General features: G+C 41.2%; 99 protein-coding genes, 2 tRNA genes and 1 pseudogene (1 of these 102 running past the window's edge). 48 read left to right on the top strand and 54 right to left on the bottom strand.

Annotated features, from left to right (window positions below):
• Positions 1 to 234: 234 nt before the first annotated feature.
• The 9 genes from AC21OG_RS06110 to AC21OG_RS06070 all read right to left on the bottom strand — a co-directional run bounded on the left by AC21OG_RS06110 (position 235) and on the right by AC21OG_RS06070 (position 10144).
• Positions 235 to 2007: a P-loop NTPase fold protein gene (locus AC21OG_RS06110; RefSeq protein WP_487378414.1), complete on the bottom strand. Its 1773-nt coding sequence runs from the start codon at positions 2005 to 2007 to the stop codon at positions 235 to 237.
• 343 nt (positions 2008 to 2350) lie between these two features.
• Positions 2351 to 2620, bottom strand: a complete 270-nt coding sequence (locus AC21OG_RS06105) for a hypothetical protein (protein ID WP_487378413.1) — start codon at positions 2618 to 2620, stop codon at positions 2351 to 2353.
• Complete coding sequence (locus AC21OG_RS06100) at positions 2607 to 2918, bottom strand: BrnT family toxin (protein WP_487378412.1); 312 nt, start codon at positions 2916 to 2918, stop codon at positions 2607 to 2609. The genes AC21OG_RS06105 and AC21OG_RS06100 overlap by 14 nt, the downstream gene beginning before the upstream one ends.
• A 32-nt stretch (positions 2919 to 2950) precedes the next feature.
• Positions 2951 to 5911, bottom strand: a complete 2961-nt coding sequence (locus AC21OG_RS06095; RefSeq protein WP_487378411.1) for a valine--tRNA ligase — start codon at positions 5909 to 5911, stop codon at positions 2951 to 2953.
• Between the two features lie 225 nt (positions 5912 to 6136).
• Complete coding sequence (locus AC21OG_RS06090) at positions 6137 to 6634, bottom strand: YbjQ family protein (protein ID WP_487378410.1); 498 nt, start codon at positions 6632 to 6634, stop codon at positions 6137 to 6139.
• Positions 6635 to 6701: 67 nt separating this feature from the next.
• Entirely contained in the window at positions 6702 to 7118 is a 417-nt protein-coding gene (locus tag AC21OG_RS06085) for a YbjQ family protein (protein WP_487378409.1), read from the bottom strand.
• 76 nt (positions 7119 to 7194) lie between these two features.
• Entirely contained in the window at positions 7195 to 7758 is a 564-nt protein-coding gene (locus tag AC21OG_RS06080) for a YecA/YgfB family protein (protein WP_487378408.1), read from the bottom strand.
• Positions 7759 to 7942: 184 nt separating this feature from the next.
• Positions 7943 to 8218: a PA3496 family putative envelope integrity protein gene (locus tag AC21OG_RS06075; protein WP_486545794.1), complete on the bottom strand. Its 276-nt coding sequence runs from the start codon at positions 8216 to 8218 to the stop codon at positions 7943 to 7945.
• 435 nt (positions 8219 to 8653) lie between these two features.
• Complete coding sequence (locus AC21OG_RS06070) at positions 8654 to 10144, bottom strand: hypothetical protein (RefSeq protein WP_487378407.1); 1491 nt, start codon at positions 10142 to 10144, stop codon at positions 8654 to 8656.
• Between the two features lie 98 nt (positions 10145 to 10242).
• Here AC21OG_RS06070 and serB point away from each other — a divergent pair, with 98 nt between their 5' ends.
• The 5 genes from serB (at position 10243) to hemJ (ending at position 15334) form a co-directional block, all read left to right on the top strand.
• Positions 10243 to 11550: a phosphoserine phosphatase SerB gene (serB, locus tag AC21OG_RS06065; RefSeq protein WP_487378406.1), complete on the top strand. Its 1308-nt coding sequence runs from the start codon at positions 10243 to 10245 to the stop codon at positions 11548 to 11550.
• A 435-nt stretch (positions 11551 to 11985) separates the two neighbouring features.
• Positions 11986 to 12435 (top strand): AciT family ciprofloxacin tolerance protein, encoded by a 450-nt coding sequence (gene aciT, locus AC21OG_RS06060; protein WP_487378405.1) that lies wholly within the window; start codon positions 11986 to 11988, stop codon positions 12433 to 12435.
• A gap of 544 nt (positions 12436 to 12979) precedes the next feature.
• Complete coding sequence (locus AC21OG_RS06055) at positions 12980 to 13486, top strand: hypothetical protein (protein ID WP_486545789.1); 507 nt, start codon at positions 12980 to 12982, stop codon at positions 13484 to 13486.
• Positions 13487 to 13886: 400 nt separating this feature from the next.
• A complete protein-coding gene (gene bioB, locus AC21OG_RS06050; RefSeq protein WP_491185074.1) occupies positions 13887 to 14843 on the top strand; it encodes a biotin synthase BioB in 957 nt (318 codons plus the stop codon).
• A 56-nt stretch (positions 14844 to 14899) separates the two neighbouring features.
• Positions 14900 to 15334, top strand: coding sequence for a protoporphyrinogen oxidase HemJ (hemJ, locus tag AC21OG_RS06045; protein WP_486545786.1), 435 nt, complete (start codon positions 14900 to 14902; stop codon positions 15332 to 15334).
• A 472-nt stretch (positions 15335 to 15806) separates the two neighbouring features.
• Here the strand turns inward: hemJ and AC21OG_RS06040 are convergent, their stop codons facing one another.
• The 5 genes from AC21OG_RS06040 to AC21OG_RS06020 form a co-directional block, all read right to left on the bottom strand.
• A complete protein-coding gene (locus tag AC21OG_RS06040) occupies positions 15807 to 16541 on the bottom strand; it encodes a hypothetical protein (RefSeq protein ID WP_487378403.1) in 735 nt (244 codons plus the stop codon).
• 355 nt (positions 16542 to 16896) lie between these two features.
• Entirely contained in the window at positions 16897 to 17388 is a 492-nt protein-coding gene (locus tag AC21OG_RS06035) for a hypothetical protein (RefSeq protein ID WP_487378402.1), read from the bottom strand.
• A 63-nt stretch (positions 17389 to 17451) separates the two neighbouring features.
• Complete coding sequence (gene rph, locus AC21OG_RS06030) at positions 17452 to 18168, bottom strand: ribonuclease PH (RefSeq protein WP_486545782.1); 717 nt, start codon at positions 18166 to 18168, stop codon at positions 17452 to 17454.
• Between the two features lie 254 nt (positions 18169 to 18422).
• Entirely contained in the window at positions 18423 to 20189 is a 1767-nt protein-coding gene (locus AC21OG_RS06025; protein ID WP_486545781.1) for an AMP-binding protein, read from the bottom strand.
• 454 nt (positions 20190 to 20643) lie between these two features.
• Positions 20644 to 22368 (bottom strand): AMP-binding protein, encoded by a 1725-nt coding sequence (locus AC21OG_RS06020; protein WP_487378401.1) that lies wholly within the window; start codon positions 22366 to 22368, stop codon positions 20644 to 20646.
• Positions 22369 to 23048: 680 nt separating this feature from the next.
• Between AC21OG_RS06020 and parC the strand changes: the two genes are divergently transcribed.
• On the top strand, positions 23049 to 25367 hold the full coding sequence (gene parC, locus AC21OG_RS06015) for a DNA topoisomerase IV subunit A (RefSeq protein ID WP_487378400.1): 2319 nt from the start codon (positions 23049 to 23051) through the stop codon (positions 25365 to 25367).
• Positions 25368 to 25524: 157 nt separating this feature from the next.
• On the top strand, positions 25525 to 26253 hold the full coding sequence (locus AC21OG_RS06010; RefSeq protein WP_487378399.1) for a DUF4184 family protein: 729 nt from the start codon (positions 25525 to 25527) through the stop codon (positions 26251 to 26253).
• Positions 26254 to 26757: 504 nt separating this feature from the next.
• Here AC21OG_RS06010 and AC21OG_RS06005 read toward each other — a convergent pair.
• The 9 genes from AC21OG_RS06005 to AC21OG_RS05965 all read right to left on the bottom strand — a co-directional run bounded on the left by AC21OG_RS06005 (position 26758) and on the right by AC21OG_RS05965 (position 36413).
• Entirely contained in the window at positions 26758 to 27762 is a 1005-nt protein-coding gene (locus AC21OG_RS06005) for an IS110 family RNA-guided transposase (protein ID WP_487378311.1), read from the bottom strand.
• A 238-nt stretch (positions 27763 to 28000) separates the two neighbouring features.
• Positions 28001 to 28987, bottom strand: coding sequence for an NAD(P)-dependent oxidoreductase (locus AC21OG_RS06000; RefSeq protein WP_487376433.1), 987 nt, complete (start codon positions 28985 to 28987; stop codon positions 28001 to 28003).
• A 250-nt stretch (positions 28988 to 29237) separates the two neighbouring features.
• On the bottom strand, positions 29238 to 30299 hold the full coding sequence (locus tag AC21OG_RS05995; protein WP_487376432.1) for a PTS sugar transporter subunit IIC: 1062 nt from the start codon (positions 30297 to 30299) through the stop codon (positions 29238 to 29240).
• 478 nt (positions 30300 to 30777) lie between these two features.
• Positions 30778 to 31044 (bottom strand): hypothetical protein, encoded by a 267-nt coding sequence (locus tag AC21OG_RS05990; RefSeq protein ID WP_487376431.1) that lies wholly within the window; start codon positions 31042 to 31044, stop codon positions 30778 to 30780.
• Positions 31045 to 31258: 214 nt separating this feature from the next.
• On the bottom strand, positions 31259 to 31852 hold the full coding sequence (locus tag AC21OG_RS05985) for a hemerythrin domain-containing protein (protein ID WP_487376430.1): 594 nt from the start codon (positions 31850 to 31852) through the stop codon (positions 31259 to 31261).
• A 300-nt stretch (positions 31853 to 32152) separates the two neighbouring features.
• A complete protein-coding gene (locus tag AC21OG_RS05980) occupies positions 32153 to 32866 on the bottom strand; it encodes a hypothetical protein (RefSeq protein WP_487376429.1) in 714 nt (237 codons plus the stop codon).
• Positions 32867 to 32919: 53 nt separating this feature from the next.
• Positions 32920 to 34248 carry an FUSC family protein gene (locus AC21OG_RS05975; RefSeq protein ID WP_487376428.1) on the bottom strand — a complete coding sequence of 443 codons (1329 nt, stop codon included), beginning with the start codon at positions 34246 to 34248 and terminating at the stop codon, positions 32920 to 32922.
• 181 nt (positions 34249 to 34429) lie between these two features.
• Complete coding sequence (locus AC21OG_RS05970; RefSeq protein ID WP_487376427.1) at positions 34430 to 34987, bottom strand: DUF421 domain-containing protein; 558 nt, start codon at positions 34985 to 34987, stop codon at positions 34430 to 34432.
• Positions 34988 to 35171: 184 nt separating this feature from the next.
• Positions 35172 to 36413: an MBL fold metallo-hydrolase gene (locus AC21OG_RS05965; protein ID WP_487376426.1), complete on the bottom strand. Its 1242-nt coding sequence runs from the start codon at positions 36411 to 36413 to the stop codon at positions 35172 to 35174.
• A 120-nt stretch (positions 36414 to 36533) separates the two neighbouring features.
• Between AC21OG_RS05965 and AC21OG_RS05960 the strand changes: the two genes are divergently transcribed.
• The 5 genes from AC21OG_RS05960 (at position 36534) to AC21OG_RS05940 (ending at position 42020) form a co-directional block, all read left to right on the top strand.
• Complete coding sequence (locus AC21OG_RS05960) at positions 36534 to 37532, top strand: metallophosphoesterase (RefSeq protein WP_487376425.1); 999 nt, start codon at positions 36534 to 36536, stop codon at positions 37530 to 37532.
• A gap of 174 nt (positions 37533 to 37706) precedes the next feature.
• Positions 37707 to 38267 (top strand): 5-(carboxyamino)imidazole ribonucleotide mutase, encoded by a 561-nt coding sequence (gene purE / locus AC21OG_RS05955; protein ID WP_487376424.1) that lies wholly within the window; start codon positions 37707 to 37709, stop codon positions 38265 to 38267.
• Positions 38268 to 38606: 339 nt separating this feature from the next.
• Positions 38607 to 39884: a 5-(carboxyamino)imidazole ribonucleotide synthase gene (locus tag AC21OG_RS05950; RefSeq protein WP_487376423.1), complete on the top strand. Its 1278-nt coding sequence runs from the start codon at positions 38607 to 38609 to the stop codon at positions 39882 to 39884.
• Entirely contained in the window at positions 39884 to 40333 is a 450-nt protein-coding gene (locus AC21OG_RS05945) for a YaiI/YqxD family protein (protein WP_487376422.1), read from the top strand. Before AC21OG_RS05950 ends, AC21OG_RS05945 begins: the two co-directional genes overlap by 1 nt.
• A 43-nt stretch (positions 40334 to 40376) precedes the next feature.
• Complete coding sequence (locus tag AC21OG_RS05940) at positions 40377 to 42020, top strand: RNA-binding domain-containing protein (RefSeq protein WP_487376421.1); 1644 nt, start codon at positions 40377 to 40379, stop codon at positions 42018 to 42020.
• A 124-nt stretch (positions 42021 to 42144) separates the two neighbouring features.
• Here AC21OG_RS05940 and AC21OG_RS05935 read toward each other — a convergent pair whose 3' ends face one another.
• Positions 42145 to 42594: a GNAT family N-acetyltransferase gene (locus AC21OG_RS05935; RefSeq protein ID WP_487376420.1), complete on the bottom strand. Its 450-nt coding sequence runs from the start codon at positions 42592 to 42594 to the stop codon at positions 42145 to 42147.
• Between the two features lie 418 nt (positions 42595 to 43012).
• On the opposite strand from AC21OG_RS05935, the gene AC21OG_RS05930 reads away from it, so the two are divergent.
• The 7 genes from AC21OG_RS05930 (at position 43013) to AC21OG_RS05900 (ending at position 47559) form a co-directional block, all read left to right on the top strand.
• The gene (locus AC21OG_RS05930) at positions 43013 to 43240 is read left to right on the top strand and encodes an HvfA family oxazolone/thioamide-modified RiPP metallophore (protein WP_486541975.1); all 228 of its coding nucleotides are present in this window, start codon (positions 43013 to 43015) and stop codon (positions 43238 to 43240) included.
• 112 nt (positions 43241 to 43352) lie between these two features.
• On the top strand, positions 43353 to 43643 hold the full coding sequence (locus tag AC21OG_RS05925; RefSeq protein ID WP_487376419.1) for an HvfA family oxazolone/thioamide-modified RiPP metallophore: 291 nt from the start codon (positions 43353 to 43355) through the stop codon (positions 43641 to 43643).
• Positions 43644 to 43719: 76 nt separating this feature from the next.
• Positions 43720 to 44781 (top strand): HvfB family MNIO-type RiPP peptide maturase, encoded by a 1062-nt coding sequence (locus tag AC21OG_RS05920; protein WP_487376418.1) that lies wholly within the window; start codon positions 43720 to 43722, stop codon positions 44779 to 44781.
• Positions 44768 to 45724, top strand: a complete 957-nt coding sequence (locus tag AC21OG_RS05915; protein WP_487376417.1) for an HvfC family RiPP maturation protein — start codon at positions 44768 to 44770, stop codon at positions 45722 to 45724. Before AC21OG_RS05920 ends, AC21OG_RS05915 begins: the two co-directional genes overlap by 14 nt.
• 60 nt (positions 45725 to 45784) lie before the next feature.
• A complete protein-coding gene (locus AC21OG_RS05910; RefSeq protein WP_487376416.1) occupies positions 45785 to 46456 on the top strand; it encodes an HvfX family Cu-binding RiPP maturation protein in 672 nt (223 codons plus the stop codon).
• A gap of 114 nt (positions 46457 to 46570) precedes the next feature.
• Positions 46571 to 47197 carry a sigma-70 family RNA polymerase sigma factor gene (locus AC21OG_RS05905; RefSeq protein ID WP_487376415.1) on the top strand — a complete coding sequence of 209 codons (627 nt, stop codon included), beginning with the start codon at positions 46571 to 46573 and terminating at the stop codon, positions 47195 to 47197.
• 161 nt (positions 47198 to 47358) lie between these two features.
• Positions 47359 to 47559 carry an anti-sigma factor family protein gene (locus AC21OG_RS05900; protein ID WP_486545743.1) on the top strand — a complete coding sequence of 67 codons (201 nt, stop codon included), beginning with the start codon at positions 47359 to 47361 and terminating at the stop codon, positions 47557 to 47559.
• A gap of 183 nt (positions 47560 to 47742) precedes the next feature.
• On the opposite strand, the gene epmA is transcribed toward AC21OG_RS05900, so the two are convergent.
• The 6 genes from epmA to AC21OG_RS05870 all read right to left on the bottom strand — a co-directional run bounded on the left by epmA (position 47743) and on the right by AC21OG_RS05870 (position 55591).
• On the bottom strand, positions 47743 to 48717 hold the full coding sequence (gene epmA / locus AC21OG_RS05895; protein ID WP_487376414.1) for an EF-P lysine aminoacylase EpmA: 975 nt from the start codon (positions 48715 to 48717) through the stop codon (positions 47743 to 47745).
• 9 nt (positions 48718 to 48726) lie between these two features.
• Positions 48727 to 49845: a 4-phosphoerythronate dehydrogenase gene (locus AC21OG_RS05890; RefSeq protein ID WP_487376413.1), complete on the bottom strand. Its 1119-nt coding sequence runs from the start codon at positions 49843 to 49845 to the stop codon at positions 48727 to 48729.
• A 107-nt stretch (positions 49846 to 49952) separates the two neighbouring features.
• Positions 49953 to 51248, bottom strand: coding sequence for an AI-2E family transporter (locus AC21OG_RS05885; protein ID WP_487376412.1), 1296 nt, complete (start codon positions 51246 to 51248; stop codon positions 49953 to 49955).
• Positions 51249 to 51649: 401 nt separating this feature from the next.
• A complete protein-coding gene (gene glyS, locus AC21OG_RS05880) occupies positions 51650 to 53770 on the bottom strand; it encodes a glycine--tRNA ligase subunit beta (RefSeq protein ID WP_487376410.1) in 2121 nt (706 codons plus the stop codon).
• Between the two features lie 142 nt (positions 53771 to 53912).
• Complete coding sequence (glyQ, locus tag AC21OG_RS05875; RefSeq protein ID WP_486545736.1) at positions 53913 to 54875, bottom strand: glycine--tRNA ligase subunit alpha; 963 nt, start codon at positions 54873 to 54875, stop codon at positions 53913 to 53915.
• Positions 54876 to 55378: 503 nt separating this feature from the next.
• On the bottom strand, positions 55379 to 55591 hold the full coding sequence (locus tag AC21OG_RS05870; RefSeq protein ID WP_486545734.1) for a PspC domain-containing protein: 213 nt from the start codon (positions 55589 to 55591) through the stop codon (positions 55379 to 55381).
• Between the two features lie 588 nt (positions 55592 to 56179).
• Between AC21OG_RS05870 and nadR the strand changes: the two genes are divergently transcribed.
• Entirely contained in the window at positions 56180 to 57223 is a 1044-nt protein-coding gene (gene nadR / locus AC21OG_RS05865; protein WP_487376408.1) for a multifunctional transcriptional regulator/nicotinamide-nucleotide adenylyltransferase/ribosylnicotinamide kinase NadR, read from the top strand.
• 173 nt (positions 57224 to 57396) lie between these two features.
• Positions 57397 to 58128: a nicotinamide riboside transporter PnuC gene (pnuC, locus tag AC21OG_RS05860; RefSeq protein WP_487376406.1), complete on the top strand. Its 732-nt coding sequence runs from the start codon at positions 57397 to 57399 to the stop codon at positions 58126 to 58128.
• A gap of 181 nt (positions 58129 to 58309) precedes the next feature.
• Here pnuC and htpX read toward each other — a convergent pair whose 3' ends face one another.
• Positions 58310 to 59221, bottom strand: a complete 912-nt coding sequence (gene htpX, locus AC21OG_RS05855; protein ID WP_486545731.1) for a protease HtpX — start codon at positions 59219 to 59221, stop codon at positions 58310 to 58312.
• A 279-nt stretch (positions 59222 to 59500) separates the two neighbouring features.
• On the opposite strand from htpX, the gene AC21OG_RS05850 reads away from it, so the two are divergent.
• From AC21OG_RS05850 to AC21OG_RS05840, 3 genes are all read left to right on the top strand, one after another.
• Positions 59501 to 59950, top strand: a complete 450-nt coding sequence (locus tag AC21OG_RS05850; protein ID WP_487376404.1) for an Mpo1 family 2-hydroxy fatty acid dioxygenase — start codon at positions 59501 to 59503, stop codon at positions 59948 to 59950.
• A 427-nt stretch (positions 59951 to 60377) separates the two neighbouring features.
• Positions 60378 to 60962: a YceI family protein gene (locus AC21OG_RS05845; protein WP_487376403.1), complete on the top strand. Its 585-nt coding sequence runs from the start codon at positions 60378 to 60380 to the stop codon at positions 60960 to 60962.
• A gap of 220 nt (positions 60963 to 61182) precedes the next feature.
• The gene (locus AC21OG_RS05840) at positions 61183 to 62400 is read left to right on the top strand and encodes a low temperature requirement protein A (protein ID WP_487376402.1); all 1218 of its coding nucleotides are present in this window, start codon (positions 61183 to 61185) and stop codon (positions 62398 to 62400) included.
• Between the two features lie 6 nt (positions 62401 to 62406).
• Here the strand turns inward: AC21OG_RS05840 and AC21OG_RS05835 are convergent, their stop codons facing one another.
• The 3 genes from AC21OG_RS05835 to tyrS form a co-directional block, all read right to left on the bottom strand.
• Positions 62407 to 62655 carry a DUF1653 domain-containing protein gene (locus AC21OG_RS05835; RefSeq protein ID WP_487376401.1) on the bottom strand — a complete coding sequence of 83 codons (249 nt, stop codon included), beginning with the start codon at positions 62653 to 62655 and terminating at the stop codon, positions 62407 to 62409.
• Complete coding sequence (locus AC21OG_RS05830; RefSeq protein WP_487376400.1) at positions 62642 to 63226, bottom strand: GNAT family N-acetyltransferase; 585 nt, start codon at positions 63224 to 63226, stop codon at positions 62642 to 62644. Before AC21OG_RS05830 ends, AC21OG_RS05835 begins: the two co-directional genes overlap by 14 nt.
• A gap of 62 nt (positions 63227 to 63288) precedes the next feature.
• Entirely contained in the window at positions 63289 to 64509 is a 1221-nt protein-coding gene (gene tyrS, locus AC21OG_RS05825; protein ID WP_487376398.1) for a tyrosine--tRNA ligase, read from the bottom strand.
• A 448-nt stretch (positions 64510 to 64957) separates the two neighbouring features.
• On the opposite strand from tyrS, the gene AC21OG_RS05820 reads away from it, so the two are divergent.
• From AC21OG_RS05820 to AC21OG_RS05775, 10 genes are all read left to right on the top strand, one after another.
• Positions 64958 to 65470 (top strand): acetyl-CoA carboxylase biotin carboxyl carrier protein, encoded by a 513-nt coding sequence (locus AC21OG_RS05820; protein ID WP_487376397.1) that lies wholly within the window; start codon positions 64958 to 64960, stop codon positions 65468 to 65470.
• A gap of 82 nt (positions 65471 to 65552) precedes the next feature.
• Complete coding sequence (accC, locus tag AC21OG_RS05815; protein WP_487376395.1) at positions 65553 to 66899, top strand: acetyl-CoA carboxylase biotin carboxylase subunit; 1347 nt, start codon at positions 65553 to 65555, stop codon at positions 66897 to 66899.
• An 11-nt stretch (positions 66900 to 66910) separates the two neighbouring features.
• A complete protein-coding gene (pxpB, locus tag AC21OG_RS05810) occupies positions 66911 to 67633 on the top strand; it encodes a 5-oxoprolinase subunit PxpB (protein ID WP_487376393.1) in 723 nt (240 codons plus the stop codon).
• 24 nt (positions 67634 to 67657) lie between these two features.
• A complete protein-coding gene (locus AC21OG_RS05805) occupies positions 67658 to 68635 on the top strand; it encodes a 5-oxoprolinase subunit C family protein (RefSeq protein WP_487376391.1) in 978 nt (325 codons plus the stop codon).
• Positions 68625 to 69395 carry a 5-oxoprolinase subunit PxpA gene (pxpA, locus tag AC21OG_RS05800; protein ID WP_487376389.1) on the top strand — a complete coding sequence of 257 codons (771 nt, stop codon included), beginning with the start codon at positions 68625 to 68627 and terminating at the stop codon, positions 69393 to 69395. Before AC21OG_RS05805 ends, pxpA begins: the two co-directional genes overlap by 11 nt.
• A 128-nt stretch (positions 69396 to 69523) precedes the next feature.
• On the top strand, positions 69524 to 70708 hold the full coding sequence (locus AC21OG_RS05795) for an NRAMP family divalent metal transporter (protein WP_487376387.1): 1185 nt from the start codon (positions 69524 to 69526) through the stop codon (positions 70706 to 70708).
• A gap of 60 nt (positions 70709 to 70768) precedes the next feature.
• Positions 70769 to 71203, top strand: a complete 435-nt coding sequence (locus tag AC21OG_RS05790; RefSeq protein WP_487376385.1) for an acetyl-CoA carboxylase biotin carboxyl carrier protein — start codon at positions 70769 to 70771, stop codon at positions 71201 to 71203.
• Between the two features lie 167 nt (positions 71204 to 71370).
• A complete protein-coding gene (locus AC21OG_RS05785) occupies positions 71371 to 72831 on the top strand; it encodes an anhydro-N-acetylmuramic acid kinase (protein WP_487376383.1) in 1461 nt (486 codons plus the stop codon).
• 99 nt (positions 72832 to 72930) lie between these two features.
• Positions 72931 to 73218: a type II toxin-antitoxin system Phd/YefM family antitoxin gene (locus AC21OG_RS05780; protein ID WP_486545704.1), complete on the top strand. Its 288-nt coding sequence runs from the start codon at positions 72931 to 72933 to the stop codon at positions 73216 to 73218.
• Positions 73215 to 73469, top strand: coding sequence for a Txe/YoeB family addiction module toxin (locus tag AC21OG_RS05775; protein WP_486545702.1), 255 nt, complete (start codon positions 73215 to 73217; stop codon positions 73467 to 73469). The genes AC21OG_RS05780 and AC21OG_RS05775 overlap by 4 nt, the downstream gene beginning before the upstream one ends.
• Positions 73470 to 73705: 236 nt before the next feature.
• Here the strand turns inward: AC21OG_RS05775 and trxA are convergent, their stop codons facing one another.
• Positions 73706 to 74149: a thioredoxin gene (gene trxA, locus AC21OG_RS05770; RefSeq protein WP_487376382.1), complete on the bottom strand. Its 444-nt coding sequence runs from the start codon at positions 74147 to 74149 to the stop codon at positions 73706 to 73708.
• A 236-nt stretch (positions 74150 to 74385) separates the two neighbouring features.
• Here trxA and AC21OG_RS05765 point away from each other — a divergent pair, with 236 nt between their 5' ends.
• From AC21OG_RS05765 to AC21OG_RS05745, 5 genes are all read left to right on the top strand, one after another.
• Positions 74386 to 76176, top strand: coding sequence for a SulP family inorganic anion transporter (locus AC21OG_RS05765; RefSeq protein WP_487376381.1), 1791 nt, complete (start codon positions 74386 to 74388; stop codon positions 76174 to 76176).
• A gap of 168 nt (positions 76177 to 76344) precedes the next feature.
• Entirely contained in the window at positions 76345 to 76671 is a 327-nt protein-coding gene (locus AC21OG_RS05760; protein ID WP_486545696.1) for a protein tyrosine phosphatase family protein, read from the top strand.
• 95 nt (positions 76672 to 76766) lie between these two features.
• Entirely contained in the window at positions 76767 to 77099 is a 333-nt protein-coding gene (locus AC21OG_RS05755; RefSeq protein WP_486545693.1) for a protein tyrosine phosphatase family protein, read from the top strand.
• An 86-nt stretch (positions 77100 to 77185) separates the two neighbouring features.
• Complete coding sequence (locus AC21OG_RS05750) at positions 77186 to 77977, top strand: dienelactone hydrolase family protein (protein ID WP_486545691.1); 792 nt, start codon at positions 77186 to 77188, stop codon at positions 77975 to 77977.
• Between the two features lie 424 nt (positions 77978 to 78401).
• Complete coding sequence (locus AC21OG_RS05745) at positions 78402 to 79175, top strand: glutathione S-transferase family protein (RefSeq protein ID WP_487376380.1); 774 nt, start codon at positions 78402 to 78404, stop codon at positions 79173 to 79175.
• Between the two features lie 459 nt (positions 79176 to 79634).
• Here AC21OG_RS05745 and AC21OG_RS05740 read toward each other — a convergent pair whose 3' ends face one another.
• From AC21OG_RS05740 to ahpF, 3 genes are all read right to left on the bottom strand, one after another.
• Positions 79635 to 80402 (bottom strand): hypothetical protein, encoded by a 768-nt coding sequence (locus AC21OG_RS05740; RefSeq protein ID WP_487376379.1) that lies wholly within the window; start codon positions 80400 to 80402, stop codon positions 79635 to 79637.
• Between the two features lie 424 nt (positions 80403 to 80826).
• Positions 80827 to 82281: an alanine/glycine:cation symporter family protein gene (locus tag AC21OG_RS05735; RefSeq protein ID WP_486545685.1), complete on the bottom strand. Its 1455-nt coding sequence runs from the start codon at positions 82279 to 82281 to the stop codon at positions 80827 to 80829.
• Positions 82282 to 82958: 677 nt separating this feature from the next.
• A complete protein-coding gene (ahpF, locus tag AC21OG_RS05730) occupies positions 82959 to 84527 on the bottom strand; it encodes an alkyl hydroperoxide reductase subunit F (RefSeq protein WP_487376378.1) in 1569 nt (522 codons plus the stop codon).
• 574 nt (positions 84528 to 85101) lie between these two features.
• On the opposite strand from ahpF, the gene AC21OG_RS05725 reads away from it, so the two are divergent.
• The 3 genes from AC21OG_RS05725 (at position 85102) to AC21OG_RS05715 (ending at position 88514) form a co-directional block, all read left to right on the top strand.
• A complete protein-coding gene (locus tag AC21OG_RS05725) occupies positions 85102 to 85329 on the top strand; it encodes an HP1242/YdcH family protein (protein ID WP_486545681.1) in 228 nt (75 codons plus the stop codon).
• Between the two features lie 344 nt (positions 85330 to 85673).
• Entirely contained in the window at positions 85674 to 87971 is a 2298-nt protein-coding gene (rnr, locus tag AC21OG_RS05720; protein ID WP_487376376.1) for a ribonuclease R, read from the top strand.
• 324 nt (positions 87972 to 88295) lie between these two features.
• Complete coding sequence (locus AC21OG_RS05715) at positions 88296 to 88514, top strand: dodecin family protein (RefSeq protein WP_486535116.1); 219 nt, start codon at positions 88296 to 88298, stop codon at positions 88512 to 88514.
• Positions 88515 to 88661: 147 nt separating this feature from the next.
• Here the strand turns inward: AC21OG_RS05715 and AC21OG_RS05710 are convergent, their stop codons facing one another.
• The 3 genes from AC21OG_RS05710 to AC21OG_RS05700 all read right to left on the bottom strand — a co-directional run bounded on the left by AC21OG_RS05710 (position 88662) and on the right by AC21OG_RS05700 (position 91619).
• Entirely contained in the window at positions 88662 to 89411 is a 750-nt protein-coding gene (locus tag AC21OG_RS05710; RefSeq protein WP_487376375.1) for an endonuclease/exonuclease/phosphatase family protein, read from the bottom strand.
• 52 nt (positions 89412 to 89463) lie between these two features.
• The gene (locus AC21OG_RS05705) at positions 89464 to 90183 is read right to left on the bottom strand and encodes a M949_RS01915 family surface polysaccharide biosynthesis protein (RefSeq protein WP_487376374.1); all 720 of its coding nucleotides are present in this window, start codon (positions 90181 to 90183) and stop codon (positions 89464 to 89466) included.
• A 323-nt stretch (positions 90184 to 90506) separates the two neighbouring features.
• Positions 90507 to 91619: an AOC03_06830 family ribosome hibernation factor gene (locus tag AC21OG_RS05700; RefSeq protein ID WP_487376373.1), complete on the bottom strand. Its 1113-nt coding sequence runs from the start codon at positions 91617 to 91619 to the stop codon at positions 90507 to 90509.
• 866 nt (positions 91620 to 92485) lie between these two features.
• On the opposite strand from AC21OG_RS05700, the gene AC21OG_RS05695 reads away from it, so the two are divergent.
• The 4 genes from AC21OG_RS05695 to AC21OG_RS05680 all read left to right on the top strand — a co-directional run bounded on the left by AC21OG_RS05695 (position 92486) and on the right by AC21OG_RS05680 (position 98279).
• Positions 92486 to 94687 (top strand): M3 family metallopeptidase, encoded by a 2202-nt coding sequence (locus AC21OG_RS05695; protein WP_487376371.1) that lies wholly within the window; start codon positions 92486 to 92488, stop codon positions 94685 to 94687.
• A gap of 1 nt (position 94688) precedes the next feature.
• Complete coding sequence (locus AC21OG_RS05690) at positions 94689 to 94934, top strand: YheV family putative metal-binding protein (protein ID WP_487376370.1); 246 nt, start codon at positions 94689 to 94691, stop codon at positions 94932 to 94934.
• 679 nt (positions 94935 to 95613) lie between these two features.
• Positions 95614 to 96405: a hypothetical protein gene (locus AC21OG_RS05685; RefSeq protein ID WP_487376368.1), complete on the top strand. Its 792-nt coding sequence runs from the start codon at positions 95614 to 95616 to the stop codon at positions 96403 to 96405.
• A 779-nt stretch (positions 96406 to 97184) separates the two neighbouring features.
• Entirely contained in the window at positions 97185 to 98279 is a 1095-nt protein-coding gene (locus tag AC21OG_RS05680) for a DUF3644 domain-containing protein (RefSeq protein WP_487376366.1), read from the top strand.
• A gap of 909 nt (positions 98280 to 99188) precedes the next feature.
• Here the strand turns inward: AC21OG_RS05680 and pnp are convergent.
• The 13 genes from pnp to tpiA all read right to left on the bottom strand — a co-directional run bounded on the left by pnp (position 99189) and on the right by tpiA (position 113327).
• Complete coding sequence (gene pnp / locus AC21OG_RS05675; protein WP_487376364.1) at positions 99189 to 101294, bottom strand: polyribonucleotide nucleotidyltransferase; 2106 nt, start codon at positions 101292 to 101294, stop codon at positions 99189 to 99191.
• Between the two features lie 475 nt (positions 101295 to 101769).
• Positions 101770 to 102036, bottom strand: coding sequence for a 30S ribosomal protein S15 (rpsO, locus tag AC21OG_RS05670; RefSeq protein WP_486545629.1), 267 nt, complete (start codon positions 102034 to 102036; stop codon positions 101770 to 101772).
• Positions 102037 to 102896: 860 nt separating this feature from the next.
• On the bottom strand, positions 102897 to 103061 hold the full coding sequence (locus AC21OG_RS05665) for a hypothetical protein (RefSeq protein WP_487376363.1): 165 nt from the start codon (positions 103059 to 103061) through the stop codon (positions 102897 to 102899).
• Between the two features lie 176 nt (positions 103062 to 103237).
• Entirely contained in the window at positions 103238 to 103765 is a 528-nt protein-coding gene (locus AC21OG_RS05660) for a type 1 glutamine amidotransferase domain-containing protein (RefSeq protein WP_487376362.1), read from the bottom strand.
• A 459-nt stretch (positions 103766 to 104224) separates the two neighbouring features.
• Positions 104225 to 105286 (bottom strand): tRNA pseudouridine(55) synthase TruB, encoded by a 1062-nt coding sequence (truB, locus tag AC21OG_RS05655; RefSeq protein WP_487376361.1) that lies wholly within the window; start codon positions 105284 to 105286, stop codon positions 104225 to 104227.
• Positions 105287 to 105318: 32 nt separating this feature from the next.
• The gene (locus tag AC21OG_RS05650; RefSeq protein ID WP_487376359.1) at positions 105319 to 105756 is read right to left on the bottom strand and encodes a ribosome-binding factor A; all 438 of its coding nucleotides are present in this window, start codon (positions 105754 to 105756) and stop codon (positions 105319 to 105321) included.
• 258 nt (positions 105757 to 106014) lie between these two features.
• Positions 106015 to 108789 carry a translation initiation factor IF-2 gene (infB, locus tag AC21OG_RS05645; protein ID WP_487376358.1) on the bottom strand — a complete coding sequence of 925 codons (2775 nt, stop codon included), beginning with the start codon at positions 108787 to 108789 and terminating at the stop codon, positions 106015 to 106017.
• 17 nt (positions 108790 to 108806) lie between these two features.
• Positions 108807 to 110294 (bottom strand): transcription termination factor NusA, encoded by a 1488-nt coding sequence (gene nusA / locus AC21OG_RS05640; RefSeq protein WP_486545619.1) that lies wholly within the window; start codon positions 110292 to 110294, stop codon positions 108807 to 108809.
• Positions 110295 to 110547: 253 nt separating this feature from the next.
• Positions 110548 to 111048 (bottom strand): ribosome maturation factor RimP, encoded by a 501-nt coding sequence (rimP, locus tag AC21OG_RS05635; RefSeq protein WP_486545617.1) that lies wholly within the window; start codon positions 111046 to 111048, stop codon positions 110548 to 110550.
• A gap of 154 nt (positions 111049 to 111202) precedes the next feature.
• Positions 111203 to 111279, bottom strand: a tRNA-Met gene (locus AC21OG_RS05630).
• A 237-nt stretch (positions 111280 to 111516) separates the two neighbouring features.
• Positions 111517 to 111601, bottom strand: a tRNA-Leu gene (locus AC21OG_RS05625).
• A gap of 394 nt (positions 111602 to 111995) precedes the next feature.
• On the bottom strand, positions 111996 to 112331 hold the full coding sequence (gene secG, locus AC21OG_RS05620; RefSeq protein ID WP_486545616.1) for a preprotein translocase subunit SecG: 336 nt from the start codon (positions 112329 to 112331) through the stop codon (positions 111996 to 111998).
• Positions 112332 to 112502: 171 nt separating this feature from the next.
• Positions 112503 to 113327, bottom strand: coding sequence for a triose-phosphate isomerase (gene tpiA / locus AC21OG_RS05615; protein WP_487376356.1), 825 nt, complete (start codon positions 113325 to 113327; stop codon positions 112503 to 112505).
• A gap of 582 nt (positions 113328 to 113909) precedes the next feature.
• Between tpiA and AC21OG_RS05610 the strand changes: the two are divergent.
• Positions 113910 to 115079 (top strand): annotated as a pseudogene (locus tag AC21OG_RS05610) (ATPase, T2SS/T4P/T4SS family); the annotation flags it as partial.
• Between the two features lie 124 nt (positions 115080 to 115203).
• Positions 115204 to 115343, top strand: the beginning of a protein-coding gene (locus tag AC21OG_RS05605) for a type II secretion system F family protein (RefSeq protein WP_487376354.1). Its footprint extends 1084 nt past the window's final position; 140 of the gene's 1224 nt are visible here — the first part of the coding sequence; it begins with the start codon at positions 115204 to 115206; the stop codon falls past the right edge of the window.

The following is a 115343-nucleotide window of genomic DNA, read 5'->3' as shown; positions in this document are numbered from 1 at the left end:
AGGGTAGCTGTTCCCGCTTTTTGCTTGTAGTTGACAGGGCGTGGCGCACAGCGCCTAAGTCTAGCGGCGTTCCAACATTCGAGCGATCACCTCTATCCAAGGCGCTGTATGCGCCACATCCTACCAAGCTACCGCGTCAATCGGGGCTAAACCCCTCCTACGGCATGGGTCACGGTTACGAATTGACAATCCTCAAGCAGATAAATACTTATTTTTATTAGAATTGCTGATAACTCAAACATCTTGATTAACATATTGTTGTTTAATGACTTCAAGATATTCGATGTTTTTTTCCAATAGCTCAATTAACACCTTTAGCTTCAATGCTATAAAATCATTTTTATCACTTCTGTTAAGATAAGTACGGATATTTTCAGATAAAGCTTGTAAAAAAGACAGCTCCTCTAGTCTGTAAAATGATATAGGCCTACCGTCCATAGTATGATTGTCAGGATATCGGTGATCAACTACAACTGAAAAGCCAAATATTCGACTATCATCATCTATCAATTTTTGGAATATCAAATCAGCATCGAGATTATGCAAGTAAGCTACAAAAGAATACTTATTATCAAGAATATCTATTAAACCCATATAATCGCCAGCTTCAATCATACTGACTGACTTTTCTCTATCTTCTTCCTCTTCATATATTTTATATTGTTCAACAACATCATCTATTTTTTTATTTATTTGCTTTGAAATGTCTTTAAAGTCAGTGTCATCACGATTTATATATGCTAACCCTGTAGAATTAAAAATACGGTCTTCTCTGTACTTTCTATTCCACTCTCTATTAGTATGGTCTCTAATATATTCACTTGTTTTTTCTCTAATTCCCTCAATACTAATAACTTCTTTTATACCTGCCTTTGAAAAGGTTATGAGCAAACTAATAACGTGTAGTAGAATAAATGGATTGTTGTATTTAAAATTTATAAAATCTGTTTGCATTGACTCTAAGTTCTCATAGAAAGCATCTCTATTAAGATGATTATAATCCCAAAGCTCTCTCCAAGAGGGCTTTTCCGAACTTTTGTTGAAAAAATACAGTCCTTGAATCACTGTTGTTAATTCATCTTGGTTTATTATATTGTTTTCAATAATATCTTTCCAAGTTTTGGAATCAAATAATTGATATTGATAATTATCTGTATTTTTCAATACATCTGATATGTTATTGAGGTTACCATATATTTTATAAGTAAAAGAATAAGCAAAGTACTGCTGTACTAATTGTGCCATGAAATCTGGATTTTGTTTAAACTTATGTGCTACAAATTTATTAAAATACTTATAATTATCAATTACCTGAGTAAGAACTCTATAATTATTTTTTCCCACTTTATCGAAAATATTCTTAATACCCTCTACATGTTTACTTAAAATATTGTGATTATTGATAATTTCCAGAAAAATCTCATCATTATTAGAAATCAACTTAAAAGTTTTATTTATAGTTTTTTCTTTGAAATCACTAAACACTTCATCGGTTATCTTATCCTCATTAGCAATAACGATTACGGTCAAACCTGATGTCTCTACCATGCTATTTATATAACCCAGAACCTCTGTATAGTCTAGTAATGTTCTTTCTAAATCATCAAAAACGAAAATAACATTTTTTTGGTTATTTTTTTTCGAGAAATAGTCTAAGACTCCATCTAAATTTATATTAGCATTTACTGAATTTACATTTGTACTTTCAGAATCTACATCAACTTTCAAACCAAGTTTTAGTGCACTTTTGAAAACTGTGTTTAAAACTTTCACTGGCGCAGAACTTAATACGGGATGTAGCTCGTCAAATATTGCCTCATCAATGGCTTCTATACTTTTCAAACCAAAAAGACTTACATATACATATTTATTATTCTTATCATTTTTGATGAAATTTTTAATAAAGTGTGTTTTACCTGACCCCCAATCGCCTTTTAACATTACCGCGTACTGAGGTTTATCTATTTTTACAAATTCTTTTAAATAGCTTTCAATATGTTTATTCAATTAAACTCCTCATTATTATAATAGCTCCCTATTCTTGTAAAACCTATAATTTATATATTTTAAAGATAGAAACTGCCTAACACCAGTGTGAATATTAGTGGTTAACATCTGACGTTCAGCTTACCATTGTTGAAGCGCGGGCATAGTATTTAAAGAACGCCTAACCACGCTTGAAGGAGCGGTTTAGCCCCGATTGTCGTGGATAAACTGTTGGCTTAAGCAGGTTGCGAAGGCTTGGTTTTGGGGTATCATGGCGTCTAGCCAATGACGCCCCAAACCTTAGCCTTTCGCTCTGCTTAAGACGACAGATAGGAGTGGAAAGCGGGATTAGCTACAAAATAACCTACCCCTCACCTGCCATCAATTGATGCAACAATTCATTCAAGCGAACTTCGGCAGGCTTACCCTCTTTTTGTAGCCACTCATACACGTCATCATCAACGGGCAAGCGTTTTTTAGTCAATCGACCTCGCACTGCATTACTCCAGTCCAATTGTTCGGGTGCATCGGACAAGTCAATAGGACGGTCTTTTAGGGCTTCTAAACGCTCTTTTTGTTCAGCGGTTAGATCTGGAATATTATCTTTATGGATAACTTTTCTAACGATTGTCATAGTAAGTCCTCTCCTCTTGAGTTGTCGCCTCTCTGACTGTAATCAACCTAACAACTTCACGGTCTAATTCATCATCATATAACAAATGCCCAATAAAAAGTATCACAGCATTGTGTATAAGTCCGAGGGTACGCCAACGTTGTTCACCGTCTACCACCTGATGAGTTTGAATAAGCGCATTCGGGTCTAGATAGGCATTAATCGCATCTTCAAGTAGCAAACCATGTTTAGTTAAGTTAGTCTGACTTTTTTGGTCATCCCATTCAAATACAATATAGTCGTATTCCAATCTTCCCATTTAACGCTCTCAACTCTCAAATTTAGATTGGGTTACAACGCCTTCAACTGCGCCATCTGCTCACTTATCACTTTAAGCTGACCTTGTAACTCCTCAAGCTTCGCCTTTTCAGCCTCTACAACCTCCGCAGGTGCTTTACTCACAAAACCTTCGTTACCCAGTTTTCGCTCGATACCTTCAGCTTGCTTTTGTAGTTTCTCTTGGGCTTTAGCAAGTCGGCTAAGCTCAGCAGTGGGGTCAATTAACCCTTTCATCGGCACTAAGATACGCAGTTGTCCGACCATGCTAGATGAGGAAAGGGGAACATCTTCGCCTTCTTTTAAAATAGTCAAACTCTCAACTTTGGCAAGCGCTTTAAATTGGTTTTCGATACGATTGAGGCTTTGCGTTTGCTCATCAGTGATATTCTGTAGCAATACCGGCAAGCGCACTGCATTACCGAGCTTCATTTCACCGCGAATGTTACGCACGCCAGCAATAAGGGCTTGTAGCCATGCCATGTCCGCCTCGACTTGAGTATTGATTTGGCTAGTATCCGCTTGTGGATAGTCGGCAATCACGATGCTGTCGGTGTTTTTACGATCAAGCAAGGGCGCAATAGTCTGCCAAATCTCTTCGGTCAGATACGGCATAATCGGATGGGTGAAACGTAGCGCCGTCTCTAATACGTTGAGTAGCACGTAGCGAATTTGCGCTTTACGCTCGTCGCTCACCGAGTCATCATTAAGACTCGCCTTGGCAAGCTCCACATACCAATCGCAATATTCATTCCAGATAAATTCGTAAATATCTTGGCTGACCATATCAAGGCGATATTGGGCAAAATGTTGATGGATATTGCTGATGGTCGAGTTCAGGCGACTCATAATCCATTTTTCAGGCAGTTCCCATACGTCGGGATTGGCGCTTTGGTCGATAGGTAATGCCGACGCCGCCTCACCTTCTTCCACTTTCTCAACGCAGTTCATCAGTACAAAACGACTGGCGTTCCAAATTTTATTGGCAAAGTTGCGATAGCCTTCAACCCGTTTTAGGTCAAAATTAATGTCACGCCCCGTACTAGCCAGTGAAGTAAAGGTAAAGCGCAACGCATCCGTACCAAAGGCAGGAATACCTTCGGGGAACTCTTTACGGGTTTGTTTTTCAATTTTTGCAGCGTCTTTGGGGTTCATCATATTGCTGGTGCGTTTTTCGACCAGTGACTCCAAGTCAATACCGTCAATCAAATCGATAGGGTCAAGCACGTTACCTTTCGATTTCGACATTTTTTGACCATTACCATCACGCACTAGCCCATGTACATAGACGGTTTTGAAAGGAACTTGCGGGCTACCATCCTTATTCTTCATAAAGTGCATGGTCAGCATTATCATGCGGGCTACCCAGAAGAAAATGATGTCAAAGCCTGTCACCAACACGCTGGTCGGATGGAAAGTCTCAAGCACTCGTTTGTCGTCCGCACTGTTATTAACAAGCAGGTCACCCCAACCCAAGGTGCTAAACGTCCATAATCCTGAGCTAAACCACGTATCTAACACGTCTTCATCTTGACGCAATTCGACACTGTCGGCTAGATTGTACTTTTGGCGTACTTCCGCCTCGTCACGAGCCACATAAATGTTGTCATCATTGTCATACCAAGCAGGGATGCGATGCCCCCACCATAGTTGACGGCTGATACACCAGTCTTGAATATCGGTCATCCATGCCATATACATATTTTTGTATTGCGCAGGCACAAATTCGATACTGCCGTCTTCCACCGCATCAATCGCCGGTTTGGCAAGTTGCTCCATCGCCACATACCATTGATCCGTCAACCACGGTTCAACAATCACGCCACTACGGTCGCCACGAGGCGCTTTAAGTTGGTAGTCTTCGATGTCCTCTAGCCAGCCTTCGGTTTCGGCTTGAGCAACCAATTGTTTACGGGCTTCAAACCGCTCAAGACCGATATAGGCTTCAGGTGTTGGTTCAAGCTGTGGGTCACGGGTTTGCAGGTCTGGATAAATCTCCATCGCTGGCAAGATATGCGCATATTTATCAAAGATATTAATCAGCGCCGTTTCATGACGACGACCCAATTCATAATCGTTAAAGTCGTGCGCTGGGGTGATTTTAACCACGCCTGTACCAAACTCGATATCGACATAATCATCCGCCACAATCGGTACTTCGCGACCAGTAATCGGTAAAGTAATGGTTTTACCAACCAAATGCGAATAACGCTCATCTTTTGGATTGACCGCAACCGCCGTATCGCCTAACAAGGTTTCAGGACGAGTCGTCGCAACGACCACATAGTCTTTGCCGTCTTGAGTCTTAACCGATTTATCAGTGAAATAATAGCGGAAGTGCCATAACGAGCCATTTTCGTCATGGTTTTCAACTTCTAAATCTGATAAGGCAGTTTGGAATTTAGGATCCCAATTGACCAATCGTTTACCGCGATAAATCAAACCATCTTCATGCAAACGCACAAACACTTCTTTTACCGCATTGGACAAGCCCTCATCCATAGTGAAGCGCTCACGTGACCAATCGACCGAGCTACCTAAGCGGCGAATTTGACGGGTAATGTTATCGCCCGACTCTTCTTTCCATTCCCATACTTTGTCGATAAAGTCTTCGCGAGTCAGGTCGGTACGTTTGATGCCCTCGGCATTAAGACGACGCTCAACCACCATTTGAGTAGCGATACCCGCATGGTCGGTACCCGGCTGCCAGAGCGTATTATCACCCAGCATACGGTGATAGCGGGTTAGCGAGTCCATAATAGTATTGTTAAAACCATGCCCCATGTGCAAACTGCCCGTCACATTAGGCGGTGGCAGGGCAATAGAGAACGACTCATTGCTATCAAAGCTGGGCTTAAAATAGCCATTATCTTCCCAGCGCTGATACATACCTTGCTCAACATCGCTTGGGTTATAGGCGTTTTCTAATTGTTTTAAGGCAGATTGGATGGAAGTAGTTAGGTTTTGGTTGCTCATAATAGAATTGTCTTATTTTTGGTGGTCTTTTGGGTTTATAGATTGAATAAAGTTAATAATAGTGTGATTTTAACGCAGATTAGCGGATTTTGTTAGAGTCATATTAAATCAACATCGAGTAACCTAATATATCCCTACTTTATAGTTAAAGTGTGAATATGAAAAAGCTCAACCACGTAAGATGATTGAGCTTTGGTAAACTTTCTCAATGATAGAACAAAATCTCTAACCGACACTCGGCAACGGCGGCGGAATCTTCGGATTATCAACAGTATAAACGGCTGTGCCGTAAGCAATAGCTTCGACCATACTGCCCGTTGCATTGATGCTAGTCACTTCTAAACGTATCCCAAACACCTGATTATAGCCCATAAATTGAGCTTCAAGCTTCATGCGTACTAACGCCTCACGTCGGGCACGATCCAACAAGGTCTCATAGGTCGTCAAATTCTTACCAAAGAAATTTAGAATTTTGGCAATGATCATTTTAAAATAATCTTGCGCAATCACCACACTTCCCATGACCAATGCGCCTTGAGTATCTTCGGCTATTTTGGGTTGATAAAAGCGCTCACTAGACACGACAATATGACCCAGCTCCTTTTCGGCAGCAGCCAGCTTTTGCAAATGATCGCGCTCATTAAAGCGACCAAAAAGCCAACCTATTAAAAATAGGCCAATAAAGACGCCATTGTTGATTAAAAAATCAAGAAATACGTCCATTAATATGATGTCCTATTCATTATAGCGTTACTGGGTTTAACTTTTTTGCAGATAATTGGCAACAAGATTAGTCAAACTTGTTTAGAGCGTCAGATTCGGGTAAAGGAGGTACGCTAGAGGATGATAGGGGCTGAGACATGGCATTGTTTGAAGCATTAGACTGAGACTCAGGCACCGCTTTTACCGCTGTACCATAGACAAACAGCTCGGATGCACCTTGAGCAATACTAGACGTCGAAAAACGCAGACCCACAATGGCATCTGCGCCAAGCGCTTGTGCCTTGACCATCATACGCTCAATAGCTTCTTGCCGTGACTCTTCAAGCAGCTCGGTATAGGCGGTCAGCTCACCCCCCACGAGGTTCTTTAGGCCTGCAAATATATCTTTACCCACATGCTTGGAGCGCACTGTACTGCCGTACACCACATCTAAACGTTCGGTAATAATGTAGCCGGGTAAATGCTCAAGGTTTGATAATTGCATGGTCAGTCGCTTATGTTTAGTCGCTTATTTAGCGTTACTTGTATTTGGTCGTTTGTATTTAGTCGCCTAGGTTGTTCTAGTCTTGAGTATTAAATAATAAATACAGCTCAGTTAAGTTGCCTTCAATACTGTTTGCTATCTGAGCTAAAGCGTCATCATCACGACGGATTTCTGCTAAATCTCCATCTTCGGTTTCCTCACTATCTTCATTAATAGTGTCAATGCCGCTAAATAAAATCATTGGCAAAGTCAACATGGCGACATCCTCAGCGGTGTCTTCATCGTCAAACCAATCGACACTATCATCACCATACATAGCATCAACAAAGCCAATTGACCACGCCGCTAATTCTGACTCAGAGGAGAAGTCCATCTCGCTTGAATCTTCATCAATCTCTAAAGGCAGGATAATACCCTCTTCACTTTGCAAGCTCTCTAACAACTCGTTGCGCCAGTCTTTAATAGCCTTTTTAATGTCGTCGGCAACTTTAGACTCTTGTCCTTCAAAAAGATGAGACAGCCAATTTGGCAACGGCTTGCCTACGACTGTTGCGGTCAGAAAACCGTGAGTGGCGATACTATCAAGTCCGTATTCATTGTCATCTGAATCAAGATAATCTTGCAGTTCATATAGGGTCATAGCGGTCTCTTTTTATCGTTATAGTCGGGGTTATTATAATGAGCTTTTAGATTTTTCTTGTGGTTTTTATAGTAGAAGATTTATAGTAGAAGATTAAAAAGGGCTATTATTATTTTAAGACATTATTTTTAAGACATTCGCAATAGCGGTCAGCACCGGCTAACCGCCAATACTACTCGTCTCTTCAGTCTTCTTCTAAATCGTCCTCGAAGCCATCGTCTTCGTCAGAATTATCGTCGAGGTCATCGTCAAAGTCATCTAAATCATCATCGAAGTCATCGTCAAAGCCATCTTTGAGCTCACGGGCCAAACGCTTTTCTTCTAGCATATTATCTATCAGACGACGCTTCTCTAGACTGGTCAACCGTGCGGCTTCAACTTCGGCCTCATCTACCTTTTTAGCGTCATCGTCATCTTCAAAGTTGTCATCATCGAAGTCATCAAGATCATTGTCACTCATATTCTTTTCCTTATAGCATAATAGTCTGTTTTGACTTATTGATTTTTGCAATCAATTTGATTTATGGGAATTCTTAGAGACTTTTATAGCCCCTTTTTGTAAATTATTGTTTTTAAGGCGCTGTTTTTAAGGCACTGGTTTTTAATACATCGCTTTTAATTTACTGCTTTTAATTTGCTATTTTTAAACCTAACACGTCTTTATTCAATGGGCATAGCTTTAGAAATAAGAACTGTCTAGATTTCTCTAAATAACCTATAAGCTACCTATACATGACCTATAAGCTACCTATACATTACCTAGCTACTTATTTAAACAGCCTATAACTTCAATTACTTAAGTAGGTGATGCACAATTTAATACAATATCAATCTAAAATAAATCTTAGACTTTTAATGTGCGACTTTAGTTTAGCCAATCGAAATTTGCTATTGCTTAATTTAAAGCGGACAACAATACCGCATCACGAACCTCGATTAAGCGTTGCATCATCGAATCACCCACTCCTTGCAGTGAAGCACAGTCACGTTCATACACTGTGGTTGGATTTTTTAGATTATCCAACTGAATATGACCACGTAACTGCTTTATCCCCTCAACCGGTAATAAGGTTAAAATATCGTTAGCATCAGCATTGTTATATAGCAGCTGCTCCATCTTTTCACTGGTTGCCTCATCACTGACCCCGACCACAACTTCTAACGCAAATCTTTGTAGCTCACGATGCTTGATAAACGCCACCTCATTAAGCATAACGTAGGACTTAGCCAGCATCACTGCTGCCAACCCTGCCTTGCTATGACTGGTGGTACCGTAAAACTCTACAATGGCGCCATTTTCGTCAAATCTTGGTTGGTTTTTGACTTTTATACCAAACAAAATCGGCTGTTTTAATAGCTCATCTAGCGTACGTTGTAGCAGTTGTGTACACAGTACAAAATAGGGTTCTGACTTTTCATGTGCCAAGGTATTTAACAAATGGTTGGGGTCATAAAAACGAATTTGTACGACCGCCACATCAAGCGGTCTGTCTGAGGCTAATGCTTTTTGTTTGCTAGATGCCGCTTGTTTGGCATCAGTTGTGTTAGTGGCTGTAGTTGATTGAGCCGCCTCTGCCTCACCCCCATCCTCAAGACCAGCGTCTATATCTGATAAATGACCTGGTAAAGACGGTGACTTATTATTATGATTATAAGCTATGCTTTGATCGCCATGCTCTGCGCGACTGCTATGATCCGCATCGTCATGACCCCCTTCTTCATTTTGCTGCGACTTAATATATTTACTCAAAGCTTGATGGATACTTAATTCTTTAACCCCATCCCCTGCTACCTCTGGTTGCTCATCATCCTCTGTAATTCGAGTCCGAGCTGTCCCTAAGCCGTGTTGTCGCTGAGTGATCAAATAATCTTGAACATCACGACTTAAAGCTGCCAACTGGGCGCGTGTCGGACGGGCAATATAACCATAAATGAGCCAGATTAATAAATGGGTAATAAAGGACCCTAAAATAAATATCCACTGGGACGCAATAATCTCACCATTACTGGTATCACGCAGCGTCATCTCGACTTTACCAATCACCGTGTCACCCATGACAACGTCACGGCTAATTTTATTACCGTCGAGTAGTTGCGCCTGCCCCGTCTGCAGTAGCACTTCATTGTCAATATCTTTGATAGCTAAGCTGGCGACATTATTCTCACTGGTATATCGTCCCGTCAGGACGCTCAAGCTGACTTTATCTTTACTCAGTAAAGGCAGCTTGACTTCGTCAATGAGTTGTACCAACATTCGTTCGCCTGTTTGCATTTTGAGCTCATCAAGCTGCTGATCGGTACTAATCAGCAACAAAGTAGTGTGAATAAAAAAACTGATGAGAATTATTATGGCAAACAAGCCTTGCCGTGGCGCTAAATAGGTCATGTTATGCTAAACTTTTGTTAAAAGGTAGGGGGTACTATACGTTAAGTACGCTCTATTATTCCTAATCTTGCTTACGCTTACAAGGGGCATAGCTCACGATGACAAAAAATACTACAACTAATACTCAAAATAATGCGTCTTTATCGCCTGAGAATATTGAAAATACGCCTGTAAACGCCACTGCAAACTTTGCCAGCTTCGGTTCAGGTATGACAGCACATTTGAAGGCATGGATTAGTGCCTTACAAAAAGCCAACGATTTATTACCTGATGCACTTCGCTTCTCCGATGTTAACTTTGATCAAAACCAGCAAAATTACGGTAAAATCTCCTTAGATCTTATTGAGCAACTAGAAGCTTTACCGGTATTTGCGCTGTCGGTGGTGGTCCAACAACAGGCTTTAAGACAAGAAGCAGGCACTGAGCTTACTAAAAAAGCAGCCTTTGAAGCTCATATAGGCGAATGGGCAAGCAATAACCCCCTATGGCAAATTATAAAAGTCGTTCGCAGCACAGATACGTTACAAGATCATACCGGCAGCGATCGACTTACTTCTGTCCTAACTTATCGTTATATATTAATGCCGACTGACACGGCAACGATGCAACCCGGCAAAAAAGCAGCGGCGGCACGTTTATTAGACGATAGTATCACCACGCATTTAGGTCAATTTATTGAAGCCTTGCCTATTACAGATGATTTAGGGGGTGATGCCGCCATTGACTGTCATATCGTATCATTAGCTAAAATGTTGCGTCCACATAAGGTTGCCGTCTTTGATATGGACTCAACGTTGATTGAGCAAGAGGTTATCGTAGAGCTTGCAAAACAAGCCAATATAGGTGACCAGGTGAGCGCCATAACTGAATCTGCTATGCGTGGCGAGATTGACTTTGACACCTCATTTAGTGAACGGGTTGCGCTATTAAAAAACATATCATCTTCAGCGCTTGATACTATCCAAAATCAGCTAAGTTTGTCTCCTGGTGCGCGTACGCTGATAGCGACATTAAAATCTCTGGACTATCATACGGTGCTGGTGTCTGGTGGGTTTACCTTTTTTGCTGATCGTATTGCCAAAGAGCTTGGAATTGATGAAGTCCATGCCAATGTGCTAGATATTGAACACGAGGTTGTCACTGGGAATGTCATCCTACCTATTGTCAATGGCGATCGTAAAGCGACAATAGTTGAGCACATTGCGCAGCGTATGGGCATATCAATGTCTCAAGTCATCTGTGTTGGAGATGGGGCGAATGACTTGGCCATGATGGCCATCGCAGATATTGGTGTGGCGTATCATGCTAAGCCTATCGTTCGCTCTCGTGCGGATGCCGCTATCAATGCGACAGGTCTTGAAGGGGTACTTTATGTATTAGGTTATGCCGCTCAAGATCTGCTATAATCCTTGCCTTTCAATAACTTATACCTCTAATTTCAAGGCCAATATATAATTAAACGTGCAGAACATCGACTTTCCAAAACCGTACTTCACGCCCGTAGAATAGGGCTGTAGAGTGCAGTTTTAGGGTTTACTTTTTTAAACAAGTTTTAAAAAAGACCTAAAATTAATGAAATAATTGTTCCTAAATTTTAATACACAAAATCTTTACAATTTTTTTTAAAAAAACTTTTTTTGCGGGTGTTATGAATTCTCTAGCCTTGAAGCCCATGTCAAATTTTTAGTAAATTTAAACGACAATCGTTGTCGTAAGTTATCGAGATATTCTTTGTATTTTAATAAAACATCGGCATAATAATACTTAATCAATCGCAAAAAACGATGCTCGATCTCTCCTATTTTGTGTTATACCTATTGACCGTACATGAGGCAATAAACATGGCAATTCTAACCATTCTGGCTATCAGTCAATCTTGGCTTTCTGGCTTTTTATCTTGGTCTGTTTTAGGCTATATGCTACTCGCTGTCGGCATAGCAGCCACCCTTTTATCTGGCCGTCGTTATCTTCTAGGTTATATGCTTGGAGGAATGGGCTACTGGGTTGTTGTGGAAGGTATCCAATCTATCTTAGTGAATACGACGGCTATTAGTAGCAGCTATAGTTATGGCGCGGCATTACTCCTCAGTTGGTTTGCCATTGGTGCCTTTCTCACCTATCGTTATAAGAAGTTTGTGGCAAGCTTACCGGCACAGCGCACTGGTGTGGTATCTAGACCGCCTCGTCGTTCATCTTTCGTACCAAAACTGAGCAAACGAAGCAATACTCGTGAAAAATATATTGAGCACACACCTATTTATAATAACTATGAACCTCGCTTCCGTAACTAATTATCATCTGGCTATTAAGCTAACCTTTTATTAATCTAAAGTTTATCAGTCAAAAGTTTAATTAAGCTATATAGCAATTAGACCCTATTAATAAGCTATGGAAAGCACGCTAAATTTTATGCTACCAATAGAGCATTGCACTACTAACCATTGGATAACTATTAAACCAATTAATATACCAATGCAATTACTTGCTAACAGTACCTGATGGATAACAAGTCGGCCCATGCAAAATGGCGCTGACTTGTTGGCTATGTCTCTACTGGTATTTTATTTATTGACACCTGATATAGTTAAGTACAGATATACTAAATAAAAAAGTCTATAAATATTTGCCCTAGAGTCGCTGTCTCTAATAACGATCTTTTAATACCGAATGTTCAACAGACCCTAATATGAAAACATAGTATAATTGGTAGATAGTATAATTGGTTCATCAGTATAAGAGCCTAACCTGTCAATCAACTTGCGCAGTATGTTTTAAAACGTTATAACGCTATAAACTGGTTTTCGTTTCATTCACTTTTTAATTTTGGACTTCCCCATGTTTACTCTTCCTATCTTAAATATCAAAGCCAATCCATTAGATGCGCTACTTGCTGCCGTCGGTGTTCGATTATCCATGTTGGCAAAAAGTGATGATCCAAATATTGCCGCACTTTTAAAAGACCGTAAGGTCAGCATCGAGCTTGGTAGTAAAGCGGATGGCGTAGCTCGTTATTATGTGTTTGATGAGGGTACGTTTAATCAATATTCTGGTACTGCCAATGAGCCTACTTTGCGTATCGATTTTAAAGACTCAATGACTGGCGTTAAGCTGCTAACGGGCGGCAATGTTGCTGCTTTTATGACTGCCATTCAAGATAAAGAGCTGGTTATGGAAGGCGACTACAGCTTGCTAATGTGGTTTAATCAATTGGCGAAACATATTGTTCCCCCTATTCCAGAAGAGCTTAAACCTTTTATTAAAAAAGCACGTCCTTTTGCCAATAAAGCACAAGGAATAGCGTCTCAAGTTCTAGATATAGCTAAGCATAAGTTTTCTAAATAGCATACGTTTTCTATAAGTTAATGGTATAAGTTACTGGGTTATGATTGGTTTTATGAGTATGATTGACCCTACTCTGTTATATCCCATTTTTCATCTGATATATGGCTAAAGTGTGTTAATGAACTAAGTGACGCCTAAGTAATGAAAGCTACTTAGGCGTTTTTATGTCCATTAATGATCCTCATTAAATGATACAATTTTAAAAAACGATACAAAGGATTGTTGTATGAGCACTTTGATTCAATCGACAGCACCTGTTGCAAGTCAACATTCGAACACGCCAGCAAACATTAAAGCACAGTCATTAGGTAATGATGCACACGATGTAAAGTTGAAAAAAGAGCGTCTAAATAGCCCTGTGACGCGTGAGTATATTGCCGAATTATTTGAGTCGCCGTTGATGGACTTGCTGTTGCAAGCACAAACAGTACATCGTCAGCACTTTACCGCCAATGAGGTACAGATAAGTACCTTACTATCGATAAAAACCGGTAATTGTCCGGAAGACTGCGGATATTGCTCACAGTCTGGTCACTATAGAGATAAGACCAAACTGCAAGCAGAAAAGAGACTTGAGATCGACAAAGTCCTTGCGGCGGCCAAACAAGCGAAAGCCTCTGGTTCCTCTCGATTTTGTATGGGTGCGGCTTGGAAACATCCAAGTGCCAAAGACATGCCCTATATTGCTAGCCTTATTAAGGAAGTCAAAGCACTTGGCCTTGAGACCTGTATGACCTTAGGTATGTTGACGGCTGAACAATCACAGCAGTTAGCGGATGCAGGACTTGATTACTACAATCATAACTTGGACACCTCGCGCCGCTATTACGATCAAGTGGTTAGCACGCGCAGCTATGATGATCGCCTGCAAACTATTGAGAATGTACGGCAGTCGGGTATAAATGTATGTAGCGGCAGTATCGTTGGCATGGGCGAGAGTCGCGAAGATCGTATTGACTGGGTTTATGAGTTGACCAGTATGCCAATGCCGCCTGAGTCCATACCCGTTAACTTACTGGTACCCATTCAGGGTACGCCGCTTGGTGACAAGGTGTTAAAAGAGGGGCAACTGCCTGTCTTAGAATGGATACGCACCATAGCGGTAACTCGTATCTGCTGCCCAAAAAGCTATGTACGACTCTCAGCAGGCAGAGAAAGCCTATCAGACTCTGAACAGGCATTAGCATTTATGGCAGGGGCTAACTCATTTTTCTATGGGGATAAGCTGCTAACGACGGGTAATGCCAGCCAATCTAATGACGACCGATTAATGCAGATGTTAGGACTTAAAGCAACCGAGCCGAAGCCTGGATTGACCGTCATTGATGCCTCAACTGGTCATCAAAGTTTTGTTTGATTTAAAATGAATTTATTTATAGCACTATAAAAAGTAACGACTTAAAAGGCAGTTATATGGCGGAATATTTTAATTGGATAAAGGCGGCGCACGTCATATCGATGGTATGCTGGTTTGCGGCTATATTCTATTTACCCAGACTGTTTGTGTATCATGCTATGAGTAAAGACACCATTAGCCAACAACGCTTTGTGGTTATGGAGCGAAAGTTGTATCGGGGCATTATGACCCCCGCTATGATTGCGACATGGGTGTTTGGTATTTGGATGTTGGTATTAGGATGGGATGCTTATAAAACTCAAGGTTGGCTGCATGCTAAGCTGTTTTTAGTGGTTCTCTTGTCTGCCTATCATGGTATGTGCGGCGCTTATCGCAACAAGCTCGCTGAAAATCCTCAGCACAAGACGCATGTTTTTTGGCGCTGGTTTAATGAAGTGCCAGTATTTATTTTAATTGCGGTCGTTATACTGGTTATCGTTAAGCCATTTTAAGAGATTATTGAAAAGCTTAGGGCGTGTGGAACATTCGCAAATTAGCACTGCTGATAGCTAAAATCGTTCCAGACTAGGCGCAAACTGACGCTAATGTCTAGACCTTGGCTAGGTTTGTAACAACGTCTGAGGCGATTTTAGTATCAGCCCTGAGAACGGATTAAGCAAAGCACTGCTTTGCCCGTTCGCAAGGCGAGAGCTATGCTCGAGTGAGGGCGGGACTCTTTTTTGCCAATATATGGCGGCTTTTAAAAATTTAGGGTTCTAACTTAGAATGACTAAGCGTCAAAAATTTCACTGCATATTGACTAAAAAATAGTCTCCGCCAGTGCCATGGTCGAATGTTCCACACGCCCTAGTCTATACTTTTGCAGGTATAAAAAAACATAAATTCGCATTATATATGCCGCTCTTAGCGACAGCTCTTAAATCCGTAAACCGAACTTTACTTACCTTTTTTTAAAGTCAGGATTTAAAAACTAGGCCGCATTATATTATAAGTATGAGACACGTCATACATCTTATAGCGTGCTGGCTCATGACGATGCTCACCAGCATAGCTTAAGATTAACGCTTGATTGCGGCTCCGATCAAGCCAGCCTACAAATAATCCACTATGCTCAATGTCATTGTAGCTGTGATTGACATAATATAGCCAATCCCCAGGCTGAATCTCATTCGTATCGACAAATGGCCCTGCGGGATACCCTCCCTTGAAAACGGTATGACGCGTTACCCCTGCTCTATTAAAAGCGGCATTTAGATAATCCCAACATGAGCCTTTAATAATTTCTTTATTATCTAGAGCCATTTGCCGTACGGTTTGCAATACTTTTTTGCTAGCAGGGGCAGCGCTTTGCTCTGCTTGATATAACGTATCTATATGGTCAGGGTCGATATTAGGGGCAGTCGCATAGCTTTGATAAAAGTTTGAATTGTGTGAGAAGGTCACTGAAAAGGGAGTGTTCGAAACGGCATTGTCCGAATCGGGAGAAGTCTGATGTACGGGAGGGTTCGATACGTTGGCTGAATGTTCAAATACTTGACTCTTTAAGGTAATCAAGTCGCTCAATTCATCTGCACGTCCCGCAGAACTCATCATTAAACACAGCAAAACGGAGCTCAATAGCGAGAGTTTTTTTCGATATTTTAACGTAAGAGATTGACCGTTAGCGTTATACATTGAGTCTAAAGTGGACACATCCATTTGATGCTCCTAGGTATCATCGTTATTGTCATTATTTTATTATTAAAAGGGGCATTTTTAGCGGGTATTCTATCGTTCAAAAACTACCTTATTCTATAATTCAAAAACGACTTAGCGTCTAAAGATTAGCACTAAATAAGTACTGTTAAATAAGTAACTATAGTCATAACTTAATTCAAATACAAACTTTAAAGTGAATAAAAACTTAACCGTGGGTTTCGATTCACTACACCACACGCTACATAATATGCCTACTATAATAATATAATAAATGTTTGAGTATAAAAAATAGCTACCTAAAAATAAATTGCCCAAAACGTTATCCGCTAAGATAGTCGATTTTAAAAAATACCGTTTAAGACGACTGCATCTTAATATTAGCATTACGTTTGCTTAGCTGCTGACCTTGCAATATGGCTTGCATCACTTGTGCTTCTTTTTCCGTTTCAAAACCGGATACGATGCACTTATTGTTACCTTCAGCATCAGAGATAATCAGCTCTTTGGCATTGAGGCGAATGACATCGTTACTCATGACCACAATACGCTGCGTTTTACCTAGGTAGTTATGCTCAAACATGCCAGGGTGAACTTCTAATAGGCCAATACTGATGTGGTGCTTTACGCCCTTTTTTTGCTGATTGCGCATTTTATTAAACACAAAACTAAACACCACCAATACGGCCAGCGCCCCGATGGCTAACCGTTCTGGCAATAGACTCATCGCCATCGCCACACCTATCGCACCAAACAGAAGCGCCACAGCAAACCAAAATACCCCATCTCCAAAGCCTTGGGCCTTACCAGATAGGCTGATATTTGCTCCATTTTCAGTAACTTGTAGCATAGTAGACCTATTTAGACATCAACAGTAATGACGTATGATATAAAGATGCTAATCACGCTACGACTACCACCCTAACGCCGTTTGTTGTAGTTTCACCAATTCAGCAATGCCTTTTTCTGCCATGGCTAACATTTTATCTGCTTCTTCACGTGTAAAGGGTTTTTCTTCAGCGGTACCCTGAATCTCAATATACTCGCCCTTTTGGGTCATTACCACATTAAGATCAGTATCACAGCTAGAGTCTTCATCATAGTTCAAATCGAGTAATATTTCACCATTTTTGACACCCACTGAGACAGCAGCGACGAGACCAACTAGAGGATCTGATTTAATTTTTTTCTTAGCTTGTAAGGTCTCTAAAGCATCGATTAAAGCAATGGCAGCACCTGTAATACTTGCTGTTCTGGTTCCGCCATCCGCTTGGATCACGTCACAATCAAGATAAATCGTGTTTTCACCCAGTTTATTTAGGTCCACCATAGCGCGTAAACTACGCCCAATTAATCGTTGAATCTCTTGAGTGCGTCCAGATTGTTTGCCTCGAGCCGCTTCACGTTGGTTGCGGGTATTGGTTGCGCGTGGCAACATACCATATTCAGCCGTTACCCAGCCTTGACCTTTACCTTTTAACCAACGTGGTACCCCATTTTCGACACTGGCGGTACACAATACTTTGGTTTCCCCAAAGCAAACCAGCACGGATCCTTCAGCATGTTTGGTATAGTGACGTTCAAAAGTGACGGCACGCAGTTGGTCAAGCTCTCGGTTATCTATACGCATTACTTAGTGTTATCCTTTATTGTGGTTCAATGACTAGAGTCTGTTGATATCGTATCTTGAAGGCCTGTCAATAGCAAGACAAACCCCTTGTCTAAAATCTAAAACTGAAGACTTTAAAACTATTTAATGAAAAGACATTTAAACATAAGGTGTTTAAACCAAAGGGGCTGAAATTAGCCCCTTTGTTGATATTGAATACTCTTTTTACCTTAAGGTATCCCAAGCTACTTTGATGGTTTGATTATAGAGTGTGCTTAATCTAAACCTTCCATTTTACGTAACTCTTTACGCAAAATCTTACCAACATTAGATTTTGGCAACTCATCTACAAATTCGACATGACGTGGACGTTTGTAGCCAGTTAATTGCTTTTTACCATAATCTAGTAGCTCTTGTTCGGTCACTTGTTTGCCAGGTTTTTTCACCACAAATATCTTCGGCTCTTCGCCACGCTCTTCACTCGACACACCGATTGCGCCTACTTCTAATACAGCAGGATGTTCCGCTATTGCCTCTTCGATTTCATTAGGATAAACGTTAAATCCAGACACTAAGATCATGTCTTTTTTACGGTCGACAATTTTAATGAAGCCTTTTTCATCCATGATACCGATATCACCCGTTTTGAAATAACCGTCTTCGGTAAAGGTGTTTTTAGTTTCTTCAGGGCGGTTTTGATAGCCCACCATGACTTGTGGACCTTTAACACAGATCTCACCGCGCTCCCCGATCGGCATCACATTTCCATCATCATCAATTAAGATCACATCGGTATCTGGAGCAGGAACCCCAATTTTCGCAGTAAACTCTGAAATATTCATCGGATTAAAGCTGACGACAGGTGATGTCTCTGATAAGCCATATCCTTCAACAATAGGCAGGCCTGTGGCTTCATGCCAAGCTTTTGCGACACTAGGCAATACAGACATCCCACCACCAATAGACGCTTTGAGATTAGAGAAGTCTAAATTTTTAAATTTCTCATGATGTACTAAGCCATTAAATAAGGTATTCACTGAAGGAATATACGCAGGCTTATATTTATCCATCTCTTTAATCAAGCCATCAAGGTCACGAGGGTTAGGAATTAACAACCCCGTACAGCCTTTGTACATTGCATACATACCGCATACCATAAATGAAAAGACATGGTACAACGGCAACGCAGTGAGAATCACTTCACTCTCTGAAGACTCTCCAAACGCAGCACTGATCACAGCGTTAATCTGCAACATATTAGCGATCAAGTTACCATGCGTTAGCATCGCGCCTTTTGCCACACCAGTTGTACCGCCAGTATATTGTAGTAGCGCCACGTGACTTTGATCCAACTCAGGACGCTTATACTCATGTGCAGATACTGATTCTAAAGCCTTTTTAAATTGAACACTGTCTGGTAGTGAGTAGCTGGGTACCATTTTCTTAACATGGCGAACCACCATGTTGACTGCAAACCCTTTGACGAAGCCTAACATATCGCCCATATTACAGACGATAACATGCTCTACATCACCTTTATCATTGACATCTTCGTAAGTTTTCGCGAAGTTCTCAACAACGAAGATAGCCTTAGCGCCACTGTCATGAATTTGATGCTCAAGCTCACGGCTAGTATACAGCGGATTAACATTGACTAAGATCATGCCAGCACGTAACACCCCAAGCGCCACAATAGGATATTGCAACACGTTTGGCATCATGACTGCCACTTTGTCACCCACTGTTAAACCTAGTGACTGTAAGTAGGCGGCTATCTGACGGCTGTAGGTATCAAGCTGTCGATACGTAATCGATGCCCCCATACAAAGGTAAGCATCACGACTACCATAACGCGCAAAGTTTCGCTCAAACACCTCAAGAAGTGATGTATCGTCAGCTGGTTTCTCGATATGAGCCGCCAGTCCATAACGATCATATGACTCCAACCAAGGGCGATCATTAGGAATATCTGGATAGTGAGGGTAAGTGCCGTGAAGTTCGCTTTTGTTATTTTGGTTGGAAGGGGTTGCAGCTGTTGTCATGTAATTACCTGTCGTGTTAATAGTGAAACAATAAAGTAAAGAGTTGAGTGAGTGACTATCTATAAGTGACTATATATTCTATAAGTGACTATATATAAAGGTAAAGAGTCTATAAAAGTAAAGAATTCTAGCAAATTATTGTCTTAGTTAACGTTATTTATATGTCACTTTAGGATTTGTTTGACCCTAAAATACAATTTAACGTTCTTTTAATCTGTTGTTTGCTTATATCATCCCACACACTGTATGAAATAAAGAACGTCATAAATTTCATACATAAATTTTTTACCAAAAAAGGGACACGGCATGATGCGCGTATCCCTTTCACTGTTAATCGTATCCTTTAGAACGTTTTAATTGTACTCGTTAACCACGCAAACATAAAGTATGAGATTTATATTAGGGTTATATCATGTCAATGAATGGTTAGCTTTTACATGATACTCTAAAACAATTAACCTTCAGCAGCTTCCATAGCACGCAAGTCTTTACGTAAGATTTTGCCCACATTTGATTTCGGTAACTCATCGACAAACTCAACATGGCGAGGACGCTTATAACCAGTTAAGTGCTCTTTGGCATAGGCCATGACCTCCTCTTCCGTTAAGCTTGGATCACTACGTACGATAAATATCTTAGGAACTTCACCACTTTTATCGCTATGTACACCGATAACGCCACATTCTAAGATCTTTGGATGACCTGACATGACATCTTCAACTTCGTTAGGATAAACATTGAAGCCTGAAACGATGATCATGTCTTTTTTACGATCCACAATTTTAAAGTAGCCGTCTTCATCCATCACCCCGATATCACCGGTACGGAAATACCCATCTGGAGTCATGACTTCAGCAGTGGCATCTTCTCGTTTCCAGTAGCCTTTCATCACCTGAGGGCCACGGACACAAATCTCGCCACGCTCCCCAATGGCTACTTCATTACCTTCTTCGTCTATGATGGCCATATCCGTAGCAGGGAATGGTACGCCGATATTTCCTGGGAACTCATCAAGTCCCATAGGGTTAGCAGATGCGACAGGCGAGGTCTCTGACAGACCATAGCCTTGAACAATGACATTGCCTGTGCCTTTTTTCCATTTATCAGCCGTATCTTTAAGCACTGCCATACCACCGCCCATAGACATCTCAAGCTTGCTATGGTCCAGTACTCTAAAGTGCTCGCTATTAATCAAACCGTTAAATAACGTATTAACCGCAGGGAAGAACGCAGGCGGATAGTCTTTATACGCTTTGATTAAGCTCTTACCATCGCGCGGATTTGGCACCAGCGAGTTAATCGCCCCTTTTCGCAGACCATACATGCCGCAGACGGTAAATGAGAAAATATGGTATAAAGGCAGAGCCGTCATAATAACCGGCTGCTCATTTAATTCTTCATATTTATCAAACGCTCCACCAATATAGGTGTCCGCTTGGATTAAGTTGGCCACTAAGTTGCTATGGGTAAGCATGGCGCCTTTGGCAACCCCTGTGGTACCACCGGTATACTGCAATACCGCAACGTCTTCTAACCCTATATCGGTCGGTCGGGTATAGGGTTTACTAGCGCCAATTTTTAGGGCTTGTTTGAAGGTTAAGCTACCCGGAATACTATAAGACGGTACCATCTTTTTCACGTGACGCACCACGTTATTAACAATAAAGCCCTTTAGAGGACTCATTAAGTCACCCATCGAGGCAATAACCACATGATCGACGACTTTTTTTCCAATATCAGCGTACGTTTTAGCGAAGTTCTCTAAGATAATCAGCGCTTTGGTCTCAGAATCTACTAGCTGATGCTCAAGCTCATGTGTGGTATATAGAGGGTTGACATTGACCAAAATCAAGCCGGCACGTAGGATGGCTAAAATTGCCACTGGGGTTTGTAAAATATTTGGCATCATGACCGCAACTTTGTCGCCTTTTTTTAGGCCAAGTGACTGCAAATAAGCGGCCATCTGTTTGCTATAGCGATCTAAGTCATCATAAGATAACTCTTGATTCATACACACAAATGAGATTCTACCCGTGTGGTTTTCGAAGTTTTCTTCTAGAATATCGATCAATGAGGTGTCGGCAGGTGGCATTTCAATATCGTATTGCATACCTAGCTTTTCATAGGTTTTAAGCCAAGGTCTATCATTACGGCGAAACTGACTGTCTTGATTTTCCATAATCTTTGTAACTCCTAAAATTGGGTCTAATGGAATAAACTAACCTGCTAATTCTTATTTAAATAAATGTACATTACCCGTGAAATACTGCCTATCAAATTGTAGCCGTTAGAGTGAAGCTGTGAAAAAAGCAGTAAAAAAACAGTTTAATAACTGCCAGATAACGGTTATACAATTTTAAAACACAGAGGGGTTCGTATTTTTATCTAAAATACACTATTTAACGGGTTTATGACAACTGTAAAGTGCATAAATAAAGTAGATAGAAGCCTATAATGGTCAGATAGACTTACCATACTACAGGATAACCTACAGATAGACCTAGCATCTTGTTGCACGGATTATCAGGACTATACCAATTTTGTACGACATCAGTTGACGTATTAAGTCAAGATTAGGAATATCATGCCTTTTTTATTGCGTTAATATCCGTTAGGATAAGCTACCCTAAATTATATTTCTAACGTTGTACTGATTTAACCCTCAATGACTTATAAACTAAGCGCATATGATACTTAACATTAAGGTCAATGAATGACCTTTTTTTAAATAGCATTTACATGACCTAACATCTAATACTCACATGACCTAACATCTAATACCGTAAAATTTAAAATTTTATCAAGAAACAGCGTTAACAAAATACCCACTTTATAATCGACAAGGCAACATCATTTATTATGTCTGATATATCAAACCCTCCCCCTACCGCCACCGTTATCCCAAACGAGGCAATGGACACCCGATCAGTCGCAGAATTTACTGAGCAAGCTTACCTAAACTACGCCATGTACGTGATTATGGATCGGGCACTGCCGCATATTGCCGATGGCTTAAAGCCGGTACAGCGCCGTATCATTTATGCCATGAGTGAGCTTGGTCTTAAGTCGACGACCAAACCCAAAAAATCTGCCCGTACCGTCGGTGATGTGCTGGGTAAATATCACCCCCATGGTGACACCGCCTGTTATGAGGCCATGGTATTAATGGCGCAGCCGTTTAGCTATCGCTATCCACTGATTACAGGTCAAGGTAACTGGGGTAGCCCTGATGATCCCAAATCGTTTGCGGCTATGCGCTACACGGAAGCAAAAATGTCGGCATATGCCAACACCTTACTCGCTGAGCTGGGTCAAGGCACTGTAGACTGGCAAGATAACTTTGACGGCTCTATGCAAGAGCCAGTCACACTTCCTGCCCGTCTTCCTAATATTATGCTAAATGGCACCACAGGTATCGCCGTTGGTATGGCGACCGACATTCCCCCGCATAACCTCAATGAAGTGGTACGCGCGGCGATTCGTCTGCTTAAAAATCCTGAGCTGTCAGTCAAGCAGCTAACTCAGTCTATTCCAGCCCCTGACTTGCCTACCAAAGCCGAAATCATTACCTCCAAAAAAGACTTGCAGCAAATATATGAGACCGGCCGTGGCAGTTATAAGATGCGCGCGGTGTATCACGTCGATAAACAACAGAAAAATCTGGTTATCATCGAGGCCCTGCCCTATCAAGTGTCGGGTAATAAGATCCAAGAACAAATTGCTAAGCTGATGATGGATAAAAAGCTACCTTGGGTGGTCGATATCCATGATGAGTCCGATCATGAAAACTTCTGCCGTATCGTGTTAGAGCTACGCTCAACTCGTGTCGATGTCGATAGAGTCATGAGTCATCTGTTTGCGAGCACCGAGCTTGAGAGCAATTATCGAGTCAATATGAACATGATCGGTCTTGATGGCCGACCACAAGTCAAAAATCTAAAAGGTATCTTAAGCGAATGGTTGGTCAGTCGCCGTGATGTGGTCACCCGTCGCTTACAATACCGTTTGGATAAAATAGACAAGCGCTTGCATATCTTGGCCGGTCTACTGATTGCTTATCTGCATATTGATGAGGTCATTCGTATTATCCGCGAAGAAGATGATCCCAAGATGGAGCTGATGACTCGCTATGACCTGACTGAGATTCAGGCCAATGCTATTTTAGACATTCGCTTGCGTCAATTAGCGCGACTAGAAGAGATTGAGCTTCGCAGCGAAAAAGAGGCACTTGAAGCCGAACGTGAGAAAATCCAAGAGCTACTCGATAACCGTGATAGCTTGACTGCCCTGATGATTGAAGAACTTGAAGCGGACATGAAAGAGCATGGCAATGATCGTATGTCGCCTGTGGTTGAGCGTGGCGAGGCCACGGCATTAAAAGAATCAGACTTAGTGCCTAGTGAGCCGATTACTGCGATTTTGTCCAAAGCCGGCTGGATACGGGCTGCCAAAGGTCATGATGTCGATGCGGCTGGTATGAGTTATCGATCAGGTGACAGCTATCAAGCGCATGTGCAGGGTAAGTCTAATGAGAAAATCTATATCATGGACAGCACAGGACGCAGCTATAGCATTGAGGCGCATACGTTAGCATCTGCGCGCGGTCAAGGCGATCCATTAACCAGTGTGCTAAAACCTGCTGCCGGTGCCAGCTTTGAGCAGCTACTTGCTGGTGACGACGATCAACGCATTATCTTAGCAAGCTCTCAAGGCTATGGCTTTATTAATACGCTGGGCAACTTAGACACCAACCAAAAAGCAGGCAAAAACATCATCAACTTCGATGCCGATGCCAAGTTACTCAAAGTACCGTATATCGATGTTAAATCAAGCGAGGACACGCAAGCCACTGACAGTGATGACAACCAGCCTGAACCCTTAGTGCAAGATCAAATTGCCGTCGTGACCTCAGCGGGTTATCTTCTGATTTTCCCAATCGATGAGTTGCCAGAACAACAACGGGGTAAAGGCAATAAGCTGATTAATCTCAAGAAAGACGAAGAAGTGATAGCCGTGATACCGCTGCATCATGACGACAGCCTAACCGTCACCGCTGGTAAGCGCCATGTGACGTTAAAGCCAATCGACTTAGCCAACTACACTGGTAAGCGTGGCAATCGGGGCAGTCAGTTGCCCAGAGGTTTTCAAAATGTGACAGAGATTGAGGTGGCAGGGTAACACATAGTAGACCCTGCGTTTTACAAACATTCATTCAATAGGTACTTCTTACGCATAATATAATCCACCCGAGTCCTCCTTTAAGTAAAGGGGGACATTTTTACTAAGTTGAAATACAAGCCAACTAATAAGCAGCCTTAACTTTCAAGATGATATTATGCCCTTTACCTTCTCTCATCCTGCCATTGTTCTACCCTTACAAGGTATTTTAGGACGTAGAGTTTCATTGACTGGACTTATTATTGGGAGTCTAACGCCAGATTTTGAATATTTCTTGCGCATGCATATTCACAGTGAATATAGCCATACGCTACTAGGGACACTATGGCTTAATCTACCATTGGGCGTTGCTTTGTGTTTTATTTTTCATTGTATTATCAAACGCCCTTTAATAGACAACTCTCCTGAATTTATTCAATCAAGATTGACCGAATTAAAAGAAGCTACTTGGCCCTCTTACTTCAAAACACACTGGTTAATTGTCTGTATCTCTATTCTTATCGGTGCCTACTCGCACATTCTCTGGGATTCATTCACCCACCCGCATGCTTTTTTTAGCACTTACTTTGAGCTACAACGGCCTTTGTTGAATACAGACATCCCTATCTCTAAATTTTTGCAGCACTTTAGCACCGTCGTTGGCGCACTCATTATTGGTATTTATTTCTTTAGAATAAAGCCCGCATCAAAAACGTACCTTAAACCTAAGATAAGCTTTTGGGTATCTATTATTGTCTTAGCATCGCTAATTATGAGCATTAGAGTGGCTATAGGATTGCAATGGTTTGAATATGGGAACATTATTGTGAGTGGAATAATGTCAGGTATGCTATCACTAACTGTCGTTAGTTTGTGGATTCAAATAAGAAAATATCGTATCTTTTAACAATTGATAAAAAGTATTCAATAAAGGAATACTTTCGAAAATAAGTCCATCGCTATTTTCATTAGAGGGGTACTTTCGAAAATAAGTCGATTGCTATTTTCAATTGAGGGGGTCTTTCGAAAATATAAGAGTTTCTATTTTCGAAAGCTAGTCCTAATAAAAATAAAATAATAACTAAGAAAATGGCTTGTAGCGTGCGGTGTAGCGCAGCGTAACCCACGGTTTAGACAAGTGTAACGCTAAATATTAATCTTAGGTGCGATTTAAGCTAGGTATAAGTAGACGAAGCGAATCCCATGATTTAGATAAAGTAAATGCACTCTACCCTAACAAGGCTGTTTAGCCTCGATTGAAGTGGATATACTGCTTGGCAAGACGAGTTGTCGATGCTTGATAGGGGTTGGCTCACGAAGTAAGAGACAACCCCTATCTTAGCAGCTGCCTCGTCTGGACAAGCAGATAGTAACGAAAAGATACCATCTTATATGTCAACTCAAATTACTATCAAATAGTAACTTGAGGTTTGTATTTGCTTTGGTGCTTTATCACACCATAGCAAATCTGTAATAACTTTCTCATACCTGCAATCAAAGCCACTTTCTTGCATTTTCCTCTCTTCAGCAGTCGCTCGTATAGTTGCTTAACATCAGGATTGCAACTAATTGCAGATAACGCACACATGAACAACTTCGATCGTAGGTTGCCATCCCCTTTTTTACTAATACGGCTTCTTCCTTTAAAGATTCCTGACTGTATATGTATAGGGGTTAATCCAACAAATGAGGCGCATTGCGAAGCATCCTTAAAGTCTTTAGATAGGAGTAACGACAATACATTCGGTGCGACTGTCTTACCTATGCTTGGAATGCTAACTAGGTTGTCATAGCCTGACTTTAAGTCAGGATGATTACCTATGTGTTTATCTATCTTGGCTTGGATGATATCTATTTGTTCGTTATAAGTGTCTATCACTTGTTTTATAGATTGGGCGATATCGTTGTCATAGCTCTTTCTAGATTCAACTTTTTCTAGACGGTTGCTTTCTCGCTTCTTATCAGCCTTGAGCGTGTCTAAACGGTCTAGCAGATACTTGAGCTTTCTGACGTGCTCAGGTTCTGGCTCCCATGCTTTAGGGTGCCTTGTATAGGCGTATTGCGCGAGTACGTACGCGTCTTGTTTGTCGGTTTTGTGATGACTGCCGATGGCACCTGCAAATTGTTTGGCATATGCCGGATTAATAACGGCTACTGTGTAGCCTTTACTATGTAGATCATAGGCTAGGTTCTCATAGTATATGCCTGTGGCTTCCATGATGATAAGATACTCATCCGGTTTCTTGTTTGTGCTTTGCTTAGCTAGCCATTTGGTAAAGATTGCAAAGCCTTTTTCGTCATTAGTAAAGGTTTTACTGTGGGCTTTGTTTTTAACTTTTTTACCTTCTCTGTTTAGCCATGTTGCGTCAAATTTAGCTTTGGATATGTCAATTCCAACGTATACTTGATAGGTCATTTCTTTGCATTTCCCTTGTGAATACAGTGTCTCTTAGTTTTAATTTCTAAGGCACTTTGATACCATTCAATCTAAAGAAATACAGGTAGAGGGCTTTATCTTTGCGTCGAGCTCTTTGGCTATAGCGAGATCACTAGCTCACTCTACCTGCTACCATAGCTAAGGTTAACACTTATCTATGGCTTTTTTAACATACAAGCGAGATCAGCTACTAAAGAGAACGCACTACCATTCAGCTCTACACAATTTCGTTATCACACGCCTTGCCATGGTAGAAGTTATATAGGTTTTGTAGGGCGTATTCGACCATGTTATCGACCGCAATATCAGTATAAAACGCATAATGCGGGGTGAATAAGACGTTTGGCATATTAATCATACCAAGGAACATGGGATCTGGAATGATGCTATTGGTATGGTCTCTGTGCACGATACCGACTTCTTTTTCATATACATCGCCCGCGTAGCCCTTGATAGCTCCAGTCTTTAGTACATCTATCAGTGCTGAGGTATCTACCAATTCGCCCCTTGCTGTATTGACTAATATGGCGTCTTGTTTCATCAGTGCTAATTTTTCTGCATCGATGAGGTGATGCGTCTCTTTGGTATAAGGGCAATGCAAGGCGATGATATCCGCCTCTTTTAATAGCGCGTCTAATTCGACGTACTCGACGATATCTTTGGCCTCAGGGTTTTCATAAACATCATGGGCAATGACACGCTTGCAAACGCCTGAGAATATACTGGCTGTAGTGAGTCCAATACGACCTGTGCCAATCACGCCCACCGTTTGAAAGCGCATTTCTTGTCCGATTAGACCCGCTAAGCTGTAGTTTTGCGCTTGAATACGTTTTAAGGCTCGCGGTAGATTACGTAGCATGGTAAAGGCAAGCGTTAAAGTGAACTCGGCAACCGCATAAGGGGAATAGCGGGCGACATTGGCGACTTTTATCCCAAGCTCTTTTGCAGTGTCAATATCAATATTGTTGAAGCCTGCAGCGCGTGATGAGATATATTTCACACCGTGCTTGTGAATAATCTTTAGCGTCTCTTTATTTACTTTGTCATTGCCTAAAAAGGTAACAGCATCATGACCTTTGACTTGATCGGCGTTGTCTGGAGTTAGCATGTCTTTGACAATAGTGAGCTCAATATCCAATGATTCGCTATGTTTTTTGAGGCTGGCCTCTTCATCTGGACGCACGCTATAAGCGATAACTTTCATGACTTTTCCTTGTTGTGTGGTTATATGTTTTGATTTGGATGTTTGTTTTTATTATTTAGAGTTCAGGATTTGACTGTTAAAACTTGACTGTTTTTGACTGGTTATTGTCATAGGACTTACGTAAAAATACGATTTTACAGCTTTAAAGGCAACTGGTTATTATTTATGGAGCGTCTGGCTCTACCTTCAGAGGATTCATAAATAAATACCAGTTGCCATAATATCTACTCGTGCGTAAGTCCTATGCTATTTATTCAAATTTAATCTCGTAGTTTTTGTCATTCAGGATAGGAATGACTTTTGTAAATAATATTTTAAAGACAACACCCAACACGATAGGGACAACGATAAATGCAAGCGTAATGATAATCATGTTATGCAGACTAGCGCCGCCTTCCATCGTATTGAATGCCGATATCGGACCGATAAACCCTGCGAAGCCAAAGCCTGCACTAATAGTCGTGCCTGATATACCAAAAAACCCCGCCATAGCGCCTAATACAGCGGCATTTAAAATGACTGGCAGGGCGATAATAGGCTTGTTTACAAAGTTTGCCATCTGAATTTTGGGTGAGCCTAAAAAGTGTGCAAACGAGGTACCAAGTGAGTTCACTTGCCAGCCCATGATTGCAAGCCCAAAACCCGCTGCGGTAATCCCTAAATTGGCCGCACCTGAGCCCACCCCAGCTAAACTAATGGCAACGGCGATACCCACTGTAGATACGGGCGACATCATGAGTAGAGAAAATAAAATAGCAATGGTAACGCCCATTAATACGGGCTGTAGTGTGGTTAAGGTTTGGACAAAATGTCCAATTAATGTGGTGATTCCTTTTATAAAAGGTAGGGTTACTAACCCTAAACCACCAGCCACTAGGATGACGATAATAGGAATCAGTAAGATGGTATAGGCTTTTAAACGATTGCCACAAAGGATAACAACCAATGAGGCAATGGCGGCAGTAATACCGGCATTAATCACATCGCCGGTGCCTGACACCACAAAACCACCGCTGTCCGACACTGTGGCGACACCGGATCCGATAACCGTCGCAATCCCGATCGAGCTGGTTTGAATCGGGGTAAACTTAAATGACATGCCAATACACACCCCGATAACCATCGGTAATAGCGACATGGCCAGTGTGACCATCTCCAAGACGTCTTCGGCATAAGCAAAATGCGGGATTAAGGCTTGACTGAGATTGCCCAATATTGCCCAAGGTATCAAGGCAACCACAATACCTGTACTCATCCCGACTAAAACATCATTGATAAACTCTTTGGGAGTTATGGATTTTTTGTCATTCATAAATTAACCTTTATCATGCCTATTACATTGTAAAAAAGTCGTAAAAATAAGGCTTAGTCGTCCTTGAACATGAAGTTTAACTAATGATAAATACAGCTTTTCATCGTTAAATATTTCTTATAGTTAAATATTTCATTCTCAGTATGGATTTATAGTCAAAGAACTCTAAAATGGTTACAAGGCAACCGAGTGCAAGTACTACTAGAGTAGGCTTAACGAGGTTAACGCCGTAACCGTTTAGTAGTTCGCTGACTATAATTTTTTGAGAGTTGATCGATAGTTACTATAATAACTCTGGTATGTGACTAAATTTGTTCAATTTACTTACTGATAACAATCAAATAAAAATAATCAGCAAAAAAATAGCTAGGATTAAAATCCTAGCTAGATAAGAAGTACGCTAATATTAATATCAAAACGACGTAGTAGAAGCTGGGCTAGTAAATTTTATTAAAACTACTGGCTAAATTAATACCGCTTAACCAGCAACTTTGCGATAAAACCACTGACCTAATTTATTAAACCCAAGAATAATGCCCAATATAATTAAGCAACTTACAATGAAGACAGCCCAGTCTGGCAAGGGACTTAACCAACCGATGCTAAACTGTAGATTGAGGAAGGCTTCCGTGGGCCACTCTGAAAACGGGGTATTGTTACCCGAGTTTAAGATTGCCAGAAATATAAGATAGCCTATAAAACCAAATATGGCTCCAAATAGCTTTTGCTTAGTACTATTTTTCATATTATTTAATCTCTTTGACTGAATTTGATATCTTAAGCTATCAACTCTACAATAAAAGTAGTTCAAAATAAATCAAAAGCCCTATAAATCAAAAGCTCTACAAATCAAAAACCCCTTATCGCTATTAAGCGATTAGGGGTACGTTTTCAACAACAAGCTATGCGAACTATGCGGCAAACAAGCAATGCAGTAATCTAGCAAAGGACCAGAAATTTTACTGACGCAGTCCTAGAATAGGAATCACTAAATCCTCTTCATCGGTTAAATGTTTAGACAGAAAGTCAGTGCCGCTTACTAAGTTTTTATGTAGGCGCTCGGCAAGCCCTTTATCCTCATTGTCTGCTTTCACAAGCTCGTCATTTAGTGCCAGCAAATCATCCAATAACGCATCAAGCTTGACATGGTCACGCTCCAATATCTCAAAGCCTCTTTTAAGTTGAGGATAAGAGCTCACAAAGTCAGGAAAGAAACCATGGTCTTCGACACTGTGATGCTGATGTAGCTTCAAGACATGCATACTAATACGCTGCAATACTTGCGAGCGATAATTCTCCCAATTAAGCGCCCCCATCAAATGCTCTTCTGTTAGCTGCTTTAAAATACGCTGGCGCTTACGAATGTTGGTATGAACATTAAGCCAACCCGACGTTTTGTAAGCATAATCGGAGGAGTACCATTGATTTGGCGGTAGTTTCTCATAAAGAAATAACCAATCTGGGTCCAATCGACTCTCAGGATGTCGGGGTGTTGCAATGACCTTGTTCTCTTGTTGATTATTTGGGCTTGTATTTTCAGTTGCGCTGTCCACAAGTCACCTCCTTAACGAAGCACTATTTGAGGTTACACCCGTTTTGACTAAACCTTAAGGTATATAACACTCGTTATTATTTACTCAATCCAAATTATTTAATAAATCTAAATATATCGAATTATAACTGTAGAATTTATATAAGGTTTATCCGATCATTATCAAGGTTTTAACGGCGTTTATTCGTATAGGGCGTGTTGGTGAATACAGGTGAATACAACCTATTCATTAACGATATTTACTTTAATACTTGTAAATACTCCTTCCTGAAGCCTCATATTTTCTCGCAAACACTTATAGTTAATCTAGGTCTAGTTCACGCCAAATATCAGTAAATATCGCTTCTAAATTGGCTCGCATCTCTAACGTCAGTTTGGTACATAAATGTCGTAGACCATGCACCTGTACCCCTGCCACTTCAGTGTAAGCATAATAGTCTTCCATTTTGCCCATTAAAGGCAGCTTTCTGACGATTATCTCACTACCGTCACCATATTGCTCTAAGAAACGATCAAAGGAGCGCCAACCCATACAAATAATATGCTTAGGATTGATGTGTTCAATATCCAATCGAGTTAGGGCATGATGCTCAAGTTGCATATCTTCAGGCAATTCGGATAATTGGGCTTGCAACACCGCTTCTTTGGGCGCAGCAAAATAGGACACGAAGCTGGTCTCAGCACAGCGCTCTAATCGCTTAATATCGCCTGCACATACCACATCGACAATACGCTTGGCATAGCGACTGCCTCTTGCAACATCAGCAATATATTTACAGGGAAGCGTTTCAAAATCCTTTACCACAGCTTGAGCTCGGCGCGCATCAATATCACCCCAGTCTTCTCGATTACTATGCCCAGGATTGATGCTCACAAATAAAATATCAGGATTCAATATTTTACCGCTAATAAAGTCACTGGGGTAACACAATGGGTCATCACCAAGTATTTCATTCGCGCGCGCCACAAATTCGTTGATCCGCTGTTGCTTGTCTTCAAAATAAGCATAGGTCATACGATAGCTCCACTGAATCTTTTAACTCGCACCTTGTAGAAATAAAACCTTGATTATATGTCTAGGTCGCTCTCTCTTCCTTGCGCATTGATACGGCGCTGTTCTTGGCGTTGATAGCGAAGACCAGAACCTGCATACCAGCGTGTTTTATTTTTCTGCAATAAATCGCTAAGACTATGTAACTGTGCCTGCAAGGTTTGGGTCAGCCAAAAGTAACCCTGCCATTCAAAATCTAATTGGTGAATACTTGGATAATCTGATATTTTTATACGGGTAATAGGGCGAAACACCTCATCACTGGGACTTCTCAACACCGCTGCCATATGGCGCATGGCCTGTGTTAACTCAGAATGATAATGTTCCAATAAAATACGATTATCCCCATCAATAGGGTGCTGATTGAGAGTTGGAGCCGCACTTAATAACAAGTCGATGGTGCCAATAATATTACGATGCGTACGCTGAATTTGATCAAGGGTTTGTTTGTCGATACCTGTCTCATTAGCGGTGGCAGCGATATGGGCTCGTACTTTTAACAGGCGTTGGTTAATTTTTTTAAGACGTTGCACCATATCATCATTCACCAGACTACCTATTGTGGTATCACTCAGCTCACCTATTGACGTAATGGTTGTGGCACCAAGATCCACTCTCGACTCACGGCTAGGGGATAAGTGATGATCGGCTAAGTCTTCTTTTTGTATAGAAGCTGCCTTGATAGTCGGCGCTAAAGCTTCTATTGATGGTGGGTGTAGCTGCTGCTGATCATTAGGCACTTGAACGTGTAGCCCTACCCCATCGTATACTTGCGCGCAGGCTTCAAGATTATTTGCTAACAAAAAACGCCACATCAAGGTGGATTTAAGCGGCAAAATAACGGTCGCAACCACCGATATCAGCGTGCCAATAATGACATTCAACGCACGGTATAACCCATCTTCACCGACATTACTGGTACTGGAGATAATCATACACATAGTGATGCCTGTCAGCATACCGATATAGCCCAGTTGACGAATGGCATAATAGCCAATGATGGCACTTACCACCCCTATCACCAAATAATATAGCCATTGCTCACTTAGCAAATTATGGTTCAAAAATAATAACACCAATCCTATGACGATACCGAGAGCAGTGCCAGCGATACGTTCAATCGCCTTGGTATATATCGCCCCTTGGTATTGAAGTAGCCCCAAAATGATAAAGACGGTAATGGTCGTCCACTCACCATGCGGTATTTCCGTCACTTGGTTGATAATTAACGCCGTTACGACGGCTAAACCAATACGTATGGCATGCAGCAAGTCTGCGTTTTGGTAACGGGCATAAGGCTCGATAAAAGGGGCAGCCAGACGTTGTTTTAGAGATTTATTTTCCACAATCTATTATTTCCAAAAGCATTATTAGACAGCTATTTTTTAGACACAGGGTTTTAAACACACAATTTTCAAAAGAAGTGACTGCAAAATCAAATACTGCAAAATCAAAGCCACTTTTTGATAGTATATTTGGGTAGTATAAAAGTATAGATTTAACGTTGCCCTATAACCTTTAGCAAACTTATTTAAAATTTTTATGATGAACAATTAATTCATAATCACGAATATCGTCAAATATTTCAATATCCGCTGGCGTGTCGCTAGTTTTGATTACGCTCATATCGCCCGTTGTCTCCATCACCATAGCAAATACTTCAGATTTGGATTTGATGCCATTTTTTCGCAGCACTTCTTGCAAATCATTTTTCGACATTTTGGCTTCTTTAATATTGTCCCAATTAAACTCACCATGCGCCATCAACACAATAGGTTGATTGTCAACCAGCCTTCTAAAGGCGGTTGATTTCCGGCGTACCACTGAAATACACCCTTGTAATATGAACAAAATTGCAATCGCCAATAACCCTTTTAACAATGCCGGTGACTTCGACAAAATAGTAGACGCCAGAATACTACCCATAGCGACTGTCATGGCGAAGTCATAGCTCGACAACTTAGCAAAGCTACGCAGCCCCATCACTCTGGAGTAAAGAATAATAGCGAAATAGACCACAATTGCCGATAGTACCACCGCTAGAGCAACTTCCCAATCTATCAATAACCACTTTGACCAATCCATATTTTTCCTCAATTCTGAACAGACTCTAAATGTTAAACAAACTCTAAACTTTATGGGTATAGGGTAACATTATCAACCTAGTGACCTCTTTAACAGTCATAGTGCTATTTTGTAGTTCTGTGTCACGCTTTCATACTCTTAACCTGATAACTATATGCACTATTCACTGTTAGCTATTCCCTGTCTACTCTTGTTGCTCCCACCATGGCGAGGTCGGTAAGTTGTCTAAATCAAAAACTTGTCCAATCAGTGGCGTGGCAAGCTTAATTTTTTCTTCTTCAGGCAGAGTGCTATTGTGAGCATCAATAGCTGAAGTAATGCGTCTCACAGGTTCCCGCCAATGATGGGTCGACAAGTCAAACTTTCCCCAATGTATAGGTAGTATCACTTTGGCTTGCACATCAATACCCGCTTGAGCAGACTCCTCTGGGAGCATATGCACCTCTCGCCAGCGCTCGTTATAAGCCCCATCCTCAATAAAGGCGATATCAACCCCCCCAAAGCGCTTACCAATCTTCGCAAACTCAGCAGAATACCCACCATCACCACTAAAATATACCGACAATTCAGGCGACTGTACCGCCCAACTGCCCCATAATGTCTCACGATGCCCGGTAATACCTCGACCGCTAAAATGGCGACTGGGGGCAAATGTAATCGTAATCGCTTGACCATCGTTTCCCGCTATCTGTGTACTGTCATACCAATCATATTCACTGACCTTTGATTCCGCCACACCCCAACGCAGCAGATGTGCTTTTACGCCTAAGGGTACATAGAACTGACCAACCTTATCTTTCACTTGCTTGATGGCTTTATGATCTAAATGATCATAATGATCATGCGAAATAAGTACCGCATCGATATAAGGTAAGTCGTCAACGCTAGGCACATGCGTCATATCAAAAGGCTTGGCACCAATAGGAATGGGTGATGCTCGATGAAAAACAGGGTCAGTAATCAGCGTTTTGCCCGCCGTTTTAAACAGTACCGTAGAATGACCTAACCAAACAAACTCACCTTCTTTTAATGTCGTATTCGCAATACCATGACTTAGAGCCTTTGAGGCGTTTAAAGAATTGTTTTTTGAATCGGAAGGATTAGCAATTAAATTTAAGGGTATTGTCTTGATCGGTTGACTGGGGTTTTTACCTTTTGGCGGGAATAAAAAAGCCCACAGCATATTACCATTTTGAGCAGAATCGCCTTTAAGGACGCCGGAGAAATCAATCGTACTAGCGTGAGTTTGGGTTAAATTAACGAACGTCTTTCCCTTAAAGTTTGGTGACGACTGAATGCGAGACTGGCTATCAGAATCAGGCTTACCCCCAAACGTTGGCGCATACTTTAAAAATAAAACCGTTAAAATAACTAGGATGATGATGATAATCAGCAACCACTTAATGACCAATAAGAAGATATGCATAACAGGAAAATCCAACCGTAGAGTGTGTGTAGTGCGTTATACTAAGGTATCTGAAACCGTCATTTACGCATTAAATAAGAAATAAGCAATTAGTCTAAGTAAACACATTGAGATAAATATATGATTTACGACATTATCGGAGATATCCACGGACATGCCCATAAGCTGAAAGGTCTACTCGATCTTTTAGGGTATACCCTCACCCATCACCCCTCATTAGCTATAGACTATTATCATCCCCCTGAAGGACATCGGGCGATATTCATAGGTGACCTAATCGATCGAGGTCCTGAAGAGCTAGAAACCTTGCAAATTGTGTTTGCGATGTTAGATGCCAATGTAGCAGAGGCTATTATGGGCAATCATGAGTATAACGCACTTGCCTATGCCACTGTTAATGAGTTAGGCGATACTCAGTCAGACCACCCAAACATTGACAATAAAACTTATTTGCGTAGCCATAACACAGCCCATACCCGTCAACATCAAGCATTTTTAGATGAAATCCCGTTTGGTTCGGAAGCTCATGCGTATTGGCTTTCCCGTTTTTATGAGCTCCCTCTATGGATTGAGACTGAACACGCCTGCTTTGTACATGCCTGCTGGGATGAAGACAAAATGTATGTGTTAAAGCCGCTGCTAACCGATGACAACCGTCTTACTCATCAAGCTCTACAGCAAACTGGACAAAAGGACTCAGAGGCTTATGATGCTTTAGAACGCGTGTTAAAAGGGGTTGAAGTGCCGTTACCTGAAGGCATACGTATTGCGGATAAAGAGGGCACGGTACGCAAACGAATGCGGGTTAGATGGTGGCTAAAAGACCTACAGTCACAGCGTATCGTTGATATTGCTCGTGCCTCCACCTCTGACTTAGCGCAAGTGCCTCAAGACGCTGTTATTGACCATGTAGATTTTGAACTGAAGACGGATAAGCCTATATTTATTGGTCACTATTGGCTAACTGGGACGCCAGAACCGCTTAGCCCGCAAGTGGTTTGCACCGATTATTCAGCGGCTGGGAACGGTTACCTAACCGCTTATCAATTTGATACCGAAAACCCTATGCCATTATCTTCTGATAACTTTGTACAATATATTGAAGACCAGCCACTTTGATAACAGCGACTTGATGAATAACCACTTGAAAAATAGCTACTTTAAAAATAGCCACTTAAGTATCCCTCAGAGTTTGTAGTTAAACAGACTGTATTTAGCTACTTTTTAAAAAATTACTTTTTATTGGAACAGAAATTTTGTATTATGGATGTTTTTTGTTAGGAAACACACGCAATGACTACTGCCAACAATAACAGACAGTCTGACTCAGCGATAGGGCCTATCCAATCCCCTGAAGGCACCCCAAAAGTCGGTATCATCATGGGATCGCAGTCAGATTGGGCAACCATGAGCTTAGCGGCACAATTGCTGTCTGACTTCGGTGTGGCGTTCGAATGTGAGGTGGTTTCTGCACACCGGACACCTGACAAGCTATTTGATTACGCCAAGTCTGCCAAAGATAAAGGTCTACAAGTCATTATTGCAGGTGCCGGCGGTGCGGCTCACCTACCTGGTATGTGTGCCAGTCAAACTGAGCTACCGGTATTGGGTGTGCCCGTTAAATCCTCCACTTTAAGTGGCTGGGACAGCTTGTTGTCAATCGTACAGATGCCAAAAGGTATCGCGGTCGGTACCTTAGCCATAGGTACTGCAGGTGCGTATAATGCTGCTTTATTAGCCATACAAATACTAGCGTTACAAGATAACGACTTAGCAAAACAGTTGGTTGAGTTCCGTAACAAACAGACAGAGACGATCTTAGCCAGCCCGATACCAGGTATTATTAACACTTAATTTTGCTATAATCTTGTTGGGTTTGTTGAACACTCAACACCTAATAACAAGATATTGGACCAACAAACGCCTAGACTTATAAACTTTAAAGTTTCAAAAATTAGACTAGATATTTAGAACAATGGGGTGCTATACGCACCTTTTTGCTTTTATCTTATTGCCTTAATCTCAGTTCGATACGCTATAGTCAAAGAAATCTAAAATGGTTACAAGTCAACCGAGTGCAAGTACTACTGCAATAGGCTTAACGAGATTAACACTGTAACCGTTTAGAAGTTCGCCGACTATATTATATTTCAAACCGTCCAACCTTCACTAACAACCTATTTAGAGCCAATCATGACCACAGCCAACGCCTATCCAGCTACTCAAACTATCCGCACCATTGGTATTCTAGGGGGTGGCCAACTCGGTATGATGCTTGCTGAAGCCGCTATACCGCTTGGCTATCGCTGTGTGTTTTTAGAAGATGCCCCTAACTGCCCTGCCTCTTTATATGGTCAGGTTTTTACCAATGAGCAGATTGCTGACTTTGTTGCTGCTGCTGATGTCTTTACCCTTGAGTTTGAAAATACGCCTGCCAAAACCGTTGAATGGTTACAACAATTGTCAGATGAAGGGACAAAACAAGGCATGTATCCGCCTGTACAAGCACTTGAGGTTGCTCAAGACCGACTCAAAGAAAAAAGCTTGTTTAACGAGCTCGGTATTAAAACAGTACCCTTCTTAAGTGTCGGCTCAAAAAATGAACTGCATTTAGCCTGTGATCAATTAGGGTTACCTTTGGTACTTAAGACCAGCCGTGGTGGCTATGACGGCAAAGGTCAATTTGTGGTGAAGACTCAACAACATATTGACGAAGCTTGGAATGCTTTAGGAGATGCGGTCAGCGGTGAAGGTGACTTAACCCCTACTCCCGCCCCATTGATAGCAGAAGGGTTTATCGACTTTAGCCGTGAAGTATCTATCATTGCGACCCGTGCGCAAGATGGCACGATGCGTACCTATGATTTAATAGAGAACAATCACTACCATGGCATATTAGCCACCTCACAAGCCCCTGCGATTGGTACCAGTCACTTATTACCAGAAGCGAAATCCGCTATTGAAACCTTGATGACCCATTTGGATTACGTCGGTACGATGGCGTTAGAGCTGTTCGTCACTAAAAATGAGGCGGGTAAAGACGTTATCTTAGCCAATGAGATCGCCCCCCGTGTTCACAACTCTGGACATTGGAGTATTGAAGGCGCTGTCACCAGTCAGTTTGAAAATCATATCCGTGCCGTGGTTGGCTTGCCATTGGGGGATACCGACAATGTGCTCCCATCAATTATGGTCAATGTATTAGGTGAATATCCTGACGTATCAGACGTACTGGCTATCGATGGCGCTCATTACCATACTTACCATAAAGAAGAACGTCCTGACCGCAAAATTGCTCATATTACCTTGATGCCAAACGATGTGGTGTATTTAAACCCTGCATTAAAGCGGTTAATATCTATCCTGCCTAATAAAGTAGGCATGGACGACCATGCCTTAACTGAGTCAAAGCCTCTCAAAGAATCTACCCCAGAACCAGTCACTGAGTCATTACCACCTAAGGATATCTAATGAAAATTTGGATTGATGCTGATGCATGCCCTTTGGTGGTAAAAGACTTAATTACTAAAACCGTCATCCGTACCAATACACCCGCTATCTTTGTGGCCAATCAGCCGATTAAAGTACGTAAGTCACCGCTGATTACCATGAAAGTTGTGGGCTCAGGTTTTGATGTGGCTGATGATTATATTGCCGATAATATCGAAAAAGGCGACTTGGTGATTACCAGTGACATTCCTTTGGCGAATGATGTGCTAGATAATGGTGGTCAGGTGCTGACGCCACATGGGATTATCTATGATAAAAATAATATCAAACAAAAGCTGAACGCGCGAGACTTTATGGACACCATGCGCTCAACAGGCGTACTGGACTTGACGCAAATGGGCGGTCAAAAGCCCTATTCTGATAAAGACAAAAAGATGTTTGCCGATGGATTGAATAAGCTGGTGCATTAAAAAAGTTATTTGGTTTAAGCCTTTATTTTCAGGAATAATAATTATGATGATTAAAAAACAACTTGAAGGCTTGCTACTTAACCCAGAAAATGAAGTTGTAGAGTTCAAAGAAGCCAAAACCTCGTATGATTTTGATAAACTTGGCAAATACTTTAGCGCTCTATCGAATGAAGCTAATATCAAAAACAAGCCAGTCGCTTGGTTAATATTTGGTATTGACGATACACGCCAAATTGTAGGAACAAAATATCGTCAACGACATAATGACTTAAACAGCCTCTATCAAGAATTAGCTTCACAGACCTCCTCACGTCATACCTTTAAACATATTCACGAAGTTATCCTGCATGATCGGCGCATCATTTTATTTGAGATACCACCTGCGCCAATATCAATTCCTATTGCCTTTAAAGGTCATTATTATGGTCGTGAAGGCTCTAGCTTAAACCCTCTAAGTTTGGGTGAAATAGACTTTATTCGTTCACAGTCTAAACCCGATTGGGCTAAACGTATTCAACCTGAGGCGACTATCGATGATTTAGATGAGCAGGCCTTAGTTGTTGCAAAAGAGCAGTTCTTTAAAAAACATCCTAGTTTACGTGAAGACGGACAGCATTGGGATACGTTAACTTTTCTGAATAAATCTAAGCTTGCCATTAAAGGTCAGATAACTTATGGTGCTCTACTTTTAGTGGGTAAGGATGAATCAAGCCACTATCTATCTCCATTAGACCCTACAATTACATGGATATTAAAAGACGTAGATAATATCGAACAAGATTATGAACATTTTAGGCCACCTTTTCTACTTGCTGTAGATAAAGTTTTCCGAAGAATTAGAAATTTGAAATATCGCTATATTCCTCACGGAACGTTATTTCCAGATGAAGTCGATAGGTATGATCCTTACATTATTCGTGAAGCTTTAAATAATTGTATTGCTCATCAAGACTATAATGTGGGTGCACGAATTACTGTGGTAGAAAATGATAACCATAGTTTATTATTTAAAAATAAAGGCATTTTTATACCTAAAAGTATTGAGAGCGTTATTTCTGCTGATGCGCCTGAAAGTTACTATCAAAACCCTTATCTAGTCGAACTCATGAAAAATTTTGGGATGATAGATACTGTGGGTAGTGGTATTAAAAAGATGTTTACTATTCAGCGTAAAAAGTACTTCCCCCTTCCAGACTATAAATTCAAAGAGCGCTCGGTAACAGTGACTATTGTTGGTCATATGCTAGATTTGGAATATGCAATTAAACTTGCCTCGCAACCAGAGTTAACTTTAAACGATATATTTTTATTGGATAAAATATATAAACAGCAAGCTGATGATTTAAATAAAGATCAAATTAGATATTTAAGAAGTAAAGGGTGGATTGAAGGTCGAATGCCGAACCTTTATATAAGTGAAACGTTGTCTAAAGCCACAGACGCTACAATTGAATATCATAAAAGAAGGGCAATAGATGATGATTTCTGTAAGGATATGATTTTACGTTTTTTACAGTCAGAGCCTGCAAGACGCAACCAAATAGAAGAGCTGTTAATGGACAAACTACCCGATACTCTATCTCTCTCCCAAAAAAAACATAAAATTAAAAACCTTCTTCAATCTTTGAGGCATGACGGCAAAGTGGAGGTTGTTAGTGACCGTAGATGGGATTTAATTAGAAAGTAATCACGGTACACAACAGAATGATTCTAACTAAGTTCGTCTAAGTTCGTCTAAGTTCGTCTAAGTTCGTCTAAGTTCGTCTAAGTTCGTCTAAATCCGTCTAAATCCGTCTAAGCTTATCCTTACTCTACAATCTCAACACCATCCGGTGTGCAACCACTCGTCCATTTTCCAACACCTCATCAACAACCTCAAAGCCATTGGCTAAATAAAATGGCTTTGCTGTTAAAGTTGATTCCGCATTAAGCACTGTTACGCCTTGTTGAATATAGTCTGCTTTCGTTCTGTTCAATAATTGTTTGCCTATTCCCTTCCCTTGGCAATCAGGATTCACATAATTGAGCAACACCTCACCTTTTTTTGACACTAAAATAAAACCAACAACCTTCTCATCATGCTTATAAACCAATGCATAATTGTTGCTTATCCATTGTTCAACATTACTTTGCGTTTTATTCGCTAGCCATTGCTCAATTGTGACAGAATCATTTTGATGATCCGCAACGCAAGATAGAATACTGTCTTTAATCACACTCGCAATGTCTTTTGCATCTGCTATTTTTGCGGGTTCAATCATCTCAGCTTTCCTATTTTAAGTCGTTTTCCTATTTTAAGTCGTTTTCCTATTTTAAATGACTTTTCTATTTTAAGTTGCTTTAGACGTTTTAAGTTGATTTAGTAACCCACCTTTCACCTTTCACCATTCACTTTTCCCATTAATCATTCCTAAAAATACTGCGCCTACACTCTGAGAACATTCAATTAATCGTTTTTATTTAAAAATAAAAAACGTTAAAAATCAAATACTTATATTAATTCGAAAATAATTAACTAAAAAAATTGAAAATAAGTGTAAGAAAAGTCGCCCGTGCGATGTCTAATTAATAACAGACAAATAACTTGCCATTGATTTGAGTACGACATCATTGAGAGGGCCATAAGTTTTAAGACTGTTATCACCTATCAATTATTTAACCCTATCAATGGAGTACATCATGAAAAAATCAGCATTTATTACCAGTTTAGCATTAGGTTCACTTATGACTATGAGTGGCGCCAATGCAGCGAATCCTTTTAATGCCAAACCTATGCCAAACGCTCACCAAAGTGACAGTAAGGCAGCAGACGCTAAATGCGGCGAAGGCAAATGCGGCACAGTCAAAAAACCTACCAAAAAAACGGATGCCAAATGTGGCGAAGGCAAATGTGGCGGCAGTAAATAGCGCCTCTATTGTTAAAACCAATTTACCCTTTTGGGTAGTCGTACTTTAAAACAGTCGATAATCTAAATAGTTAAATTAAACCAATCAATCTTATTAAAACCGGAATATTATTATGAATACCAAATCAATCGTTGCAAGTTTAGCCCTAGGCTCATTAGTTACCTTAGGTGGCTGTACATCAACCAATCCTTTTTCTGCTAACACAATGGATTCAGGCTACAAAAATGGCGAAAAAGCCCATCAAGGGTCATGTGGCGCTAATAAAAAAGCCGAAGCCAAATGTGGTGCTGAAAAAAGTACTGAAGGCAATTGTGGTGCCGCTAAAAAAGCCGAAAGTTCGTGCGGTGCAGACAAGAAAATGGATGCTAAATGCGGCGAAGCCAAATGTGGTGGCAATAAATAGCATTGATTAATTGAACAAACTGCTACTGGGTTAAAGGTCTATTTTACCCTTGTAATAAAATCAATAAAGGACCGTTATGACGTTACCACTATCAAGCTCAATTACTCCCTCTAAAGATACTACTGCGCAGCCTATAAAACAGTTAGGCGGTGCAGGGCTTGGGTTTCGTCGTGAGCTTTTAGCAGAGATGGGTAAAGCTAATCTGTCTGCTATCGATTTTTTTGAGATATCACCAGAGAACTGGTTAAATTCTAACGGTCAAATGGGCGGTCAATACCACAAGCAGTTAAGAGCATTTACCGAACAACATCCCTTTGTTTGTCATGGTTTGTCGCTATCAATCGGTAGCACAGCCACTTTAGATACCGCACTTTTAAAAAATATCAAAGCCTTTATGCAGACCCATGATATCGGGCTATACACCGAGCATCTGTCTTGGTGTAGCGACACCTCGGGTCATTTATATGACTTGCTCCCTATTCCTTGTACTGAAGAGGCGGTTTACTGGGTGGCTGATAGAATTAAGCAGGCACAAGATATTTTGGGTCAGCAAATTGGGTTTGAAAATGCCTCTTATTATTTTAGTCCCCCAACGAATGGCATCGGCTGTGATATGAGCGATGCGGAATTTATCAGTGCCGTTGCCAATGAAGCAGACTGCTTACTTCATTTGGATGTGAATAATATTTATGTCAACAGTCAAAACTTTGGCTTTGATACGCACGAGTACTTACGGCAACTGCCACTTGAGCGTACCTGTTATCTCCATGTGGCGGGGCATCATACTGAAGAGGATGGGCTGATTGTAGACACTCATGGTGCGAGCGTGATTGATCCGGTTTGGGTGTTATTATCTGACGCTTATGCCCTTATCGAACAAAAAACAGGACGTCCTGCCAGCACTTTACCGACTTGTTTAGAGCGCGATTTTAATTTTCCAAGTATGGATGAGCTGATTGATGAAGTGACTTATATTCGCCAGTTACAGACTCAGTCAATTAAGCCACATAAGTCACAAACGAGTTCTGCCCAAAAAACGACGTTACCCTATCCGTCCTTGTCTGTTCAGCAGATTAATGATAGTCATCAGGCTAATCTAGGCCTGCAGACTAAGGACGGTCAGCATGACCTTATCTAAAGTTATCCCTGCTGGCGCTGATACCTCGGTGGCTTCTGAATTAACAGGCATCTCACCTCTGGCAGAGTTTCAGCAAAATTTTGGTCAATATTTACGAGAACAAAAGAGGCACATCGAAAAGTCCAACTCAGACAGTGCCTCGCCATATCTTACAAACGAGACTCTCACAAATGTGACTCTCGCAAACGGAGCATCCATTCCCAGTCGTATTGGCAATTTATATCAAACTCTTGTATTTAATAATATTAAGGGCTTCTTAGATAAATGCTTTCCTGTTTGTCAAAGTTTGATTAGTGATGATAAATGGCTATATATTTGCAAGCAGTTTTTCCTTAAGCATCCTTGCCATAGTCCTTATTTCACAGAGATTAATCAGCAATTCGTTGAGTATTTATCTGAACCTAATGTATTACAACGGTTAGAGCTTCCGCCGTATTTTGCCGAATTAGCACATTATGAATGGGTCGAGCTTATGGTCGATACCTATATTCTTGACCCTTTACCGAATATTGCACCGACATTTGACACTGAGCAACCACTCAATGAATCGGCTTTGGATGCAAGCAATTTGGGCTTAAGCTATTTAAGCATTAATCCAAGCGTGCAAAACTTACACTATCAGTGGCCGGTACACCTGATTAGCGCAGAGTTTCAGCCCGAGAAGCCTGAAGACAGTTTTTATTTGGTCTATAGAGATTATCAGGATAAGGTTCAGTTTATGACGGTCAATGCGCTCACTTATGCCCTCATTGACTTTGTCAGTAGCTATGGCAGTAGCAATGTCAATAACTATAGCCCAATTGAGGCAACAGACAGTGGTCTGACCAAATTAATGCAAGCGTTTGCCAACCACTTAGGGTATGAAGACGAGCAGACTTTGGTGTCCTTTGGCATACCTTTAATTCATCAGCTAGTGGATCAGCAGGTTTTATTCACATCCTAAATAAACTATTACCGTCCAAATATTTTGAAAGTTTTTCCAACATTGCATTGAGAGTATTTTATGAGCTTTGCCAGCAACACCCTTAGACCCTTTCACGCTGTTATTTCTCGGTTAGAATCATTAGATTTTATTGCGCCTTTAGCGATACGCTTATACCTTGCGCCTATCTTTATCAGTGCCGGCTGGAATAAAGTCACAGGTTTTGATGACATCGTACAATGGTTTGGCAATAGTGACTGGGGATTAGGACTGCCAATGCCGACGCTAATGGCAGTACTGGTTATTTTGGCAGAATTAGTGGGAGGTATTGCGTTATTATTAGGGCTAGGCACCCGTTTTGTGTCATTCTCTTTAATTATTACCATGCTGGTAGCGATGTTTAGCGTCCACTGGGTCAATGGCTGGTATGCCATCACTCCGACCAATCCAGAAACCAGCCTTTCTAGCTTAATGAATACGTTTGGCTTTTGGGGCAGTGAGGCCAGTTTAGAGAATACCAATGAGGCGGCGTTACGCTTGGATAAAGCGCGAGAAATTTTGCAAACTCATGGTAATTATGACTGGCTAACCGAAACGGGTAATTTTGTGATATTAAACAACGGCATTGAGTTTGCGGCGACCTATGTGGTCATGCTACTGGTCACCTTATTTTATGGCGCGGGTCGTTATGTCAGTTTAGATTACTGGCTAAACCCTTCTGCCTCTAAGCGCCAGTATCACTACAAGACTTAATTAGCTTATACTTATGCCTAAAATTATAAACCAAACGCTTTAAATCTATACCCTACACCTTAACAACCGTACTCGATAACTTGTCTGACAACGGTACACATAAGAGCTGTTAAAATGAACGACGCGAGTCAGCTTCCTGTCCCGGAGCATTCTAGTATTACCCCGCAGTTTGTCGAAGCAGTTCGTCATCAAATGCTTGCGTTTGCTCGCCTACAATTGGACGATTATCACTTGGCAGAAGATGTGGTTCAAGATGCGTTACTCTCAGCGCTGCAATATAGTGGTCAATTTAGAGGCAATGCGGCTTTTAAAAGCTGGGTATTTGCCATTTTAAAAAATAAAATTATTGATAATATTCGTAAAAATAGTAAATACTCCACGATATCGAGCCTCCAAGAGAGTAACGATGGCAATGAAGATAGCTTATTGGATGCCCTATTTGATGAGGCAGGGTCTTGGTATCCAGAGTGCAAACCAAGTCAATTTGATGACAGTTGGTGTGACCCTGAAGCCCATGTCCATTCTGAGGGATTTTGGCAGGTGCTCGAAGCTTGCTTAACCAATCTGCCTAGTGAGCAGGCCCGTGCATTTTTAATGCGTGAATATATCGAGCTTGAGACGAGAGAAATCTGCGAGTCGTTAAAGATAAGTAGCAGTAATTATTACGTATTAATGCACCGAGCACGGCTTGGTCTTCAGACGTGTTTGTCTATAAAATGGTTTAACTATGCTGACGAATAACAGCTCTATTGGATAACAGATCTCTTGTATAAGGGTTAACTTGAATACCATTTCTGTTGTAAAACCCTTTATTCTACTATTAAACTTGCTTCAAACTCGAAAAACTAAAAATAATATTAGAGAGCTGTAGAGAATTCATCGAAATTAAGGCCATATAAACTATGAAAAACTGTAAACGTATTACCCAAATTGCCAGTGATGGACAGGAGCGCCCATTACGCCTGCCTGAGAAAGTACAACTGCACTCCCATCTATTATTATGTCCAGGGTGTCGCGCTTTTTATGACAACAGTAAGACCTTAAGTAAAATCATGAAAGACTTTCAATCCAAAGATACTCATAGTCCCTCTGAAAATGAATAGTACCTCTAACTATCAACTTATCAAGGAAGGCCATTATATATGCTACTTCATGGCTTAAACGCTACTTAATGGCTTAACAGGGTAAATTGCTTGACCTAATCGAATCGAAATTGTCGAATTAGGTGAAACTGTCGAATTACTTGACGTTATCGCATTACTTGAAATTGTCGAATGGCTGGCATACTAAGCCCTATCTACACCAAACCCGATCACCTCATCAATACTTTTTGCACCCGTCATCACCATAAGAAGCCTATCAATGCCTAGCGCAATGCCACTACACGCTGGCAGCGCATCGCAAGCCGCCAATAAATGCTCATCGATTGGCATAACAGGCAACCCTCGCTGAGCTCGTTCAATATTATCCTGCTCAAATCGCGCCCTTAATGCCTGACTGTCTGCCAATTCATCATACGCATTGGCTATCTCAATGCCATTGATATATAACTCAAAGCGTTTGGCAACCTTATTACTGTCACTATCCGTTTCGATTTTAGCCAAAGCCGCAGTTGCCGGTGGATAATCGGTTATCAAAGTCGGACTATCGTGACCCAAGTTAGTCTCTACTAGGTGGCTAAACAACAAATCTAGCCAACCTTGATGATCCTCTCCCAAATCGATACCAGACAGACCATTTTGCTCTGCAATAGCCGATAAAACATGGCAATTGGCACTTAAGGGATTCACACCCACATAATCCATAAATGCTTGGCTATAGCTGTAATGGGTTAGCACCTGCACACGGTCAGAAACCACAGTAAGTAATTCAGCCAACTCTAACGCTAACTCATTTAGACTAAATCCAGGACGATACCACTCAAGCATCGTAAACTCACTGTTATGACGATGACCCACTTCATTATCTCTAAATACAGGGCAAATCTGATAAATCGCCACTTGCCAAGCTGCCAACATTCGTTTCATGGCAAACTCTGGTGAGGTATGTAGGTAATAAGTTCTTGGGGTATCTTGCAGGGTGACATTGGCAGAAATTGACGGGACAAACACATCTGTATTGCCCGCTTGAGAAAGCAGAGGCGTTTGCACTTCTAACACGTTTTTTTGTGCGAAGAACTCGCGGATGTTAGCTAGCATCTTGGCACGTTTATAAGCCATCTCAAGGCTCATCGTAGGATAAAAATCAAGTAATTGCGACATAAAAATACCTTATCCAAACAGCCATTCACGGCGCAGGGCATAGTTTTTCCGCAGGGCATCAAACGTTTCACCTGATACAGCGCCCGCCTCCTTATCCATACTTTGACGAAGTAAGGCATCATCTGCTTTGATATCGTAAAACTCAGTCGACTTATTCGGATTAGCCTTTAACTCTGACCAGTGAGAAGGGTTATCTGGCAACAGTTCATCCATTAAATCAACGGGCTGAATGTCCAGTATATCAGCACCTTTTGGCCCATAAGAGTGCACAAAGCTATCAAATATCATCTGCGTCCCACGCAATTTACCTTCTAGCGTATAGCCTGCAATATGTGGTGTGGCGATAGCGAGCTGATTGAGTAGCTCAGCGGTGACATTTGGCTCATGTTCAAACACATCCAATACTACCTCACGTCGTTTACCGCTTTTTGCAAACTCATTAAGCAAAGCCGACTCATTGACCACTGGCCCGCGAGCGGTGTTAATCAACAGGGTATCAGCGGGCATTTTAGCCAAAACGTCACTGTTAATAAGATGATAGGTGGGTCGCTCATTTTGCCCTAATAGGGTCAAAGGAACGTGCAAGCTTATGGCATTACTTTGAGTGATGACTTGCTCAAAACTGGCATTATTAATGGTAGATTGAGATAAAAAGGGATCATAGCCTAAAACCTGCCAGCCTAAATCTAGTGCATAACGAGCAAGCGTACTGCCAATATTGCCTAGCCCTATAATGCCCAATGTCACTGAGTTGTCCGCGGGATTTAACAAATAATCGGGGCGTAACTGTGCAATAGCGGTTATGACATATTGAGCCACAGAGTGCTTACTACAACCTGCGGCATTGGCAAAGCGGATACCTCGCAGGCTGAGATAACCTTCATTGACATGATCCGTACCAATAGTCGCCGAGCCTACAAACTTAACACTGCTATTTTTATCCAGCAACTGGGCATCTATCTGAGTCACTGAACGAATCAGTAAGGCATCAGGTTGATACTTTGCTAATGCCTCCACATTGATATCTCGCCCTGCCATTGCAATCACTTTTACCGGATGGTTTAAAACCTCTGAATTAAAATAGTCATGCAGGTGGGCAATGTTACTATCAGCGAGAAGTGTCAGCATAACAAAATGGATTCCTTATCCGAGTTCAGGTTTGGGTTCAGGTTGGGATTGATACGTCGGCTTTATTGTTTGGTTTCTTATGATTTTACATGCTTCGAACGACGACATTAATGACTGGGCTTATGATGATCAGTATTATCAGAGTCAGTATCATGAGGATCTAATTTAGGTTTTTTGGCATCTTGATGATTACTAGCGTCTTTCTTAGCCATAGTATCTAATGCTAATTCAGCGAAAGGATATTTACTAAAGGTAACCACATCTGGCGTTATCTCAAAAGACATCGGCCTATCGGCAGGCTTCCATTGATGTTCATCTAATTGAGTATAGCAAGGCGCAAATATGATGTTGCGATGTTGGTTGATCCATTCACGCCACACTGCAAGCGCAATGGCCAATACCACTGGGCCGATAAATAGACCCACAAATCCAAAGGCGGTCAATCCACCTAATACACCGATAAAGATAATAATAAATGGAATTTTAGTCGCACCCGATATGACGATAGGACGTATAAGGTTATCCACCCAACTGATCACCAAGACGCCCCATAATGTCAAACCAATGGCTTCTGGCGTCTGACCTTGGGTCACTAACCAAATGGCAACCCCCATCCAAGCAAACGGTGTCCCAAACGGGATTAGTGCAATGACAAAGGTCATTAATGTTAACAAAATTGGGCTTGGTGCCCCAGCAAAGTAGTAGCCTATCCCCGCCAGTATGGCCTGTGCCAACGCTGTCAGACCAATGCCATAGACGACGGCTTGAGTGGTTGAGCCGACAGAATCGATATAACCATCGATACGATTGCCAATAATATTACGTAATGCCTGACGAATTTGCTTCACTAAACTAATACCGTCACGGTAAAAGAAGAACAACGTCATTAAAGCCATACCTAGTTTTGCAAGACTACTAAAAGCAACATCGAGCGCTACCTTTCCATAATATAAGTGTGATTGTAGCCAAGCTCTAAAGGCATTGAGAGAGGCTTCAGGATCTTTATTAATTTCCCATAATAAATCTTTTATTTGCTGACCAATAACAGGAAGGTTCTTAATCTCATCTGGCAAATCAACATAACCTACTTTAATACGGTATAACAGATTACTATAAAGGCTTAATGCTTCTTGTTGTAATATAAATAGTCCAATGACAATGGGAACGCCCAAGATCAAGGAGATGCAGATGGTCATGATGGCCGCACTGACATTAGGACTTAACATCACCTTTTGATGAAAGAAGTTATAAACCGGAAACGTCACATAGGCCAAAATGGCAGCCCACAAAGCAGGTACAATAAAAAACTGTACCACTTTAAAACTGAGAATAAATAAAATAACCAGTAACGTCGCCGTTAACACCCGCTGTGTCACCAGCTCCCGTGTCCAATTCTCAATCATGTCAGCCTATACCTAATAAATACAACCATTTAAATCGAACAATCCCATTAATAATGTAAGCCCATTACTCATATTTATTTCACGTATAATGGTCTCTAAAATTATAATGATTATATTATGCGATAAGAAATAAAAAATATGTAATGGTAACTTGTAATTTTTACTTACAATATTACTGCTGAACGGCTTGCCTTTTCTATGACCTCTATCCCTTATTTGAAGGTGCCATTAGAAAATGCGATTAGAAAGTGCGCGACTCGAGTCATCTAAATTCTCACTTTATATTAAAAGCAAACCTATTAATTCAAAGCACACCCATTAAAAAAGGGCATAACATTTTCGTTACACCCCTCTTCTTTGAGATATTCTATCAAGCCTAAATGATATTTATCGTCAATCCATTAAATTTGCAGCTCACCCACATCAGCGACTGTTAAGAATAGCTCACGTACTCGTTTTAGTAGCGCTAATCGATTGGCTTTTAATGACGCGTCATCGCTATTCACCATCACATTATCAAAGAAGTTGGTTAACGGCGTTTCAAGCTTAATTAATGCTTGCAAAATATCATTATAGTTTGCGACGGCTTGTAGCGGTGCGACGGTGCTTTCGGCGTCATTCACCACTTGATATAGCTCTTTTTCTGCCGTTTCGGTCAGCAAGCTTTGATCAACCACCTCACTGATCTCACCTTCTGATTTGGCTAAGATATTCGCTACCCGTTTATTTATTTCAGCCAATGTCGCCGCTTGAGGCAACTTGCGGAATTCATTTACCGCATGCAACCGCTGATCAAAATCAAGTGGCATGTGCGGATTAATCGCTAATACTGCTTGTATCGTATCAACACTAACACCCTGCTCGGTATACATTGCACGGTAGCGTGAGTTGATAAAGTCAATAACGTCGGTCAGAGTCTTGCCCGCATGAGGCAGTTTATCTTGATAGTTTAAGATCGCCTGTTCAATCAGACTCACGACATTGATGGGTAACTGTTTTTCGATTAATAGTCGCAGTACCCCAATGGCAGAACGGCGTAAGCTAAATGGATCTTTTGAGCCGGTCGGCGCTTGATCAATACCAAAGATACCCACCAAGGTGTCAATACGATCTGCTAATGCCAAACAGATACCTATTGGCGTTTGCGGTAATACATCGCCACTAAACTTAGGTAGATACTGCTCTTCAATAGCGGCAGCAATGGCTTCAGGCTCACCATTCAATCGTGCATAATACGTACCTGCAATGCCTTGTAACTCAGGAAACTCGCCTACTAAAGTACTGGTTAAGTCTGCTTTAGACAGCATGGCGGCACGGGTGGCTTGCTCAACATCAATATCTGTAAAACCGTCAATCTTTTGATCTTTTAAGGTCGCTGCAATAAAAGCGGCTAACTTAGCAATGCGCTCCGATTTCTCCCAAATCGTACCTAGTTTGTCTTGGAAAACACGGTTTTTTAGACTGTCGGCCATGTTAATTAAGGGCAATTTTTGGTCTTGTAAGAAGAAGAATTCAGCATCTGCCAAACGCGGACGCACGACCTTCTCATTGCCGCTAATAACTTGGCTTGGGTCTTTCGATTCGATATTACTAATAAAGATAAAATACGGTCTTAATTTACCCTTGCTATCCGTCAGGCAAAAGTATTTTTGGTCGGCCTGCATGGTACTAATAAGCGCCTCCTGTGGTACTTGTAAAAAGCGCTCTTCAAAGCTGGCACGTAAAGCAACGGGTAAGTCGACCAATGCCGTGACTTCATCGAGCAGATCTTGCGGGACAATCGCCGTAGAATCGACATCATCTGCTAGGGTTTGTACTTGATCTACGATTAGCTGCTGACGGCGATCAAAATCTGCGATGACTTTTACCTTCTCAAGCACTCGCTCATACTCTTTGGCATGGGGAATGAGTGCATCGCCAGCATGAAATCGATGACCTAAAGTTATATTACCGGTCTCAATACCTTTATCCGTCTTCACACCGGTGGTTAGCCCTTGAATCGTTGCGGGGATAACCTTGTCATCCTTCATAAAAACCAACCATTTGACAGGACGCACAAACTCTTCACGACTGGCACCCGAGCGCATACGTTTGGCGATCGGCAAGTTATCTAATGACGACTGAAAAATAGTCGGTAACAGCTCAGTTGTCGCCTGACCCTGAACGGTTAACTCATAACCAATATAATCCCCTTTATCGGTCTTAATTGTCTCAAGCTCACTAACGTCTATCCCTAAGCCTTTAGCGAAACCTTGAGCAGCACGCGTGGGATTGCCATCAGCATCAAATGCCGCTTTAACCGCAGGGCCACGTTTTTGCTCAGTGCGATCAGGCTGCTTATCGGCGATACCTTCAATTTGAATAGCTAAGCGGCGCGGGGCAGCAAAGGCTTTAAGATGGTCATAACTGATATTAGCTTCTTTTAGTTGGCTCTCAACGCTTGATTTCAGCGAATCACGTAACGGTTTTAGGCTCTTTGGTGGCAACTCTTCTGTGCCAAGTTCAAATAAAATTGTGCTCATGAGATTCTCTAGTTATCAGTATTAAAAATTTTAAGGATTTAGGCGGTAATACGGGACGCTACCCTTAGTTGACAGCTTTAGTACTGTTGCTTTAGTACGGTTGCTTTAGTACGGTTGCTTTAGTACGGTTGCTTTTATAGGGTTAGCTGCTTTTATTATCAGCTTTTGAGTCGTCACCTGTCTCAGCTTTTGGCAAATATTTATCTAAAGCCGCTTGTCTATGCGCCTCATCTGCTAGCGGAAATCCAAGCTTAGCGCGTGCCTGTACGTAGCCTTCTGCTACTTTTCGAGATAAGGTGCGTACCCTTAAAATAAAACGCTGACGCTCAGTAACTGAGATAGCACCGCGGGCATCGAGCAAATTAAACGTATGTGAGGCCTTTAGGACCATCTCGTAGGCCGGTAATGGCAAGCCTGCTGCTACTAACTTGTCCGCTTGCTGCTCGTAGAAATCAAACAACTCAAACATTTTTGGCACATCAGCATGTTCAAAGTTATACGTCGATTGCTCTACTTCGTTTTGATGGAACACATCCCCATACGTCACTTTACCAAACTGACCATCTGTCCACACTAAGTCATAAACGCTATCCACACCTTGAATGTACATTGCGAGACGCTCAAGCCCATAGGTAATTTCGCCCGTCACTGGGAAACACTCAAGACCACCAACTTGCTGGAAATAGGTAAACTGAGTCACCTCCATTCCGTTTAACCAGACTTCCCAACCCAGACCCCAAGCACCAAGCGTTGGCGACTCCCAGTTATCTTCTACAAAGCGCACATCATGCGTCAAGGTATCGATGCCAATTGCTTCCAGTGATCCTAAATATAACTCTTGAATATTGGGTGGATTGGGCTTCATAACCACTTGAAACTGATAATAGTGTTGCAGACGGTTGGGGTTATCGCCATAACGACCATCCGTAGGTCGACGTGAGGGCTGCACATAGGCTGCGTTCCAAATCTCTGGCCCTAAAGATCGTAAAAAGGTTGCGGTATGAAAAGTCCCTGCGCCTACTTCCATATCATAGGGCTGTAATACCACACAGCCTTTTTTAGCCCAATAAGATTGCAGTGTTAATATCAGTTCTTGAAATGTCATAATGTCGCCACGTTTAAATAAAATAGAGGTTGATAGGGTGAGTAATGTTCTTAGTCTTTATTGCTTGAAGTATGTATTGCTTTTTATAGGGGATACTCTTTATTACGCTCACCTTACTAAAAAAACGTTATTTTATCTAGAGTCTGTTAAACATTCATCGTTAAAGCAAGAATTAGGGTAAATTTAGACAAAAAAATACCTAGATGTGAGACATCTAGGCAGGAGGAAAGCGTTTTATAGTAACCGTCTACTCCAGCTACTATTATTTTTATTTTACTTTGAACTTTTCAAGTTATGACATTATTATAACTTTTTTTATTCAAATTATGGCAATTTAAGTGTTTCATTATATTACTGTTTAACCCAAATTTGCCTAAAAATTTCCGATGTTATTAGTGGTTATTTTCTAATTATTTTAATTTATTTTTCTTGTTAATTAATATATAGGTCATTCGAGTTAGTGATATATTCTGATAAATAACATCGCTCATTTAAGATCGCTCTTATTGATAAGATTCTGCCGTCGCATTTGGCATAATCAACCATAAAATGAGGTAAATTAAAATACCAGGAACCGCGACACTGGCAGTCGAAATAATGACAAATAACAGACGGGTAAGATTCGGTGACCAACCAAAGTATTCGGCTATACCACCCATCACACCTGCAATCATACGATGCTGGCGTGAGCGATGAAGTTTCTTAAGCGTTGCCATTTTCTACCCCTTAGCTGAAACGTTACATTTAAAAATATTGCAAAACCATTGTATTGTTTTGGGAAATTTATCAAAATACAAAGACCCAATGAAAAAGTTTGATTAAAATCCTATTTATAGTAGCCTCATTTATACTAGTTAAAGTCTTTGTAGAGTTATTTGTAAAAAGAGTTATTTGTAAAAAATAACCAAACTTTTAAACCTTATAATTTTATGCCTTATTGAATAACTTCATAGCTATTATTATAGTATTTATTTTACAGATTGCTGTTTAAGGTTTGCACTGAGTTTGTAACGTTGTGCTTAATGTCTCTTACTAAACGTTAGTGATATTATTGAGTAACGTCCTATAGTTTGGGTCGTGTATTAAAGTATTAAATCGATTTAGCAATCTAGGTTACAACGATATAAACAATCAATTCCTTAATTGTCAGGTTATTTAATTTTCTGACCATTTATTTGGCTATTTAATCGGTTGATTTTTTATAGCTAATTGCTAAACAATGTAACAAAGCTTTAAAATAAAAATTTATATAGATGACTTAATATACTTCTACTATTAAGCTGCTTCGCAATGAGGATAGCACTATGCAGAATTCGGGTCTAATGATAGGTCATTTCGAACCCTTACACTTAGGGCATATAAGAAGTATTTTATATGCGTCATCGCAAGTGGAAGTGCTACATATTGTCATTACTCGACATCCTAATCCCAATCCTAAATTTCCGGTGACACTGCATGACAAAGCGCGATGGTTACAGATGGCCTGTCGTGACCTGCCTTTTATCAAAATACATATTTGTGATGACTTTTCATTTCCAGTGCATGACAGTGTTGAGAATATTACCCTTAACATAGATGCCTATAACGCTAAAATCGATTACATTTTAGATAAGTTGCATATCGAAGGTGACCGTACGCTCCTTGTCACTGACGGTCATGCGTTATCAAAAGACGCGGTAACTGCTTCGCTTAATATCTCTGTCACGACCACCCCACTACACCCTGAATTTGACAGCACGACCATTCATCATAACCCCATCGCTAACTGGGATATCATTCATCCTGAAGCGCGAGGTGACTATACACGTACGGTTGCTATCGTTGGTGGTGAGAGCTCTGGTAAAACGACATTGGTTCACAAACTTGCCAACTATTATGGGGCCGATATTGCCTTGGAGATGGGACGCTTGTATGTGGGTACCGACTTAGGCGGTACAGAAGTTGGTCTGCAATATAGTGATTATGCGCCCATTGCGTTAGATCATGCCCATGCAGTGCGCGAAGCTGTCTATCAAGCCAAATCTCCAGTAACGATTATAGATACTGACTTCGTGACTACCCAAGCGTTTTGTGAAGAGTATGAAGGACGCACTCATACTTTTGTCGGTGCCTGTATTGATGAGATTCGATTCGATCATACGCTGTTTTTAGCCAATAACACGCCATGGGTCGCCGATGGTATGCGCTCATTAGGCTCTGAAAATGCGCGAGATCGTTTTGAAAGACGATTATCTGACATATACGACCGTCATCAGATAGTCACGCATCGTATAACCAGTCCAGATTATTTTGAGCGTTATGTTGAAGCAATTGATTATATTGATCAGCACGTATTTGCTAGACAGTGACGGTAGACCAGTGCTTATTTAGCGTCATTATCTTAGGGGCGGTATATTTTAATTCTGCGCCAGCCCTCATATGATGTGCCATTAACATTTAAGCGACAACATTCAAGCGACTTGACGTAACTTGAAGCCAAATTTATTTATCAACATCTTATCAATATCTCTTAAGGATAAACATGCAGATAGAACTTCTCGACAACCTCACGGGTAAGTGGGCGAAAAATTGGATTGTGACTTGGTTTGTGCTGGGTGTAATTGCCTTAAGTACTGGTTTTTGGCTCACCACAAAGCATACTCAACTTGACTGGTTTTACCTTGGTATCTCAATAGTTGGCTTGGTCTGCGTGGTATCACTATCCTTTCGCAAAAATATATCCGGTAATGGCTTAGGCATGGTAGCAACTGCAGGTGAAAGCGTGGTGCAAGCGACATCAGGCGCAGTCGGGCTTATGCTGGCACCGATGTTTAACTTTCTTACCCATGTTTATGGCTTGGTCTATTGGTCAAAAAATACCGATGCCGATGGCGATATGGTACCAAAGTCTGCCACCAAATTAGTATGGATTGTGACCTTTGTGTTTATTGCTATTGGACTAATGTTATTTCCTATTGTCAATAATTGGTTAACTGAGCAAGGCTATGCGGTTGTTGAAAACGACGGTAGTCAATTCCTTGGCATGATTGACTTTTATTGGATTAACGTTTTAGCGTTTGTGTTGTCCATTACCGCCCAAGCGACTATGATACTTCGCTATTCATTTAACTGGTGGATTTGGATAGCGGTTAACTTTGTGTGGCTGATTGTTAATCTAATGACGGGCAATTATATTTTTGCTATTCAAACGATGGTCTATCAAGTCAATGCCTTTATTGGATTATATGAGTGGCAACGCAGTGCGCTTAATTAATGCTACTAAGCCTTAATAGACCTGTTTTAAAGCCCCTAATTTCATGTCAGCGACAACATTATTAGGACCTACGTAAAAAACGATGTTTAGTAAGTGACGAGATAAACATTTCCATAAAAAATACCGCGATATCGTTCGCGGTATTTTTTTTGTCTACTCATTAGAGGCTCTCTAGGACGAATTAAACTTTGCCGGGACTATATTGCTTCAAAGCAGCAATACGATCGTCAAGGGTAGGATGCGAACGAAATAAACTTGCCACACTAAAGCCTTGGGTCTGACCGGTGGTAATCGCAAAAGCTTGCATATTCTTTGGCATTTGATCCGGTCTTACTTCAGTAGGACGAAGCGCATCCAATGCACTGATCATCTTTTGTGGACCTGCCAGCTTAGCCCCCATTTCATCGGCGCGAAATTCACGCTTACGTGAGAACCACATGACGATGGCAGATGCTAAGAAACCGAGCACAATGTCCATAGCGATACTGGTCACAAAATAGCCAATACCCGGACCATCTTCGTTTTTAAACACAACTCTATCGACAAAGCTACCGATCACTCGCGCAAAGAACATGACGAAGGCGTTAACCACACCTTGAATCAGTGCTAAGGTCACCATATCACCATTGGCAACGTGACCAATCTCATGTGCTAATACTGCCTCAACCTCGTCAGGGGTCATACTCTGTAGCAATCCCGATGAAACCGCCACGAGGGCTTTGTTTTTATTCCAGCCGGTCGCAAAGGCATTAGGCTGTGCATTATCAAAGATACCGACTTCTGGCATGTCAATTTTTACCGCTTTTGCTTGTTTTGCGACGGTGTCGATCAACCACTGCTCAGTTGCTGTTTTAGGCTGTTCGATAACCACAGTGCCTGTTGAACGCTTTGCCATCCACTTTGATAAAAAAAGTGAAATGATCGAGCCTACCATGCCGTATATGGCACACATCACAGCAAGGCTAGCAAAATTAAGACCATTCGCGCCGTGTACAGATCCCAATCCGAAAACGGCGGATAAAATACTAAAGACAATACTAAACACCACCAGTACTGCTAAGTTGGTTAATAAAAACAGACCAATACGCATCATACGCTAACTTCCTTTATAAAATCTAAGAGTGGCAGTGAGTGGCTAATCACGACAAATCCACCTTCTCGAAGTATTAAAATGGGGGTATTCTATCCAATATTCAATATGAGGTAACCTTAAAAAGTAAATTTAATAAATATTACATTAATAAATAAAGTCAATACGTGTTATTCGATAACTCAAACTTACACCTTTTTAAGTCTCTCATTTTCTATATTTACAATGCTGATGCTTACTGTAATAATAGTCTCACAACTCATTGCTAATAAGGAAATTAGTATGTCATCACGTAAGCATTCTACAAAACGTACGCTAGACCAATGGCTCTCTGAGTATGCCGTTAGTCACCAAAACCCAATTAATAAAACAATCCACTGGTTATGTGTCCCGACGATTTTTGTCAGCATATTAGGTATGGGCATGTCAGTGGCTGCTTGGTTTACCATCGTAGTCGCTATGCTCGTGGCTATCTTTTACTTGAAGCTATCGACACCATTATTTATCGCCATGGGCATGTTTATGCTAATTTGTATGTCAGCAATCGCCATGCTACCGCTTGGGTTTAAAGCATGGGCAGTCATCTTCGTTGTCTCGTGGATTGGTCAGTTTATCGGACATAAAATCGAAGGCAAAAAGCCGTCATTCTTCAAAGATTTACAGTTTTTATTGATAGGCCCTGCTTGGGTTGCAAACTCCCTTATGGGTCGTAAAATTAAGCCTGCCAGCTAAAGAGAATGTGATCGGTGTTTATTAAACATTCATAACTAACATCGATAACTAAACTAAAAGCAAGCCTCTGTTTTTAATAAGAATATGTTTTTGAATAGTTGTGTTTAAAGTTTATGCAATTATGTAAAATTACGTGCTACTCATAACTAAAATACAACCAAATTTCTCCATTATAAAGTTATGTTTAGCCCAAATTCTATTCAAATTTTGCTAAACTAAACCTCAATATTAATAAGACACTCTTAAACTGCACCCTTATTTTATTACCTTAATTTATTATAGGTTACGATTAAATTAAGCTACCATTGAAGCTTTCATAATTTAAATCGTTTGTCATCTAAATTATTAGTTACCGTAGAGCTTATTTGACACTATTAGGGTCTGTTTTATTATCCATATTTCAGGTTTCTATTATAGGAGAATCACTTTGAACGTTTTAAAAAATACACTAGCAGTTGCCCTTTTCGCAGGCTTAGGTACTTTGAGTGTTGCTGGTAATGCGGCCACTTACGAGATTGATCCTCATCATGCTAATGCACGTTTTTTTGTCAATCACTTTGGCACTTCTACTAACGCTGGCGGCTTCTACGGCTTATCAGGTATCGTCGAATATGACCCTGCAGCTCAAAAAGGATTTGTTGGTGTGACGATTCCAATTAGTAGCTTAGAGACAGGTATCAAACCTTTTAATAAGCATCTAAAATCTGCTGACTTCTTTAATGTTGAGAAGTATCCAACCGCTTATTTTAAATCGACGGATTGGCAGTTTGATGGTGATAAAGTAACTGCGGTTAATGGTGAGTTGACTCTGCTTGACCAGACTCATCCTGTTACGTTAAAAGCAACAAGCTTCAACTGTTACGATAGCCCCTTATTAAACACTCAAGTATGTGGTGGCGACTTTGAAACCACGATTGATAGAACCAAATGGGGCATTGATATGTATACTGATGGCGGGATGATGAAAGATGTGACTTTAAAAATTCAGATCGAAGCGGGTTTAAAACAATAAGCCCTATTAAGCTTAAGTTAAAAAGGCACTACTTAAATGAATAAGTAGTGCCTTTTTTTGTACAATAACCTATTATCTTATAATCCTATCGTACACTATAAATAGATAACTAAATGAGAGGCAAAGCAACCGAGCGCAAGTACTACTCTAGTAGGCTTAGTCAGGTTAAGGCGGTCGCTCTTTAGTTTACCTGCGACTATACTTTATCGGAACAGATTGAATGAGCTTTTTGCTACCTAGCAAACCAATTGTCGCCAGAGACCCTTATGAGGCCAATAGAGCCTCAACCACGCTTGAGCTCTTATTTGACTTGGTCTACGTCATTGCTGTTTCGGCCGCAGCCAATGGGTTTTATAGACGCTTAATTGAGCATGACTTATCAGGCTTTATTACTTTTACCGTGGCGTTTTTTATCCTATGGAATGCGTGGACCAGTTTTACTTGGTTTGGTTCAGGCTATGATCCTGATGATACGCCTTACCGCATATCGGTTATGTTCCAAATGTTTGGCTCTTTATTGATCGCCGCCAATATCAGCCGTTTTTTTGAACAAGGATTGATGTGGATCGGGGTGGTTGGGTATGCCATTATGCGCCTTGCCAGCTGTAGTCAATGGCTTCGAGTCTATCATGATGTGCCCAGTCACAAGCAAGTGGCTATGCGCAGTATTGTCGGTCTGCTTACCTTGCAAGCGATGTGGATTAGCTGGCTATTTTTACCGAATTCAGTACAAACGCCTGCCCTAGTGGTATTTATAGTCGCTGAGCTTTTGATGCCCATCTGGGCACGTGCCGATCAGTTTGACAACTGGCATCCTGGTCATCTTGCGGAGCGTTATGGATTATTAACCATTATTGTATTAGGTGAGGGAATCGTAGGCGTCAGCGGAACGATTAAAAGTTTCATCATTGATCCTGCGTTTGTTGCGAAAGATATTCTTATTACTGCCTCGGCTTTGGTGGCCTTACTATTTGCAATATGGTGGCTCTATTTTAGCGTCCCCTTTGATTCTATTTTGCAAGAAGAGCGCCGCCGTCATGATTTAGTGGCTTTTGGCTATGGTCACTTTTTTATATTCGCCTCTTTAGCAGGTATTGGAAGTGCCTTGCATCTCGTCAGTGACGCTCTGAACAATGAAGCCAATGTCACCAATAACGGTGTGACGATGTCTTATGCTATGGCAATAATCATGATACAGCTTGCTGCCTTTTTGATTACGTTATGGACCTTACGCCATATTGTCAGTCGCAACTCTCAACATAGTATTTTGACGTTATTTATTGCACTTGCGATAGTGGCAAGTAGTTTTTTGATGGTCGTACAAGGGCTATCAATAGGTTATGCAGTCTGGATCAGCGTTCTAGCGCCTGTCGGTATGATCATAAAGTTTAATAGTGAGCATAGATATTTTCAGAGCATATCTTTAAATAAAGATTAACGGTGGTTAATCTTTTAAGCCTTTGATTAATTCAAAACGGGGTAGGTGTTTCCCCTCCACCTCTACTGTTTCGATAAACATATCTAAAGGCCTCACCCAGACACCGTATTCACCATAGAGACAGCGATAGACGACCAACGCTTCTTCGGTTTCAGAATGATGTGCGCTGTGCAGAACCTGATAAAGATTGCCTTTGTAATGACGGTAAATACCTTGGGGAACCTGTGGCGCCGTGTCTGTTTTATGTTTGCTCATAACGTTTCAGCTTATTTTCTAGTTTCGTTTTTGCTTGTGGCCACTCATTCATCGTCATGCTGTAAACGACAGAGTCCGTAATAGTACCATCTTGACGCATGCGATCACCACGAATCACGCCGTCTTGTTTAGCGCCTAATCTCTCTATGGCTCGTTGTGATTGAGTATTTATGATATCTGTACGCCAGCCTATTGTCAGATATTCTAGCGTCTCAAAAGCATGTGTCATTAGCATCAGCTTACATGAGGTATTAATATGACTGCGCCAATAAGATTTAGCATACCATGTATATCCAATCTCTAACCGTTTCACCATTGGCATAATATTATAAAAGCTGGTCGACCCAATCGCTTTACCTGTAGTCTCATCGATAACGGCAAACGCAACTCTATCTTCCATATTATGAGCTTTAGTAATATAGTCAGATATGGTTTCTGGACTTGGTACAGAGGTATACACCGTTTCCCAAAGCTTTCCATCTTGGCAGGCTCTGGCTAAGTCATCTGCATGACTTTGAGTGAGTGGCTCAAGGGTTATACCATTGTAAGACAGCGTTGTCGGCTTTAACATGATGGTTCCTAATCGAAAACGATATAAGCTTTAATTTTAATATAACCCAATAAACCGTGTCATTAAACTACTGTCACCCTAGCAAACGCTTTTTTGCCTGCCTGAATCACTACCGTCTGACCTGAGGTTAAGCTAAAGCCCGCATTCACCTCTTCACCATCCACTTTTACCGCATTGCGTTTAAGCATATCTTTTGCTGCGGCATTATTTTTAGCAAGGTCTGCTTGGTTTAAAATTTGCGTAATAAATAAGGCCTCTTGACCCTCGGGCAACTCAAGTGTCACCTCTGGCAAATCTACTGGCAACTCACCGTCCGCCAATACATTACCCGCTGATTTATGGGCATTGGCAGCCGCCTCTGCATCATGGAAGCGCTCAATAAGCTCTTCTGCCAAGATACGTTTAATCTCTTGCGGGTTACGCCCATTTTCAATCTCTGCCAATAGTGCTTCGACCTCATCCATGGGTTTAAAGCTTAAAAACTCATAATAGCGGCGAATGAGCGTATCTGGCATCGATAGGATTTTTTGATACATGGTGCCTGGGGTGTCATAGATTGCCACATAGTTGCCCAGTGACTTTGACATTTTATTAACGCCATCTAACCCTTCAAGAATGGGCACCGTAATACACACTTGCGACTCTTGACCATAGCGAGACTGCAACGTACGCCCCATTAATAGGTTAAAAGTTTGGTCAGTTCCGCCAAGCTCCACATCCGCCTCTAATGCGACTGAATCATAGCCCTGCACTAACGGATACAAAAACTCATGAATAGAGATGGGTGTTTGTGCCGCATAGCGTTTTGAGAAATCATCACGTTCTAGCATACGTGATACCGTCTGCTGACTGGCGAGCGAAATCATATCGCCAGCACTCATGTCATTAAACCACTCAGAGTTGAACACCACTTTAGTTTTGTCTTTATCTAATATCTTAAACACTTGCTCGGCATACGTTTTGGCATTCTCTTTAATTTGTTCATCAGTTAACGGAGGACGGGTGGTGTTTTTACCCGTTGGATCGCCAATTTTGGCAGTGTAATCGCCAATTAAGAAATAAATCTCATGCCCTAAGTCTTGAAAGTGCTTGAGTTTATTAATCAGCACCGTATGACCCAAGTGTAAATCAGGGGCCGTCGGATCAAACCCCGCTTTGATTTTTAACGGACGGCCAAGTTTTAGCTTAGCCACTAAGTCATCTTCAGACAAAATCTCATGCGTACCGCGCTGAATAATTGCCAGTTGCTCGTCTATACTTAAGGTAGTGGTGGTTTGGGTCATGGCTGCCTCAACTCTTGCGTAATAAATAAATAAATGAATAAATAAATCAATGAATGTCTTCAATCGACATAATCAACAGGGTTTAATAAATATAGGGTCTATTGACTGTATAAAGTGAATGCTAAGATTTTAAAGAAGATTACCACAAAAAGCTATTTTAGCTTACTGAACGTAACCCTATTTCGTTACTGGCTGATTATTTTAGAGACTGAATCTCTAAGCAATTATAAACAGCGAACTGGGAGATAGACAGTTGGGTGGTCGCTTTAGGTTATGATACCCTATGATTATTTATCAGTCTTAGGGATTTTTATAAGTTTAAGACATTGATTTATAACATTTAACTTATTTAATTTGCTTTAAAATTATAATAGTATTATTGACCATTGTTTTCATATTATAGGCTTAATCGTCAAAACTTAGCCCAATTGATAAATAAGAGGCCCTCATGGATATTAACCTTGATGATGTAGAACAGCTCATTAAACTTGCAGAGCGATCCAATATTGAGTCGCTTGAGGTAACAGATGGCGATAAACGCATTGTTGTTGTCTGTTATAACTCAAGCAAAACCTCACTAGCCTCTTCTAAAATTTACAATACTGCCAACAGTGCGACTCAAAGTACTGACCTTGAACAACGCTCTTCTCGCCAGCCTATAGATGCTATACAGTCTATAGACCAGGAAGATACAGGCGTAACAGAACTCACTCGCTCAGACTTTAACACGGTTATTGCCCCCATGATGGGTACCTTTTATCTTCGCTCAGAGCCCAGTGCTGAGGTATTTGTAAGCGAAGGTGATAGTGTCACTGCTGGCGATACGTTATGCATTATTGAAGCGATGAAGATTATGCATGAAGTAAAAGCAGATACCGATGGTATCGTCGATAAGATACTCATTAATGAGGGCGATGTTGTCGAGTTTGATCAACCACTATTTGAGATTCGTCCCGTTTAGCAATTAATGACTGTCGTATAATAGCTAAATTTTTAAAACTTTAAACCGTCCATAAATAAATAGTAACCGCTAGGAAGCCCCTATGTTTAATAAGATTCTTATCGCCAACCGTGGAGAGATTGCCCTTCGTATTGTACGAGCTTGTCGGAAAATGGGTATCTCGTCCGTCATGATATATTCTGAGGCAGATAAGGATACACTGGCGGTTCGCTTGGCGGATGAGGCAGTCTGTATTGGCCCTGCCCCAGCAAATAAAAGCTATCTTAATCAAGAAGCCATACTTTCAGCGGCGCTCATGACGGGTAGCGAGGCCATTCATCCGGGTTATGGTTTTTTAGCTGAAAATGCAAATTTTGCCGATAATGTGACGCAGGCAGGATTGGTCTTTATCGGACCCACTGCGCAAAATATTCGTCAGATGGGCGATAAAGTTGAGGCAAAAAAACAGATGATAAAGGCAGGCGTGCCTTGTGTGCCCGGTTCTGAGGGCGCTTTACCTGATAACGATCAAGAAGTATTAGCTCTTGCTCAAGAGGTTGGTTATCCAGTTATTATTAAAGCAGCCAGTGGCGGCGGTGGTCGAGGTATGCGCGTCGTCGAAAAAGAGAGCAACCTGCTAAAAGCCATTTCAATGACCAAAAGCGAGGCTGAGGCTAACTTTGGTGATTCGGTGGTTTATATGGAGCGTTACTTACAAAAGCCGCGTCATATCGAGATACAAGTGCTCGCCGATACGCAGGGTCATGCCATTCACTTAGGAGAGCGTGATTGCTCTATGCAGCGTCGTCATCAAAAGGTGATTGAAGAGGCGCCTGCTCCAGGTATTACAGAGTCACAGCGTCAAGAAATCGGTCAAGCCTGCGTCAATGCCTGTATTAAAATGGGCTATGTGGGGGCGGGTACTTTTGAATTTTTATATGAAAATGGGGAATTCTTTTTTATTGAAATGAATACCCGTATTCAAGTAGAGCACACGATTACCGAGCTTGTGACCGGTATTGATATTGTTCAAGCTCAGATACTAGTGGCTGCGGGTCAACCGCTGCCCTATCAACAGCAAGATATTAGTTTATCGGGTCATGCGTTTGAGTGTCGTATTAATGCTGAAAACCCCTATACTTTCTTGCCTACTCCGGGGCGTATCGATTACTGCCACCTGCCTGCTGGATTTGGGGTACGTGTCGACAGTCATATCGAGACAGGCTACACCGTCCCTCCCTCATACGATAGTCTTGTTGCAAAAATCTGTGTGCATGGCACAAGCCGAGATGATGCCATTGCCAGAATGCAAGCGGCGCTGAATGAAACTCAAATTGACGGCATTGACACCAATACTTTACTTCATCAAAGATTGTTTCAAGATGACGGCTTTAATGAAGGTCAAGTGAGTATTCACTATTTAGAACAATGGATTGAGAAAAATATTTAAGGATGCCAAGCATGCAAACGTCACAGACTCAGCCCGATACCAAATCGGATGTTCAGACCACAGCCGATAGCAATAGCGCAGGCACGCAGTGGCAATGGTGTAGTGAAACCTGCCTTGCACTGTATATGCAGCCACCGATTACGCTTGAGAAGCAGCAAACTTGCTGGGCGCTGGCAGACAGCATACAAGCCTTGCCAACAGTGGTTGAGGTCATTATTGGCATGAATACGCTCAGCGTGTTTACCAAGCCGCTTAGCTTTAATGAGCTAAACGCATTGCAAAAACAGCTGGCCGACATTAGTCAGCATACCGAAGCCAAAAGTATTCAAGGCAAACATATCGAAATACCCGTGCATTACGGCGGTAAATATGGCCCAGACTTAGCGCCTATGGCTCAGTCTTTGGGTCTGTCGATTGACGAGGTAGTCAAGCTACATACCGAAGCCACCTACACCGTTTATTTTATCGGTTTTCAGCCAGGCTTCCCATATCTGGGCGGATTATCAGAAAAGCTGTACTTCCCAAGACGAGAGACGCCGCGCACTAAAGTTCCAGCAGGTTCAGTCGGTATCGGCGGTGAGCAAACCGGTGTGTATCCGTTCTCATCCCCTGGCGGCTGGCAACTACTCGGACAGACTGAGATGCCCTTGTTTGATTTAAACCAAACGCCACCAACCGCTTTGAGCGCTGGCGATACGCTTCAGTTTAAAGCCATCGATATTCATGATACATAAGCTCATAACTAATAAGTACTATAAATGAATAAGAACCAGAAACAGGCAACCACAATGAAAATTTTAGCCTCAAACGCACTGGCAAGTATTCAAGACAGGGGTCGCTTTGGCTTTCGTGGCTTAGGTGTTGGCCCCAATGGTGTGATGGACCCGTGGGCACTGCAAGCAGGCAATGCGCTGATGAAAAACGATTTGGATGAGCCTGCTATCGAATTTGCTCTTGGTAGTATGGAATTTGAATTTAGCCAAGATACCTGTTTTTGTTTAACCGGTGCTATTTACGAAGCTTACCTCGATGATACCCGAATCTATGGCTACTGGCGTATCAATGCCAAAGCTGGTCAAACCTTAAAACTGGTTCGTCCGCTACAGGGCATGTACGCCTATCTATGCGTACAAGGCGGATTTAATATCGAGCCGGTGCTTGGCTCAGCCAGTACCAATACCAAGGCTGAATTTGGTGGTAAAGAGGGTAGATTCTTGCAACAAGGCGACGACATTAGCTTAAAGACCACGCCACACACGCCATTACCGGTTATTGGTGTACCGCGTCTGTTTAGTGATAATGACGACTTTGCACACAATATCATTCGTGTGGTCAAAAACAGTGAATACGACTTCTTTGATGACACCTCAAAAATGAACTTTGTGCAGCAGGACTGGAAAGTGGATACCAGCAGTAACCGTATGGGCTATCGCTGCGTCGGTAACATGCCATTAAAATCGATTGAAGATATCAGTATGAGTTCTCATGGTGTGGCGGCGGGCATGATTCAAGTACCGCCACAAGGCCAGCCGATTGTACTAATGTCCGATGCGCAAACCACTGGCGGTTATCCCAAAATAGCAACCGTTATTGAAGCCGATATTGGGCTAATGGCGCAAACCCGCTTTGGACAGCATTGCCGTTTTGAATTGATATCAATGGAAGACGCTCTAGAGGCTCGTCAACAACGACAGCGCTACATCGAGCGCATTAGGAGATATGCAGATGACAATTAATAATACAAACCAGACCAAAAGCATCAGTGTTGATTTAAATGCGGACGTGGCCGAAGGCTGTGGTCAAGACGAGGCACTAATGCGTATTGTCAGCTCAGCCAATGTCAGCTGCGGTCTGCATGCCGGCTCCTATCAGCATATGCTAGAGACCTTACAACTTGCCAAACAATATCAGGTACGAGTCGGCGCGCATCCGGGTCTGGATGACAAGGAAAACTTTGGTCGTACGCCGCAAGACTTAAGTGAAGCGGAATATCGGGCGCTGATAAGTTATCAATTAGGCGCTGCTAAAGCCGTCTGCGACTTGGTGGGCGTTGAGCTGAGCTATGTCAAACCGCATGGTGCGCTATATAACCAAGCTGCTAAAGATGAGCATCTGGCTAATATTGTGATCAGTGAAGTGAAACGCTTTAATTCCAGTTTGGCAATTATGGGCTTATCAGGTAGCTTTCTCATCAGTGCCGCAAAGGCACAAGGACTGAATACTATCTCAGAAGTTTTCGCTGATAGAAATTACGAAAGCGATGGTTCCCTTGTCTCACGTACCAAAGACAACGCTCTAATCACTGACCCTGAGCAAGCCACACAGCATGCGCTACAGATGATTACCGAAGGCGTGGTTACCAGTGTTGATGGTACTAAAGTTGCCGTCGAGGCTCAAAGTATTTGTCTACATGGCGACAATGCACATGCTGTTAAGTTTGCCGCTGAGATTAAAAGCCAGCTTGAACAACAGGGCATCAAAATAATAGCGAGATAGACCCTTTTATCTCAAGCTCTATTGTATGTCGCTTCAATTTATACCTTATATCGCTCTAATTTGATGACAATTTTAATAAGCACGACTAAACATTATTATCTTAAACGAAGCCTTTGATAAGGATGCCTATGAACGCCTTAAAGAAGAACAATACTGCCATACTCGGTGCCGCATTCTTAATGGCAACCTCGGCAGTGGGTCCAGGTTTTTTAACCCAAACTGCCACCTTTACCGAAAGCTTAATGGCCAGCTTTGGCTTTGTCATTTTGATTTCGATTATTATGGATATCGGAGTTCAGCTGAATGTCTGGCGTATTATTGCGGTCTCTAAAAAGCGGGCGCAAGAAGTCGCTAACCTTGTCTTTCCTGGGGTAGGTTACTTTTTAACCTTCTTAGTGGTGTTAGGGGGTCTGGCGTTCAATATTGGTAACATCGGTGGCGCTGGTCTTGGTATGCAAGCGGTATTTGACATCTCTCCTATTACTGGTGCTTTAATCAGTGGTGTCATAGCCGTGGCTATCTTCTTAAGCCGTGAAGCGGGGCCTATCATGGATAGGTTCACCCAACTTATGGGTTTTACGCTTCTGGTACTCATAATCTATGTGATGTTTAAATCTAACCCGCCCTTTGCTGAAGCGGCCGCACGTACTATTATGCCAAGCAAAATAGATGCTATGGCTATTGTTACCTTGGTTGGCGGTACTGTCGGTGGTTATATTACTTTCTCAGGGGCACACCGGTTGCTAGAGGCGGGTATTAGCGGAGAGGAAAATCTGCCCTCAGTGACAAGCAGCTCTGTATCAGGCATTTTGATTGCGTCCATTGTTCGGGTATTTTTATTCTTAGCTGTGTTAGGCGTGGTATCTAAAGGTATTGCGCTTGATCCTTCAAACCCTGCTATGTCTCCGTTTCAGCATATCTTAGGCAATGTGGGCAAAATTATCTTTGGTATTGTTATATGGGCCGCGTCGGTCACCTCCGTTATTGGCGCCGCTTATACCTCAGTGTCATTTATGAGTAGCTTTCACCCCTTTATTGAACAGTACAAACGTTACTTTATTATCACCTTTATTCTGATTTCTACCTTTGTATTTGCTACCATAGGTAAGCCTGCACAGCTATTGGTATTAGCTGGGACATTAAACGGTCTGATTCTACCGATTGCAATGATTATTATCCTAATTGCCGCATACAGAAAGAATATTGTTGGTAATTATAAACATCCTATTTGGATTGCTGCTTTCGGTTGGATTATTGCGATTATCATGAGCGGTCTAAGCTTTATGACGTTGGCAAATTATATCAGCGGTTAGTATGTTACTTTTAGCACCTCGCATCAGTGAGTTGGCGTTTATCAGTTTTGAGGTCTTAGCATGGATATAGAAATTATTGAAAAGATAGTACAACGTGTCGAGCGCAGTCAGGTGCATCAAGTGACTGTCGCGGACGGTGCACAATCTATTACTGTGGTCAATCATCTGTCAGGTCAATCTGTAGCAAGCTCTCAGGGCAATACAGCCGCTCAAGCAGACAGCTTGCCAAACACAGATGCTCAAAACCAAGAGGACGCCAAAGCCGCTATCGTGACCTCAATGTATGTCGGTCATGTCCAGCTTAGCCCAGACGGTGGTCCAGAGCTTTTGGTCAATCTAGGCGACAGCGTTGAGGTTGGACAAACGGTCGCCTATGTTGATGTGCTTAGCAAATTGCTGCCTGTTGAGAGTCAGATTGCGGGTATGGTTGATGAAATACTGGTTGAAACCGGTGATGCTGTTGAATACGGTCAGCCACTGCTTAAACTGCAATAAAGTCTACCCATAGTAGAAAATATAATTTTAAAAAAGGCTGTCAGAGAAATTCTCTAGCAGCCTTCTGTTGTGACATCCTTTTGGCTCATGAACCTTGCTTTTAAAGCCGACCCTTTGACAGTCTGTTATAATCAGAATACTTATTCTTATTGTACGGCACTTATCTTATGACCCAATCTATAAGCGACAATACCGCCCCTACCTTTGATGATTTTGAGCAGGCTTTTTCTGAGACTTTATTTGATAGCTTCGATACGGGCTATTATATCGGCATGATGTCAGGTACTAGCCTAGATGGCATGGATGCGGTCATTTGTCAGTTTGATGCGACTGGCGATAATGAGGATCAAAACCTTCACACTAACAAAATTATAGCCACGCATAGCAAAGACTTTCCAGACAATCTGCGTGAGGTACTATTAGCGCTGTGTCTGCCAAACGGCACCGCAAACTTAGCCTATCCTGCCAGCAATGTTATATTAGATCAGCAACCACAAAGCGAGCTTGAGTGGTTTGGTTGGGCGAGCCGAGAATATGCAGAATTTGCCAGTACCGTGGTCAATGAGTTGCTTAAGAAGTCAGGCATCACAGCAAATGCCATCTTAGCCATTGGCTGTCATGGGCAAACCGTCCGCCACCGCCCAAACTTAGGGTTTACTCTACAGTTAGTCGATCCCAATATAATTGCAGAGCGCACTGGCATTACCGTAGTGACCGACTTTCGCCGCCGCGATATGGCAGTGGGTGGACAAGGTGCGCCGCTCGCACCTGCCTTTCATTTGGCACAATTCGGCACGGCTGATGACATAGATACTGCCACTGCCCCTGCTCTAAAGCACCGTATTGTGGTCAATCTTGGTGGTATCTCTAATATCACAGTACTGCCTGCCCAGCAAACTCATAATGTCACAGGTTATGATACGGGGCCTGCCAATATATTGTTAGATGCATGGTATCAAAAGCATGCGGATACGATTAATGTCCTCTCAAATAATACAACGTCAAACGCTGAGCCGTTTGAGTCCACAGCCCCTTTATATGATAAAAACGGACAATGGGCAAAGTCTGGACAGGTCAATGACGATCTACTGGCACAACTATTGACACATCCCTATTTTTGTCAGCCTACGCCCAAAAGCACAGGACGTGAAGACTTCCATTTAGACTGGCTGAATGAGCAGATAACACTGGTTTATGAGACCCTGACAGGCGTTAAAGGCAATGCTCAACCCGAAACGCAAATTGATGCTCAAACCGAAACTAAAATTGATGCTCAAAGTACCCCCCCTATCTCTCCAGAAGATGTACAAGCGACTTTAACGGCTTTTACTGTTCAGACGCTAAGTACTGCTATCAAGGCTGAAGCAGTACGCCTCAATATGACTGAGGGAGAGGTAATTGTTTGCGGTGGTGGCGCCTATAATTCATTTTTACTTGAGCAAATAGCACGAAATTTGCCGAATTGGACGGTATTAACCAGTGAGGATTTTGGCATTGCCCCTACATGGGTGGAAGCGATGGCATTCGCTTGGCTTGCTCGCCAAACCATTATGGGTGAAACAGGCAACCTGCCAGCGGTGACAGGTGCTAATAAAGCGGTTGTATTAGGTCAGGTTTGTTTTGCTTAGATATTGAGTGTCAAATTTTAGACGACTTTATTTCAATTGCCATACTCCTATGTTACCTGTACAATTAATCGTACATGTTTTGCCAAATGAGGATGACCAATGCAAACCATCACCTATACCGAAGTACGTAAGCACTTAGCCGATACGCTATCACAAGTTTGTAATGACCATCAGCCGACCATCGTAACCCGTCGACAACAGCCTTCTGTGGTTATATTATCGCTAGATGATTATAATGCTCTGACGGAAACAGCGTATCTGCTGCGTTCTCCTAAAAATGCCACCCGCTTATTCAACGCTATTGAAGAACTCAACTCAGGTCAAGGAACAAAGCATCAATTGCAAGCCAATTTTGAGATCCCGCCTGAACAGGACTTATCTTTATGACATTAATCTTTGCCAGTCAAGCATGGGAAGATTACCAATTTTGGCTTAAAAATGATAAAAAACAATTGAATCGAATTAATAAACTTATTACCGCTTGCCAACGTGATCCTTTTACAGGTATTGGTAAGCCTGAACAGTTAAAACATGGGTTATCAGGATTTTGGTCACGACGCATAGATGGGGAACATCGAATGGTATATCGAGTGACAGAACAGGGGCTGGAGTTGGCATCACTACGCTATCACTATTAACGTGAATTGCCTGAAATAAGTGAAAAAAATATAAACAGAGATTACAAAGATGCGCGATAAGATAAGTTAGCAAAACGAAACTTTTTAATATATAGCTCTTTGAAAATGTAACTCTCTAAATATTTAGCCCGCTAAATATAAAGTAGTTAGGACTTACGCAAAATTTAAATTGGTGGCTAAAATCGTGACTTTTGCGTAAGTCCTAGTAAAACAAACTAGTAGACACAAACTTGAACTTACCGCAAAGACTGCACCCACTGCACAATTTGATGGCTTGGCAAAGCGCCAGACTGACGGGCAACTTCCATGCCACCTCTAAACGCAACCATCGTTGGTAGACTTCGGATATTATAGGGTGCTGCCGCTTGCTCAAACTGGTCGGTCTGTAATTTAGCAAACACCACTTGTGGCAACTGCTTAGCCGCTTGCTCAAACTCAGGCGCCATCATATGACACGGCTGACACCAACTCGCCCAAAAGTCGACAACGGTCAACACCTCATTTTTCTGAATGGTTTTAGCGGCTGTCTTATCATTCAGCATCACAGGTGCACCCGTCAATAAAGAATGCTGACATTTACCACAGACAGGTTGCTCAGTTAGTCTTGACGCGGGTATACGGTTGATCGCTGCGCAATTTGGGCACACCAAATGTAGCGACTCATTGTTTGTATTAGTCATTATCATCCCCTTTATATTTTTAATAACTAGCAAGTTTTTAAATACTAGCCATTTAATTCATTCATTTTATCTTTGATTTCTTTCTATCTGTTTATTATTGGGGCGTATACACACTATTTAAATATTTAGTGAGCCTAAAATTTTGTATCATACAATCTGTTATATTAAGATCAGTAAGATTAGCTCTTTGATGGACAACAACTCTATATTATACGGCTTAGGAATAAGAGGCTGCAGTGTTAGACAAGCAGAAGACAGTCAACAACGAGACATCTAACTGGTTAAATAAACTGATTCCCAGTTGGGTGACCGCGTATGATAAAAGCACGTTGCCTGCTGATATCATTGCCGGTATCGTGGTAGGGGTGTTAGTTATTCCACAAAGCTTGGGATATGCCGTCCTTGCAGGATTGCCACCCGTCTTTGGTTTATATGCCTCTATTATGCCAGTGTTACTCTATGCATGGGTGGGCTCGAGCAATGTGCAAGCAATCGGGCCTGTTGCGATTACCGCAATTATGACCGCTAGTAGTTTACATGGTCTCGCGATAGAAGGCAGTGTGCAATACGCCATGTTAGCTAGTTTGCTAGCGTTAATGGTGGGTGTCATATTATGGCTGGCAGGACAGCTTAAGCAAGGCTGGATCATGCAGTTTATCAGTCGCGGCGTATCAGCAGGATTCGTCAGCGGCGCATCGGTATTGATATTTGTTAGCCAGATTAAGTATCTAACGAACATTCCTGTTAATGGTAATACCTTGCCCGGTTACATGCTGTCCCTGTTGAACCATTTGCAAGACTTTCACCTTCCTACTTTTTTGATCGGTGGTATAGCGTTTATGCTATTTATAGTCAACCGTTACGCCAGTAATATCTTATGGGAGTCATGGCTATCGGCTTCAAAGGCGAAATGGGCACGTCGACTTTTTCCACTATTAGTCATAATTATAGCCATTTTTATCAGTTATATAAGTCACTGGTCTCAGCAAGGCGTGCGAATCATTGAGGACATACCGAGCGGCTTACCTTTATTAGCACTTCCTCACTTTGAGTCTTTTCCTCGCGTACTCTCCTTACTGCCTACCGCTGGCTTGATGGCATTAATTATTTTTATTTCTAGTAGCTCTATTGCCAATACCTATGCCCGTTTGCGCGGGGAAAGCTTCGATGCCAATAAGGAGTTAAAAGGCTTAGGGCTAGCCAACATAGCGGGCGGATTTAGTCAAAGCTTTCCTGTGGCAGGGGGCTTTTCGCGCACTGCGATCAATGTCGATTCAGGCGCAAAAACACCCCTTGCCACCCTGATCACAGTCGCCATTATGGTGGCCACCTTATTGGTATTGAGCAGTTTGATTGCGCCCCTGCCCTATGCCCTTTTAGGGGCAATGATTATGGCCTCCATTATTAGTCTTATCGATATCGATACCTTTAAAAAAGCGCTAAAAACAGATAAGTTGGACGCACTTAGCTTCGCTGCTACCTTTATAGGGGTATTGGCATTTGGCTTGAACGTTGGCTTGGTAATTGGCATCATTGTATCGTTTGCAGGGCTTATTTGGCAGTCAAGCCAGCCGCATATTGCGGTAGTGGGACGCTTAATGGGGACCGAACATTTTCGCAATATTTACCGTCATAATGTCATCACTTACGACAACTTGTTGATCATGCGGGTTGATGAAAGTTTATTTTTTGGTAATAGTGAGTCGGTACACAACCAGATTCAAGCGGCCTTAAATAAATACGATCATGCGCGAGAGCTGGTGCTCATCATGTCGTCTGTTAATCACATTGATCTGACAGCGCAAGAGATGTTAGCCACTTTAAATCGTGAGCTGATTGCCAAAGGTAAGCGGTTACACTATAGCTTTATCAAAGGTCCGGTAATGGATGTCATAGAAGAGACACCCGTCGTTAAAGAGCTGTCGGGTCGAGTGTTTTTAAGCACTATCCAAGCCATTACCTTACTCACTGACGATGATTTACAAAACGATGAGTACCCTAAGATACAACAGCAAGAGTTCCATTAAAACAGAACCTTTAAACCCTTATAATAAATATAGTCATGGGCAACTAAATGAGATACAAGGCAGCCGAGCGCAAGTACTACTCTAGTAGGCTTAGTGAGGTTAACGCTGTCGCTCTTTAGTTTGCAGACGACTATACTGACAACACACCCCGTACCAGTTGAGCCTACTATGACCGACGCGTTAACCATTTACAAACAAATTTATCCCACCCAATGCCCTAAGCTATCAGAGATGGGCTATCGCTCACTGATCAATATACGTCCTGATAATGAAGTGGCTAATCAGCCGTCAAGCGAGACGTTAGCCAACGCCGCTCAGCAAGCCAATTTAAATTATGCTTACATTCCCTATGACGAAGAGCGCTTGAGTGCTACTACAATTATAAAGTTTGCTGAACACTATCATCGTCTACCTAAGCCCATTATGTTGTTCTGCGGCTCAGGCATTCGAGCGAAGTTGTTATACCAAAGTGCAGTGATGCAGGATTTGCTATAGGGCCTGCTATAAGGTCTGAAGAACACATCCCAGTGTCGCCTATGAACTCAACTAAACAATTCTCTTAACACATAAACACATAAAAAGGATGCCATATGACTCATCAAGTTAGTTTTGCCGGTCAAATTACCCCAGCACAAGTCCAAGAAATCGCCGACCAAGGCTTTAAGACTATCATTAATAACCGTCCAGACGGCGAAGCGCCCGATCAACCTACTAGCAGCGATATCGAAGCGGCTGCTAAAGAAGCCGGTCTTGCTTATAAAGAGATTTCGTTCGGGGGTAATGAATTGAACATGCAACATGTCGAAGAATTTGCTGATTATTTTAATCAAGCCGAGCAGCCTATTTTAATGTTCTGCCGTACCGGAAACCGCTCTAACGGCCTATATGAAGCGGCTAAACAGCGTGATATGTTGGATGATTAGAGTCTATTTTTGCTATAGTTATTGTAAGGCTTTCGTTTGATATAAGTTGTTAGTCTCACTATAAATCAAATAAATAAGGATTTACGATGTTTAATTTACTCAGCAGCACAATGAGAACGCACTATAAAACACTACTTATCGGCACATCCGTGAGTTTACTAGCGTTAGGCGCTAGCCAAACTGCGTCAGCCATTACCACTAAAAACATCACTTATAATGTCGATAATAAGGCGTATGAAGGCTATTACGCCAAAGCGGATACCCCCAACGCGCCTTTTATATTGCTACTGCATGATTGGGATGGCCTCACCGATTATGAACGCAAGCGTGCCGACATGCTCGCAACAGAAGGTTATAACGTATTAGCCGCTGACTTATATGGACAAGGCATTCGACCTACCGCTTTAGAAGATAAAAAACGCCTTACTGGCGAGTTATACCAAGACCGCAATAAAATGCGTCATCTACTTGCTGGCGCCCTAAAGGCCGGTCAGGCACAAGGCAATAATGTACATGACGGCGTGACGATGGGCTATTGCTTTGGAGGCAGTGCTGCGCTAGAGCTTGCCCGTTCTGGCTTCCCTCAAAAAGCGTTCGTTCCCTTTCATGGTGACCTTGCAACACCTCCCTACCAAGACTATAACAACACCCAAGGTGAGATATTAGTATTCCACGGAACCGCTGATCAAGTCGTACCTTTTGAGGACTTTACTACCCTTGGTAAAACGCTTGAGGAAGCTCACGTACCTCATGAAATGATTACCTATAGTGGTGCACCGCATGCGTTTACTGACTTTGAAGCAGAGTCTTACGACGAACGTGCCGATAAACGCTCATGGAATCGTTATTTAGACTTCTTAAAGACCCTTTACCCATAGAGACGGTATGCTTTAATTCAGTGTGTTTTAATCAGAGCTACCTCTCTTTTCTCACAATCCATTTTGTGACAGCACTCATCTACAATTTGGCTTTCAAGCAGATGGCTTTGATATGAAGAAGTAAGGTACCTAATTGACACGTTATAAATCTGAAGCACATCCAGCTTTTCGCTCATATCTTGGTGTGCACGGGGGCAGGCGCTATAGTCAAGTGACGTTCCTGCGTTGACGATAACGCCTCTTGCCAAACGCCTGCAACCCCGTGCTGTACCAAGTATATCCGCTACAATCTGGGCTAAACCGCTCTCACCTTTATAGCTCACTTGTTTGTATAACTCTGCTATCTTTATAACTCAGTTGTCTTTATAGCTTAGTTATTTGTAAAAGGCTAAAAAGGAACATCCATCACATAAGGAATATGGTCATGAACACACCGCTACTTATCATCGGTAACAAAAACTACTCCTCCTGGTCACTTCGAGCTTGGCTACTGCTCAAGCAGTTTGATATCAAGTTTGACGAACAGCTTATTCAATTATTTGATGCCTCTTCAACCCCTATCCTTAGTAAATACTCAGCCACAGGTAAAGTGCCTATTTTGGTTATCAATCGAGACATAGAGGATCCTAACGCTAACCAACACATCGCCATTAATGACAGCTTAGCCATCGGTTTATTTGCTAATGATTATCTTACTGACTTAGATATTTGGTCAGGCAAACCAAAGTCCGCATTGCTTAACAATGATTTTGCCTTACAAAAACAGCGTGCCTTTTGCCAAAGTATCGTTGCTGAGATGCATTCAAGCTTTATGGGCGTTCGTAGTGAGATGCCCATGAACATTCGGGTAACAGCTAAAATCAATCCAAGCGACACCTGTTTGGCTGACCTTAATCGCATCGAAGATATTTTTGAGCACTGTATAGCTAGCAAAGCTTATAAAAACAGTCAAAATAACTATCTATTTGGCGACTTCACCATTGCTGATGCGTTTTATGCGCCCGTTATATTTCGCTTACAAAGCTATGTTGAGCATTCAGGCTTTAGTCTAAGATCAACTACTCATCAGTATATGGACGTGATGATAAACAATCCTCATATGAGGCAGTGGCGTGAGGCCGCTTTGCAAGAAACACGAAAGATTGATCAAGATGAGGCGGGTGAGATATTGTCTGTGCAAGGGGTATTAAAGAGTTAGTTGGATTAATAAGCCTCTTTAACGTTGGCTGGTAGGGATGGTTTTTTCATATAAAGACTGACGCAAAATCAGAATGGACGGCAAATGGTTATCATCGTTATACGCTGGCCTATAAAGACCTCCCAGTCGCTTACAAATGGCTAAAATAGTCTCTATTGCGTCACTTATAAGTAATGAAATAATCAAAATAAAGCAAAACACCTCAAATATAATCGATTTAGTGAAAACATAATCGGTTTATGTCAATATGAGCGTTAAATAATCAATTTAAATCGGTTTGACACTCTGCCATGACAACAAAACTCTATTACGCATCTGATGACTTCCATAAAACCGATGACCCAATTGGTATTTTATGGCTGATTAAAAACACCTCAACATCGCTAATGAGGTTGGATTTTTTTAAAACGGAGAGCGCCCTATGTGTAATATGACTCTATACCATACCTACTAATAAAATTACTCAAATGGATAATCCTTCAATTCAACATAACCCTTGGTTGGTTCATAATTTATCGTATAAATTACATCGTCAAAGGTTCGCTTTACTGAGGCATCATATCCGTAGTCGTAACCATTAACTGTCATTTTCAACGGATAAAAACCATTTTTCACAATCGTTTTATCAATACCCAGCTTGGCTTGCAGCCATGTACAGTACTCAATCTTCTTATCTTTACTACAGCCTGATGGCGCAAACGGATTATTTTCAAATGTCGATTTAGCTGTTATATGACTATCGATAATACTCTTTGAGTATGGATCTGGTGTTAATAAGACATACTCTGAAAAAGACTGACTATAGTGTGAATCACTATGTACATTAATAAATCCCCATTTATCTGGTGCAACTTGTATTAAATCCCAATCATGTAGCCCGTTTCCGAAAGCCCCTGCATTCATGGTGGGATTGGCATACTCTACTTGCCAGCCTGCGCCTTCATATGAGTTATCGGGCTTTAATATCAGCATACCTACTAGCCCTGAATCGGCATGTGATCCAAAATCCTCGCCTCCCTCAGGAGAAAAAGCAACATCACCGATTATCGCAATGTACAGTCGCTTACCTGCCTCAGTTTCAACCTCAACTTGTTTGTCTATTTCAATACAATATCCAGTGCGATTTACAATGTCTTCATAACTAGAAGTCCCATCTTTAGCGATCACCCCGCGACAGTCCTTGGGTTCATAATAAAAGGGGTAGTAACTCTCAATGATACTGTTCACACTTTGCCCCGCAAAAGCTGAAACCGTGAAAAAGCTCATTAAGCTAAATGTAAGTAAAAGTCGTTTAAAATTTAAAGTATTAGATGACATTATATTTTCTATATTTAAGGTAATGTTAATAGACTTACGTTAAATCATTGAATTGAACAAGTCAAAATTAACTTTTTCATAATAAAATAACCTTGGTCGATGGGGTAACAGGGTTAAAACGATAAACGTACAAAAGGATTAGCGACAAAAAAACCACCAAAAACAAGCTAAGGTGGCTTACAAACATAAAATAAGACTGTCATAACCATAGATGATTAATATTTTTAAAGCGACTGGATATTATTTATGACGCCTCTGGAACTACTGTACAGCCAGCGAATAAATGATACCCAGTCGCTATATATTTTTATTCTGAGTAAGTTCTATAAACCAATCAAGAGTTCTCTTTCATCTCTTTGGCTTCTTGTACTGCCTTTTTACCCCAAGCACTAAGATCAAGATCTAACTTCTCATACTCTTGTGCATCAAATAAAGGCACTTTGACACCAGTTTTTAATTGAGCCGCAAAGTCATCGAGCAAGCGTTTAGCACGTGGGAACAACATAATTAGGGCTAATAAGTTTGCCAATGCCAACACACCCATGAGTGGATCGGCAAAGAAGAACACATCTTCTGCCTTTTCCATCATAGCGCCCACAAATAAAATACCAACCACCACGATACGCAAAACAAATGTGGCTGATTTAATATTCTTTTTAACCAAAAAGTTAATGGCATTCTCGCCCATATAGTAGTTGTACATAATAGAGCTTAGAGCGAATAATAATAGCGATATGGTTAGTACATATTGTGACCAATTTCCAAGTTCGCTGGTTAAGGCCTGCTGCGCCAATACAATACCATCAATCTCAACGCCAGGTTGATAAACCCCACTGAGCAAAATCATAAATGCCGTGGCACTACACACCACGATAGTGTCAATGAATACTGACAACGATTGTGAGATACCTTGACTAACGGGGTGCGTGGCATAAGCAGTGGCAGCGACGTTGGGTGCAGAGCCTAACCCTGCTTCATTAGAGAATAAACCACGCTTCATCCCTTGTTCAATGGCCACACCGATACCGCCACCCACGACAGACTCAATTCCAAAGGCATTTTTGACAATGGTTGCCATTAAAGCGGGAAGCTCTGTGATATTAAGCACAATAATGAGCAATGCCATTACCAAATAGATCAAAGCCATAATGGGGATCACAATATCAGCGGCTTTAGCGATACGCTGTATACCCCCAAAGACAATAAAACCGCCCGCAATCACCAGTACTAACCCTGATATCCAGCGATCAATACCGAAGCTTTCAAGGGCAGAACCTGCCACCGTGTTGCCTTGGAAGGCAATAAATCCGACTGAAAATGATAATAGTAATGAGATAGCATAAATAACCGCAAGCCACTTATAATCCTTGCCTAACCCATGCAAAATATAGGATGCAGGACCGCCCCGAAAGTTGCCTTCATGATCTTTGCGCTTATATAACTGCGCCAAGCTACACTCAACAATACTGGTCATCATACCAACCAGCGCCACTAACCACATCCAAAATACAGCGCCCGGTCCACCCAGTGAGATAGCCACTGCCACACCTGCGATGTTACCTCCACCTACTCGCCCGCCAATAGAGACTAGCAAGGCCTGACGCGCACTGATTCCCTCCTCACCAACTTCTTCATTGCGAAATACTGAAAACATGCGTTTGAAATATCTAAACTGGGCAAATCTTCCGACAATCGTGAACAATAAGCCAAAAATAATCAACATCGGAACCAGCGACCAGCCCCAGGTTAAATCACCTACTTTGGAGAAAAATGCATGAATTAAATCCATCGTTAAGCTCCTTCCTTTTAAAATGAGTCCTGAATCCTCTAAACGATTTTTGAAAGAAACAGTTTATAAAAAAACGAGGTTATACCCCACTTTCAACTCTTAACGTAGGCTGTTGCTTTAGCCCAGCTTTTTTAATTAAAGGTTTTGATTTGCTGGGCTAAAAGCACTAGCCTACAATGAGTTTTAATAAGTTGCGAACAGGGTAGGTTATGGAAAATCAGATAATCAGATAATCAAAAACCAGATAATAAAATAGTCGGTTTATTAACAGATCATTAACTGATCATTAAATAGTCAGGTTATAAAACAAAACTTATTAAAAAGAACATATCTTATAAAAAAGACAGCACATTCAGGTCAATGGATAGGCATTTAATAAGTCTTTATTAAGCGTCATAGACATCTATGCCGACGTCTAACCTGCTTTAAAGCCTATGACGGTATGACCGAAGGCACCTCATTTAATAAAATGATTTTTCATAGCAAAAATAAAGTTTGTGATTATATCAAAGTTAGGAATAGGATTGTATTTAATTGTTATTACAGAATTTAAAGTTGATTTATGAGATTTTTTCTATCTTCAAACCCTAAAAAACCACCTCTGCAAATCACAGAGGTGGTTGTGTAGGTAGCATTAAGCTATAGGCAAGGCTTAAGCTATTTCATAGGCTTACTGCTTATTGCATCACAAGGTATTCAAATGCGGATAACGCCGCTTTACTACCCTCGCCCATTGCAATGTTAATTTGCTTAAACGGTACAGTAGTCACGTCACCGGCAGCAAAGATACCTTTACGATCGGTTCGGCAAGCTTCATCAATTTCGATTTCGCCAAAGCGGTTCACATCGACAAACCCTTTAACAAACTCAGAGTTTGGCACTAGACCAATTTGCACGAATACCGCCGACAATTCTTGCTCTTTGGTTTCGCCACACGTGCGATCTTCATAGACGATGGAGGTCACTTTACCGTCAGATGCTTTAATTTCTTTGGTCGCCGCTGAGGTAATGATGTTAATATTTTTAGTCTCTTTGGCTTTGTTAATCAATACTTGGTCCGCTTTTAAACCATCCGCGAACTCAAATACCGTGACGTTTTTCACGATACCCGCTAAGTCCAACGCCGCTTCGATACCTGAGTTACCACCACCGATTACCGCGATGTCTTTACCTTTAAAGAATGGACCATCACAATGTGGGCAGTACGCCACACCGCTACCGATATTTTCTTCTTCACCAGGGACGTTCAGCTTACGCCATTGTGCACCGGTGGCGATGATGATGCTGCGGGTCTCAAACTGCTCACCGGTATTCAGATGAATGTTGTAGTTTTCATCTTCAGTTTCAGACAACTGTTTCACGCTGACGTGCTCTTTGATATTAATGTCATACTCTTTAAGATGTTTTTCAAAGTTAGCGGACAGCTCGTTACCCGTGGTTAAAGGTACAGAGATTAAGTTTTCAATTGCTTGAGTATCTTTCACCTGTCCACCGATACGGTCAGCAATGATAGTAACTTTTAAACCTTTACGCGCGCTATAAATCGCTGAGGACACACCTGCTGGACCACCACCAATAACGGTAACGTCTTGACGCTCTAATTGCTCTTGGTCATCGGCACTCGCCGCATTTAATAAGTCTGGGTATTCCGCTTGCAGCTTATCGATAATACGAGCAGTATCCACTTTACCATTTAAGAAAGGTTTGCCATTCAAAAATACTGCTGGTACGCCTTGAATGTTATTGGCTTCGACTTGCTCTTGGAATAAGCCGCCATCGATCATCTCATTGCTGATACCGTCATTGAGCAGCGCAAACTGGTTTAATGCCTGCACCACATCGGGACAGTTGTGGCAAGACAATGATACGTAAGTTTGGAACTGTAATGGCTGACCAATGCGCTTAACCATTTTCTGAATGCTGTCATCAAGCTTTAAGGTATGTCCACCGGCTTGTAGAATCGCTAAAATTAATGAGGTAAATTCATGCCCGCCTGGGATACCGCTAAATACGATACCTGTTTCGCTGTTTTCAGAGGTAATTTTAAAGCTAATAGGGCTAGGTAAGCTATCATCAGTATTATTAACATCGAAGTTAATTTTGTCGCTGGTTCCCGCTATTTTGGTCAAAAAATCAACCAGTTCGGCACGTTTCTCATGCTCACCGGCACCAATAACAAAGCTGATAGGACGGGTCATTTTCTCACTATAGCTCTTTACGGCGTCTAATAGACTTTGGTCTAACATATCGAACTCCTCATTCGTTTTTGTTTACCAAATTGAATGCACAAAAAATTTCAACTTAGTATTAAGGTATTTAATTCAGGATTTGATGTCATAGAAGTAAAAAATTTAAGTGAAATAAACTAAGTTATAAGAGTAGCAGACTGTTTATAATATAATTTTTTTGATATCTACATCTTATTCTTAATTATATTATCGGGGAGTTTAAGTCTAACAACAAGCTTATAAATTCGAATAATATGTTTTATAAAACCAATAGTATGGTTAACATAGTTTTGAAATATTAAATGTTAATGTGGCGTATTTAAATCGCAGCTATGTTAATTACTTCAATGCTATCCATAACTTACAACATATAATATTAATCATGGTCAAGCTGTGATATTTTGGGTACAATTTAGTGAGAAAAAAGTCTAAATTAATAAGCATTAATAGTTAAAACAACTCTCGTTTGAGAGGCAGTTAAATAATAGATAATAGCTGCCCTTCATCACCCTGTCATTTGACACGTAATTAACTAAACAGTTCTAGCTACTAGACGAGTACTAGACAACTACTAACCAATAAGGATAAAGATATGTTCCATGAATACCGTGACTTAATTTCTGAACTTAAGAACAGTGATACTCATTTCCAAAAGTTGTTTGAAGAACACAATAAATTAGACACTGAAATTGACAAGCTTGAAAATGATGTGGTGAAATCTACCAGTCGTGAAGAAGAGATCGATGGTATGAAACGTCGTAAACTTGCGCTTAAAGATGAAATTGGCCGTTACCTAGAGACTAAAAGCAAAGAGCAATAGTCGCATTTGACCCAATATTTTAAATATATTGTCACTATAAAAGGTCTTATTCGGTGTCGGATAAGACCTTATTCAATAAATACGCTATTGATCAGCCCCTAGTATTTATATTTTCTATAGCCATTATTAAATTTTTACGATCTTTAACGCTTACTATCCTAGTTGCTCATACTTATTAACTGATTTTTTATGTTAATATACCTGCTAATAGGCATCACTTTTGTCTATAGATGATTTTTTATTCTACTCGTTACATAAATAGGTCAGCTAACGGCCTCCCCCTTTGTACTAAAAACTGACCTAACATCAAAAAATTAAAATATAAATAACTTATACGGTATTCTATGACCTGGAACGATCCAAACGCACAACAAGAAGCTCAAAACTATGACAACCCTATTCCAAGCCGTCTGCTAATCTTGCAGACTCTGGCGGATAAAGGTGAGCTGACACACAAACAACTGGCTGAATCCTTCGGCATTAATAATGATGATCAATTTGATGCCTTAGGCAACCGCCTAAAAGCCATGACCCGTGATGGTCAAATCAATCGTGATGGCAGACCGAGTAAATATCGTGCAGTCACGCAACAAGACGTGGTTACTGGCACCGTTTCTGCTCATGCTAAAGGCTTCGGTTTTGTCGTACTTGATGACATGCCAGATTTGTTCTTACATGAGAAGCAAATGCGTTGGGTGTTTAATGGGGATACCGTCAACGCCATCGGTACTACGACTGATAATCGTGGACGTACTGAAGGTCGCATTGTTGAAGTAACGGATCGCCAACAGACCCACTTTATCGGCACTTTAGAAAAAGACGATGAAGGCTATACCGTAAACTTAGCCAGCCCTAACAACCATCAGCCGATTACTGTCACTGATGAAAATGTGAAGGCGCTAAACGCCAAACCCGGTGTCCCTGTCAAAGTAGATATCATTGATTGGCCAACTCAGCACGAGTTTGCGACGGGTAAGATTGTTGAGGTGATGGATGATGATAATGACCGTGAAGTGATTATCGAAACCACCTTACTGAACTACGATATACCCAGTGAATTTAGTGCCGGCGTTTTAAAACAAGCCATTAGTTATAAAGAACCGACTGAAAAAGACATCAAAGGTCGCACTGATATCCGTCACCTGCCTATGGTCACCATTGATGGTGAAGATTCACGTGATTTCGATGATGCTGTGTTTGCAGAAAAACGCTCAGGTGGTAATTATCGCGTGGTCGTTGCTATTGCTGATGTCAGCCATTATGTGACCCCAAACTCTGCCCTAGATCACGAGGCATTTGAGCGTGGGACATCGGTATATTTCCCCCATCACGTGGTACCCATGTTGCCAGAAGTATTATCAAATGGGCTGTGCTCATTAAACCCTGGTGTTGATCGCCTATGTATGGTGGCAGACATTAAGCTGTCTCGTGCCGGTAAAATTACAGGTTATGAATTCTACCCCTCAGTGATGCACTCACAAGCTCGCTTGACTTATAATCAAGTGAATGATTACTTTGATGGCAATATGAATGACGTACCTGAGTCATTAACGGGTAATAAAGACGTCAAAAAATCTATCGATACCATGCATCAGCTATTCAAAGCCTTGGTTAAAAAGCGTGAAGAGCGCAATGCGATGGAGTTTGAGACACCTGAGACGTATATTAAGTTCAATGAAGAAGGCGGTATTGATGCCATCGTCCCACGTACTCGTGGCGACTCTCATAAGCTTATTGAGGAGTTAATGCTACTTGCCAATACCTGTGCGGCTAACTTTGCCTTAGAAAAAGAGCTGCCTGTATTGTATCGTAACCATGACAAACCCAGTGATGAGAAATCACGAGTGGTACATGAATACGCCAAAAACTTTGGTATCGGATTCCCAGAGGAAAGTCCGACGCAAGCAGATTATAAGCGCATCATTGAAGCGACTAAAGATCGTCCTGATGCCGTCAGTATCCACAGTATGTTGCTGCGCTCAATGATGCAAGCAAACTACTCGCCAGACAATATTGGGCACTTTGGATTGGCGTATGAAGAGTACTCTCACTTCACTTCTCCTATTCGCCGCTATCCTGATTTAATGTTGCATCGAGCGATTAAAGCGGAAGTCACGGGTAAAAAACAACCTCAAATGGACTTTACTCTTGAGGAAGCAGGACAACAAACCTCGGATACCGAACGCCGTGCCGAAAAGGCGTCACGCTTTGTAGAAAGCTGGCTCAAGTGCCATTACATGAAAGATCATGTTGGTGAAGAGTTTGATGGTGTGGTGACGGCCGTTACCAGCTTTGGGCTATTTATTACCTTAACCGATCTATTTATCGATGGGCTAGTGCATATCTCAAATGTGGGTAATGACTACTTTGTCTATGATGAAAAGCAGCAACAACTAATCGGTAAAGATAAAGGTAACTTATATGGCTTAGGCGATTTGGTTCGTATTAAAGTCGCTGGCGTGAATATGGATCTTTTGCAAATTGATTTTGAATTGGTCGCTAAGCTTAAAGCCAGTGCCTTAAATCAATCTAAAAAGGATGGCAAAGCCAAGACTAATTCAGCGCAGTCGGCTGCTGATAAAAAGCCTGCACGTCGTCGTAGCGGACGAAGTAGAAATAAAACCAAACCAAAAAGCCAATGAGTATTCTTAAGTTTTGTCTTATAGACCTATAACTTAATCACAACCTTATACCTATTATGATGTTCATTAAAATAATGTTAGAATGACACTTAGGTAGACAAGTTGCCACTTATTGTTATCAAATTCAATCGATGATAGTGATGTTAGTCATAACATTGAGCTCAGTTATGAAATTGACTTAAAAGTTAAGTGTTCATAAGCGAGAGAGTAGGTTAACAGATAGCGCTCAGGTCTCCCTAAATGACAGTCAGCGTTTAGATAGATAATATTTGAATAAACGTTGTTTTTTAATAAGAAAATTAACCATAAAAAAGGAATTATATAATGACAGTTGCTAAGAATATTGAAGTCAGCAGTACCTCAACCAAAAGCTTTGAAGATGCCATTCAAAAAGGTATCGCTCAAGTTTCGAAGACAGTAAATAATGTCCAAGGCGCTTGGGTTAAAGAACAGAAAGTCGGTGTATCTGACGGTAATATCAGCTCATATCATGTGATTATGATTGTAAGTTTTGTGATCGATGGCAGTGAAGATATGGGTTAATCACCTAACTTAATTTTTAGTTTATAATCGCTTTTCTATTATTTTAGACTCAATTATTTTAGAAGTTTATGAAAAGTGAATAGAAAATACCGCTATCTGAGATAGCGGTATTTTTTTGTTTATTCTCTTATTCTCTTAATCTCTTTTTTAAGCTAGCATTAACTCTGCACTAATGGGCAAATGGTCGGACAATTCAGACCAAGGCTTACCCTTATGCACCCAAGCGCGTTTCACTTTTAAGTTACGAACGTAAATACGATCCAAGCTAAGGATTGGCATACGGGCTGGAAAGGTAGGTAACAATTTACGATGTAGGTGCATGAATACTTCTGTCATATTGAGATCACCAGCAAGTTGTTCACACGAGTTCTTCTTCCAGTCATTAAAATCACCTGCCAAAATTAATGGCCGACTCTGATCGATAGTATCATTCACATAGGCGGCAATCGCTTTATATTGTTTCTGCCGGTCATGTTCTAATAAGTTTAAATGAGCGCATAGCACCACTATTGGCTCATCCCAGCCAGCGGGTAATACTTCACAATGGAGGACACCGCGTCTTTCAAGCTTATTGACAGTTATATTAACGTTATGCTTAGGATCAAGGGGATGACGGCTTAATACAGCGTTACCATGATGCCCATTGTCATATTCAGAATTCTTGCCATAGCTGTGTTCACAGTCTAGGAATTCTCCAAACCACTCATGTTGCGACCGGTTTGGATATTCATTGTATTTTACCATTCGCTTGAGATGCTGACCTTGAACTTCTTGAAGACAAAGAATATCTGGATTAAGGTCTTTTAAAGACGCTCCTATCCGTTGGGTTACCACCTGCCGATTAAACTGCGACATACCTTTATGGATGTTGTAGCTAGTGATGGTGATGCTTTTCATAGAGTTCTATAGACCATTAAATGCTGTTAATACCCCGTCCATTATAACGATACTAGATGTCACTATAATTAAAATATATTGAGCACTGTGTCTGTCGCCAGACCGATTTTAGCTGTTCGCGCATCAGAATTTTATCAACTGGCTTTAAATCAGAACGATTAAGGAGCGACTTATCTATCGTATAACCACCGCCATAATGCCCTGAGGTATCAACGGGTCGTTTTGTCTGACTATCGCAAATCGCTGAATAGCCTCTTGCGGCAAATTTATTGCTACCCTCATACATAATAACTTTCATGTCATCATAACTCACATCCCCCCGGCAGCCTAAATAGTAAGTAATTGCCACTTCAGCAATACCATTATTATTCACGTCCGATAGGATAGGTGAATGTTCCGCAAAGTCTGTTATGACATCTAGATCACAGGACGCTTGCGAATCATAGACCTGCCAATGACGTTTAATACCATTACCATCTTCTACATACAGATGACTTATCACCTCATTTGGGTCATTATTGCTATACTCTCTTGAACGTTTAAACTGTACTAGATAATTATCTCCTTGTTTATCCTGCCAAGTAGTTATCTTTGCCAAAGAGTCCATAGTCAACCCTAACGGGTTAATGCTAGTATTGTCTTGATAGTAATCAGTAATTTCTATAGGTAGAGCTTGATAATCGGTAACATTTTCAGTGCCGCTAAAGTCGTAAACTTTCACATTACTTATTGTCGCCATACTGGTCGTAGAAAAACCAAGTACGCAGGTCATAGCCCCTATAATAGATAAACTTTTAAAAATAGAGTTGATAGTTTCAAACCTCCTAAGTTATACATTAAGCTGTCTTTATTTTTTCAACAGACCCTAATATATTAATATAGATTACCTACTATAATAAGTATAGATATTCTTGTATAAAGTCCAAAAATCTGAATAATATCTAAAAATATAGATATGGAGGTGATTTATTGGTAATAGATCTTGATAAAAAAACACCAGTATAAGAACTGGTGTTTATGGAGAATGATTTCCTCATTAAGCATTATGACCAAATGATATCTAGTGAATAACCACAGTTTATTGATATTTAATGACTAATAGCGAGTCACTAATGCAATAGGCTGATCTTTACCCATAATATCCTCAGGTAAGAAGACTGCCTCACCACCATTATGAATAACCAGCTCAATAATTTCACCAATGGCATCATCGGTGACACCTTCACCAGATGCCTCATCTGTTACTTGTAAGGTTTGAGCTTTGGCATCAATCTTGGCAGGCTGTATATAGCCTTGACGCACATAAAGTGTTTCACCCGCCCCTTGGAACGCTGCTTGATAGACCTCTTGCAGATCGGTACGCACTAAATCAGCACCGCGAGCTTTATCAATAGCTCCTACTGCTTCTTTATGAAGGGTTGAGCGGTATTCTTCAATAGCGTCTTGTACCCCATCAATAATATGCTGAGGCGAACCCTCTTCTAAATCTGTAATATTATCAACAGAGGCAATGATATTCTCAGGGCGATCACATACTTCTTTAAAGTAGCTAATATTACGAGCATCACCCACTAGTACCAGTGGCATTTTATGCTCACCCCATAGCTCTTGCACACTCTTGTCGACGCGGTTAAAGTATTCTTTTAACGCGCTATTTTCGTTATTGGCTGAACGGTCAGAACCCCCATCCCCTGTTTTATACAAGCTATTATTCTCAATTGGGAATGGGATGTTTTTCATATTATTCTGAGCATTATCATCGTCATCAAACTCTTTGATAACACGATTGTTTGCTGCCTCAATCAAGCGTGCCTGATCACGGCCAAGGACTACGGCATAGTAGTGAACCGAGCTTGCCATATCACGAACTAAATCACGAGTCGCGAAATGGGTATCAATAATTACACGCTCTTGAGTATCAAGCGGCATACGAATTACTTGCACATCGTCAGTGCTAGCAAAGATAGCTAACGTATCTAAATTGTAGTTATGGTCTAGATCATCTGTTTTAGCATGAATCTTTTCTAAAATAGTGGACGCTGTGCGCTTATCGTATTCATTGACTAGGCGCTCTTCTACCACCTTAAGTTGGTTTTTTAACGCAATATGATCTTTTTCATTTTCAGGATGTTCACGATGCGTCTTAACGAAAATACTGACTGCTGGGTTGGCCGTTGTTTCGCGTAAGCTTTTTAGTGTCGCTTTCATAAAATATCCTTTTTAAGTTTATTTGAATTAGTACAATAAAATAAATTTTTCTTATTTTGAGATTAGGCTAAAAATTGGACCCTAAACCCTGTTTCCTTTTAAACCTCACTATAACTTGATAATTAAAACTGTTTATCAAATAACTCTTGGCAGTTAATGCTTGGCAATTAATCAAGCAGAATTAAGACTTAATAAATAGCATTAATTTTACAATAATCGAAATAATCGAAGCACAAAATAAGCTTATTAAGGTCTCGTGGGTTAATTCATTTGTTAAATTATTTATAGGTTTAAGCGATAAGTTATTTAACTTACCATTGTCTTTAATCATCAGTTATCTTTATCATAACAAGCAGATTATAGGTCGGCTACGCAGGGTTTGTAACTTACTTTGACCCGTTTACAGTTCTTGTTCTGATTATGTAATTCGTGTTATTGCTTAGCTAATTTTGCTGTTATAACGTTACATCTTAATAGTTTTAACGTTTTTTGTTGGGTGCTGTATAAACGTCATTTTAATTTATAACCTATTTTTCGGGGTTGCAAAACTTGCCTTGTCAAATAACTCATCTGTTTATACCAATATGTCATTTAACAAAATATGTCGTCGCCTAAAGCAAACTGCTGCACACTTGTAATATAGCCAATATGACACAATAGTTAATACATAGACTATCCTTTGTAATTATAATTTTCGATCACCGTACTTATTTTTTCAGTATCTATTTACGTCATTACTTTTAAATTCATCATCTTTTAAATTTTAAACCCTTTAAGTCAAAGCATTTTTGACATCAGACTTTTACCTTACATCCTAATAACAACATTGACATTTATCGCTTTTATATACCGTTAAGGACATTACCATGCAAACCACCTCACAGACCTCAGATCTTTCTGCAAACATTCATCCCAACCTACATCTTGTTGATTTCTCTAAGGTTAATCCACAGGATCTTAAGTCTCAAGTTGGCAATGCCATAACAAAAGGCAACCACTTTTTGGATGAGATGGAAAAAGAAGCATCTGCGCCGACTCAAGCAAAACAGGCTTTGAATGATATTATTGAGTTTGAGCACATTGGTTTAGATTTGGACCGCAGTTGGGGTGTTTTATCGCATCTAAATAGCGTTATGAGTAATGATGACATACGTAATGTTCATCATGACTTATTACCTCAATTGTCAGCATTTGGTACCCGTATGGGACAAAACAAACCGCTTTATCACCGTTATCAAGCCGTTAAACAGGACAGTGAATTTTTTGAAGCATTAGACAATGCACGCAAACGGGCTATCGAGCTTGCCATTCAACAGTTTGAGCTGTCCGGTGTGGCATTACCTGCTGATAAACAAGCCACTTATGCAGAGATTCAAAGCGAGCTGTCAACACTATCGGCAAAATTTTCAGATAATATCTTAGATGCCACTCAAGCCTTTGCTTTACCTCTATCGCAAGAACAGCTTGCTGGCATCACAGACAGTGGGCTTGCCATGCTGAAAGCGGCTGGCGAACAGTATAAAACCAAACAGCAAGCGTCAGGTGAGACCGTAACGTTACCAGAAGATGAGCCTCTATATATCGCGACTTTAGACATCCCTGTATATTTAGCCGTGATGACCCATGCAGACGATCGCAGTTTACGCGAAACGCTCTATAAAGCTTACGTTACTCGGGCATCAGAGCTTGATACGCACAAAAATGGTAAGGGCGAGTCATTAGACAATAGCGATATCATGGCGAAAATCCTACACCTTCGGGCGCAAAAGTCAGCATTATTAGGCTTCGATAACTATGCACAATTGTCATTGTCTCGCAAAATGGCAGACAGCCCTGCTCAGGTGGAGGACTTCTTACGCAATCTTGCCAAAAGAGCCACACCCGCTGCCAAACGCGACTTAAGCCAACTAGAGCAAGAAGCCAAGAAACAAGGTATCGAGGAGATGGCACCTTGGGATACTGCCTACTTAGCTGAGAAAGTGAAGCAGGATAAATTCAAGCTGTCTCAAGAAGAAATTCGCCCTTACTTCCCGCTACCTAAGGTTATTGACGGTCTATTTACCATCGTTAATAAGCTATTTGGCATCCGTGCGGTCGAAATGACGGCTCAAGTCAGCCTATGGCATAAAGACGTCCGTTTTTACCAGTTATTCGATGATAATAAACAAGGTAGTGAAGGCAATAAAGAGGAAGAAGATCGTTTAATCGGCGGTTTCTATTTTGACTTATATGCGCGTAGCGGCAAGCGTGGCGGTGCTTGGATGAGTGGTTTCCAGTCTCGCTATGAGTACGCCGCCACAGCAGATACCGAGGCTTACTCACAGCTACCTGTGTGCTTTATGGTCGGTAACTTTACGCCGCCCACCGATGGTAAACCAAGCTTATTGACCCATGACGAAGTACTCACCTTATTCCATGAGTTCGGTCATGGCCTACATCATCTTTTGACAGAAGTCACGGTGAGCGAGGTGGCAGGCGTCAATGGCGTGGAGTGGGATGCCGTCGAGTTGCCTAGTCAATTTATGGAAAACTGGGCATGGGATAGTGAGGGCATTAACCTCATTAGCGCCCACGTTGACACGGGTGAGCCGTTACCAGCGTCACAGCTTGACGCCCTACTCGCTGCCAAAAACTTCCAAAGTGGCATGCAAACCTTACGTCAAATCGAGTTTGCCTTATTTGACTTGCTGATTCACGCAGCCTCGCCCGCCCCTGATTACCAAGGTATCTTATCGACGTTGAACCACGTACGACAAGATGTGGCAGTAACCGAAACGCCAGACTACAACCGCTTTGCCAATGGCTTTAGTCATATCTTTGCGGGTGGCTATGCTGCGGGATATTACTCATATAAGTGGGCAGAGTTGCTGTCAGCCGACGCCTTTAGTCGCTTTGAAGAAGAAGGTGTCTTTAATCCACAAACTGGTAAAGACTTCCGCGAAAGCATCCTAGCCGTCGGTGGTAGTCTGCCAGCTAAGACTAACTTTGAGACCTTTAGAGGCCGCGCAGCCAGTATTGATGCTCTACTACGTCATGGCGGCTTTGTCGATACAGACGAGGTGGCTTGATATGCGTTATCAATCTACCCGCCCTAAGCGTCAGTTTTTAGCGGGTGTTAGATGTCCAAAGTGTCACACAATGGATGCGGTGGTTCAGGTGCAGATCTTTGAGCCTGAACCTGATGAATACATTGAGTGTACCCAATGTGGTCACATCGAGCGTCGTCCTGATCCTGAAGAGATTCAGGAAAAGAATGCGCTTGCCAATGATGCCATGAGTACAGGAACGCAGGGTACGGTTAAGTTTCTGAAGTAATACCTTTTCTATAAACTAACCTATCCTTTTTAGACTCGGTCAGACTCGCTGAACCTACTATTTGTAGCGTTTGCACTCGCCTTTCTCGATAGGTTAATTTATAGATTTGGTATAAATTGAATTGTCCGTCGTTTGTTTTTTAAAGGAAGGGTTGGGGATGGATTCTAAAAATCAAAAGACTGGCCTCGATATCTGAATGCTTTAATGAGTTAGAAATATGCGTTCCATGGCTCATTATCCTTTAATGAGTCGGTTCGGTGCTCGTCCCTCGCACAAAAACCTTGTTATTGACACGTTGGTTTTATTTGCAACAAGGTTGGATGAGGGAATGACACCCAACGGTTTTAATTCATAATATGTTGGGTCTCGTTACCTCGACACCAACCTACCAATCGCTTTCCAGTTAAGTATTAATTTTAGGTTGTTTTGGTTGTTCAATGATTGCATTAAAAGAGCGATTAAGCCTCTAAAGGGCATTAAAAATGCAGTTGCAATAACGTGAGTGCTAATCCACAACAAGGGCTTTTAATACGTGGGTTTCACTGCGTTGCACCCACGCTACGCTTGCTTGCCCATCCATTTAATAACCATCAGTATCTTAATAAACGAACATAATAACCTATATCCTAGATAAACGTGATAGTGTCGCTTATTGGGATTTCACGACAAGACGCCAAAAATGAGAGATAAACCAAAAACAGAACTATTAACTGTTGATTTTTATGACGCCGATGTCGGTTGGTTATTCTACAAACTGACCGCAGGACAACAGTCATTTGAGGATAGATTTTCACACGTTTATGATCCACTTCCTGATTTAAAGCATTGGTTAGAAGCAATTTCAATTGGAGTTCAACAAACATCTTTCAAGTACGATAACGAAGGGAACCATATAAAATATGACTTTGAACGTGTTAGTTGGGATAGAGAAGTTTTAACGATTTCCGAAGCCTACAAAGACGGAGAAGTTTTCATTAAAGCAAATATAGACAGACAACAACTCGTTAAAGCGTTTTATCTTGGACTGTTGAATTTTGCAAACTCTGACAAATACAGTCCAATAGATTGGGAGGTCGTAAATTTAAAAGAGCGACTTTGCAGCGGTTTAAACCTTGATGAAGAGACACTGGTTGCGTTACTGGTAAACTTCAACAAAAATCAATTAGGGGAAATTCTTTTTAAAGCTGACTCACCATTTTCCATTGCTTATGCTGAAGCAGCCGAAAAAAAGAAAGAGTGGAGTATGTTTTTGCAAAATGCCATTGAGAGGGTCAAACGGGTTTCTAATAAATCTAAAAGTGTTGACACAGCTACTGAATGGTATATCCCAGACGATTATGACTTTTGGACAACCGACAAAAAACGCGAGTTTGTCATTGAGTGTATTAACGAAAAAATTGACGGTTTTGACGGCATGAAACTAACTGACCTTCGTTCTTCAATCATTGAAGAATATCTTGATAATGAATGAAAAAACACTGCCACTAACAATGGCTATAATTAATTGCTTATTTCTGAAAATCTGCAAGGATTTTAGTTTGATGTGTACTTGCAACATTAAGTGCTAAACCACGCAACTACTCATACACAAGACCGTTATCGCTAACTCACTATATGCTGGCTACACCCGCTACCTGACTCGTCGACCTAAGAACATAACGCGTAGGTTGGGTGGAGGAACGACACCCAACGGTTTTAATTCATAATGTGTTGGGTCTCGTTACCTCGACACCAACCTACCAACCGTTTTCAAGTTAAGTATTAATTTTAGGTTATTTTGGTTCTCTAACGGTTTTGTTAAGAGTTCGATTAAGCCTCTACAGGTCATTGAAAATGCAGTTACAGTAACGTGAGTGCTACTCCACAACAAGGGATTTTAATACCTGGGTTTCACTGCGTTGCACCCACGCTACGCTTGCTGTGCGCCATATGACAGGGTCAAATTCTTTTTTCGGGTAATACGACATTGACAGTAGCTACAATAACATGACAGCCTTCGTAGGCTGTGGCTTTAGCTCAACAAATTAATCAAAGAAGAATAACTTTCTTGCAAGGCTAAAGTATCACTTTGTATAGGTTACTTAGAATAGCTAGCAACTAATAATTGTTACACAAACTAGCTATTAATTGCTGGCTTTTTTATTAAATACCAATTAATATTTTAATTAGCTAAATAATAAGTTTTAAGTCCGATAAACTTAGTAATATTGTGTATTTTGACCTTTGCATTCATAATAACGAATCCCAAAAATGACATTAAGGAAAGGAAGAACAAAGTCTACATTGGAAAGCTCAATTGAGTCTGCACTACTTGCGGTTGAGATTTATAACAAACCAAGAACGCCTTTCAGAGTTGAGGGATTTATAACTCAAATGATTATGGCTTGGACAAGACTATTTCACGCACATTTTAATAACACAATCGGCAATAAATATTATTACAAAAAGCCAAACGGTAGATATCAACTTATTGACGGAGAGAAAAAGTCCTGGGAGCTTAAAACTTGTATTACTAAGCACGGAGGGATTCCTACTTCGGTAAAATCGAATTTGACTTTCTTCATTAAGCTGAGAAATAAAATTGAACATAGACATATAGACCGAGACGAAATTGGCGTTATGATATTTGGAGAATGCCAAGCATTATTGTATAACTACGAAAACACACTTATTGATTTTTTCGGAGAGGAGTACGCAATTAATGAAAGCTTGTCTTTTTCTCTCCAATTCTCTCGATTAAGAAAGAAATCTCAATTATCGGCAAGCAAAAAACTTTTATCAAAGGAAATAAGAGAGTTAAAGAATTTTATTGAAACTTATAGAAATTCACTATCAGAAGATGTATTCAATACCCAAGAGTACAGTATTAAATTAATTCAAGTCCCTAAAATATCGAACACTAATCGTAATGATATCGCGATTGAATTTGTTAACTGGAACTCTGTCTCTAAAGCGGATAGAGAAAACTTTGATAAAGTAACTACGATAATAAAAGACAAAGTTGTTAAAAAAGAAGCTATAAACCCTGGAAAAAGAAAACCAAGTGACGTAATTAAAAAAGTAAATTCAGAAATCGATTTTAAAATAAATCATTATGACCATCAATGTTTATACTGTTGTTTTAACATAAGACCTTCAAAAGCTAACGATATTGACGATCCTTTCGAGACTAACACGAATTATTGCCATTATGATGAAGTTCACGATGATTATGTTTATCAAGATGCTTGGGCGAAATTGATAATAAAAGGAATTAAAGAAGGAAAACTATCGAAAGAAATTTGGAGACAAAAATTTAAAGCGAAGGATAGTTTTGACATAACAGAATTTGAAACGAAAGAATAAAATAACTACGAAATGTCACCAAGGACTATAAATAATGCTGGGCTAATGGCTAATCGTAAGTTTCGAATTATTTACCCGTTTGCAAGTTTGATATTTTATAAAACGAACACAAAAAATTATAAAATTAACACGTAGGTTGGGTGGAGGAAAGACACCCAACGGTTTAATTTATAATGTGTTGGGTCTCGTTGCCTCGACACCAACCTACCAACCGTTTTCAAATTTAGTTTTAAATCTAGATTATTGCGATGGTTTAACGTTTTCATTAAAAGTTCGGTTAAGCCTCTAAAGGTCATTGAAAATACAGTTACAGTAACGTTAGCGCTAATATAAGGAATTTTAATACGTGGATTTACTGCGTTTAACCCACGTTACGCTTTCTTTAGATAATTTTAAAAAACCTTTAATAAAATATACGGCTCATTTGAATAAATGCCAACTACTAAAATTGTCTACAAGTTCCAGTAGGGTGCGCCCCGCGCACCATTTAGTTTATTCAATGCAATAGGTGCGCATGGCGACACCCTACTAACTTCAGATTATGAATAAGATTTATCAAAAAATTATATGCCCTATGCCCTAACAAGGCTTTTTAGCCTCGATTGCAGCGGATATACTTGGTGTAACACTAGGTTGATGCGATTGCTTTAAACCGTTATCGCGGTAGCAGGAACGGGTTAAAGCTTAGCGCATCACCTAGTGTGAGCCAAGATAGTAGTGCAAAGCGAGACCAGCTACCACTTATCAACTTTAAACACAAAAAAATGCTCCCAAATGGGAGCATTTTTTATATTCAGCGATAAGTCAGACAGTCTTGTCAAAATGCTAATGAGCGAGGCAAACTTGGGACAATACTACGTATCGTAGGCTAAGCAAGTTTAACAACGCTGATCAGATATTTTGGTAGGACTATGCGTCTTGCTCAACCCCTTTCATGGTCAACTTAATACGGCCACGGTTATCAACGTCTTGAACCAATACGTTAATTTCTTGACCTTCGCTTAGGTAGTCAGAGACATTCTCAACGCGCTCTTCAGCAATTTGTGAGATGTGAACTAAGCCATCAGTACCGGGTAATACAGTGACGAATGCACCGAAGTCAACCACACGGGCGACGGTACCTTTGTAGACAGTACCCACTTCAACTTCAGCCGTTAATGCTTCAATTTGACGGATGGCTTCTTTGGTCGCCGCTTTGTTTTCACCGAAGATACGAATCGTGCCATTGTCATCGATGTCAATGACCGCACCGGTGTCTTCTGTCAATTGACGGATAGTTGCGCCGCCTTTACCGATCACGTCACGAATCTTGTCCGAATTAATTTCCATGACCGCATAGTTTGGCGCATGGGCATTAATCTCAGTGCGGCTACTTGGTAACACTTCATTCATCGCATTTAAGATATGGATACGACCAGCATGGGCTTGCTCTAACGCTTTTTCCATAATGTCTGGCGTGATACCTTCGATTTTGATATCCATCTGTAAAGCAGTGATACCGTCTTTAGAACCTGCGACTTTAAAGTCCATGTCGCCTAAGTGATCTTCATCACCTAAGATGTCTGATAAGACCGCAAAACGGTCGCCTTCTTTTACCAGACCCATCGCAATACCAGCAACTGGCGCTTTCATGGGTACACCAGCATCCATTAACGCTAAGCTGGCACCACACACTGAAGCCATTGATGATGAGCCGTTTGATTCCGTAATTTCTGATACCACACGGATCACATATGGGAAGCGGTCGCTATCTGGAAGCATGGCTTGTACACCACGGCGAGCCAGACGGCCATGACCAATTTCACGGCGTTTTGGCACACCTTCACGGCCAGTTTCACCAACTGAGAAGTGTGGGAAGTTGTAATGCAACATGAAATGGTCTTGGATGGTGCCTGCGAGGGAATCAATAAGGTTGACATCACGAGTATTACCCAAGGTAGTCGTCACTAATGCCTGAGTTTCACCACGAGTGAAGAGCGCTGAGCCATGAGTATACGGTAAGACGCCGACTTGGATATCAAGCGCACGTACGGTATCTAAGTCACGACCATCGATACGAGGTTTGCCTGACAAAATAGCGTCACGAACGGTACGATACTTAAGATCGTTATAGATGTCTTTAATTTGAGCTTCTTTTTCGCTAAATTCTTCTGACTCAGGGTCGCCTGCCAATGCTTCGATGGCAGCCGCTTTAATCTCATCAAGCTTCTCGTAACGCTCTTGCTTATCGCCAATTGAGTAGGCTTCAGCGACTTGATCGCCAAACTGTGACGTCACTTTTTCTTTTAAGTCGGCATCAAGTTCTGGTGATTCAAATGCTTGCTTTTCAGTACCGACTGCTTTGGCAAGCTCCATAATGTTGTCGATAACAATTTGTTGCTGCTCATGACCGTATAGCACCGCTCCAAGCATCTGATCTTCAGATAATTCTGCTGCTTCTGACTCAACCATTAATACCGCTGACTTCGTACCTGCCACGATCAAATCTAGATCACTCTTTTCAAGCTCTTCAATAGAGGGGTTAAGTACGTATTCACCATCGATGAAGCCAACACGAGCGCCGCCAATAGGGCCATTAAAGGGGGCACTTGAGATTGACAAGGCTGCTGAAGCACCAATCATAGCAGCGATATCAGCATAATGCTTTTTGTCACTGGATACGACCGTCGCTGTAATTTGGATTTCGTTAACATAACCTTCAGGGAATAACGGACGGATTGGACGGTCAATAAGGCGTGAGGTTAAGGTTTCAAATTCTGTAGGGCGACCTTCGCGCTTGCCATAGGCACCAGGGATTTTACCCGCGGCGTACATTTTTTCTTGATAGTTAACCGTTAGTGGGAAGAAGTTTTGACCTTCTTTGGCCTCACTTTTCACAACGGCAGCAACCAGTACAGACACGCCGCCCATATGGACAAGGACAGAGTTTGCTTGACGAGCGATACGACCTGTTTCTATAACAACTTGTTCATTGCCATATTGGAATTCTCGAGAAATGGTATTAAACATTGACATTAATTTTTCCTATTTTTTTATAAGTGTGTACAAATAAATGAGCACGTCTATTGAGACTTGATGTTAGCCTCTAACGTTTAACTGCTTAACTGTTTAACTTGATTTGATGCTGGTATTTAGTCACTACCAGTAAACATCTTAAACGTTAGAAGCTTATCGTCTTCAATAAGACGGTGTCTTATTTTACAGGGATTTGGCAGACTTGACCAATTAAAGTCATGGATTGCCAAATTTATTCTAAACAATTTATGGGGTCATACTACCGTTCACGTCTCTTATAGTGTAGGAACATAGAGTATGAACGGTCTCTTCTAAACGTTATGAATTCAAAATACTAAACCACCAGATACAAAAAACGGCGTGAAATATTCACACCGTTTTTTTTGAGTAAGGCATGAGCTCTTAAATTATAATATCGAATTGCCATATTACTTATAACATTTAAGCAAAATGACAATATAATCGAAATTATAAATTAACGACGCAGACCTAATTCACTGATAAGTGAAACGTAACGCTCTGAATCCTTACCTTTTAAGTAATCTAATAGCTTACGACGTTGGTTTACCATACGGATTAGACCACGACGGCTATGATGATCCCCTTTATGCTCTTTAAAGTGACCTTGTAAGTCATTGATACGCGCAGTCAATAACGCGATTTGAACTTCAGGTGAACCAGTATCGCCAGGGGCGCGCTGATATTGAGCAATAATTTGTTGACGATCAGTGTTAGTTAACATAACTTTCTCCTGCAATGCATTGATAATAAAAAAGTCAGTTTTATTGGGGACATCCCTGCATTACTAGAGATGACCTAAAAAAACGACTTAAACAAGCCTGCTATTATAACAAAAAAACTACTCAATAGTGAGTAGTTTTTTTAATAAACTATTGTCTAAATAGCGACATTAAATAAGCGCCCAGTAAATCCAAAATCAAATTACACTCTATTTAATAACGATCTATTGTACTGCACTTATTTATTCACTAGTTTTTAGTTGCACCGCTAGCGTGTCCACCTAAGGCATCCTCACTTAATTCAGCGGTTGTCGCTTCAACAAGTGTTTCTGGCTCCTCAGTGCGTTCAATGGATTCCTCAATTTCTTCGCAATTGGCGTGCTTTTAGGATCATTACTCATCATATCCCCCCAAATAGTATGTATTTTACTTAATATTAGGGCGTGTGAGACATTCGCAAATTAGCACTGCTGATAGCTAAAATCGTTCCAGACTAGGCCGCAAACTGACGCTAATGTCTAGACCTTGGCTAGGTTTGTAACAACGTCTGGGGCGATTTTAGTATCAGCCCGAAGGGACGGGACTCTTTTTTGCCAATATATGGCGAAATTTTCTAACTTAGAATGACTAAGCTTCAAAAATTTCACTACAAATTGACTAAAAAATAGTCTCCGCCAGTGCCATGGTTGAATGTTCCACACGCCCTAATTAGGTCTAAAAATTAATTAAGTCTAGAAGAGCATTTAAATAAGTCATGTTCTTTATACATGATCTATAAATATGCTCTTTGAATAAGGTAAGGACGCTAACGTCCCCACCCTTATTTATAGCTTAAAATTACAGCTTATTTAAATATAAGACGTTACTTATTATGTGATTCTTCTAAGTTATCTGCAATACCTTCAGCGGCTTTCTCATCGTCTTTTTCTTTTTGATTACCTAAGTTATCTTCAACTTGATTTTTAAGACCTGCAATTTCCGCATCCGATTGCTGTTGTTCAAATGTATTGCCATTAGACTGTGACATGATATTTTCCTTATTAATTGTAAGATGATATGTATAAAATAATTAAAATTTAATTTCTTAGTAATTACTCATAGATGTACGATATTAGAACGATTTAGACGTACGCCTGTAAAACGATAAAAAACTTCTAAAAAGCACTTCATTCAAAGAAATAACTTCTTAAAAGAACAAAGTTTTTAGGATAAAGATTTATCGATAGCACCCACGAAGGCTTCTATATCATCAGGATTACGTGAGGTTATGATATTGCCATCTTGTTGAACTTCTTTATCAACAAAGGTGCCGCCTGCATTTTCAATATCAGTTTGCAATGAAGGATAAGCGGTCAAGGTCTTATCTTTAGCAAGACCGGTATTAACTAATAGCCAAGGCGCATGACAAATGGCAGCGACTGTCTTGCCTGCGTCATAAAACTGTTTAACAAAAGATTGAGCGTCTTTATTACCACGTATAGTATCCGCATTGACAGTGCCGCCGGGTAACACGACCGCTTGGTAATCGTCCGCATTTGCTTCATTTAAGAATAAATCAGCAGTATAAGTTTGCGACTTATCAACGTCGTGGTTCATGGCTTGCACTTGCTTATCATCGTTAGTGGTGATTAAAGTCGTTGTATACCCTTTATCCTTTAACAAACTGTTCACTTTCGCATATTCTGCTTCTTCAAAATTTGAATGTAATAAAAATGCTATATTCTTAGCCATTTTTTAGCCTCCACTTAGTTTTTCTATTTATTTTAGACCTATTATTTAAGTTATTTTAGACCTATTATTTAAGATCTCGTTATTTTAAAAATGTCTTTTAATTATTATGCTTATAATTATTATGTTTATTAGCCTACAAGTTCAAAGCCATAGGTAAAAGGAGGAAGTTGCAAGAAAATGTGTGAAAATGTGATTAGTGTTTGCCGTAAGTAACCAGTATTTTGTCTAATCGATTACTATAAAAGCCCTTTTGACAGGATAAAAAAGATAGAAAGAAAGGCATAAAGAAAAGGTATAAAGAAAGAAAATTAGAAGGATAAAAAAGAAAAGTAAAAGAAGATAGACAGCCAAAAAGGATTAAACTTGAGAATATTACGATCAACAAGTTAGTGGTCAACACAAGTTATTGATCAACTATAGTTAAACCTCAGGTGTTGAAACCTTCCAATTAGAGCGCCTTTAACGTTGAATCATTTTTTTGGGTTGTAAGCGTCCATTAGACTCAAGCTGACCCAGACCCATAAACTGACCGTCTGAATCAACGAGCTTAATATCTATGTTAACTGGCTTATGGCTGGTGTTGTCATCGTTAGTGCTGTTATCGCTGCCGTTAGTAGTCAATGACTGAAATGCGGTAGTCATTATCTCATCAAACTGTGGCATGACATTCAGGCGTTGTCCCATATGTAAGCGTGTGCTTTGACTTTCAGAAATCACTAAAGTAGGCAGGTCAGTGATACAAGCATCAATCGGCAATAAGCTTGCCAAACGTTGTTCATGTAACAGGGATTCAAGAGTGTCGATGGTAACAGCAGCGGTAATATCAAAGTGGCCCACTTGTGTACGACGTAACATCGTTAAATGTCCTAGAGTCCCTAGCGCTTTTGCAATATCCTCACCAAGTACCCGTACATAAGTACCTTTAGTACATCTGACATCTAAAACCACCTCATCAGAATGCTGCCCTGGACGCAATGATAAAGATTTGATAGTAATTGGTCTTGGCTCACGCTCTACCTCAATACCTGCTCTGGCATATTCATACAGCTTTTTTCCGTCTTTTTTTAAGGCAGAATACATGGGAGGTATTTGCTCAATAGGCCCTAAGAACTGGTCTGTTACGCTATCAAGTAAGGACTGTGTCAATTGCGGCACGGCTGTTTCAGCGATTATCTGACCTTCGGCATCTCCCGTATCAGTCTGTTGACCTAGTTTAATCACAGCATGATACGACTTATCTGCATCCAACTGATAATGACTAAACTTCGTTGCTTCGCCCAAACACACTGGAAGTAGACCCGTCGCCATGGGATCTAAGGTACCGGTATGACCCGCTTTCTTACTGTCATGAACTGGGGACTTGAGAAGGTATTTAACCTTTGAGACGACTTGCTGCGACGTTAATCCTTTTGGCTTATCAATGAGAATAACGCCAGACACCCGCGTTTTTTGCGTTTTATTCGATGCATGTGATGATGCAGTGTTGCCTGTCTTGCTATCAGTCGCAATGTCTTTAGTCATGGATGTCTGTTTACTCTCAGTTGGCCGTAGGCTTATTTAGATTGATCAGTATCTATATTTGACTCATTATCTGATTCAGTATCTGTATTGACCGCCGTTTGCTCGGTTTTGGTAACGGCTTTGTTGATAAGATCCATCATATAGTTACCACGTGCTGTAACTTCGTCATAGTGGAATCTCAAACGCGGAGTGGTACGGGTTTTAAGACTGTGGCTTAGCTCAGTACGTAAAAATCCTGCTGCGTTATTTAAGACTTGTATGCTGGCTTCATGGCTGTGCTTACTCATCGCATCATTAAGCTCAGGCTCCATAATCGTCACATATACATCTGCATAGCCCAAGTCCGAGCTTACTTTAACACTTGAGATAGTGACAAAGCCAGTGAGACGTGGGTCGTTGACTTCATCACGGATGAGTACTGCAAGTTCACGTTGAATTTGATCGCCCAAGCGTTGTAGACGTTGGTTCATGGTATTTTTCCTTAATAATTATTAGCTACAAGTCGTTATCTTATATAGTCAAAGAAGTCTAAAATGGTTACAAGGCAACCGAGTGCAAGTAGCGAGTCATTCGGGAGTAGGCTTAACAAGGTTAACGCCATAACCGTTTAGTCGTTATCTAACTATAATGCACGATACGAGTTTATGTAGTAATAATCCATAATAAAATTGATAAAAAAAAGACCTAACAGGATGACCTGATAGGTCTTTTACTACATATTTAATCGATTAAATGGTACGCTGAATCTCTTGGATTTCAAAGACTTCAATCTTATCACCCACTTCTACATCATAGCCGCGAACCGCAAGACCACATTCCATACCAGATCTTACTTCATTAACATCATCTTTATAGCGACGTAATGACTGTAATTGACCGGTAAAGACCACTTTGTCTTCACGCAGTACACGGATAGATTTATTGCGGTAAATAGTGCCTTCGACCACCATACAACCAGCGGCAGCACCAAATTTACTTGAGCGGAATACTTCACGAACCTCAGCGATACCCAAGATTTTCTCACGATGTTCAGGAGACAACATACCACTCATTGCCGCTTTCACATCATCAATCAAGCCATAAATGACACTGTAGTAGCGAATGTCGATACCCGCTTCATCTGCTTTTCGCTTGGCAGCATTATCGGCGCGAACGTTAAAGCCTAATAATACCGCTTCACTAGACTCAGCAAGTGTCACGTCCGACTCGGCAATAGGTCCGACACCTGAGCTGATGACTTTGACTTTCACTTCGTCAGTGGATAACTCTTCAAGAGCGGACAATAAGGCCTCTAATGTACCACGGACATCGGTCTTCAAGATGATATTTAAGAATGACATATCTTCTTGACCCATCTGCTCAAACATACTCTCTAAGCGCATCTTGTTCTGACGCTCAAGTAGTTGCTCACGTTGACGGGTGGCACGGAATTCGGCAACTTCACGGGCTTTCTTCTCATCAGAGACGACTAAAAACTCGCTTCCTGAGGCAGGAGTATCAGGCAGACCTAATATCTCAACAGGAATAGACGGACCGGCTGACTGAATACGTTGACCCGTTTCATCGATCATGGCGCGTACTTTACCGTAGAATTCGCCCGCTAATACTAGGTCACCTTGATTTAGAGTACCTTTCTTAACCAGTATACTAGCAACGGCACCACGTCCTTTTTCTAGACGCGATTCAATCACTACGCCTTGAGCCGCACCATCAGTTGGCGCTTCAAGCTCCATAAGTTCGGCTTGAAGGTTAATAAGCTCTAATAGCTCATCAATACCCTCACCTGTCTTGGCTGAAATCTTGGCCACTGGGGTGTCTCCACCCCAAGCCTCAGTAACCACTTCTTTGGTGGTCAATTCGTTTAGTACACGATCGGGATCAGCCGTGCTCTTGTCCATTTTGTTGATAGCAACAATAATAGGTGTACCTGAAGCGCGGGCATGATCAATAGCCTCTTCAGTTTGCGGCATCATACCGTCATCAGCAGCAACCACTAAGATTACGATATCAGTCGCTTGCGCCCCACGAGAGCGCATTGCCGTAAAGGCGGCGTGACCTGGAGTATCTAAGAAAGTAATCACACCACGATCTGTGTTCACATGGTAGGCACCAATATGCTGCGTGATACCGCCGGCTTCACCAGTCGCTACTTTTGTTTCACGAATCTTATCTAGCAGTGAGGTCTTACCATGATCGACGTGACCCATGATAGTAACGACTGGAGGACGAGTCTGAACATTACTACGGCGCTCTTCTACCGCTTCATGGAGATCATCTTCAACTTTGGTATCGCTAACAAGAACTGGGTTGTGGCCCATTTCTTCAACGATTAAACTTGCTGTGGTTTGGTCAATCTCTTCATCTGCGCCAGCAATTTCACCCATTTTCATGAGTAGTTTGGTCACTTCACGGGCTTTAACTGCCATACGCTGAGCAAGGTCAGATACGACAATGTGCTCACCGATCTCTACATCATGCACAATCTTCTCAACCGGCTTCTCAAATTTATGCTGAGAGGCTTGAGTAGATTTAAGACCATGTTTACGGTTGCGGATTTCACGCTCTTCTTGACCTTTGCGGCGACGACCACGAGTGGCAGTGCTTGAAGAACCTCGTTTAATCTCACGACGCTCTTTTTCAAACGACTCCTCTAAAGCTTCTCCGACTAGTCCTTCTGCTAAAGGCTCATCTTTGCGAACCTCAGCAACAGGCTCTTTATCACTGTATTTCCCGGCCATTTTACGCATTTGCTCAAGGGTTTTCTTCTGAGCCTCTTCTGCTTGCTTGCGGCGGGTTTCAGCTTCAATTTGACGTAGACGTTCTTCTTCAGCTTCACGGGCTTCACGAGCCTTACGCTCCGCTTCGGTTTCCACTTTAGGTTTAGTAGGCGCTACTTTCTTCTTCGGTGTTTCTTTTTTCGCTGACTCTTTGTTTGGTGCGTCTTTGCTTGATCCTTTACTCGGTAATTCTTTAGCAGCGGCAGCAGCTTTGCTGCCCTTTTTCACGACAACTGTAGATACTTCATCTGTTTTGTCACTAGAAGAAGAACCTCCCCCTAAATTGGCACGCATCGCTGCTAGAGTAGCTGCTTGACGCTGTTCAGCCTCTTTCTTAGCTTCTTCACGTTTTTTAGCTTGTTCTTCAGCCTGTTTTCTTGCTTCCGCAGCTGCTTTTTCACGGGCTGCAATTTCTTCAGCCAGCTTGTTTGGATCCGGCTTTTCAAATACTTTTTTCTTACGAACTTCGACATTCACGCTTTTTGACTTACCCGAAGAGCCAGTCACACGTGCCGTGCTAGTCGTTTTAGATTTAAGACTAATACGACGCTTCTCTTTTTGACCATGCGAGTGTTTCAAGTATGTTACCAATTGCTCTTGCTCAAGCTCGGTGACCATGTCATCCTCGCCACGAGCAGGCAACCCAGCATCAACCAGTTGCTTTTGCAGCGCACTGACTGTTTTGCTTACCATGTCTGCTAATTCTTTGACGGTCTTATCTGCCATTTATAGTCACCTATTTATTATTCTTCATTAAACCAAGATTCACGTGCTTTCATGATGAGTTCACCAGCTGTTTTCTCATCAAGACCTTCGATGCCCTCGATGTCAAATACCGCTTGTTCTGCTAAATCATCTACCGTGATGATGTCACGTTGAGCCAGCTTGTACGCCCAGTCGGTCGTCATGCCTTCCATTGTGAGCAACTCTTCGCTTGGCTCTTTCATATTTTGCTGTTTGACCAGTTCATCTGCAATGACGACTTCTTTAGCACGCTCTTGAATCATCTCAATTGCATCATCATCTAGCCCTTCAATATCATAAAAGGTCTCGACAGGCACATAAGCCACTTCTTCAATACTGGTAAAGCCGACATCAACCAATGCTTGAGCTAAATCTTCATCGACTTCTAAACGATTGTAAAACAGCTCTAAATACGCTTTTGTTTCGTTTTGTTGACGCTCAAGATATTCCTCTTCAAGCATCATATTAAGCTTGTAGCCCGTTAACTCAGAGGCCAACCGTACATTTTGACCTTGAGCACCAATTGCACGTGCCAATTGATCGTTTGCTGTAAAGATGATATCCGCTGTTTTTGCATCTTCATCTAAAATAATACTATTTACATCTGCCGGCTCTAAAGCACTAATAATATACTGCGCTGGATCATCTGACCAAACGATTACATCAATACGCTCTCCATCAAGCTCAGACTGTACCGCTTGGATACGTGTACCACGCATACCGATACAAGCACCAACAGGGTCGATACGATGATCATTTGTTTTCACTGAAATTTTAGCACGAACCCCTGGCTGACGGGCAACATCGCGAATTTCAATAATCTGCTCATTAATTTCTGGCACTTCTTTATTCATCAATGCCACTAACATATCTGGACTAGTCCGTGATAATAATAGCTGTGCGCCACGGTTATCACGATTGACATGGTATAAGATCGCGTTAATACGTGATTTAACCCGCAACTGTTCACGTGGTAGCATTTGATCACGCGATAAATAGCCTTCTGCATTGTCCCCTAGATCGACAATATAACCATCACGTGTCTGCTTTTTGACCTCGCCATACATCATCTCGCCAATTCTAGGCTCAAAGGCATCAGCAGTTAACGCGCGTTCTGCTTCACGAATCTTTTGGATAATAACTTGCTTGGCCTGTGTAGCCGCAATACGTCCGAAGCTTATAGACTCAATTTGCTCTTCTTTTACATCACCGATAGACCATTCATTTTCATCAAGATCACTGATAGCCAATTGACATGCTGGCATCTCATGATCTTCATCAGCAACGACCGTCCAATAGCGATAGGTATCGTAATCACCCGTATTGCGATCAATTTCTACGCGTACTGCTACTTCTGGTTGGTCAGTATAGACCTTTTTCTTAGTAGAAACGACCAAAGCCTCTTCAATGGCTTCAAAGATATCTTCAGGATTTAGGCCCTTTTCATTACTGACTGTTTCTACTACCGTTAAAATTTCTCGACTCATTACACACCTGTCCTCGCCTACTTATCATTAAAAGTAGCAAAAAATTATTAAAATTTAATTGTTATCTTAGGCCTAAAAGCTGTGATGTTTAAGTTCATTTAAAAACGCTGCCTACAACATCATCCTTATTATTAATCTATTATATTCGCACATTATGAAGAATAAAGGTAATAACAGTGATGAAGTGCAATTAACGGTGTCAAATCAAGTTAAATATAAATAGTAAACTTTTGATCAACTTATTATGCTAAGACTATTGTTCTTGATAGATCAAGTTCGCTTTATCAATATTATCAAGCGCAATATCATATTGCTCGCCATCAGATGTCACTATAGACAATTGCTTGTCCCCCAATTGCTCAAGCTTTCCTGTTACTTTACGGCGCTTAGAGCTACCTGAACCTACGGCTTGAATTAGGCGCAGGTTAATAGTATGACCTATGTAGTCTGTCATCTGCTCAGTGGCAAAGAAAGGACGATCAAGACCGGGAGAGGATACTTCAAGTACATATTCCCCTGCGATAGGGTCATGTACTTCAAGTACACCACTAACTTGGTGATTCACAGCAGCACAGTCTTCGATCGTGACTTGTTTATCAGCTGCTTTATCTTCTGGTAAGGCCTCAATATATATACGTAATAGAGAACGTCCACCTTGTGGCAGAAACTCGATTCCCCATAGTTCAACATCACACGCAGCGACAGCTGGTGCAATAATATCGGTTAACTGACTAACTTTGTTGGATAACTTCATGAATTATTAATGTAGTCCATTCGTTGACGTAACTATTAAGATAGTAGCTATTATAAATGCATATTATGACCAAAAGGCGATATGAAAAATAACAGATACAAAAAAACCCACAAACAATATGGTGGGTTAAATATAAATTAGATTGAAAAATAAATGGTAGCGGGGGCTGGATTTGAACCAACGACCTTCGGGTTATGAGCCCGACGAGCTACCAGACTGCTCCACCCCGCATCAATCTAGGCTGACTATTATATGGATTTGCCAATAGGTTGTCAAGGATTAAAGTAATTTAAATTCAAAACATTAACCAACAACTTTATGAGCACTTAACCCAATAACGTTACCAAAACTTCTATACATTTGATGAACACTTAAAGAGACGACACACTATCATAACTAAGGGTGTTTAGAGCAAACAATGCAGAATACCACGCTATTTACCTGACCTAAGTGCTTATCATAAATGTATGGTGCGATTGGAGGGACTTGAACCCTCACGGCTTGCGCCACCACCCCCTCAAGATGGCGTGTCTACCAATTCCACCACAATCGCGCTTTTAAATAACCCTTCAAACAAGGTATTGCGTCCTCATTAGCCTCTTACAAAAGTTCAATTAATCGCTAAGCGAATTAAGGGAAAAGAACCTATAAAATCTAAGACTATAACCACAATACTGGTGCTACTGTTTATGGTTAGTTATTTAAAGTAGGTTGCACATTCTACTCGTCTTTATTGCTAGGTGCAACCCATTTAACTAAGAGTCTAATAACTAAGAGTCTAAAAATTTAACCGATAGCCTAAAAATAAGAGCGAAATAAAAGTTTAATTCGAGCTTATTGCCTTTTGAGCCATTCTATCTTTCAAGCCATTCTATACAGACAGCCTGCTTTGAATAAACTGCTCAGATTTGAATAGTACTAACTGCTAAATTCATCTTACATTTTGCTTATTCTGCAGGGGCTTGAGCAGGTGCTTGTACAGGAGGTTGTTCAGGCGCTGAAACGGGTGCTTGAGAACTTGCGGGAACATCTAAGCGTAGCTGACTTTCAGCTTGCTTTCGGGCATGAACAGCAAGCGTTAAGCTGGTCGTAAAGAAAACGACGGCCAAAACCGCCGTGGTACGTGTCAAAAAGTTAGCGCTACCCGCTGCACCAAACACAGTACCTGACGCACCGGCCCCAAAGGAGGCTCCAGCATCTGCACCCTTGCCGTGCTGAATCAGAATCAATCCAATCATCGCAATAGCAACAATAATATGGATGGCTAGAATAAAATTAAACATGCTTTGCCTTACTTAATTTTAAGGGTTAAATGACGAGAATTATGTATGACCCTATAAAGGGGTTGTCTATATCTATATCGACGTGTCTGTATCTATAGGTCTATAAGTTTTGTGAAAACTATAAATTAAGTGATAACTATAAATTATTTAATTACTAAAATATCATGATAACTACAAGGACGTAAACGCATCGGCTATATCCATAAAGCTATCTGCTTTAAGAGCCGCACCACCAACTAGAACACCGTTAATTTGTTCAGAAGCAGCGAACTCTTTTGCATTGTCAGGTTTGACACTACCACCATAAATTATCGGTATAGGACTCAAAGACTCATCAAACGCTTGAAGACGCTGTCTAATAAAGGCATGTACTTGAGTAACCTCATTGACACTAGGTACTTTACCTGTACCAATAGCCCAAACAGGCTCATAAGCCACGATTAATTTTTGCGTCAGCTTATTGGCTACATTATTCGTAGAGACATTATCTTCACCAGACTTAGATTGTTGCAATAAGCCCTCTATAACCGTCAATTGATCAGCGAGGACTTGCTGCGTATTACCCGCATCAAAATCAGCTTCCGTCTCTCCAATACACAAAATTATACCGAGATCATGAGTGGCACAGTATTGCAACTTCTTGAGTAGTACCTCATTGTCCTCTTGATAATACTGACGGCGCTCAGAATGTCCTATAATAGCCCACTGCACACCCATATCTTTAAGCTGCCGAGCTGATACGTCACCGGTAAAAGCCCCAGATGAATCCGTCAACGCTGACACATCTTGACACGCCAGCTTTATTGAACTGTCTTTACTCTGTAGGGACTGTTGCACGGTTGATAAATGCAAAAAGCTTGGAGCGACCATTAACTGGCAATTTTCAGCCTGACCTTCTTGAGACTTTATGCCGCTGACTAAGTTATCCACTAACGACTGTACGTCCTCAACTGAGGCAGGATTTAGCTTCCAATTTCCGATAACCCAAGACTTCATAACATATTCTCAACTAAATAAATTCAAGTAGCGACGTCCAATTTAACGGTATAAATATATAATAGCCCTAAATTATATCATAATCTTATGCGACAAATTTAGCCTTTGTTATTCACTAGACATAATTATTATGCCGTTTCTCGCTTATCAATGACTGTCACCCTAGGTAATCCTCATTAAAACTTAGATTAAAACTTTAGTTAAGACTTGTTTAATATAGTATTTTAAGCTTTACTAAGGTATATTTTTATTTCTATATGCTATCGTAGCGGATGCCCTTATCTTAATGCCCTTGTCTTAAAAGTCTCCAAAACCTAAGCCTACACCAAAATTATCCCGTACTAAAATTATCCCGTACTACAATCATAAGGGCATGTCATGTCAGGGTCAGGAACTAAATCGTCGTTGTATACGACTGCACAACGTCATGCTCGATCAGCTGAACCGTCTAGCACCCAAGCTAAAGATTCCCACCACAACGTGGTTAACTCTCTCCATTCGAGTGAATCCAATCCCTCATCTACAGCAACTGCGACTTATGCCGGCGCTATCAATAATAATGCAGATTATCATGTTACTTTGGATAACGATCCGGTGGTTAAACTTGTTAACAATCTGCTTATTGAAGCTATCCAAAGGGGCGCCTCGGACTTACATTTTGAACCTTATGAAACCTATTATCGGGTTCGCTTTCGCATTGACGGATTGATGCAACTCATTGCCACCCCGCCATTCACTATGCTGGCGAAAATCTCGGCACGTCTCAAAATCATATCTCAGATGGACATCTCAGAACGTCGTCTGCCTCAAGATGGCCGCTTCACACTTAAGCTTGCAAATGACAGGAGCGTTGACTTTCGGGCCAACTCTCTACCGACTCTATTTGGAGAAAAAATCGTATTGCGTGTGATAGATCCTATGTCGTCTATGGTGGGTATTGACAACTTAGGCTATGAGCCCGATCAAAAACAGTTATTTCTAGACGCTCTACATCAACCCCAAGGCATTATACTGATAACGGGACCAACGGGATCTGGTAAAACCGTCTCTTTATATACCGGACTTAATATTCTCAATACCATCGAAGCGAATATCTCAACGGTTGAAGATCCTGTCGAAATAAACCTTAGTGGTATTAATCAAGTCAATGTGAATAATAAAGTCGGTCTGAGCTTTGCGGCTGCCTTAAAATCCTTTTTGCGCCAAGATCCTGACATCCTTATGGTGGGAGAGATTCGTGACCTTGAAACAGCAGACACTGTGATTAAGGCTTCCCAAACGGGCCATTTAGTCCTCTCAACCCTCCATACTAATTCTGCCTCTGACACCCTGACCCGCTTGCACCATATGGGTGTCCCTTATTTTAATATTGCGACTGCAATTACTTTGGTCGTGGCACAGCGCCTCGCTCGACGTCTATGTGACTACTGTAAAATACCCACATCAGCGCACCGCAACAGTCTGATTGAAATGGGCTTTACCGTCGCTGAATTAGATCACCCCAAATATGTCATTTTCGAGCCTGTGGGATGTCACCACTGTCATCAAGGTTATAAAGGTCGTATTGGGATTTTTGAGATGATGAAAATTGACGAGACAATGGCACAGATCATTATGCAAGGGGGCAATGCGATTGATATTAAAGAGGCCGCTGTCGAACAGGGGTTTTATGACTTACATCGAGCCGCTATTTTAAAAGTGTTGCAAGGCGTCATTAGTGTGCAAGAGATGTCCCGCATTACGGTTGATTAAGGTTTGTAGATTTTACAACTAAACTCGAATACATTTCATTATCTCAACTCACTATTTCAACACCCTCTTGACCCTCATTTCAATACCTTCTTGCTCAACAAGGAGGCTCTATAAGGACTGGCTAGTGACGACTGGGAATACAGACAAGAGGCTCGACTTTATCTATGAGGGCACTAACGCACAGGGCCAAAAAGTGAATGGTACTTTAAACAGCCAAAGCATGCAGATGGCCAAAGCCCAATTGCGCAAACAAGGCATTAAACC

This window comes from Psychrobacter sp. CX5 (genome assembly GCF_057621535.2).
The sequence above is the reverse complement of the archived record's forward strand: the minus strand, read 5'-3'. Positions and strand labels throughout refer to the sequence as shown.

Coding starts and splice junctions, on each gene's coding strand:
- AC21OG_RS06025 (WP_486545781.1), bottom strand. CDS start 20,189: ATGACAACAGCTGCAACCCCTTCCAACCAAAATAACAAAAGCGAACTT.
- AC21OG_RS05890 (WP_487376413.1), bottom strand. CDS start 49,845: ATGCTGACACTTCTCGCTGATAGTAACATTGCCCACCTGCATGACTAT.
- pxpA (WP_487376389.1), top strand. CDS start 68,625: ATGACAATTAATAATACAAACCAGACCAAAAGCATCAGTGTTGATTTA.
- AC21OG_RS06100 (WP_487378412.1), bottom strand. CDS start 2,918: ATGGGAAGATTGGAATACGACTATATTGTATTTGAATGGGATGACCAA.
- serB (WP_487378406.1), top strand. CDS start 10,243: ATGACAAAAAATACTACAACTAATACTCAAAATAATGCGTCTTTATCG.
- AC21OG_RS05990 (WP_487376431.1), bottom strand. CDS start 31,044: ATGAAAAATAGTACTAAGCAAAAGCTATTTGGAGCCATATTTGGTTTT.
- AC21OG_RS06105 (WP_487378413.1), bottom strand. CDS start 2,620: ATGACAATCGTTAGAAAAGTTATCCATAAAGATAATATTCCAGATCTA.
- AC21OG_RS05935 (WP_487376420.1), bottom strand. CDS start 42,594: ATGATTGAACCCGCAAAAATAGCAGATGCAAAAGACATTGCGAGTGTG.
- secG (WP_486545616.1), bottom strand. CDS start 112,331: ATGTTTAATTTTATTCTAGCCATCCATATTATTGTTGCTATTGCGATG.
- AC21OG_RS06035 (WP_487378402.1), bottom strand. CDS start 17,388: ATGCTACAAGTTACTGAAAATGGAGCAAATATCAGCCTATCTGGTAAG.
- AC21OG_RS05965 (WP_487376426.1), bottom strand. CDS start 36,413: ATGCATATCTTCTTATTGGTCATTAAGTGGTTGCTGATTATCATCATC.
- AC21OG_RS06055 (WP_486545789.1), top strand. CDS start 12,980: ATGTTTACTCTTCCTATCTTAAATATCAAAGCCAATCCATTAGATGCG.
- AC21OG_RS05850 (WP_487376404.1), top strand. CDS start 59,501: ATGTCATCACGTAAGCATTCTACAAAACGTACGCTAGACCAATGGCTC.
- AC21OG_RS05725 (WP_486545681.1), top strand. CDS start 85,102: ATGTTCCATGAATACCGTGACTTAATTTCTGAACTTAAGAACAGTGAT.
- AC21OG_RS05710 (WP_487376375.1), bottom strand. CDS start 89,411: ATGAAAAGCATCACCATCACTAGCTACAACATCCATAAAGGTATGTCG.
- AC21OG_RS06070 (WP_487378407.1), bottom strand. CDS start 10,144: ATGACCTATTTAGCGCCACGGCAAGGCTTGTTTGCCATAATAATTCTC.
- AC21OG_RS05900 (WP_486545743.1), top strand. CDS start 47,359: ATGAAAAACTGTAAACGTATTACCCAAATTGCCAGTGATGGACAGGAG.
- hemJ (WP_486545786.1), top strand. CDS start 14,900: ATGGCGGAATATTTTAATTGGATAAAGGCGGCGCACGTCATATCGATG.
- aciT (WP_487378405.1), top strand. CDS start 11,986: ATGGCAATTCTAACCATTCTGGCTATCAGTCAATCTTGGCTTTCTGGC.
- ahpF (WP_487376378.1), bottom strand. CDS start 84,527: ATGTTAGACCAAAGTCTATTAGACGCCGTAAAGAGCTATAGTGAGAAA.
- AC21OG_RS05905 (WP_487376415.1), top strand. CDS start 46,571: ATGAACGACGCGAGTCAGCTTCCTGTCCCGGAGCATTCTAGTATTACC.
- AC21OG_RS05665 (WP_487376363.1), bottom strand. CDS start 103,061: ATGTCACAGTCTAATGGCAATACATTTGAACAACAGCAATCGGATGCG.
- AC21OG_RS05915 (WP_487376417.1), top strand. CDS start 44,768: ATGACCTTATCTAAAGTTATCCCTGCTGGCGCTGATACCTCGGTGGCT.
- AC21OG_RS06040 (WP_487378403.1), bottom strand. CDS start 16,541: ATGGATGTGTCCACTTTAGACTCAATGTATAACGCTAACGGTCAATCT.
- AC21OG_RS05945 (WP_487376422.1), top strand. CDS start 39,884: ATGAAAATTTGGATTGATGCTGATGCATGCCCTTTGGTGGTAAAAGAC.
- accC (WP_487376395.1), top strand. CDS start 65,553: ATGTTTAATAAGATTCTTATCGCCAACCGTGGAGAGATTGCCCTTCGT.
- AC21OG_RS05870 (WP_486545734.1), bottom strand. CDS start 55,591: ATGGCAACGCTTAAGAAACTTCATCGCTCACGCCAGCATCGTATGATT.
- AC21OG_RS05780 (WP_486545704.1), top strand. CDS start 72,931: ATGCAAACCATCACCTATACCGAAGTACGTAAGCACTTAGCCGATACG.
- AC21OG_RS05925 (WP_487376419.1), top strand. CDS start 43,353: ATGAATACCAAATCAATCGTTGCAAGTTTAGCCCTAGGCTCATTAGTT.
- AC21OG_RS05820 (WP_487376397.1), top strand. CDS start 64,958: ATGGATATTAACCTTGATGATGTAGAACAGCTCATTAAACTTGCAGAG.
- tpiA (WP_487376356.1), bottom strand. CDS start 113,327: ATGAAGTCTTGGGTTATCGGAAATTGGAAGCTAAATCCTGCCTCAGTT.
- htpX (WP_486545731.1), bottom strand. CDS start 59,221: ATGATGCGTATTGGTCTGTTTTTATTAACCAACTTAGCAGTACTGGTG.
- AC21OG_RS05805 (WP_487376391.1), top strand. CDS start 67,658: ATGAATAAGAACCAGAAACAGGCAACCACAATGAAAATTTTAGCCTCA.
- AC21OG_RS05690 (WP_487376370.1), top strand. CDS start 94,689: ATGCGTTATCAATCTACCCGCCCTAAGCGTCAGTTTTTAGCGGGTGTT.
- trxA (WP_487376382.1), bottom strand. CDS start 74,149: ATGACTAATACAAACAATGAGTCGCTACATTTGGTGTGCCCAAATTGC.
- infB (WP_487376358.1), bottom strand. CDS start 108,789: ATGGCAGATAAGACCGTCAAAGAATTAGCAGACATGGTAAGCAAAACA.
- AC21OG_RS05795 (WP_487376387.1), top strand. CDS start 69,524: ATGAACGCCTTAAAGAAGAACAATACTGCCATACTCGGTGCCGCATTC.
- AC21OG_RS05930 (WP_486541975.1), top strand. CDS start 43,013: ATGAAAAAATCAGCATTTATTACCAGTTTAGCATTAGGTTCACTTATG.
- AC21OG_RS06075 (WP_486545794.1), bottom strand. CDS start 8,218: ATGAGTGACAATGATCTTGATGACTTCGATGATGACAACTTTGAAGAT.
- AC21OG_RS05830 (WP_487376400.1), bottom strand. CDS start 63,226: ATGTTAAAGCCGACAACGCTGTCTTACAATGGTATAACCCTTGAGCCA.
- AC21OG_RS05715 (WP_486535116.1), top strand. CDS start 88,296: ATGACAGTTGCTAAGAATATTGAAGTCAGCAGTACCTCAACCAAAAGC.
- rimP (WP_486545617.1), bottom strand. CDS start 111,048: ATGAAGTTATCCAACAAAGTTAGTCAGTTAACCGATATTATTGCACCA.
- AC21OG_RS05695 (WP_487376371.1), top strand. CDS start 92,486: ATGCAAACCACCTCACAGACCTCAGATCTTTCTGCAAACATTCATCCC.
- AC21OG_RS05980 (WP_487376429.1), bottom strand. CDS start 32,866: ATGACCTATGCTTATTTTGAAGACAAGCAACAGCGGATCAACGAATTT.
- parC (WP_487378400.1), top strand. CDS start 23,049: ATGTCTGATATATCAAACCCTCCCCCTACCGCCACCGTTATCCCAAAC.
- AC21OG_RS05660 (WP_487376362.1), bottom strand. CDS start 103,765: ATGGCTAAGAATATAGCATTTTTATTACATTCAAATTTTGAAGAAGCA.
- nusA (WP_486545619.1), bottom strand. CDS start 110,294: ATGAGTCGAGAAATTTTAACGGTAGTAGAAACAGTCAGTAATGAAAAG.
- AC21OG_RS05705 (WP_487376374.1), bottom strand. CDS start 90,183: ATGACCTGCGTACTTGGTTTTTCTACGACCAGTATGGCGACAATAAGT.
- AC21OG_RS05950 (WP_487376423.1), top strand. CDS start 38,607: ATGACCACAGCCAACGCCTATCCAGCTACTCAAACTATCCGCACCATT.
- AC21OG_RS05835 (WP_487376401.1), bottom strand. CDS start 62,655: ATGAGCAAACATAAAACAGACACGGCGCCACAGGTTCCCCAAGGTATT.
- truB (WP_487376361.1), bottom strand. CDS start 105,286: ATGACTAAAGACATTGCGACTGATAGCAAGACAGGCAACACTGCATCA.
- AC21OG_RS06005 (WP_487378311.1), bottom strand. CDS start 27,762: ATGACCTATCAAGTATACGTTGGAATTGACATATCCAAAGCTAAATTT.
- pxpB (WP_487376393.1), top strand. CDS start 66,911: ATGCAAACGTCACAGACTCAGCCCGATACCAAATCGGATGTTCAGACC.
- AC21OG_RS05755 (WP_486545693.1), top strand. CDS start 76,767: ATGACTCATCAAGTTAGTTTTGCCGGTCAAATTACCCCAGCACAAGTC.
- AC21OG_RS05785 (WP_487376383.1), top strand. CDS start 71,371: ATGACCCAATCTATAAGCGACAATACCGCCCCTACCTTTGATGATTTT.
- AC21OG_RS05940 (WP_487376421.1), top strand. CDS start 40,377: ATGATGATTAAAAAACAACTTGAAGGCTTGCTACTTAACCCAGAAAAT.
- rph (WP_486545782.1), bottom strand. CDS start 18,168: ATGCGTATAGATAACCGAGAGCTTGACCAACTGCGTGCCGTCACTTTT.
- rnr (WP_487376376.1), top strand. CDS start 85,674: ATGACCTGGAACGATCCAAACGCACAACAAGAAGCTCAAAACTATGAC.
- AC21OG_RS05760 (WP_486545696.1), top strand. CDS start 76,345: ATGACCGACGCGTTAACCATTTACAAACAAATTTATCCCACCCAATGC.
- AC21OG_RS05685 (WP_487376368.1), top strand. CDS start 95,614: ATGAGAGATAAACCAAAAACAGAACTATTAACTGTTGATTTTTATGAC.
- AC21OG_RS05650 (WP_487376359.1), bottom strand. CDS start 105,756: ATGAACCAACGTCTACAACGCTTGGGCGATCAAATTCAACGTGAACTT.
- AC21OG_RS05680 (WP_487376366.1), top strand. CDS start 97,185: ATGACATTAAGGAAAGGAAGAACAAAGTCTACATTGGAAAGCTCAATT.
- AC21OG_RS05745 (WP_487376380.1), top strand. CDS start 78,402: ATGAACACACCGCTACTTATCATCGGTAACAAAAACTACTCCTCCTGG.
- AC21OG_RS05960 (WP_487376425.1), top strand. CDS start 36,534: ATGATTTACGACATTATCGGAGATATCCACGGACATGCCCATAAGCTG.
- nadR (WP_487376408.1), top strand. CDS start 56,180: ATGCAGAATTCGGGTCTAATGATAGGTCATTTCGAACCCTTACACTTA.
- purE (WP_487376424.1), top strand. CDS start 37,707: ATGACTACTGCCAACAATAACAGACAGTCTGACTCAGCGATAGGGCCT.
- AC21OG_RS06095 (WP_487378411.1), bottom strand. CDS start 5,911: ATGAGCAACCAAAACCTAACTACTTCCATCCAATCTGCCTTAAAACAA.
- glyQ (WP_486545736.1), bottom strand. CDS start 54,875: ATGACATTTCAAGAACTGATATTAACACTGCAATCTTATTGGGCTAAA.
- AC21OG_RS05995 (WP_487376432.1), bottom strand. CDS start 30,299: ATGAATGACAAAAAATCCATAACTCCCAAAGAGTTTATCAATGATGTT.
- AC21OG_RS05790 (WP_487376385.1), top strand. CDS start 70,769: ATGGATATAGAAATTATTGAAAAGATAGTACAACGTGTCGAGCGCAGT.
- AC21OG_RS05775 (WP_486545702.1), top strand. CDS start 73,215: ATGACATTAATCTTTGCCAGTCAAGCATGGGAAGATTACCAATTTTGG.
- AC21OG_RS05750 (WP_486545691.1), top strand. CDS start 77,186: ATGTTTAATTTACTCAGCAGCACAATGAGAACGCACTATAAAACACTA.
- AC21OG_RS05920 (WP_487376418.1), top strand. CDS start 43,720: ATGACGTTACCACTATCAAGCTCAATTACTCCCTCTAAAGATACTACT.
- rpsO (WP_486545629.1), bottom strand. CDS start 102,036: ATGTTAACTAACACTGATCGTCAACAAATTATTGCTCAATATCAGCGC.
- AC21OG_RS05885 (WP_487376412.1), bottom strand. CDS start 51,248: ATGATTGAGAATTGGACACGGGAGCTGGTGACACAGCGGGTGTTAACG.
- AC21OG_RS05735 (WP_486545685.1), bottom strand. CDS start 82,281: ATGGATTTAATTCATGCATTTTTCTCCAAAGTAGGTGATTTAACCTGG.
- pnuC (WP_487376406.1), top strand. CDS start 57,397: ATGCAGATAGAACTTCTCGACAACCTCACGGGTAAGTGGGCGAAAAAT.
- AC21OG_RS05700 (WP_487376373.1), bottom strand. CDS start 91,619: ATGAAAGCGACACTAAAAAGCTTACGCGAAACAACGGCCAACCCAGCA.
- glyS (WP_487376410.1), bottom strand. CDS start 53,770: ATGAGCACAATTTTATTTGAACTTGGCACAGAAGAGTTGCCACCAAAG.
- bioB (WP_491185074.1), top strand. CDS start 13,887: ATGGACTTGCTGTTGCAAGCACAAACAGTACATCGTCAGCACTTTACC.
- AC21OG_RS06080 (WP_487378408.1), bottom strand. CDS start 7,758: ATGACCCTATATGAACTGCAAGATTATCTTGATTCAGATGACAATGAA.
- AC21OG_RS05910 (WP_487376416.1), top strand. CDS start 45,785: ATGAGCTTTGCCAGCAACACCCTTAGACCCTTTCACGCTGTTATTTCT.
- AC21OG_RS06020 (WP_487378401.1), bottom strand. CDS start 22,368: ATGGAAAATCAAGACAGTCAGTTTCGCCGTAATGATAGACCTTGGCTT.
- AC21OG_RS05840 (WP_487376402.1), top strand. CDS start 61,183: ATGAGCTTTTTGCTACCTAGCAAACCAATTGTCGCCAGAGACCCTTAT.
- AC21OG_RS06090 (WP_487378410.1), bottom strand. CDS start 6,634: ATGGACGTATTTCTTGATTTTTTAATCAACAATGGCGTCTTTATTGGC.
- AC21OG_RS06010 (WP_487378399.1), top strand. CDS start 25,525: ATGCCCTTTACCTTCTCTCATCCTGCCATTGTTCTACCCTTACAAGGT.
- epmA (WP_487376414.1), bottom strand. CDS start 48,717: ATGTCGCAATTACTTGATTTTTATCCTACGATGAGCCTTGAGATGGCT.
- AC21OG_RS06085 (WP_487378409.1), bottom strand. CDS start 7,118: ATGCAATTATCAAACCTTGAGCATTTACCCGGCTACATTATTACCGAA.
- pnp (WP_487376364.1), bottom strand. CDS start 101,294: ATGTCAATGTTTAATACCATTTCTCGAGAATTCCAATATGGCAATGAA.
- AC21OG_RS06000 (WP_487376433.1), bottom strand. CDS start 28,987: ATGAAAGTTATCGCTTATAGCGTGCGTCCAGATGAAGAGGCCAGCCTC.
- AC21OG_RS05970 (WP_487376427.1), bottom strand. CDS start 34,987: ATGGATTGGTCAAAGTGGTTATTGATAGATTGGGAAGTTGCTCTAGCG.
- tyrS (WP_487376398.1), bottom strand. CDS start 64,509: ATGACCCAAACCACCACTACCTTAAGTATAGACGAGCAACTGGCAATT.